The 115,343-nt window shown below is 49.5% G+C and carries 114 protein-coding genes and 1 riboswitch (1 of these 115 running past the window's edge); of the genes, 72 read left to right on the top strand and 42 right to left on the bottom strand.

Translation table 11 applies throughout. The annotated features are described in order from the left end of the window. Positions 1-122, top strand: the end of a protein-coding gene (locus SAR116_RS09965) for a lysophospholipid acyltransferase family protein (protein ID WP_013046806.1). It extends 349 nt beyond the left edge of the window; 122 of the gene's 471 nt are visible here — the last part of the coding sequence; its start codon lies beyond the left edge, outside the window; the stop codon is at positions 120-122. 170 nt (positions 123-292) lie between these two features. Here the strand turns inward: SAR116_RS09965 and comE are convergent, their stop codons facing one another. From comE to SAR116_RS10010, 9 genes are all read right to left on the bottom strand, one after another. Further along, entirely contained in the window at positions 293-856 is a 564-nt protein-coding gene (comE, locus tag SAR116_RS09970) for a sulfopyruvate decarboxylase subunit beta (protein WP_013046807.1), read from the bottom strand. 2 nt (positions 857-858) lie between these two features. Beyond that, positions 859-1,356 carry a sulfopyruvate decarboxylase subunit alpha gene (comD, locus tag SAR116_RS09975; protein WP_013046808.1) on the bottom strand — a complete coding sequence of 166 codons (498 nt, stop codon included), beginning with the start codon at positions 1,354-1,356 and terminating at the stop codon, positions 859-861. A 108-nt stretch (positions 1,357-1,464) separates the two neighbouring features. Then, entirely contained in the window at positions 1,465-1,818 is a 354-nt protein-coding gene (locus SAR116_RS09980) for a 4a-hydroxytetrahydrobiopterin dehydratase (RefSeq protein ID WP_013046810.1), read from the bottom strand. Between the two features lie 14 nt (positions 1,819-1,832). After that, entirely contained in the window at positions 1,833-2,852 is a 1,020-nt protein-coding gene (locus tag SAR116_RS09985) for an NAD-dependent epimerase (protein WP_041860906.1), read from the bottom strand. A 95-nt stretch (positions 2,853-2,947) separates the two neighbouring features. Then, a complete protein-coding gene (gene arsH / locus SAR116_RS09990; RefSeq protein ID WP_013046812.1) occupies positions 2,948-3,655 on the bottom strand; it encodes an arsenical resistance protein ArsH in 708 nt (235 codons plus the stop codon). Positions 3,656-3,695: 40 nt separating this feature from the next. Continuing rightward, entirely contained in the window at positions 3,696-4,592 is an 897-nt protein-coding gene (locus tag SAR116_RS09995) for an SEL1-like repeat protein (RefSeq protein WP_013046813.1), read from the bottom strand. Between the two features lie 51 nt (positions 4,593-4,643). Continuing rightward, positions 4,644-5,051, bottom strand: a complete 408-nt coding sequence (locus tag SAR116_RS10000; RefSeq protein WP_013046814.1) for a hypothetical protein — start codon at positions 5,049-5,051, stop codon at positions 4,644-4,646. Positions 5,052-5,104: 53 nt separating this feature from the next. Further along, the gene (locus SAR116_RS10005; RefSeq protein WP_041860907.1) at positions 5,105-5,473 is read right to left on the bottom strand and encodes a hypothetical protein; all 369 of its coding nucleotides are present in this window, start codon (positions 5,471-5,473) and stop codon (positions 5,105-5,107) included. Between the two features lie 3 nt (positions 5,474-5,476). After that, positions 5,477-6,313 (bottom strand): SDR family NAD(P)-dependent oxidoreductase, encoded by an 837-nt coding sequence (locus tag SAR116_RS10010; RefSeq protein WP_013046816.1) that lies wholly within the window; start codon positions 6,311-6,313, stop codon positions 5,477-5,479. Between the two features lie 177 nt (positions 6,314-6,490). On the opposite strand from SAR116_RS10010, the gene SAR116_RS10015 reads away from it, so the two are divergent. The 6 genes from SAR116_RS10015 to tviB all read left to right on the top strand — a co-directional run bounded on the left by SAR116_RS10015 (position 6,491) and on the right by tviB (position 11,843). Beyond that, positions 6,491-6,964 carry a cupin domain-containing protein gene (locus SAR116_RS10015; RefSeq protein ID WP_013046817.1) on the top strand — a complete coding sequence of 158 codons (474 nt, stop codon included), beginning with the start codon at positions 6,491-6,493 and terminating at the stop codon, positions 6,962-6,964. Positions 6,965-7,137: 173 nt separating this feature from the next. Continuing rightward, positions 7,138-8,187, top strand: coding sequence for an MraY family glycosyltransferase (locus tag SAR116_RS10020; RefSeq protein WP_013046818.1), 1,050 nt, complete (start codon positions 7,138-7,140; stop codon positions 8,185-8,187). A gap of 91 nt (positions 8,188-8,278) precedes the next feature. After that, positions 8,279-9,481 (top strand): O-antigen ligase family protein, encoded by a 1,203-nt coding sequence (locus SAR116_RS10025; protein WP_013046819.1) that lies wholly within the window; start codon positions 8,279-8,281, stop codon positions 9,479-9,481. A gap of 139 nt (positions 9,482-9,620) precedes the next feature. Beyond that, positions 9,621-9,965, top strand: coding sequence for a MarR family EPS-associated transcriptional regulator (locus SAR116_RS10030; protein WP_013046820.1), 345 nt, complete (start codon positions 9,621-9,623; stop codon positions 9,963-9,965). 14 nt (positions 9,966-9,979) lie between these two features. Then, on the top strand, positions 9,980-10,498 hold the full coding sequence (locus SAR116_RS10035) for a transcriptional activator RfaH (RefSeq protein ID WP_013046821.1): 519 nt from the start codon (positions 9,980-9,982) through the stop codon (positions 10,496-10,498). Positions 10,499-10,535: 37 nt separating this feature from the next. Beyond that, the gene (tviB, locus tag SAR116_RS10040) at positions 10,536-11,843 is read left to right on the top strand and encodes a Vi polysaccharide biosynthesis UDP-N-acetylglucosamine C-6 dehydrogenase TviB (protein WP_013046822.1); all 1,308 of its coding nucleotides are present in this window, start codon (positions 10,536-10,538) and stop codon (positions 11,841-11,843) included. Between the two features lies 1 nt (position 11,844). Here tviB and SAR116_RS10045 read toward each other — a convergent pair whose 3' ends face one another. Continuing rightward, positions 11,845-12,654 carry a hypothetical protein gene (locus tag SAR116_RS10045; protein WP_013046823.1) on the bottom strand — a complete coding sequence of 270 codons (810 nt, stop codon included), beginning with the start codon at positions 12,652-12,654 and terminating at the stop codon, positions 11,845-11,847. Between the two features lie 188 nt (positions 12,655-12,842). On the opposite strand from SAR116_RS10045, the gene SAR116_RS10050 reads away from it, so the two are divergent. The 13 genes from SAR116_RS10050 (at position 12,843) to SAR116_RS10110 (ending at position 28,659) form a co-directional block, all read left to right on the top strand. Continuing rightward, a complete protein-coding gene (locus SAR116_RS10050; RefSeq protein WP_190275441.1) occupies positions 12,843-14,513 on the top strand; it encodes an ABC transporter ATP-binding protein in 1,671 nt (556 codons plus the stop codon). Positions 14,514-14,541: 28 nt separating this feature from the next. Beyond that, positions 14,542-15,384 carry a hypothetical protein gene (locus SAR116_RS10055; protein WP_013046825.1) on the top strand — a complete coding sequence of 281 codons (843 nt, stop codon included), beginning with the start codon at positions 14,542-14,544 and terminating at the stop codon, positions 15,382-15,384. A gap of 44 nt (positions 15,385-15,428) precedes the next feature. Further along, positions 15,429-16,058, top strand: coding sequence for an O-methyltransferase (locus SAR116_RS10060; protein ID WP_013046826.1), 630 nt, complete (start codon positions 15,429-15,431; stop codon positions 16,056-16,058). A gap of 52 nt (positions 16,059-16,110) precedes the next feature. Beyond that, positions 16,111-17,025: a glycosyltransferase family 2 protein gene (locus SAR116_RS10065; protein ID WP_013046827.1), complete on the top strand. Its 915-nt coding sequence runs from the start codon at positions 16,111-16,113 to the stop codon at positions 17,023-17,025. Further along, positions 17,018-18,121 carry a glycosyltransferase gene (locus SAR116_RS13345; RefSeq protein ID WP_049757529.1) on the top strand — a complete coding sequence of 368 codons (1,104 nt, stop codon included), beginning with the start codon at positions 17,018-17,020 and terminating at the stop codon, positions 18,119-18,121. Before SAR116_RS10065 ends, SAR116_RS13345 begins: the two co-directional genes overlap by 8 nt. Continuing rightward, positions 18,112-19,254 carry a glycosyltransferase gene (locus SAR116_RS10075; protein ID WP_013046829.1) on the top strand — a complete coding sequence of 381 codons (1,143 nt, stop codon included), beginning with the start codon at positions 18,112-18,114 and terminating at the stop codon, positions 19,252-19,254. Before SAR116_RS13345 ends, SAR116_RS10075 begins: the two co-directional genes overlap by 10 nt. A 2-nt stretch (positions 19,255-19,256) precedes the next feature. Continuing rightward, complete coding sequence (locus tag SAR116_RS10080; protein WP_013046830.1) at positions 19,257-20,234, top strand: GDP-L-fucose synthase family protein; 978 nt, start codon at positions 19,257-19,259, stop codon at positions 20,232-20,234. Positions 20,235-20,265: 31 nt separating this feature from the next. Continuing rightward, the gene (gene gmd, locus SAR116_RS10085) at positions 20,266-21,384 is read left to right on the top strand and encodes a GDP-mannose 4,6-dehydratase (RefSeq protein ID WP_013046831.1); all 1,119 of its coding nucleotides are present in this window, start codon (positions 20,266-20,268) and stop codon (positions 21,382-21,384) included. A 68-nt stretch (positions 21,385-21,452) separates the two neighbouring features. Then, positions 21,453-23,414, top strand: coding sequence for an asparagine synthase (glutamine-hydrolyzing) (gene asnB, locus SAR116_RS10090; RefSeq protein ID WP_013046832.1), 1,962 nt, complete (start codon positions 21,453-21,455; stop codon positions 23,412-23,414). Then, the gene (locus SAR116_RS10095) at positions 23,414-24,538 is read left to right on the top strand and encodes a glycosyltransferase family 4 protein (protein ID WP_013046833.1); all 1,125 of its coding nucleotides are present in this window, start codon (positions 23,414-23,416) and stop codon (positions 24,536-24,538) included. The genes asnB and SAR116_RS10095 overlap by 1 nt, the downstream gene beginning before the upstream one ends. Next, positions 24,538-25,101: a sugar transferase gene (locus SAR116_RS10100; RefSeq protein ID WP_013046834.1), complete on the top strand. Its 564-nt coding sequence runs from the start codon at positions 24,538-24,540 to the stop codon at positions 25,099-25,101. Before SAR116_RS10095 ends, SAR116_RS10100 begins: the two co-directional genes overlap by 1 nt. 111 nt (positions 25,102-25,212) lie before the next feature. After that, on the top strand, positions 25,213-27,072 hold the full coding sequence (locus SAR116_RS10105; protein WP_190275442.1) for a polysaccharide biosynthesis protein: 1,860 nt from the start codon (positions 25,213-25,215) through the stop codon (positions 27,070-27,072). Positions 27,073-27,246: 174 nt separating this feature from the next. After that, the gene (locus SAR116_RS10110; RefSeq protein WP_320410277.1) at positions 27,247-28,659 is read left to right on the top strand and encodes a mannose-1-phosphate guanylyltransferase/mannose-6-phosphate isomerase; all 1,413 of its coding nucleotides are present in this window, start codon (positions 27,247-27,249) and stop codon (positions 28,657-28,659) included. Between the two features lie 5 nt (positions 28,660-28,664). On the opposite strand, the gene SAR116_RS10115 is transcribed toward SAR116_RS10110, so the two are convergent. The 11 genes from SAR116_RS10115 to thiD form a co-directional block, all read right to left on the bottom strand. Continuing rightward, on the bottom strand, positions 28,665-29,408 hold the full coding sequence (locus tag SAR116_RS10115; protein WP_013046837.1) for an ABC transporter permease: 744 nt from the start codon (positions 29,406-29,408) through the stop codon (positions 28,665-28,667). Beyond that, complete coding sequence (locus SAR116_RS10120; RefSeq protein WP_013046838.1) at positions 29,408-30,136, bottom strand: ABC transporter ATP-binding protein; 729 nt, start codon at positions 30,134-30,136, stop codon at positions 29,408-29,410. Before SAR116_RS10120 ends, SAR116_RS10115 begins: the two co-directional genes overlap by 1 nt. Then, a complete protein-coding gene (gene tenA, locus SAR116_RS10125; protein WP_013046839.1) occupies positions 30,133-30,840 on the bottom strand; it encodes a thiaminase II in 708 nt (235 codons plus the stop codon). Before tenA ends, SAR116_RS10120 begins: the two co-directional genes overlap by 4 nt. 62 nt (positions 30,841-30,902) lie before the next feature. Next, a complete protein-coding gene (locus SAR116_RS10130) occupies positions 30,903-31,613 on the bottom strand; it encodes a TenA family protein (RefSeq protein ID WP_013046840.1) in 711 nt (236 codons plus the stop codon). Beyond that, on the bottom strand, positions 31,613-32,560 hold the full coding sequence (locus SAR116_RS10135) for an ABC transporter substrate-binding protein (protein ID WP_013046841.1): 948 nt from the start codon (positions 32,558-32,560) through the stop codon (positions 31,613-31,615). Before SAR116_RS10135 ends, SAR116_RS10130 begins: the two co-directional genes overlap by 1 nt. A 15-nt stretch (positions 32,561-32,575) precedes the next feature. Continuing rightward, positions 32,576-33,553, bottom strand: coding sequence for a HesA/MoeB/ThiF family protein (locus tag SAR116_RS10140; protein WP_013046842.1), 978 nt, complete (start codon positions 33,551-33,553; stop codon positions 32,576-32,578). Further along, positions 33,550-34,146: a thiamine phosphate synthase gene (locus SAR116_RS10145; protein WP_013046843.1), complete on the bottom strand. Its 597-nt coding sequence runs from the start codon at positions 34,144-34,146 to the stop codon at positions 33,550-33,552. Before SAR116_RS10145 ends, SAR116_RS10140 begins: the two co-directional genes overlap by 4 nt. After that, on the bottom strand, positions 34,143-34,913 hold the full coding sequence (locus tag SAR116_RS10150; RefSeq protein WP_013046844.1) for a thiazole synthase: 771 nt from the start codon (positions 34,911-34,913) through the stop codon (positions 34,143-34,145). The genes SAR116_RS10145 and SAR116_RS10150 overlap by 4 nt, the downstream gene beginning before the upstream one ends. A 1-nt stretch (position 34,914) precedes the next feature. Next, positions 34,915-35,109: a sulfur carrier protein ThiS gene (gene thiS / locus SAR116_RS10155; RefSeq protein ID WP_041860911.1), complete on the bottom strand. Its 195-nt coding sequence runs from the start codon at positions 35,107-35,109 to the stop codon at positions 34,915-34,917. Next, positions 35,093-36,073: an FAD-dependent oxidoreductase gene (locus SAR116_RS10160; RefSeq protein ID WP_041860912.1), complete on the bottom strand. Its 981-nt coding sequence runs from the start codon at positions 36,071-36,073 to the stop codon at positions 35,093-35,095. Before SAR116_RS10160 ends, thiS begins: the two co-directional genes overlap by 17 nt. After that, positions 36,066-36,872: a bifunctional hydroxymethylpyrimidine kinase/phosphomethylpyrimidine kinase gene (thiD, locus tag SAR116_RS10165; RefSeq protein WP_013046847.1), complete on the bottom strand. Its 807-nt coding sequence runs from the start codon at positions 36,870-36,872 to the stop codon at positions 36,066-36,068. The genes SAR116_RS10160 and thiD overlap by 8 nt, the downstream gene beginning before the upstream one ends. A 46-nt stretch (positions 36,873-36,918) precedes the next feature. After that, a riboswitch (TPP riboswitch) is annotated at positions 36,919-37,019 on the bottom strand. Between the two features lie 146 nt (positions 37,020-37,165). Here thiD and SAR116_RS10170 point away from each other — a divergent pair. Next, positions 37,166-37,987, top strand: a complete 822-nt coding sequence (locus SAR116_RS10170) for a GAF domain-containing protein (protein ID WP_013046848.1) — start codon at positions 37,166-37,168, stop codon at positions 37,985-37,987. Here SAR116_RS10170 and SAR116_RS10175 read toward each other — a convergent pair. Then, the gene (locus tag SAR116_RS10175) at positions 37,984-38,727 is read right to left on the bottom strand and encodes a sulfite exporter TauE/SafE family protein (protein WP_013046849.1); all 744 of its coding nucleotides are present in this window, start codon (positions 38,725-38,727) and stop codon (positions 37,984-37,986) included. The two genes, SAR116_RS10170 and SAR116_RS10175, sit on opposite strands and share 4 nt — an antisense overlap. Then, positions 38,724-40,052, bottom strand: a complete 1,329-nt coding sequence (locus SAR116_RS10180; protein ID WP_083775281.1) for a DNA polymerase IV — start codon at positions 40,050-40,052, stop codon at positions 38,724-38,726. The genes SAR116_RS10175 and SAR116_RS10180 overlap by 4 nt, the downstream gene beginning before the upstream one ends. A 170-nt stretch (positions 40,053-40,222) precedes the next feature. Here SAR116_RS10180 and SAR116_RS10185 point away from each other — a divergent pair, with 170 nt between their 5' ends. After that, positions 40,223-41,401: an acyl-CoA dehydrogenase gene (locus SAR116_RS10185; protein WP_407921264.1), complete on the top strand. Its 1,179-nt coding sequence runs from the start codon at positions 40,223-40,225 to the stop codon at positions 41,399-41,401. A gap of 37 nt (positions 41,402-41,438) precedes the next feature. Here SAR116_RS10185 and SAR116_RS10190 read toward each other — a convergent pair whose 3' ends face one another. Both SAR116_RS10190 and SAR116_RS10195 read right to left on the bottom strand, forming a co-directional pair. After that, complete coding sequence (locus tag SAR116_RS10190) at positions 41,439-42,062, bottom strand: nucleotidyltransferase family protein (protein ID WP_049757532.1); 624 nt, start codon at positions 42,060-42,062, stop codon at positions 41,439-41,441. Further along, complete coding sequence (locus SAR116_RS10195; protein ID WP_013046853.1) at positions 42,059-43,018, bottom strand: XdhC family protein; 960 nt, start codon at positions 43,016-43,018, stop codon at positions 42,059-42,061. Before SAR116_RS10195 ends, SAR116_RS10190 begins: the two co-directional genes overlap by 4 nt. A 149-nt stretch (positions 43,019-43,167) precedes the next feature. On the opposite strand from SAR116_RS10195, the gene SAR116_RS10200 reads away from it, so the two are divergent. The 6 genes from SAR116_RS10200 (at position 43,168) to eda (ending at position 49,504) form a co-directional block, all read left to right on the top strand. Then, positions 43,168-43,641: an SRPBCC family protein gene (locus SAR116_RS10200; RefSeq protein ID WP_013046854.1), complete on the top strand. Its 474-nt coding sequence runs from the start codon at positions 43,168-43,170 to the stop codon at positions 43,639-43,641. A 276-nt stretch (positions 43,642-43,917) separates the two neighbouring features. Then, a complete protein-coding gene (gene glk / locus SAR116_RS10205) occupies positions 43,918-44,892 on the top strand; it encodes a glucokinase (protein WP_013046855.1) in 975 nt (324 codons plus the stop codon). A gap of 40 nt (positions 44,893-44,932) precedes the next feature. Continuing rightward, entirely contained in the window at positions 44,933-46,423 is a 1,491-nt protein-coding gene (gene zwf / locus SAR116_RS10210; protein WP_013046856.1) for a glucose-6-phosphate dehydrogenase, read from the top strand. Then, on the top strand, positions 46,423-47,046 hold the full coding sequence (gene pgl / locus SAR116_RS10215) for a 6-phosphogluconolactonase (RefSeq protein WP_013046857.1): 624 nt from the start codon (positions 46,423-46,425) through the stop codon (positions 47,044-47,046). Before zwf ends, pgl begins: the two co-directional genes overlap by 1 nt. Continuing rightward, the gene (edd, locus tag SAR116_RS10220) at positions 47,043-48,872 is read left to right on the top strand and encodes a phosphogluconate dehydratase (protein ID WP_013046858.1); all 1,830 of its coding nucleotides are present in this window, start codon (positions 47,043-47,045) and stop codon (positions 48,870-48,872) included. Before pgl ends, edd begins: the two co-directional genes overlap by 4 nt. Next, the gene (gene eda / locus SAR116_RS10225; protein WP_041860913.1) at positions 48,872-49,504 is read left to right on the top strand and encodes a bifunctional 4-hydroxy-2-oxoglutarate aldolase/2-dehydro-3-deoxy-phosphogluconate aldolase; all 633 of its coding nucleotides are present in this window, start codon (positions 48,872-48,874) and stop codon (positions 49,502-49,504) included. Before edd ends, eda begins: the two co-directional genes overlap by 1 nt. A 10-nt stretch (positions 49,505-49,514) precedes the next feature. Here the strand turns inward: eda and SAR116_RS10230 are convergent, their stop codons facing one another. From SAR116_RS10230 to SAR116_RS10240, 3 genes are all read right to left on the bottom strand, one after another. Then, entirely contained in the window at positions 49,515-50,681 is a 1,167-nt protein-coding gene (locus tag SAR116_RS10230; protein WP_041860914.1) for an MFS transporter, read from the bottom strand. Continuing rightward, on the bottom strand, positions 50,681-51,622 hold the full coding sequence (locus SAR116_RS10235; protein WP_238531148.1) for a Gfo/Idh/MocA family protein: 942 nt from the start codon (positions 51,620-51,622) through the stop codon (positions 50,681-50,683). The genes SAR116_RS10230 and SAR116_RS10235 overlap by 1 nt, the downstream gene beginning before the upstream one ends. A gap of 68 nt (positions 51,623-51,690) precedes the next feature. Next, the gene (locus SAR116_RS10240; protein WP_041861417.1) at positions 51,691-52,137 is read right to left on the bottom strand and encodes a DUF4396 domain-containing protein; all 447 of its coding nucleotides are present in this window, start codon (positions 52,135-52,137) and stop codon (positions 51,691-51,693) included. A gap of 203 nt (positions 52,138-52,340) precedes the next feature. Here SAR116_RS10240 and SAR116_RS10245 point away from each other — a divergent pair, with 203 nt between their 5' ends. From SAR116_RS10245 to SAR116_RS10255, 3 genes are read left to right on the top strand one after another with little or no spacing between them, the layout of a single operon-like run. Further along, positions 52,341-53,825 (top strand): Ppx/GppA phosphatase family protein, encoded by a 1,485-nt coding sequence (locus tag SAR116_RS10245; RefSeq protein WP_190275443.1) that lies wholly within the window; start codon positions 52,341-52,343, stop codon positions 53,823-53,825. A 53-nt stretch (positions 53,826-53,878) separates the two neighbouring features. Continuing rightward, the gene (locus SAR116_RS10250; RefSeq protein WP_013046865.1) at positions 53,879-54,337 is read left to right on the top strand and encodes a hypothetical protein; all 459 of its coding nucleotides are present in this window, start codon (positions 53,879-53,881) and stop codon (positions 54,335-54,337) included. Positions 54,338-54,380: 43 nt separating this feature from the next. Next, positions 54,381-54,845, top strand: coding sequence for a YaiI/YqxD family protein (locus SAR116_RS10255; RefSeq protein ID WP_013046866.1), 465 nt, complete (start codon positions 54,381-54,383; stop codon positions 54,843-54,845). A 17-nt stretch (positions 54,846-54,862) separates the two neighbouring features. Here the strand turns inward: SAR116_RS10255 and SAR116_RS13510 are convergent, their stop codons facing one another. Continuing rightward, complete coding sequence (locus tag SAR116_RS13510; RefSeq protein ID WP_083775283.1) at positions 54,863-55,027, bottom strand: DUF2256 domain-containing protein; 165 nt, start codon at positions 55,025-55,027, stop codon at positions 54,863-54,865. Between the two features lie 107 nt (positions 55,028-55,134). Here SAR116_RS13510 and SAR116_RS10260 point away from each other — a divergent pair, with 107 nt between their 5' ends. The 4 genes from SAR116_RS10260 (at position 55,135) to typA (ending at position 59,535) form a co-directional block, all read left to right on the top strand. Continuing rightward, positions 55,135-55,647: an arsenate reductase ArsC gene (locus SAR116_RS10260; protein WP_013046868.1), complete on the top strand. Its 513-nt coding sequence runs from the start codon at positions 55,135-55,137 to the stop codon at positions 55,645-55,647. Continuing rightward, positions 55,644-56,324 carry an MIP/aquaporin family protein gene (locus SAR116_RS10265; RefSeq protein WP_013046869.1) on the top strand — a complete coding sequence of 227 codons (681 nt, stop codon included), beginning with the start codon at positions 55,644-55,646 and terminating at the stop codon, positions 56,322-56,324. Before SAR116_RS10260 ends, SAR116_RS10265 begins: the two co-directional genes overlap by 4 nt. A gap of 10 nt (positions 56,325-56,334) precedes the next feature. Next, positions 56,335-57,567 carry a multidrug effflux MFS transporter gene (locus tag SAR116_RS10270; RefSeq protein WP_041860916.1) on the top strand — a complete coding sequence of 411 codons (1,233 nt, stop codon included), beginning with the start codon at positions 56,335-56,337 and terminating at the stop codon, positions 57,565-57,567. 153 nt (positions 57,568-57,720) lie between these two features. Next, positions 57,721-59,535 carry a translational GTPase TypA gene (typA, locus tag SAR116_RS10275; protein ID WP_148212410.1) on the top strand — a complete coding sequence of 605 codons (1,815 nt, stop codon included), beginning with the start codon at positions 57,721-57,723 and terminating at the stop codon, positions 59,533-59,535. 18 nt (positions 59,536-59,553) lie between these two features. Here typA and SAR116_RS10280 read toward each other — a convergent pair whose 3' ends face one another. Together SAR116_RS10280 and SAR116_RS10285 are read right to left on the bottom strand one after the other, a co-directional pair. Continuing rightward, complete coding sequence (locus SAR116_RS10280) at positions 59,554-59,874, bottom strand: NfeD family protein (RefSeq protein ID WP_013046873.1); 321 nt, start codon at positions 59,872-59,874, stop codon at positions 59,554-59,556. Next, complete coding sequence (locus tag SAR116_RS10285; RefSeq protein WP_013046874.1) at positions 59,875-60,801, bottom strand: SPFH domain-containing protein; 927 nt, start codon at positions 60,799-60,801, stop codon at positions 59,875-59,877. It abuts the gene before it with no gap. Between the two features lie 270 nt (positions 60,802-61,071). On the opposite strand from SAR116_RS10285, the gene SAR116_RS10290 reads away from it, so the two are divergent. From SAR116_RS10290 to SAR116_RS10315, 6 genes are all read left to right on the top strand, one after another. Next, complete coding sequence (locus tag SAR116_RS10290) at positions 61,072-61,752, top strand: orotate phosphoribosyltransferase (protein ID WP_013046875.1); 681 nt, start codon at positions 61,072-61,074, stop codon at positions 61,750-61,752. Positions 61,753-61,782: 30 nt separating this feature from the next. Beyond that, positions 61,783-62,220 (top strand): YeeE/YedE family protein, encoded by a 438-nt coding sequence (locus SAR116_RS10295; RefSeq protein ID WP_041860917.1) that lies wholly within the window; start codon positions 61,783-61,785, stop codon positions 62,218-62,220. Beyond that, positions 62,220-62,624 carry a DUF6691 family protein gene (locus SAR116_RS10300; protein WP_041860918.1) on the top strand — a complete coding sequence of 135 codons (405 nt, stop codon included), beginning with the start codon at positions 62,220-62,222 and terminating at the stop codon, positions 62,622-62,624. The genes SAR116_RS10295 and SAR116_RS10300 overlap by 1 nt, the downstream gene beginning before the upstream one ends. 94 nt (positions 62,625-62,718) lie before the next feature. Then, positions 62,719-64,335, top strand: a complete 1,617-nt coding sequence (locus tag SAR116_RS10305; RefSeq protein ID WP_013046877.1) for a GMC family oxidoreductase — start codon at positions 62,719-62,721, stop codon at positions 64,333-64,335. A gap of 158 nt (positions 64,336-64,493) precedes the next feature. Then, on the top strand, positions 64,494-65,789 hold the full coding sequence (locus tag SAR116_RS10310; protein ID WP_013046878.1) for an efflux RND transporter periplasmic adaptor subunit: 1,296 nt from the start codon (positions 64,494-64,496) through the stop codon (positions 65,787-65,789). Next, on the top strand, positions 65,786-68,914 hold the full coding sequence (locus tag SAR116_RS10315) for an efflux RND transporter permease subunit (protein ID WP_013046879.1): 3,129 nt from the start codon (positions 65,786-65,788) through the stop codon (positions 68,912-68,914). Before SAR116_RS10310 ends, SAR116_RS10315 begins: the two co-directional genes overlap by 4 nt. A 42-nt stretch (positions 68,915-68,956) precedes the next feature. Here the strand turns inward: SAR116_RS10315 and SAR116_RS10320 are convergent, their stop codons facing one another. Beyond that, positions 68,957-70,366 (bottom strand): amidase, encoded by a 1,410-nt coding sequence (locus tag SAR116_RS10320; RefSeq protein ID WP_083775284.1) that lies wholly within the window; start codon positions 70,364-70,366, stop codon positions 68,957-68,959. 75 nt (positions 70,367-70,441) lie between these two features. Between SAR116_RS10320 and betA the strand changes: the two genes are divergently transcribed. From betA to SAR116_RS10365, 9 genes are all read left to right on the top strand, one after another. Continuing rightward, positions 70,442-72,100 carry a choline dehydrogenase gene (betA, locus tag SAR116_RS10325; RefSeq protein WP_013046881.1) on the top strand — a complete coding sequence of 553 codons (1,659 nt, stop codon included), beginning with the start codon at positions 70,442-70,444 and terminating at the stop codon, positions 72,098-72,100. Between the two features lie 106 nt (positions 72,101-72,206). Further along, positions 72,207-73,316, top strand: coding sequence for an S-(hydroxymethyl)glutathione dehydrogenase/class III alcohol dehydrogenase (locus tag SAR116_RS10330; RefSeq protein WP_013046882.1), 1,110 nt, complete (start codon positions 72,207-72,209; stop codon positions 73,314-73,316). Then, positions 73,316-74,140 (top strand): S-formylglutathione hydrolase, encoded by an 825-nt coding sequence (gene fghA, locus SAR116_RS10335; RefSeq protein ID WP_013046883.1) that lies wholly within the window; start codon positions 73,316-73,318, stop codon positions 74,138-74,140. Before SAR116_RS10330 ends, fghA begins: the two co-directional genes overlap by 1 nt. Before the next feature lie 22 nt (positions 74,141-74,162). Next, positions 74,163-75,107, top strand: a complete 945-nt coding sequence (gene speB / locus SAR116_RS10340) for an agmatinase (RefSeq protein ID WP_013046884.1) — start codon at positions 74,163-74,165, stop codon at positions 75,105-75,107. Between the two features lie 24 nt (positions 75,108-75,131). Beyond that, positions 75,132-76,307: a M24 family metallopeptidase gene (locus tag SAR116_RS10345; protein WP_013046885.1), complete on the top strand. Its 1,176-nt coding sequence runs from the start codon at positions 75,132-75,134 to the stop codon at positions 76,305-76,307. After that, positions 76,307-77,518: an acetylornithine deacetylase gene (argE, locus tag SAR116_RS10350; RefSeq protein WP_013046886.1), complete on the top strand. Its 1,212-nt coding sequence runs from the start codon at positions 76,307-76,309 to the stop codon at positions 77,516-77,518. The genes SAR116_RS10345 and argE overlap by 1 nt, the downstream gene beginning before the upstream one ends. Then, positions 77,515-78,396, top strand: a complete 882-nt coding sequence (locus SAR116_RS10355; protein WP_013046887.1) for a DMT family transporter — start codon at positions 77,515-77,517, stop codon at positions 78,394-78,396. Before argE ends, SAR116_RS10355 begins: the two co-directional genes overlap by 4 nt. A gap of 146 nt (positions 78,397-78,542) precedes the next feature. Further along, positions 78,543-79,208, top strand: a complete 666-nt coding sequence (gene rpe / locus SAR116_RS10360) for a ribulose-phosphate 3-epimerase (RefSeq protein WP_013046888.1) — start codon at positions 78,543-78,545, stop codon at positions 79,206-79,208. Between the two features lie 32 nt (positions 79,209-79,240). Further along, complete coding sequence (locus tag SAR116_RS10365; protein WP_013046889.1) at positions 79,241-80,227, top strand: glutathione S-transferase family protein; 987 nt, start codon at positions 79,241-79,243, stop codon at positions 80,225-80,227. 5 nt (positions 80,228-80,232) lie between these two features. Here SAR116_RS10365 and trhO read toward each other — a convergent pair whose 3' ends face one another. Next, on the bottom strand, positions 80,233-81,222 hold the full coding sequence (gene trhO / locus SAR116_RS10370; protein ID WP_013046890.1) for an oxygen-dependent tRNA uridine(34) hydroxylase TrhO: 990 nt from the start codon (positions 81,220-81,222) through the stop codon (positions 80,233-80,235). Between the two features lie 184 nt (positions 81,223-81,406). On the opposite strand from trhO, the gene pncA reads away from it, so the two are divergent. After that, positions 81,407-82,012 (top strand): bifunctional nicotinamidase/pyrazinamidase, encoded by a 606-nt coding sequence (gene pncA, locus SAR116_RS10375; RefSeq protein WP_013046891.1) that lies wholly within the window; start codon positions 81,407-81,409, stop codon positions 82,010-82,012. 21 nt (positions 82,013-82,033) lie between these two features. Here the strand turns inward: pncA and SAR116_RS10380 are convergent, their stop codons facing one another. Next, positions 82,034-83,173 (bottom strand): FAD-dependent monooxygenase, encoded by a 1,140-nt coding sequence (locus SAR116_RS10380; protein ID WP_013046892.1) that lies wholly within the window; start codon positions 83,171-83,173, stop codon positions 82,034-82,036. Between the two features lie 97 nt (positions 83,174-83,270). After that, the gene (locus SAR116_RS10385) at positions 83,271-84,593 is read right to left on the bottom strand and encodes an omega-aminotransferase AptA (RefSeq protein ID WP_013046893.1); all 1,323 of its coding nucleotides are present in this window, start codon (positions 84,591-84,593) and stop codon (positions 83,271-83,273) included. A 268-nt stretch (positions 84,594-84,861) separates the two neighbouring features. Between SAR116_RS10385 and pdxR the strand changes: the two genes are divergently transcribed. Together pdxR and SAR116_RS10395 are read left to right on the top strand one after the other, a co-directional pair. Continuing rightward, a complete protein-coding gene (gene pdxR / locus SAR116_RS10390) occupies positions 84,862-86,400 on the top strand; it encodes a MocR-like pyridoxine biosynthesis transcription factor PdxR (RefSeq protein ID WP_013046894.1) in 1,539 nt (512 codons plus the stop codon). Between the two features lie 135 nt (positions 86,401-86,535). Then, positions 86,536-87,543, top strand: coding sequence for a phosphate acyltransferase (locus SAR116_RS10395; protein ID WP_238531149.1), 1,008 nt, complete (start codon positions 86,536-86,538; stop codon positions 87,541-87,543). Positions 87,544-87,634: 91 nt separating this feature from the next. On the opposite strand, the gene SAR116_RS10400 is transcribed toward SAR116_RS10395, so the two are convergent. Beyond that, complete coding sequence (locus SAR116_RS10400) at positions 87,635-89,644, bottom strand: sodium-translocating pyrophosphatase (protein WP_013046896.1); 2,010 nt, start codon at positions 89,642-89,644, stop codon at positions 87,635-87,637. Positions 89,645-89,944: 300 nt separating this feature from the next. On the opposite strand from SAR116_RS10400, the gene SAR116_RS10405 reads away from it, so the two are divergent. The 9 genes from SAR116_RS10405 to speB (SAR116_RS10445) all read left to right on the top strand — a co-directional run bounded on the left by SAR116_RS10405 (position 89,945) and on the right by speB (SAR116_RS10445) (position 99,474). Beyond that, on the top strand, positions 89,945-90,829 hold the full coding sequence (locus SAR116_RS10405; RefSeq protein WP_013046897.1) for a bifunctional 5,10-methylenetetrahydrofolate dehydrogenase/5,10-methenyltetrahydrofolate cyclohydrolase: 885 nt from the start codon (positions 89,945-89,947) through the stop codon (positions 90,827-90,829). Continuing rightward, on the top strand, positions 90,829-92,133 hold the full coding sequence (locus SAR116_RS10410; RefSeq protein WP_013046898.1) for an NAD(P)/FAD-dependent oxidoreductase: 1,305 nt from the start codon (positions 90,829-90,831) through the stop codon (positions 92,131-92,133). Before SAR116_RS10405 ends, SAR116_RS10410 begins: the two co-directional genes overlap by 1 nt. Continuing rightward, positions 92,117-92,881 carry a glycerophosphodiester phosphodiesterase family protein gene (locus tag SAR116_RS10415; protein WP_013046899.1) on the top strand — a complete coding sequence of 255 codons (765 nt, stop codon included), beginning with the start codon at positions 92,117-92,119 and terminating at the stop codon, positions 92,879-92,881. Before SAR116_RS10410 ends, SAR116_RS10415 begins: the two co-directional genes overlap by 17 nt. Positions 92,882-92,939: 58 nt before the next feature. Continuing rightward, positions 92,940-94,304, top strand: coding sequence for a glutamine synthetase family protein (locus SAR116_RS10420; RefSeq protein WP_013046900.1), 1,365 nt, complete (start codon positions 92,940-92,942; stop codon positions 94,302-94,304). Between the two features lie 129 nt (positions 94,305-94,433). Beyond that, positions 94,434-95,522 (top strand): polyamine ABC transporter substrate-binding protein, encoded by a 1,089-nt coding sequence (locus tag SAR116_RS10425; RefSeq protein ID WP_238531150.1) that lies wholly within the window; start codon positions 94,434-94,436, stop codon positions 95,520-95,522. 110 nt (positions 95,523-95,632) lie between these two features. Then, positions 95,633-96,721: an ABC transporter ATP-binding protein gene (locus SAR116_RS10430; protein WP_013046902.1), complete on the top strand. Its 1,089-nt coding sequence runs from the start codon at positions 95,633-95,635 to the stop codon at positions 96,719-96,721. 3 nt (positions 96,722-96,724) lie between these two features. Beyond that, positions 96,725-97,648 carry an ABC transporter permease gene (locus tag SAR116_RS10435; protein WP_013046903.1) on the top strand — a complete coding sequence of 308 codons (924 nt, stop codon included), beginning with the start codon at positions 96,725-96,727 and terminating at the stop codon, positions 97,646-97,648. Next, positions 97,645-98,457 carry an ABC transporter permease subunit gene (locus SAR116_RS10440; protein WP_013046904.1) on the top strand — a complete coding sequence of 271 codons (813 nt, stop codon included), beginning with the start codon at positions 97,645-97,647 and terminating at the stop codon, positions 98,455-98,457. The genes SAR116_RS10435 and SAR116_RS10440 overlap by 4 nt, the downstream gene beginning before the upstream one ends. Positions 98,458-98,502: 45 nt before the next feature. Beyond that, positions 98,503-99,474 carry an agmatinase gene (gene speB / locus SAR116_RS10445; protein WP_013046905.1) on the top strand — a complete coding sequence of 324 codons (972 nt, stop codon included), beginning with the start codon at positions 98,503-98,505 and terminating at the stop codon, positions 99,472-99,474. 17 nt (positions 99,475-99,491) lie between these two features. On the opposite strand, the gene SAR116_RS10450 is transcribed toward speB (SAR116_RS10445), so the two are convergent. Then, complete coding sequence (locus tag SAR116_RS10450) at positions 99,492-100,772, bottom strand: NAD(P)/FAD-dependent oxidoreductase (protein WP_013046906.1); 1,281 nt, start codon at positions 100,770-100,772, stop codon at positions 99,492-99,494. A gap of 190 nt (positions 100,773-100,962) precedes the next feature. Between SAR116_RS10450 and SAR116_RS10455 the strand changes: the two genes are divergently transcribed. The 3 genes from SAR116_RS10455 to pyrC all read left to right on the top strand — a co-directional run bounded on the left by SAR116_RS10455 (position 100,963) and on the right by pyrC (position 104,844). Continuing rightward, positions 100,963-102,333: an aspartate aminotransferase family protein gene (locus SAR116_RS10455; protein WP_013046907.1), complete on the top strand. Its 1,371-nt coding sequence runs from the start codon at positions 100,963-100,965 to the stop codon at positions 102,331-102,333. A gap of 55 nt (positions 102,334-102,388) precedes the next feature. Then, entirely contained in the window at positions 102,389-103,729 is a 1,341-nt protein-coding gene (locus SAR116_RS10460; RefSeq protein WP_013046908.1) for a glutamine synthetase family protein, read from the top strand. Positions 103,730-103,794: 65 nt separating this feature from the next. After that, a complete protein-coding gene (gene pyrC / locus SAR116_RS10465) occupies positions 103,795-104,844 on the top strand; it encodes a dihydroorotase (protein ID WP_013046909.1) in 1,050 nt (349 codons plus the stop codon). A gap of 12 nt (positions 104,845-104,856) precedes the next feature. Here the strand turns inward: pyrC and SAR116_RS10470 are convergent, their stop codons facing one another. Beyond that, a complete protein-coding gene (locus tag SAR116_RS10470; protein ID WP_013046910.1) occupies positions 104,857-105,768 on the bottom strand; it encodes a DMT family transporter in 912 nt (303 codons plus the stop codon). Positions 105,769-105,892: 124 nt separating this feature from the next. Here SAR116_RS10470 and SAR116_RS10475 point away from each other — a divergent pair, with 124 nt between their 5' ends. From SAR116_RS10475 to SAR116_RS10500, 6 genes are read left to right on the top strand one after another with little or no spacing between them, the layout of a single operon-like run. Beyond that, positions 105,893-106,696: a CmcJ/NvfI family oxidoreductase gene (locus tag SAR116_RS10475; RefSeq protein WP_238531151.1), complete on the top strand. Its 804-nt coding sequence runs from the start codon at positions 105,893-105,895 to the stop codon at positions 106,694-106,696. A 50-nt stretch (positions 106,697-106,746) separates the two neighbouring features. Beyond that, positions 106,747-108,180 (top strand): cryptochrome/photolyase family protein, encoded by a 1,434-nt coding sequence (locus SAR116_RS10480; RefSeq protein WP_013046912.1) that lies wholly within the window; start codon positions 106,747-106,749, stop codon positions 108,178-108,180. Positions 108,181-108,196: 16 nt separating this feature from the next. Further along, complete coding sequence (locus SAR116_RS10485) at positions 108,197-109,744, top strand: cryptochrome/photolyase family protein (protein WP_013046913.1); 1,548 nt, start codon at positions 108,197-108,199, stop codon at positions 109,742-109,744. A gap of 20 nt (positions 109,745-109,764) precedes the next feature. After that, positions 109,765-110,406, top strand: coding sequence for a DUF3833 domain-containing protein (locus SAR116_RS10490; RefSeq protein ID WP_013046914.1), 642 nt, complete (start codon positions 109,765-109,767; stop codon positions 110,404-110,406). A gap of 4 nt (positions 110,407-110,410) precedes the next feature. Then, the gene (locus SAR116_RS13350) at positions 110,411-110,989 is read left to right on the top strand and encodes a chalcone isomerase family protein (RefSeq protein WP_190275444.1); all 579 of its coding nucleotides are present in this window, start codon (positions 110,411-110,413) and stop codon (positions 110,987-110,989) included. After that, positions 110,986-111,543: an inner membrane-spanning protein YciB gene (locus tag SAR116_RS10500; RefSeq protein ID WP_013046916.1), complete on the top strand. Its 558-nt coding sequence runs from the start codon at positions 110,986-110,988 to the stop codon at positions 111,541-111,543. The genes SAR116_RS13350 and SAR116_RS10500 overlap by 4 nt, the downstream gene beginning before the upstream one ends. Here the strand turns inward: SAR116_RS10500 and SAR116_RS10505 are convergent. Beyond that, entirely contained in the window at positions 111,530-112,273 is a 744-nt protein-coding gene (locus SAR116_RS10505) for an SDR family NAD(P)-dependent oxidoreductase (protein WP_013046917.1), read from the bottom strand. The genes SAR116_RS10500 and SAR116_RS10505 overlap by 14 nt on opposite strands. A gap of 118 nt (positions 112,274-112,391) precedes the next feature. Between SAR116_RS10505 and SAR116_RS10510 the strand changes: the two genes are divergently transcribed. Continuing rightward, the gene (locus tag SAR116_RS10510) at positions 112,392-112,865 is read left to right on the top strand and encodes a DUF4864 domain-containing protein (RefSeq protein ID WP_013046918.1); all 474 of its coding nucleotides are present in this window, start codon (positions 112,392-112,394) and stop codon (positions 112,863-112,865) included. 16 nt (positions 112,866-112,881) lie between these two features. Here the strand turns inward: SAR116_RS10510 and rbsK are convergent, their stop codons facing one another. The 3 genes from rbsK to ung form a co-directional block, all read right to left on the bottom strand. Then, positions 112,882-113,802, bottom strand: coding sequence for a ribokinase (gene rbsK / locus SAR116_RS10515; RefSeq protein WP_013046919.1), 921 nt, complete (start codon positions 113,800-113,802; stop codon positions 112,882-112,884). 70 nt (positions 113,803-113,872) lie between these two features. Beyond that, entirely contained in the window at positions 113,873-114,520 is a 648-nt protein-coding gene (locus SAR116_RS10520; protein WP_013046920.1) for an SGNH/GDSL hydrolase family protein, read from the bottom strand. A gap of 75 nt (positions 114,521-114,595) precedes the next feature. Next, positions 114,596-115,273, bottom strand: a complete 678-nt coding sequence (gene ung, locus SAR116_RS10525) for a uracil-DNA glycosylase (protein WP_013046921.1) — start codon at positions 115,271-115,273, stop codon at positions 114,596-114,598. Positions 115,274-115,343: the final 70 nt, after the last annotated feature.

Here is a 115,343-nt window from a genome sequence, read left to right on the forward strand (position 1 = left end):
TGATAGATTACCGCGATCTCAGCAATATTGCCGATAAAAGCGAGTTGTTGACTTATATCAGAGATCAAGTTTACGCGTTAAAGGTAACAACTGAAAACTTTTTTCCGCTAGCAATCAAGTAACGTTTTAAATTAAAGACATAAAATGGGGTTAGTCGAAAGGCTGGTGGGTTTTCGTTTGACCTTGCTGAAATGCCTCACAGGTGAAGCTTTAAGCTTGGTATTTAGACAAGGCATAAAAAACCCCCAGCTGTCTCCAGCCAGGGGCAAATATTTGGAATGTATATGGCCGCTTAGGCGTTCCGTCTGCTCACCTCGGTCATGAAACGATGGCGGATCACCGGGGCATCCATTTCAATAACAGGCACCTTGATATTGCCTGACGCACATTTAGACACGATGATGGTCATCTTGTCGCCTGCCAGGGCTTCTTTCATAACAGCTGGCGTGTCTTCGGCTGAACATTCGATCACATTGTCACAACCGGCGGCTTCGGCCATTTTGGTCAGTGATGTTTTCTTGCCAGCATAAGTCGGCTGATCACCAGTTGATCCATAGCTGCCATTATCAATGATCAGCAGGATAAAATTATCTGCCGGATTATTGGCAATCGTTGGCAAGGTGCATAGGTTGGTCAGCACCGAACCATCACCGTCAATAGCGATAACTTTGGATTTCTGTGCCAGTGCCAGACCAAGGCCGATAGACGAGGACAGACCCATGGTACCAAGCATATAGAAGTTGCTTGGCTGGTCGTCCATCATATGCAATTCCTGCGACGGCAGACCAATATTACAGATCACCAGTTCGTCGGAGATAAGCGGAATAAGTTCTTTTAAAACATCACTGCGGATCATGATTAGTACCCCTGCCAGAAACTGGCATCAGTTAGGATCGCGACCGGCTTTTTGGCCATGAAGCAATATTTCAGAATATCATCGAGCTCATTTGCATCTTCCTGATCGTGGAAATGATATGTCGGAATGCTCATCTGTGCCAACAGCGCCTTTGTGTGCACCGCCATTTCAACCTGGCAGGCTACTGGCTCGCCAATTTCGCCACGATAGCTAATCAGCATCGGCAATGGAATATTGTAATATTGAATAAGTGTCGCCAGCGTGTTGATGGTAACACCGATCGCCGTATTCTGCATGATGATGGCAGGGCGTTTACCGCCCATATAGGCACCGGCGCAAAGCCCCATGCCTTCATCTTCTTTGCTCGATGGAATGTGGAAAATATCTTCAGAATTTTCGATTTCGTCAATCACACCTGCCAGCTGTTTGCAGGGTACGGTGGTCACAAACTCGACCTTGTTGCGAACAAGGTCTGCAACGATTTTCTTATTTATGGACATAATAGTAACTCTGTTTTGTACCGAACCATTATAAAGAGGACCGGCAGATTAATGAGGTTTCTTATAACGCAGAGTGAAGTTATTGTGCAACTGCATGAGCCAATTATTTTAAACTGTGCGAAAAGCGGTGTAAGCCGCGTCACATTTAGCACACATGATGAAGTCATTAACATGTAACCCCATAATCTTGTGTGACCACCATGTTATGGTGACATTGCCCCATTCGGTTAGAATGGCTGGGTGATGCCCTTCATCCTCGGCAATGGCACCAACGGCATTTGTAAATGCCAATGCCGCGGCAAAATCAGTAAAGTTGTAGATTTGATGCAGTTTCTGGGTGCCGTCATCGTCACGTAACGTCCAGCGCGGATAAGAGGCCAGAAAGTTTTTAATTTCAACGTCCGTGGCCTTTGGCGCATCAAGGCGACAGGCTTCACATGTTTTCTGACTTAACTCTGACATGATGCTTTCCCTCTCTAGCTCGCAGCATTCCGACCATAATAGCCAAGATACCACTCGACAAAATATTGCACGCCATCACGCACTGCCGTATCTGGCTGGAAGCCAACCCATTTGCCAAGTTCGGTTGTATCGGCTGATGTTGCTGGCACGTCGCCAGGTTGCATGGGCATGAAATTCTTTTTGGCCTCGATACCCAGAGCAGACTCAAGCGCGCCGATATAATCCATCAAAGGCGTCGGGTTCCCATTACCAATATTGAACACGCGATAGGGCGCGGCGGCGGTGGCCGGATCGGGATTGTGGGCATCATAATCGGGATTGGCGGTTGCGGTTTTATCCAATACGCGGATCACGCCTTCGACAATATCATCAATATAGGTGAAATCACGCACCATCTCGCCATTATTGAAAACGTCGATCTCGCGGCCTTCCATCATCGCTTTGGTAAATAGAAACAGCGCCATATCTGGTCGCCCCCATGGCCCGTAAACGGTAAAAAAGCGCAAACCCGTTGTTGGCAGATCGTAGAGATGGCTATAGGTATGCGCCATCAATTCATTGGCTTTTTTGGTCGCGGCATAGAGGCTGACCGGATGATCGATATTGTGATGCTCGCTAAACGGCATTGCGACATTACCGCCATAGACCGATGACGAACTCGCATAGGCAAGATGCACCACATCATTATGCCGGCAGCCTTCAAGAATGTTGATAAAGCCTTGCAGATTAGCGTCAATATAGGCATGGGGATTGGTCAGTGAATAGCGGACACCGGCTTGCGCGGCCAGATGAATAACGCGGTCAGGTTTTTGGGTGGCGAATAAGCTTTCCATTGCGTCTTTGTCTTCGACGCTAATCTGATGAAAGCTGAAATTCTTATGCGATGTTAGGCGGGCAAGACGCGCCTGTTTCAAAGACACATCATAATAATCATTCAAATTGTCAACGCCGATAACCTGGTCACCGCGCGCCAAGAGCCGCAAACTTGAATGCATTCCGATAAAGCCAGCAGCGCCAGTTACAAGTATTTTCACCACTTTGCCTATGGTTATGATTAAAACAAGCGTCAAATTAGCTGGTCTGAAACAGAATAGCCAGCAAACTTGTTGCAATCTTAGGTTTGTCAGCTTTATGTTTTTGTTTGGTTAACACGCTTTGATAATGCGGCTGGGCTCTCGACGCGCTCCGAATAACGATCTACCAGATAATCTGCTTGTCCGCGTGTCATCAGAGTAAATTTCATCAATTCTTCGACCACATCGACAACACGGTTATAAAAAGGCGAGGCCAGCATGCGCCCCTCATCATCAAATTCGTTATATACTTTTGGGACAGATGATTGATTGGGAATCGTCAGCATACGCATCCAGCGCCCCAAAATACGCATCTGATTAACCGTATTAAAACTTTGCGAACCACCATTGACCTGCATCAGTGCCAGCGTCTTGCCCTGGGTAGGTCGTACGCCGCCAAGTGCGAGGGGAATCCAGTCAATCTGTGTTTTTAGGATGGCTGTCATCGCGCCATGTCGTTCGGGCGATATCCACACCATACCATCAGCCCAGATCGCCAGATCGCGTAATTCCTGTACCTTTGGATGCTCGGCATCTGCATCATCAGGCAATGGCAAGCCGCTGGGATTATAGGTTCTGGCTTCGGCGCCAAAGGCAGTCAATAGCCGCATCACCTCTTCGGCCAGTAGCCGTGAATAGGAACGCGCGCGAAGCGATCCATAGAGTACCAGAATGCGGGGTGGATTATCAGCGCTCTGCGCTTTGAAATCGTCTGCCATGGCGGCAATATCTTCAGGCGCAATTTGTGGCAGATCAATCGTCACGGCAAATCCTTGTTATTATCAATAAATAATTCTGTTTAGCTTAAAGCGGGCGAACAGCATATAACAGGTTCAAGAAAATGATCATCACGACAATTGTGATGAAAACGGCAAAGATAAGATTTCTGACTTCGCCTCGCTGATATGATCGTTTCGGCAGGGGGACCTGATCTTCATCCGTCTTATCACCGCTTCCTGTATCAAGATAGAATATGCCCTGTTTCGGGTTCCAGCCGATAATGGCATGGGGCTGGTCGTGCAATGTTTTGACATAGGCCGGGTTGTCCAGCGCATCGTAAATCGCCTGCAGTTCCTTAATGTTTTCCGAATCATCGATGGTAGTTTTAAGAATGTCAAAATGATGCGCGGCGCTCATGGTATCACTTTTTTCAAGCTGGGATAATTTGGTCTTGATCATGCGCAACAACTGATCGGCTGTGAGCGTATCATCCGGCGTGCCACCTTCAGTTTGTCTTGTCTTTGTCTTGTCACCCTTTTTGGGTTTGGGGGTTGCTGGGCTATGATTTTTACCCTCTGGCATGTCCAACCGGTCTATGCCATTTGGATTGTCCATATTATCAGCGTCAGTATCATCCTCATCAGGGGTGCCATCGTCATGATCCGTCCCACCAAGCGCAACATCAAGCTCGTTGGCAACATCATCAACATCTGTATTGCCCAGCTCTTTTGCCCGCCTTAACAGGGTTATTCCTTTATCAACATCTTTGTCTATTTTCGTACCAGCGATCAGTAAACGCCCCATCGCCAGCAAGGCATCAGGATGTTCGTTTTCAGCGGCTAGCATTAGATAATGCAGGGCAACATCCCATGTTGTATCGGTGTTCGCCTTGGTGTCTTCATAAGCATCAAAGACGGCAAAGGCCGCGTTGCTATCATCGGCATCAGCTTTTACTTTGAGATTTGCAACGTCTGTTGGCATTGGTTCACTATCTTGATCTGGCACATGTTATTAAATTACCAAATTCTAATATTATTTGGATTCTTTGCCAAATTGTTCTTTCATGGCGCCAAAAATTGAGTCCAGTCGTGGTGGTTGACTACATTCGGCAATGAGGGTGACTTTCTCCTTTACCGGCTTGGCAAGGTCATCATAGGCAAAGTCGGGATAAAGCGGACTTATCGCCAGTTTGACCGTGACATTATCTGGCAGGGTCATATGTGCCATGTTGCCATGAAAGTGGGCGCTTCGCCCTAGCTCAGGCACAATAACAATGAAAACATCGTCTTCCATCTCACAACGATTATCAAGTGTCACGGAGACCATGATATCCTGTGGTGGGGCTAGGGCGGCTTTGATGGGCGGCCATAATAACCAATAGGCAGCGACTGCAAACCCAATAAACAAACAAGTTCCAGCAGAATAAGCCAATATGCGCATTACATACAGTCCTCAACAAGACACAACATATCTACGTCTTGCAAGATACAGGCCTAATCGAGCGCCATGCAATTATAAGTGAAGGTTTTGTCTTCATTTATTATTTTAATATAAACCAGCTTATCAAAATCAACCAAAGTGGTGACCATCGTTCCGTTTATATCTGCCCGACAGGAAAAGCTATCACTACCTATCTGCATGCTGTCGCAATAATCCCCCTCGGTCAGTTCGACCCAGAGATTTTTTTTGGGGCGCATTTCATAGGTTGAACGGCCAATGAGCGGGGTTTTCTGGCGAAATCCAATCCAAGCCTCAGAGTTATTGTCACAGAGTATAGTCGAAATACCAATCGCCATAGCGGATGATGGCGCCAGACAGACTGTCAGCATTACGATCATTGATTTCACAATAGCATGTCGCATGATCTATATCCGACGCGCTAGCGCATCGAGCGCCCGGCTGGATAAAAGGCGTTTGGCGACCATCATTAGACTGGTTGCCAGGGTTATGCGATAGCGCAATTTTGGCTGTTTTGACTCGGCGGCGTGTATCACCGCTTTTGTCACGGCATCGACTTGCAATTCGAATGTATCCTTGGGTGGATCAATAGCGCTAAGGCGTGGGATCAAGCCTTTACGATAAATGGGTTCCAGTGCGGCGCCCTCCCATTTTATCCAGCGTTGAAATTGAATATAGGCATTTTCGCGGATGCGTGTGCGAATAGGGCCTGGCTCGATAAGGATAATTTTTATACCACTGCCATACAATTCAAGCCGCATGGTGTCGGTCAGGCCTTCAAGAGCAAATTTGGTGGCGTTATAGGCACCGCGAAAGCGCATGGCGGCAAACCCCAGTACCGAAGAATTCTGAATGATACGGCCTGAATTTTGCGCGCGCATAAGCGGTATGACAGCGCGCGTCAAGCTATGCCAGCCAAAGAAATTGGCTTCAAAAATGCTACGTAAAGCATCAGTTGGCAGATCTTCGACAGCAGCCGGAATGGCATAAGCGCCATTATTGAATAGCACGTCAAGCCGCCCGCCTGTTATGTTCAGCGCATCGGCAAGGCCGGTTTCGATGGTTTCGGGTTTTTCATAATCAATTAAAACCGTATCAAGACCATATTTTGTGCGTAGCGCGTCACAATCTTGCTGTTTGCGGCATGACGCGATCACCAACCATCCCCGCTGTTGCATTGTTATCGCCGTGTCACGGCCGATACCACTCGAACATCCGGTAATGAGAATGCTTTGTTGTGTCATGATATACCCAAGCCTTCGTCCCTTTTACAGGGATGTTGTGCCATAAAAAACGGAGCAGCAAAAGCTGCTCCGAGTTTAGGGAGAAAAAACATGCGTAATATATATACGGCAGATTAACGAATTAAGTTAATCTCACGTTTATAATACCACGATAGACAATAACAGAAAGGACTTCCCATGCCTAAAATAGATTGTGAAACGCTTGAAATGGTCAAAGGCCGCTATTTGTCATCTCTGGCCGCTTATACAAAAGGCATAACCGATAATTATGTCAAAGGCGCGGTGGGTGACAAGGCTGGACTAACCCAGTTTGGGGTGAATAGGGCGGTTCTGGAACCGGGTGCAGGCACGTCAATGCGGCATTGGCATGTCAATCAGGATGAATTCGTGATTGTTGTCGAAGGTACCGTGACCCTGATCGATGATGACGGCGAACATCAGTTACACGCAGGTGATTGCGCAGGCTTCAAGGCGGGTGATGCGAATGGTCATCATATCATCAACAAATCCGACAAAGTGGCGACCCTGTTTGAGATTGGGACGCGCACAGAGACCGAGACCACTTACTATGCCGATCATGATCTGATGGTTACCAAACGGGATGGTGACTATCATTTCACGAGAAAGAATGGTGAGAGTTTACCAGATTAGTGTCTGTCGATACAGCAAGCCATATCAGACGCCAAATAACTTGTATTCAGTGTTGTAATATGGTTGCTTGGCACCAAATGAGGCAAGGTCTGTCGATCAGGCCAATGGACTAGACGCGAGATCAAATGACTGGATTACCTGACATTTTTATAACGATGGGTTTCTTGCCACTGATGGGACTCATTTTTTCAGCGATTATCACATTGATAATTGTGCAGACTGCGCCGCTTCATGCGCGCTTCACGGCTGACACGAATGCTGGTCCCCAAAAGATTCATCAACATAGTACACCCCGTATCGGTGGTGTGGCTATATTCATCAGCATGGTGATGATAGGTTTTCTGGGCGTGTTTGATGCTAATCCCATTTTGCCTGTTGTGATTGGTGCGGCTATTCCGGTGTTTCTTGGCGGGTTGTTGGAAGATGTAAAAGGCCGTGTGTCACCCAGACTGCGGCTTTTACTTGCCATTATATCGGGCGCATGTTTTGTCTATTTGTCGGGTTTCACAATCACGCGTGTTAGCTTTGCGCCTATGGATGCCATGCTGGCGGTGCCAGTTATCGCGGCTGGGTTTACCATTTTCACCATCACGCTATTTGCTAATGCGGTCAATATAATTGATGGATTGAATGGCCTGTCGATTGGCACGTCTGTATTGATCGCAGGTGCTGTAGCTACTGTTGCGGGCGGTGTTGGTGACATAGAGCTGATGACCATCAGCATGGTCTTTGCGGCGAGTGTTCTGGGTGTAGTCCTGTTTAATTTTCCAAAAGGCAAAATTTTTGTGGGTGACGGCGGTGCTTATTTTATGGGTGCTTTCGTAGCTTTTCTGCTGATTATGTTGCCTGAACGGAATGAAGCTGTGTCGCCATTCATGAGTTTGCTTCTGGTAATCTATCCGTCCTATGAATTGGTGCGCTCGACGATTAGACGGCTTATTGCCAGCGATAGTCAGGCGTTGCAACCGGATCAAAAGCATCTACATAGTCTGGTTTACCAATATTATGTGCAGCGTGATAAAGAAGGTTTTTTAAATTCAAATGCACGCGCTGGACTCACAATGTTGATTTTCCCATTATTTACCAGCCTCTGGGCTTTTGTCAGCATATCAAGTGCTGAATATGCGTTAGTTGGCATTTTAATCTTCGTGGCTGGGTATGAAATACTTTCGCGCCAGTTTTATGATGTATCGAAAAAGTCCAAAGATAATATTGTTGGCTGAGGATAAGAGTTTCATTATGTCGCCATCTGCAATTCCACCCACCCAAAGTGAACTAAAGCTAACAGATCATATATTTCATTTTTGGAGACATATGATTGAGAGGTTGAATAATTTACCCACATGGGAACGTGGCTTTCATATATTCTGGTTGCTTGGGCCTTTTGTCCTGTTGATTGAGCGCTCGCCAGCTGACGCATGGCTGACAATTCTGGCGATCACATTTGCCGTGCGGGCGGTCATTAAACGTGATGGTGCGTGGCTAAAAATATTTTGGGTAAAAGCCGCTTTTCTATTCTGGGGCGTATGCCTGTTTTCGGCCGCGATTTCGGCGACGCCATCCTACGCTTTAAGCGAGGCCTTTATTTGGTTCCGTTTTCCCCTATTTGCCATGGCAACTGCTTTCTGGCTTGGCACCGACAAACGGCTTCTTTATGCGATGCTGATTTCGACCGCCATTGCCATGTTCGTTATGACAGGCATTCTGACCGCCGAAATGTTGATTGAAGGGCAAAAAGGTGGGCGCTTGACCTGGCCATATGATGATCTGGTGCCGGGCAATTATCTATCCAAAGTCGGCTTGCCTGCTTTTACCGTTATGGTGGCATTGGCGATTGGCGCCAAGCCGAGACTAGCGTCTTTTATGGGCATATTATCGCTGATCACCATCATCATGTCGGTACTAACAGGTGAGCGGATCAATTTCCTTATCCGTGCATGCGGTGGCATGCTAGCCGGGCTGGTCTGGAAGCCTGTCTGGAGCCGTTATATGATACTCATAATTGTCGAAGTTCTAGCTATCGTGGTTGTATTTGTAACTATGCCTGGCATGGAAACACGCTTTGTCGATGCTGTCTTGAATGATATTCCTACCGGCCCTCATAGCGATTATTATCGTGTTATGGGTGGCGGGTTGATGGCGTTTCAGGAAGCTCCTATTTTTGGCATCGGTACAGCCAATTATCGTGATCTATGCGCGGGTATTATGGTCGGGCTGGATGATTTTCGCTGTGATAACCATCCGCATAATTTCTATATTCAGTTCCTTGCCGAAACGGGCCTTGTTGGATTTTTTGCGGGCATAGCCATGATTGGTGGCATTATATGGGCTACCTTTAAAGCGGGTCTAAAAAACCGGGATAATGTAGTTGCGGCTACTGCTTTTGTTATTCCGTTGGGGCTCTTTTTTCCGATCGCATCAACAGCAGATTTCTTTGGACAATGGAATAATATCTTCATGTGGAGTGCGTTGGCCCTGAGTCTTGCGGCCACTAACCTGCATCGCAATGACGCATAGATACCAAGTCATGAATGCGTATAAGCATCAATACTTTACTAAATTTATCAATCATGTTCATATTATGAACGCCTAAGGGCGAAGTACGGTTTGTGAGCTGATTCACCTGCCGTGCGGTAGCTATAAATAATCAAGAATCATGTCAAATTTAAAACGAAGTGACGAGACCATGCTGCAGATTCTGCAGGCACTGGATGGCAAGGCTGATGTCAGCCAACGCGATCTGGCGCGCGAATTGAAAATCAGCCTTGGCGCGGCGAATTATTGTATTAATGCACTTATTGAAAAAGGATTTATAAAGCTTGATCGCTTTTACAAATCATCTAACAAAACGGGTTACTTATATGTGTTAACCCCCGAAGGCATTCAGGCGCGCCTTAACCTGACACGTGAGTTTATCCATCATAAGCGCGCCGAATATGTACGGTTGGAACAAGAAATTGCCGACTTGCAAAGCAAGCTTGAGGCTGAGGTAAAGAAGTGAAATAATGATTGATTATGATTACGGGTAAAAAAGAGTCTCATGTGTGGGTGGCGGCGCAATTGAAACCAAATGCGCTTGCCAAGGCGCAACGCAATTTAGACCGGCAGGGGTTTGTGTATTTTTGCCCAATGCAACGTGAGACTGTTCGTAGTGCTGCGCAATTCAGACAGCAGACCAAGCAGCTTTTTCCAGGCTATTGTTTTGTTCACATGAATCCGGCAAGTGGTGATGTCCGCAAGCTGAATGCGACGCATGGCATTTCTCGATTGGTTTCCTTTGGCGCCGGTCAGATATCAAAGGTGCCAACACAACTTATCGCGGCATTACAAAATCGCTGTGATGAAACAAATTGTCTTATTGCGCCCGCATCACTTGCTGTTGGTGACGAGGTGCGTATATTATCCGGCGCTTTTGCTGAATTTGTGGGCACCGTTGAGACGATAAGCAAATCAGATCGTTTGCGGATATTATTCGATTTTATGGGGCAGAAGTCGCACGTTGACATGCCACAGCAAAATCTTGAAAAGTTATAGATCTGTCGATGACATGTAATATGGGTGTAAGTTATTAATGACAATCAGAAACGTCAACGACATTAAACTGGCTGTCATTGGTCTTGGCTATGTTGGCTTGCCACTTGCGGCTGAATTTGCCAAATACCGTGAAGTTGTTGGTTTTGATATTGATGAAAGCCGGATTGCCGAACTCAAAGATTGTAATGACCGTACCCGTGAACTAAGTGCCGCCGAACTAAAAGCTACGACAGGCTTACGCATTACGAATGATGCCGATGATCTCAAAGATTGTAATTGCTATATCATAACTGTGCCAACGCCGGTTGATGCGGCAAAAAAGCCAGATATGTCAACGCTTTTATCCGCGTCAAAGCTTGTGGGTTCCTTGTTGAAGGCTGGTGACATTGTTATTTATGAATCAACCGTCTATCCGGGCGCTACAGAAGATGACTGCGCGCCTATTCTGGCACAGCAATCAGGGCTATTTTACGCCGCCAATGCAGAAGATAATAATGATGATGTTTTTCATCTTGGCTATAGCCCCGAGCGCATTAATCCGGGCGATAAACAGCACCGCGTCACAGATATTGTCAAAGTCACATCTGGTTCCAGCCCTAGGATTGCCGATCTAATTGACGATCTTTATGCGGGCATTATTACAGCTGGCACATATAAAGCCGAAAGCATCAGGGTGGCCGAGGCCGCAAAAGTCATTGAAAATACCCAGCGTGATGTCAATATTGCGCTGATTAATGAGCTTGCTGTCATTTTTGACAAGCTGGATATTGATACCGAAGCTGTTTTGAAAGCGGCCGGCACAAAATGGAACTTTCTGCCGTTTCGGCCAGGCCTTGTTGGGGGACACTGTATAGGTGTTGATCCGTATTATCTGACGCATAAAGCCCTACAGGTGGGTTATAATCCGGAAATTATTCTGGCGGGACGGCGGCTGAATGACGGGATGAGCCAGCATGTTGCAGACCGACTTGTTCAGGCGATGCAGAATAAAAATATCAACATTTCTGATGCGCGCGTTCTGGTGCTAGGACTGACGTTCAAAGAAAATTGCCCCGATACACGCAACTCAAAGGTCTTTGACCTTGTTCAACATCTGGCCGACTACAAATGCGTTGTCGATGTGTATGATCCTTGGGTTATCTTAGGTGACGTGCCGACAGGTCTGGCGGGTACATGTATCGAAAAACCTTTGCATGGTGCATATGATGCGATTGTCATTGCCGTTGGCCATAGTCAATTTGCCAAGTTAGGCGCACACGCAATCCGATCTTTCGGCAAAGAAAAACATGTTTTATTCGATATGAAGTATCTACTTGATGTGAACGAGTCTGATGAGCGTTTATAACCTATGTCGAAGATGAAGGGCGCGATTTGCGCAAACGCCGATTCATGAAAAAATAGCCAAACACAAAGAACACCAGATTAGATCGCACCCATTTTATAACATATTCGTAATGGCTCTCGGTTGCACGTTCATCACCAAGCATATTGGCGCGAGCAAACAATTTTTTTGCAAAGGGTGCCATACGTCCTTTTTCGACAATATGTCTATAGTTACAGATCCTGTTTTTTGCATAATAAAGGATAGTGCCCTTGATGGGATTAATAGTTTCAAAATCCCAGATTGATAGATTCATATCCATCAAACTATTGAAGTAACTGACACGCCAATATGATAATGAAAGTGAGTGTTTGTAAGGGTTATCTGCAGGAATTTGAAAAAGTGATCTGACAATCGGATGGCTATCTTTGGGACCAATAAACAAACGTGACAATCTTGGTTTTTCATTAACCAAGCGAAAGTAATCAATGTCATTTTTAACTGCAGCAGCAGTCAGTGATATAAGCTGAGCATCATCAATATGGGAAAAATAAAAATCATCGAGGACGCAGATAAAACCGTCATAACCTCTCTCACCTAAGACCTTTGTCATAATTTTGGCGACTTCGATCCAGCTGGCATTTTCGCCAGCCTGAATAACTTCAAACGCCCCACTATTCTGGCTGTTCAAAGTTCCTATTTGATCTTTTGTGAAGTTGTCAGTGGCTACAAAACAGTCATAGTTATCTATCAATGACTGCATAGTTGGCATACAAGTGTTCAAGACGTCATAATTCTTATTACAGGTAAAAATTACACATGCGACTGATGTCATTTGACCCTCTGATGTTGTCAATCTGCAAGCAACTTAATGCATTGTGCCAATGTCATTCTGCCCACCCCCTTCATAGCAGTTAATACACTTACTACACTATGAAATTTTGACGGAAGATTTTACCTTTGTCTCACTCACGCCACTTTAAATTTGCTGTCATCTGGGGTTTGTTGCCACAGAAATATAGGTTGCAAAGTATTCTTATTGTCATTTTGACAATCATCGGTGCTGGCCTCGAAACACTTGGGCTTGGTTTGATACTGCCGGTGCTGTCAGTGATTATGAATCCTGAAACCTTTATCAGCACCAATGAGCTGTATTATTTCGGATCCATGCTTGATGAACTTAGCCAAATCGAATTAATGGTTGGTGGCATGCTCATACTGGGCACGGCCTATCTTATCAAAGGTATATATCTTGCTTTCATGATCTGGCGTCAGTCCGAATATATCTATGATATAAAATCAGTTTTATCCGATGAGTTACTAAAGTCCTATATGCATGTGGGCTATGAATTTCATATTCAAAACAACACTGGAAACCTGATACGCAACATCACCATCGAAACCCAGCAATTTGTTGGTAATGTTTTGATACCGTCGGTCAGACTATTTTCTGAATTATCTGTCGTCATCGCGATTATTGCTTTGTTGATCTACATTGAACCATTAGGCGCGATTTATCTCATGATTATCGTTGGGATATCAATGGCGGCTTTTCAATATATCACGCGCATGCGGCTAATGCGTTGGGGGCAGGCGCGTCAACAGTTTGAAGGCAAACGCATCCAAAAAGCACAGGAAGCGCTAGGCGGTATAAAGGATGCCAAATTACTTGGAAAAGAACAGGAATTTCTTGACCAGTATTCCCATTATAACTGGCAAAGTTCATTTATCGAGCGTAAACAGCTGACATTATCCCAATTACCTTATATCTGGCTTGAAATTGTTGCTGTTGCCGGATTGGCATTTCTGGTCATTTTCTCGGTTATGCGCGGTGCTGATGCGAGTCAGATTTTACCCATATTAGGTGTTTTTGGTGCCGGAGCCTTTCGCATCATCCCCTCGGCCAATCGTATTTTAATGGCCTTACAGGCGCTTCGTTACAGTGTCGCCGTGATTGATTTGATGGATGAGGAGCTTCATAGGCCAAAACCAGCAGATCATGTGAAGTCAAACCCGATTTCCTTTGAACATGCGATCCGGCTAGACCAGCTTTGTTACCAATATCCTACTGCAGGTTTGCCATCGATCATGGATATCAACTTACAGATCAACAAAGGTGAAAGTGTTGGTATCATAGGCACAAGTGGAGCCGGAAAAAGCACTTTGGTTGATGTGATTCTGGGGTTATTGACCCCAACATCCGGACAGATTCTTATTGATGAGGTGAATGCCCATGATGGATTGCGTTCATGGCAGGATCATATTGGCTATGTGCCCCAGCATATTTTTCTATCTGATGAAACCTTGCGGCGAAATATAGCTTTTGGTGTAGCAGAAGATGAAATCAACAACACCGAAATAGACCGCGCTATCAGACAGGCACAATTAAACGAATTTGTTGATTCCATGCCAGATGGTGTCAACACAATTGTAGGTGAGCGCGGTGTCAGATTATCTGGTGGTCAACGTCAACGCATAGGGATCGCAAGGGCTTTGTATCATAATCCGTCAGTGCTTGTTCTGGATGAGGCATCTAGTGCGTTGGATACCAAAACTGAAACCGCATTAATGGAAAAAATCTACGACATGCAGGGTGAGCGCACATTGATAATTATTGCACATCGCCTGTCAACAATTGAAAAATGCGATAGAATATTCCGACTGGAAAAAGGTGTCTTGGTTGATCAGGGTTAACAATTTTTGGATCAGATGCGTTTAAAAAATGATCGTTTATTCTTCTGAAACATCAACATCTAAACCACTGCGAAATCAGGCGAAGCTGTGGATAGTGAGCTTTGGTAGCGACAGTGATTATGTATCAATCGCTATAGACACAATATCGCGGTTACATAAATTATATCCATATTCAAATTGCCTGATCTATGAAGTAGACGATCTGCCTGACGATATAATTTCGTATGCAAAAACTTACAGCGTTGGCTATGGTTACTGGCAATGGAAACCCTGGCTGGTTAACGAAACACTTGAAAAAATGAATGAGGGAGATGTTTTACTCTATGTTGATGGGCGATGCGGTGTACCTCGAAGATCAATAGATTGGCTGGACTCTTTGTTACATCAAGATACCAACCAAGCCGAAACTGTTGATTTGGTTGCCTGGATGACGAATGAAGTCGAACATAAATGGACAACAGGTGATCTGTTTCACAAACTCAACCTAGATATTAATTCGTCTTATGGGGACAGTTTTCAGTATGCTGCCACGTTTTTTGCACTGCGCCTGAACAAAGCATCATCAAATTTTGTCAATAATTGGCATTCTTTTATGAAAGACAATCCAGAATTTTGCCGCGATGAAATTTCACAGATAGCTAATCATCCTAATTTTGTGAATAACCGGCATGACCAAAGTGTGTTTTCTTTAATGCTTAAGAGATATTCTTCACAAGGTCTTCAACTTAGAACGCTCATACAAAAAGATATTCAAAACGGGCGGTCAATTATTCCACATGACAAACCTCACCCCGGCGCGCCTGAAAAGAATGCTTCTATACGTTTTATTAAAAGGGCTATTAAAAAAACTTACCGTCTATTTAAAGAATAATAACATCGTATAATTTTAGCCATTAAAAATGGAACAAACAGAAAATGAAAATGTTTCTTCGAAGGTCATGGGTCTATTCCCGCGTTTATGCGCCGATCAGAGATTTTTATAGCTGGTTTAAAAATGGGTTTACAAATAACAGCCCCGATCTGGTAAAGCGCCGTCTGTTGATGCGCCATGCAATTCATAATGCCACATTTGTTGAAACTGGAACGTTCTTAGGCAACACAACTGTGTTTCTGGCGAGCTTTTCAGCAAAAACCTATACAATTGAGCCTGAAGAAAAACTATATGAGATGGCACGTCAAAGGTTTGCTAATTCGCCAAAAATAGATGCTTTAAAGGGTACAAGTGAAGAAAGATTTCCTGAATTATTACCTTTACTATCTGGAGATATAAATTTCTGGCTAGATGGACATTATTCGGGTGGCATCACGTTTAAAGGCGATAGTGAATGTCCTGTGGCGTCAGAACTCGAACAGATAGAAAAAAATCTCGTGCGTTTTGACAAGGTTTCAGTGCTGATCGATGATGTGCGTTGTTTTCCGCTTTCCCAATCATCTGCTTTGGATAAAAGTGACTACCCACCTCTAGATACATTGGTTGACTGGGCTAGACGGAATAAGTTTTCCTGGCAAATTGAGCATGATATTTTTATTGCTAAAAATCATTGATGTTATCTGTATTCTGAACAACCTATCAAACACATATTCTTTTTAAACGACCATGATTTTTACCGTTTTTACACCAACCTATAATCGTGCGCACAGCTTGCATCGTGTTTATAACAGCTTGTGCAACCAAACATTTACTGATTTTGAATGGGTGATTGTTGACGACGGGTCCAGCGATAATACCAAGCAGCTCATTGATGGTTGGATTACCGAAGGACAATGTTCAATTCGGTATGAATTTCAGCCTAATAAAGGCAAGCATGTTGCGATAAACCACGGTGTAGGGTTGGCCAAAGGCGATTTATTCCTGATCGCTGACTCGGATGATGGGTTTCCGGCAAATGCTTTGGAAATATTGTATGAACATTGGTGTGCCATCCCCGAAAAACAACGCGCAGAATTTACAGGTGTTACCGGTTTATGCGCGGATGAACAGGGACAAATCATCGGTGATAAATTTCCAGACAGTGTTTTTGATTCGAATTCAGCTGATATTTATTACCGCTATGGTATCCGTGGTGAAAAATGGGGATTTCACCGTACTGATGTGATGAAAGCTTTCCCGTTCCCAGAACCAGAAGATGTGCGCTTTGTTCCCGAAGGGTTGATTTGGAACGCAATTGGGCGGCAATATAAAACGCGTTTTGTGAACGATATTGTTCGTGACTATTATCAGGGGGCTGACGACCAGCTTACAAAAAGGTCAAGTGCAAATATCTCATCAGTACGCATTTTTAATGCACAAATGCTGGACGCTGATATTGACTATTTTCTCCACGCCCCTTGGACTATATGCAAGATTGGCATTCAAGGGGCACGTTTTTCGTTTCACCAGAATGATAGTTTTATAATGCAAATCACGCGTCTCTCCCATTGGGGGGCGCGTCTAATCTGGATCACTGTTATGCCCATTGGTTTTGGGCTTTATTTTTTCGACCCTAAACGTGTAGCCAACCCAAATGACTGATCAGCGCCAAAAGATTTTCTTCGTGATTCCGAATATGAACGCTGGTGGTGCCGAACGTGTTGCCTTGACGTTATTACAGCATCTGGATCGCCGTGATTTTAGCTATACGCTTGTCGTACTGGATGATGGTAACGGCGCATTTATTGATCGGGTTCCGGATGATGTTCGCTTAATAACGCTTGGCAAGAAGCGTGTTCGCGCGGCTTTATTTGCACTTATACGGCTGGTCTGGAAAGAACGGCCAGCATTGATTTTTTCCAACCTTAGCCATCTTAATCTAATGCTTGCCATGCTCCGGTTTATGTTTCCACGCGATTGCGCATTGGTAGTTCGTGAAAGTAGCACAATTTCTAAAAATATATTGTTGTTTCGGGCATCTAGAGTTTGGCTATATTTGTACAAACTATTTTACGGCAATGTAGATGTTATGATCTGTGAAAGTGTCGATATGAAAGATGACTTGACAAGAACCTGCTCTTTTCCTGTTAGCAAATGCACAATCATTCCAAATCCTGTCGATATTTTATGGATAAATGAACAGGCGTCTTTAAATATTTCAGAAAGACAACAAAAGCTAACATTGGTTGCTTGCGGTCAACTTTATTATACAAAAGGATTTGATCTTTTGCTTGATGCATTGGCACTGGCAAAACTTGTTGATTTTGAATTATGGATTATTGGCGAAGGAGCGTTGCGTACCGCTTTAGTCCAAAAGGCTATAGCACTTGGCCTGAAAGAAAACGTGAAGTTTCTTGGATTTCAAAAAAATCCTTATCCCTTCTTTAACCAAGCTGATGCCCTTGTTTTATCATCACGTCATGAAGGAATGCCAAATGTAGTTTTTGAAGCTGTATCCCTTGGTACACCTATCATTGCCACACCGGCATCTGGTGGTCTGGTTAGTTTTTTAAATACGATTGATGGCTGCATTGTATGTTCAGATATAACTGCTCAAAGTCTTGCAAATGCTCTGAGAGAATTCGCCGCAACTGACACAAAGATACGAATTTCAGATGGAGCCATCAACTATTTAGCTGCTCCAATAATTAGTCGGCAACACGAAGCTGAATTCCGCAAGGTCTTGGCATGCGACTGATGTTCGTTATTACCGGACTTGGTGTTGGCGGCGCCGAATCCATGCTGGTTAAATTACTTGGCCAGAAATCATTTGCCGATGATGAAATTATGGTGGTCAGTTTGCTTGGGTCTGGCGCCCGGTCAGCCGAAGTGATTGAACTTGGCCATCGGCTTGAGCATCTGGGGATTAGACGATCAGTTTCTTCATGGTGGCGTATTTTCGGTCTTTATCGTTTTATCCGATCCTTTAAACCCGATTTGATACATAGCTGGATGTATCATGCCGATCTAGTTGCAGGCATTATGGGCAAGTTGGCGGGTGTTCACCACATAATCTGGAGCATTCGCCAAAGCAATCTGGCGCGTGATTACAATAAGAGATCAACTTTGCTGATTGTTAAAGCCTGTGCGTTTTTATCCCCATTTATCCCCCGTAAAATTCTCTCTAATTCAGCTGTAGCGCGCCAGTCTCATATTGAGACGGGTTACAAAGCCGACAAAATTCATGTCATACCCAATGGCTTTGATCTTGAACGCTTTGCACCAGACAAAGCATTACGCTCAGCCTTTCGGACTAGGCATAACATTAATGAAACAACACCCCTAGTTGGACTGGTGGCACGATTTGATCCGGTTAAAAATCATGCTGGTTTTTTTGAAGCTGCTCGGACTATTCATACGGCTATGCCAGATGTGCGCTTTGTGTTGGCTGGCACTGATATTAACGCCGAAAATCAGACATTAATGGCAATGATTGAAAAAGCCGGATTACGGCAACAGACATATCTTCTTGGCGCGCAAAATGATATTGCATCGATTATGAACGGTATTGATGTGTTATTATCAAGTTCGGACGGTGAAGCATTTCCAAACGTGCTTGGCGAAGCGATGGCATGTGGCACCCCTTGCATTGCTACTGACGTAGGCGATTGTAAAACCATTATCGCTGACACAGGCAAGGTTGTCGCGGCAGGTGATATGGATGCGCTGGCCAAAGCCACCATCGAACTGTTATCGCTCACGGATAAAAACAGATCAATATTAGATAGAAATGCACGTATGCGGATTGAGTCACATTACGAAATTGGCAAAATAGCTTCTGATTTTCGGGCGTGTTATTTACAAATTCACGAAAGTGCGAAACTGGATTGATTATGACTGAAAATGCCAAAATATTTGTTGCTGGTCATAATGGTATGGTTGGTAGTTCGATAATCCGCCAGCTTACTGCTACTGGACATGGCAAGGACAGGATCATAACCCGTAATCGTGCAGACCTTGATTTAACCAATCAGGCTGATGTGCGTGCATTCTTTGAGGCTGAATTGCCGGATCAAGTCTATCTGGCGGCAGCAAAAGTGGGCGGTATATATGCCAATAATACATGGCCGGCAGATTTTATTTATCAAAACCTGATGATAGAAGCGAATGTGATAGACGCCGCATTTCGCGTGGGCGTTAAACGGTTATTGTTTTTAGGTTCAAGTTGTATTTATCCTAAACTGGCACCACAGCCGATGCAGGAAAATGTCCTGTTATCTGGTTCATTAGAGCCAACGAACGAGCCTTACGCCATTGCCAAAATTGCGGGCATCAAACTTTGCGAAAGTTATAATCGGCAATATGGAGCTTCACACGGCATTGACTATCGCAGTGTCATGCCGACTAATCTTTATGGGCCAGGTGATAATTATGACCCGATGGGTAGCCATGTTGTTCCCGCTTTGATTGGTAGGTTTCACGAGGCCAAAATCAATCGCGATAGTGAAATTTTTATTTGGGGTAGCGGTAAACAGAAGCGCGAATTTCTGTTCGTAGATGATATGGCATCAGCCTGCATTCATGTCATGAATGCAGATAAAAATGCCTATGATGACTGCACCGAGCCAATGCTGTCACACATCAATGTTGGTGTTGGTCATGACATTTCAATCGCCGAGCTTGCCCAAACAATTGCTAAGATTGTTGGTTACGAAGGTCGTATCAGTTACGATATAGACAAGCCCGATGGGCCACCACGTAAACTGATCGATAGTTCGCTAATCCAGAGGTTAGGTTGGACGCCCAAAATAAATTTGGTTGATGGCCTACAACGCGCGTATAAAGATTTCTTAACACGACAACCTGCCTAGTTCTGACAGCAAATGATGCCAAAGGTTTAAAATGACCAGAGTGATAAAAAAAACAGCATTGATTACGGGCGTTACTGGTCAGGATGGTGCTTATCTTGCTGAGTTTCTATTATCAAAAAACTATATCGTTCATGGTATGAAACGCAGATCAAGCTTGTTTAATACGGATAGGATTGATCACCTCTATAAAGATCAGCATGAAAATGATGTGAATTTTTTTCTGCATCATGGCGATATGACTGATAGCTCAAGCCTGACGAGTATTATCCAGAAAACACAACCTGACGAAATTTATAATCTGGCAGCGCAAAGTCACGTTGCGGTCAGTTTTGAAATGCCTGAATATACCGCTAATTCAGATGCGCTTGGCACATTACGTATACTCGAAGCTATACGAATGCTGGGCATGGAAAAGAAAACCAGGTTTTACCAAGCATCAACGTCTGAGCTGTATGGGTTAGTGCAGGAAACCCCGCAAAGTGAAACCACACCATTTTATCCAAGAAGCCCTTATGCAGTGGCAAAACTCTATGCCTATTGGATCACTGTTAATTATCGTGAGGCCTATGGAATGTATGCTTGTAACGGCATTTTGTTCAATCACGAAAGTCCTATTCGCGGTGAAACATTCGTAACACGTAAAATCACCCGTGCGCTAGCGCGTATAAAGCTTGGTTTGCAGGATTGTCTCTATCTCGGGAATCTGAATGCCATGCGCGATTGGGGACATGCGCGCGATTATGTTGAAATGCAGTGGTTAATGCTCCAACAAGATACAGCAGAAGATTTCGTGATTGCTACGGGGGTCCAACATAGTGTTCGCGATTTTGTAAATATAGCAGCTACAGAACTTGATATGGATATTGAATGGCAAGGCAATGGTGTTGATGAAGTTGCATATTTGAAAAATAGTGATCATGCCAGTTCAGAGAACAAACCTATCGTCGCTATTGACCCTCAATATTACCGTCCTACTGAAGTCGAAACCCTAAAGGGTGATGCAACCAAGGCACGTGAAAAATTAGGCTGGATTCCAAAAACAAGCTTTAATGAATTAGTGCAGGAAATGGCGACAGAAGATCTGGTTGCAGCAAAAGGAAATGCCTTGCTAGAAAACAGAGGCTTTAAAACCGTTAATAATGCCGAGTAGGCTAGCATTTTGGTTTTAAATCCCATCCTCAACTTAAACATGAATCTAACTAAAGTTATATCAGCCTGATGTGTGGTATTGCCGGATTTTTTGACCAGAAGGGTTTTGATGCCACTGCTGGGACGCAGCTTGCCAAAGATATGGCAAAAGCAATTATCCATCGTGGGCCCGATGATGCCGGCGTTTGGGTTGATGATGCCGCTGGAATAGCGCTCGCGCATAGACGCCTTTCGATTGTTGATCTGTCTGCCGCTGGGCATCAACCAATGTTGTCAGCATCCGGTCGCTACGTGCTTGCGTATAATGGGGAAATTTACAATCATACAGAATTACGAAACGCATTAGAGGCGTCAGGTAAAGGATACGACTGGCGTGGGCACTCAGACACCGAAACGGCGCTTGCCTGTATCGAGGCCTATGGGCTGGAAGCAGCCTTGCAGCAATTCGTTGGTATGTTTGCGCTTGCCCTCTGGGATAAGCAGGAAAAAGCATTATACCTAGCGCGTGATCGCATTGGCGAAAAGCCACTTTATTTTGGTCGTCATAACAACATCTGGCTATTTGGATCAGAGCTAAAGGCGCTTCGCGTCCATCACGAATTTACCTCTGCTATTAACCGTGATGCTTTATGCCTTTATCTACGGCATAATTATATTCCAGCTCCATATTCGATTTACGATGGCATAGGTAAATTGCCGCCTGGATCATATGTCCGGCTGGACGCGCATACAATTGATGCTGCTCCCGTTCCTTTTTGGACACTTGATGATAAGGTCTCTAATGGCAAGGCTAATGCTTTTGATGGTTCTGAAGCTGAGGCGCTTGATCATCTGGATAAAGTACTTTCCCGTGCGGTCAGGTTGCAAATGCAAGCAGATGTCCCTTTGGGGGCGTTTCTGTCAGGTGGTGTTGACTCATCACTAATCGTCGCGTTGATGGCCGAACAAAGCGAACGAAAAGTAAAATCTTTTTCAATAGGGTTTGAGGATGCGCAGTTTGATGAAGCGCCATTTGCTAGGGATGTGGCCAATCATATAGGCACAGACCATCATGAGCTTTACGTTACGGCACAGGAAACTTTGGACGTAATACCCAAGCTACCAATGCTTTATGATGAGCCATTCTCTGACTCATCACAGATACCAACTTTCCTAGTGTCACAAATTGCCCGCCAGCATGTTACCGTGTCACTTTCAGGCGATGCTGGCGACGAATTATTTGGGGGTTACAATCGCTATACATGGGGGCGTTCTATCTGGAATAAGATGAACAAAGTACCTCATCCTTTGCGTTCGGCAATGGGAACCGGTATCGGTATGCTGTCTCCCAAAGCATGGAATGCTATCATGGTGCCGCTAATGAATATGGTGCCACAAAAATATCAACAGAAAAATCCGGGGGATAAACTGCATAAGGCCGCAGGCATGTTTTCGGCCAAAGCACCCGAAGATATTTATAAATATCTGGTTTCGCACTGGCCTGATCCGGCTGCGATTGTGCTTGGCGGGACTGAACCTCAAACTACCCTGACCTCATCACATGATGTGATGGATGATATGCCGTTCGAGGCGCGGATGATGTATCTTGATATGCTGAGTTATTTGCCAGACGATATTCTTGTAAAAGTTGATCGAGCCGCTATGGGTGTGTCGCTGGAAACGCGCGTTCCATTTCTGGATCACAATGTGGTTGAGGCCGCATGGCAGTTACCTATGAATATGAAAATCCGTAATGGCACCGGTAAATGGTGCTTGCGAGAGCTTTTATATCGCCGGGTACCAAAACATCTTATTGAGCGGCCAAAGATGGGGTTTGGCGTGCCTCTCGATGCGTGGTTGCGAGGACCTTTGCGTGACTGGGCCGAACATCTGCTTGATGAAAAACGTTTGGCACAGGCCGGATTTTTTGACCCTGCCCCCATTCGCAAAAAATGGGACGAACATCTGTCAGGTGCCAGAAGCTGGCATTATTATATCTGGGATATTCTGATGTTCGAAGCATGGCGTGACGAACAAGGTGGATGTGGATAATGTCCAAAAAGCGTGTGTTGTTCGTTATATCCGAAGACTGGGCATTTATCTCACACCGCCTGCATCTGGCTGATGCGGCAATTAAAGCGGGCTATGAAGTGGGATTGTTAACCCGCGTTACCATTTATGGTGACATGCTTGAAGCCAGAGGCATCAAATTATTTCACTGGGATCTTAACCGCGGTTCACTGAATCCTTTTGTCGCATTAGGCACTGTCTGGCAGGCGGCTAAACTGTTTCGGAGCTGGCAACCTAATCTTATTCATGCGGTGGCACAGAAACCAATCCTATATGCCGGCATAGCGGGTAAGCTTGCCTATCACTGCCCACGGGTTAGTGCGATGGGGGGCATCGGTTTTATTTTCAGTTCACAATCCACAAAAGCAGGATTACTTCGCCCACTTATATCCCGTTTGCTTCGTTGGGCAATTAACGGCACCAGAACGCGGTTTATTCTGCAAAATGACGATGATATTGCTCTACTCAGGAAGCTAGGTGTTGCCAGGATTGAGACAGTAAGGCGTATTAAGGGATCAGGCGTTGAGATTGACGATTTCAAACCTAGTCCTCTGCCCAAAGGCACACCAATGGTAATCCTGCCGGCACGTCTATTATGGGATAAGGGCATCGCTGAATTTGTAAGAGTGGCAATGCGGATAAAGGCCAAAGGGATTGATGTCCGTTTTGTTCTAGTTGGCGACCCTGACCCTAACAACGCCGCTTCGATTCCAGAATATCAGGTGCAAGAATGGGTTGACAGTGAGGCTGTCGAACGCTGGGGACGACGTGATGATATGCCCGATATCTATCCGCAATCATCAATCGTGTGTTTGCCATCCTATCGCGAAGGTCTACCCAAGGTATTGCTGGAAGGTGCCAGTTGTGCCAGGCCAGTTGTGGCTTTTGATGTGCCAGGATGCCGCGAAATTGTCCGTGATGGCATAAATGGATTTTTGGTACCATTTGGCGATGAAACGGCATTAGAATTGGCGTTAATCAAGTTGATTCAAGACTCAAAATTATGTGCTGAGATGGGCAAAGCAGGACGTAAAATTGTCGAAGCTGAATTTTCACAAAACATCATCGCGGCTGAAACCTTTTCGGTATGGGACGAAGTTTTATAATGGTGAAGCGTAGCCTTGATATTCTTTTGTCATTAATCGCTGCGGCAATATTCATTATCCCCTGCCTGATCATTGCGATATTGATAAAAGCAACCTCACCGGGCCCAATATTTTACGTATCCAAGCGTGTTGGTCAGAATGGCAAGCTATTTACCATGCCAAAATTTCGTACCATGCGCACTGACACACCTGAACTCGCAACTGATAAATTAGGTGATCCAACGACCTATTTAACGCCGATTGGCGGTTTTCTGCGCAAAACAAGTCTTGATGAGCTGCCGCAGATTATCTCCGTCTTGCTTGGGCATATGAGCCTTGTTGGGCCGCGACCTGCATTATTTAATCAGACTGATCTAATTACTCAACGACAGAAGCGCGGCATTGATAATTTACGACCTGGCATTACGGGCTGGGCACAAGTGAATGGCCGCGATGACATCGCGTCAGATATCAAGATTCAGTTAGATGCCGAATATATGGCACGGCAATCACTTTGGTTTGATATAAAAATTATGCTAATCACCATCTACGCAGTGGTTAGCCGAAAAGATATTTCGCATTGATCTTTTGTCACGATAAATTTCACAAACAGTATTATAACTTTAATATCCATGGAAAATAACCTTCGACTTCATATTCTGGCTTTGCCACGCTTTACCAAGCGGCTTGTCGTCATGCTTGTTGATGCGCTTTTGGCTGTCATGTCAGTATGGATAGCTTTCTATTTGCGCGTGGGAGAATTTCTGTCGTTATTCACCCAAAGTGCCGAACATTTTCCTCCTAGCGCTGTTATCGGTGCCGTATGTTTGTCTATTCCAATTTTCATGGCTATGGGGCTATATCGAACAGTTTTCCGTTATTCAGGTGGATCTGCGTTGATTGCTGTTGGGCAAGCCTGCGCTTTTTATAGCTTGGTATATATAACAATCTTCACTGCAATAGGTATCAGCGGTGTCCCTAGAACTGTTGGGATAATTCAGCCATTAATATTGTTTATTCTGATAGCCGGTTCGCGCGTGAGCGCGCGTTTATGGCTTGGTGGATTGTATGATGAACAATTAAAGCAAAATAAAGTTAAGCGTTCTCTGATTTATGGTGCGGGGGTAGCCGGACGCGAGTTGGCAGCGGCTCTTGCGCATAATGTTGAGATTAAGATCGTAGGCTTTCTGGATGATGACAAAAGTTTACATGGACGTAAAATACGCGGCCTGAATGTATATGACCCCAACACTATCAGTAACATCAGCAAAAAAAAGAATATAAGCGAGGTTATGCTTGCAATGCCGAGTGTTGGCCGGCAAAGGCGTAATAAGATTTTATCTAAACTTCGTGGAGCTAATCTTGCGGTGCGGACGCTTCCAAGTTACTCGGATCTGGCTCAAGGGCGCGTAACAGTAAATGACATCCGGGAACTGTCTATTGATGACATTCTAGGCCGTGATATTGTCACGCCAGACCCCGAATTAATGAGTGCTGATATTACAGATAAAGTGGTCTTGATAACAGGCGCTGGTGGTTCGATTGGTGGAGAATTGTGTAAACAAATAATCAAGCAAAAACCATCAAAGCTTTTGCTTTTTGAACAAAGTGAATTTGCGCTTTATTCTATTTTGGGAAGTCTTGAAACAGCACTTCAAGAGAATATTTCCGATGCTAGCTGTGCGCTAGTGCCAATTCTTGGATCTGTCACTGACAAAGGACTATTGGAAACAACATTCAAAGAATATCAACCGCAGACAATATATCATGCCGCGGCTTATAAGCATGTGCCGCTTGTAGAGAGTAACCCACTTGTGGGCATTCAGAATAACGTATTTGGTACTTTACTTTGTGCCGAAGCTGCTATTGACGCTGGTGTCAAAAAATTTGTCCTGATTAGCACTGACAAGGCAGTCCGCCCAACTAATGTAATGGGCGCGAGCAAACGTATCGCCGAAATGATTTTACAGGCGCTTGCAGAAGAACAAGTCACGACAACATTTGCCATGGTTCGTTTTGGAAATGTTCTCGATTCTTCTGGGTCTGTTGTACCGCTATTCCGCGAACAGATAAAAGCAGGTGGTCCAGTAACAGTGACGCATAAGGATGTAACCCGCTACTTCATGACGATATCCGAAGCGGCACAACTGGTTATTCAGGCTGGTGCGATGACTCAAACCATATCATCAAAAAAAAGTGCACCTCTATATTTATTGGATATGGGCTCACCGATAAAAATTTATGATCTGGCGAAGCGAATGATAGAATTGTCAGGGTTGAGTCTGATTTCTGACTCAATCGCAGATGGTGATATAGAAATAAATTTTATAGGTTTGAGATCAGGTGAAAAACTTTATGAGGAATTACTTATTGGTGACTCAGTAATGAGTACATCACATCCAAAAGTTAAGGTTGCCAATGAAGTGTTTTTGAGTTGGGGTACATTACGGGGTCATCTTGAACAACTTGAAACGTCGGTTGTTAACAGTGATCTCGATTTGCTTCATGCTATATTGGTTGCATTAGTGTCAGGGTATCAACCCAAATCAAATTAACTATTTTCTGTAATAGTATAAAAGTTCTAATAATCAGCCTAGAATGTATCTGAATCAATAAGCGTAAAAGTAAAAATTCAGTTTTATTGATTGTCGAGTAGGATGCTGAGTTGTATTTAATGTTTAAATTTTACCTTTATATTTTAACTATTAATGAGAGAATTGAATAAAATTATGTCAATGATTTTCCCCGTAATCCTCTGTGGTGGTGTTGGCTCGCGGTTATGGCCGCTATCACGCAAGAGTCTGCCAAAGCAATTTGCCTCGATCATTGGGGATCAAAGCCTGTTCCATCAGGCGGTCAGTCGCACAGATCGTGATGTTTTTGCCAAGCCGATTATCATCACCTCAGAAGATCACAGATTTCTTGCGCAGAAACAGCTTCGTGAACTGGGCATTGACGGGTCAATTATACTTGAGCCAAACGGCAAGAATACGGCCCCCGCGGTTTTTGCCGCAGCGCTTCATGCTAGCAGGGATCAGGCTGATGCTTTGGTGCTGGTGATGCCATCAGATCATCATATTCCAGATAATGACGCGTTTTCACAGATGGTGGCAACGGGTACTATCGCTGCGCAAGACGGGGCGATTGTCACCTTTGGTGTGACCCCTGATCGGCCTGAAACCGGATATGGCTATATTGAAACCGATATGGTCGGGGAAAACCCCTGTCGTCCTGTTGCAGCCTTTCATGAAAAGCCTGATCTGGCTAAGGCCGAGGCGATGCTGGCGGCGGGTAATTACCTCTGGAACGCCGGTATTTTTCTGTTCCGTGCTGATGTGATGCTGGCACTTGCTGCAAAATTCCAGCCCAAAATGCTGGCATCCGTTCATACGTCGCTTGATGCCGCCATCGAGGATCATAATTTCTGGCATCTGGATGCCGAGGCGTGGGACGCCATCACCCCGGATTCGATTGATTATGCGATTATGGAAAAGGCCGAGCATATCGCCTGTGTTGCTTTTCAGGGGCGCTGGTCGGATCTGGGTGACTGGCGTGCAGTTGTGGGTGAGTTTGATGCCGATGCCGATGGTAATCTGGTGGTTGGTGAAAGCTCGGCTCTTGACTGCAATAACAGCGTTTTATGGTCAGATGCTGAGGGCGTGCATCTGGTCGGTTTGGGTCTGGATAATATCATCGCGGTGGCTACCGATGATGCGGTGATGATCGCGCATGCCGATAAAAGCCAGGATGTTCGCAAGATCGTGACGCATCTGGAAGATAAAGGCGTGTCGCAAGCGACTCAGCATATTAAGGATTATCGCCCGTGGGGCTGGTTTGAAAGTCTTGCCAACATGCCGGGCTATCAGGTCAAGCGCCTGCATGTCTATCCTGGTGCAACCTTGTCCCTGCAAAGCCATGAACATCGTTCAGAACATTGGGTGGTGGTTGATGGTACCGCGACCATACAGATCGAAGATGATATTAAAAGTGTCGCCAGCAATGAGTCGGTCTATATCCATGTTGGTCAGAAACATCGCCTAGCTAATGATACCGAAGCCCCGCTCACGGTGATCGAGGTGCAGACCGGCAGTTATCTTGGCGAAGATGATATCATCCGTTATGAGGATATGTATAACCGCTGATCGGTCTAGCTTGGGTGCTCGTAGTTAATCAGACGGTCAAGCACCACGCTGATGAGCGCATAGAGCGTCACCGACATAACCCCTAATGTCAGCATCGCGGCAAACATCAGATCGGTTTTCACCCGCCCATTGGCCAGTAGCATCAGATAGCCCAGCCCCTGTGACGACCCGACCCACTCGCCTATGGTTGCGCCAATCGGGGCATAGACCGCGGCCAGCTTCAATCCCGATGCCAATGATGGTAGCGCAGCCGGAATCCGGATTTTCAGCATGATATGCCGGGTATTGGCGCCCATTGTCTGTGCCAGATCCAGATAGCCGCGCGGCGTCTTCATCAGCCCGTCGAAAAAGGCCGAAGTGACAGGAAAAAAAATAATCAGCACGGCCATTGCGATCTTCGACCCCAGCCCATAGCCAAGCCATAGCGTCAGGATCGGCGCCAGCGCAAAGACTGGTAATGCCTGGCTGAAAACGAGTATTGGCCGCAGGAACAACCGCGCCGATGCCGACATGGCCAGTTGGATCGCCGTGATCACGCCAAGGCCAGCGCCAATGACCAGACCGACAAGCACCTCAATCAAAGTGACCACGGCATGTTCGGCAATCAGCGCACGGCTACCCCATAATGTATCCAGAACACGCATCGGGGCTGGCAGAATATAGCCGGGCAAACCGGTCAGGCTGACAATCATTTGCCAGACGATAATCACCGCCGCCAGCGCGGCCGCTGTATAGATCACACTGCGCATCAGCCGGCACTCCGTAATTGCGTCAACAAGGTGCTTTGCAAAGCCAGCACGTCTTTATCGGCAAAGGATCGCGGCAATGGCGGCGACAGGCTGTCAGCGGTTTCAAGCCCCTGTGACGACATGATATAGATGACATGCCCCAGCCGTGCGGCTTCGCCGGGATCATGTGTGACAAGTAAAATTGTCCTGCCATCAAGCATTTCGGCGGCCAGTTCCTGCATTTCTGATCGTGTACGCGAATCAAGCGCTGAAAACGGCTCATCCAGCAGGACGATAGGCCGGTCTTCCATCAATGTTCGCGCCAAAGCCGCGCGTTGCCGTTGCCCGCCAGACAATGTGGCGGGTTTTTTTTGTTTGTGCGCTGTCAATCCGACGCGGGCAATGATCGCTTCGGCTTTGTCCTTGTCGGCGGTCTGTCCGCGTAAATGCGCGCCAAGGCAGACATTGTCCAAAACGCTGGCCCATGGCAACAACAAATCAGTTTGCGCCATATAGGCGATCCGCCCACGTAGCGGCGTGTTATCGCTGGCGGTGATCTGCCCGTCAAAAATGGCCGCCGTATCAAGTCCGGCGATCAACCGCAGGATGGTGGTTTTGCCAACACCCGAAGAACCCAGCAGACAGGTCCAGCTTTGCGCGGCCATAGTCAGGTCAAGCTGGCCAAACAGGGGGCGTCCCTCCAGCATGGCAGCACCAGACAGATGTACTGATGGCGCGGCTAAGGTCATCCCTTCAGGCCCATCTGCCAGAAAGCAACTTCCAGTTCGGTAGCGGTACGAAACCGGTCACAAAGCGCGTGCCAGCGTGGCGTGGCCTCGGCAGTGGTGCCTAGCTGTGTGGTGATGGCATTATCGATCAACAAACCAACATCACGGCATAATGCTTGATATTCGTCACTGGCGTAGGTGTTGATCCAGTCACCATAGTCAGCTGCAGGCTTCGACGCGGCAAGCCGTGCGCCAATTTCACCATAGCCCATAACACAAGGTGCCAAAGCCGCCAGCAAATCCAGAAAATCACCGGAATAGCCTGCTTCCAGAACATAACGCGTATAGGCGATGTTCTGGGGGGCTTCGCGTGTGGTGGATAATTCCTGTTCGCTGATCCCTTCGGCGGCACAGATGCGCACATGAAGCTGCATTTCATCATGTATAAGGGCATGAACGGTGGCTGACGCCGCTTTCATCTCCTCCAGGTTGTCTGACTTGACAATGGCCAATGCCCAGGCGCGTGAGAAATGCGTCAGAAAGATATAATCCTGCCGCAGATAATGTAAAAATGCCGCACGAGGCAATCGGCCATCAGCAAGTCCAGTCACAAAATCATGCTGTGTATAGGCCTGCCATGGCACCGTACATGCGGCGCGCCACTGGTCGAAATAATGCCCGTAACACGGAGTGCTGATTACAGTGCCATGCGAAGTTTCGTTCATAATCATCCTGTCAAATAGTGATGTGATATTATGACAAGATAAAGCTAACTTGAAAGAGGCATTTACCCCGAAAGGCTCATATCTAGGAAATTAACTTCCAATTTTGTGGTGATACGGAAACGGTCACAAAGCGTTTGCCATCGTTCTGTTGTCATGGCGTCGGCACCTAACCTTTGAACAATCGCGTCATCAATCACCCTTCCGATATGATGACATGACACCTGATGATTTTTATCGGTGTAAGTCGTGATCCATCGTTGGTACTTAGGTGCCGTTTTTAATGATGCTAGAAAGCTACCAATCTCTGCATAGCCCAGAAAAGATGGTGATAATACAGCCATCAAATCTATGAAGTCACCTGACGCCCCGACATTCTCAAAATGCTTCAAATAGGCCGTGGTTGCTGGGTTTTCGGTTGTTTCAAATAATTTCTGGGTATCAATGCCCTCGTCATTACATAGTTCGATATGCATTTGCAGTTTTGAATTGATCAGCTGATGCATCATGGCAGTTGCCATGCGTATTTCTGAAATATCACTGCCCTTACTCGTTATCTGCCCCCATGCACGGGCGAACTGAAGCAGAAATATATAATCTTGTCGTAGAAAATACACAAAATTCTTAGGTGGCAGACTACCGTCGGCCAGAGATAAGAAGAATTTATGCTGTATAAAGGCGTGCCATTGTGTGGCACAGGTGATGCGCCATTGGTCGAAATGACGCCCATAATATGGGGCGTCATTTCCATTTTTTGATCCACGCCCTAGTATCATTAATTCCCTTCAGTAACATCAATCGCAATATCAGACACATTATTAGTTGATTTAATCAGCCCCGCGTCAAAAAGAAAAGACTCAAATTGAGAGTAACGTCCTGCATCAAGTGCGGCAGGGCGCAGGGCAAAGCGCGGCAATGTATCAAACCAGGCACGATTATTCAGCTCATCCTGTAATTCGGGTGATGTGGCTGAAAAAATTTCCCAGCTTTTCTGTGGGTTGTTGATAATGAATTGCGTTGCTAGTTCGGTGGCTTTCAAAAAGCGAACCATTTTGTCCTTGTCCATTTTTGCGGGATTGGCGACATAGATCAACTCGTCATAGGGAGGCACACCTTCTTCCTCAATATAGAAACAGCGTCCCTTTACATTCTCGATATCCATCTGGTTGAGTTCGAAATTACGAAACGCGCCGATAACCGCATCAACCTGACCTGACATCAAAGCAGGTGATAGTGAAAAATTCACATTGATAAGTTCAATATCATCAAGCGTCACATCATAACGTCCCAGCACCGCCGCCAGTAAAGCCTCTTCAACACCAGCGACCGAAAAGCCGATCTTGCGATCTTTCAAATCAGCAGGTGTCTTGATCGGGCCATCCTCTAGAACCAGAAGACAGTTCAGCGGTGTGGCAACCAATGTGCCTACGCGTTTTAATGGCAGGCCTTCATGCACTTGCAGATGCAGTTGCGGTTGATAACTAACAGCAAGATCAGCATGACCAGCGGCGACAAGTTTTGGCGGGGCAGACGGATCAGCCGGGGCAACGATTTCGACCTCAAGACCGGCATCGGCAAAATAGCCATTTTCCTGTGCGATGATAAGCGGGCCATGATCCGGATTGACAAACCAGTCCAGCAATACGGTCATCTTGTCGGCGGCACCAGCGGGGCTGGCTACCAGAAAGGCCAGAATGATAAAGGGTTTTAATAAAAGTCGCATGCTTAGGCTCCGTAGTTAAGTGGCAGCGACGAGAGCGATCTCGCCGTTCCATTTTGGGTGAATTATATGCGCCGCCCGCCATGCCCGCAGGCCTGACCGACAGCATAGAACAACACGGCTATATGCCGTATCAGTGGGAAATTGCGTTGCGATGGTGGCAACGTCAAAACGGCGTGCGTTTGGGGTAACGGGTATGGGTGCCTCATCCATGCCGCGTAGCTCGACAACAAAATCATCGTCTCTGATCGCGCTTGCATCAATAAAGCTATGTATCGTGGTGGGTTCTGGCGCTTCATCAAACCGGAAATGCGCTGTGCGCATAGTGCTGGCATCATACCGTATCAAATGGCCAAGCGGTGATGGTATAAGACCCAAAGCGATTGTTAGGGCCATCTGCGCCTGCAAACTGCCCAGCACGCCAACAACCGGGCCCAGCACACCGGCACTTGCACAGCTGGCCAGATCTGCTGGTAAATCTGGAAACACCGCGCGCAATGACGGCGCCATGCCACAAAACCCGCCAACATAACCACCCATGCCAAGTGCCGAAGCGCTGATAAAAGGGGTCGCGCTATCACGGCAGATATCCGACAGGATATAGCTTGCGGCAAAACTGTCAGCACAATCTAGAACGATATCCGCCATTGCCACCAGACCATCCGCATTCAGCGGGGTCAGCTTCTGGTTAATCGCGGTGACATCTATCTCATGATTCAGATGGCTACAAAATTTTGCTGCAAGCTCCGCTTTTGACTGGCCAATCTGGCTTTGCGTGAACAGGGTCTGGCGATGCAGATTGCTGGCCGATACAAGATCATGGTCAATGATCGTGATATGGCCGATACCGGCGCCTGCTAGATATGACAATACAGGGGCGCCAAGCCCGCCAGCACCAACCACCAGCATCTTGACGGTGGCCAGCTTTGCCTGCCCGTCGGCACCAATTTCGGGCAGGATCATCTGGCGGTCATAGCGGTCAGATAGCGGCATCATCGCGTCACCTCAAGCCAGCTTTTCACACGCGCTTCGGGGTCGTCATGCAATGTTATGTCGGTAACAACCGAAATAATATCGGCTCCCGATTCAAACACCCCGGCCGCGCGATCAACGCGCATCCCGCCAATCCCGACCAGTGGAATAGCGCCAATACGCGCTTTCCATTCGGTTACCCTTGGTAGCCCTTGCTGATGCCATTTCATTTTTTTCAGAATGGTTGGATAGACTGGCCCAAGTGCCAGATAATCAGGCGCAAAACCAAGTGCCCGTTCCAGCTCGTCATCATCATGCGTACTAAAACCAAGCCTGATGCCCGCGCGGCGAATGGCATTCAGGTCTGCATTATCCATATCTTCTTGGCCTAGATGTACCCAGTCGCATCCAGCATCGATGGCGATATGCCAGTAATCATTGACTACCAGCACGGCACCATGCGCATCACATAACGCCTTTGCTTCGACAATCTCACGGCGCACTATATCCAGTGGTGCATCCTTGATCCGTAACTGGACTAATTTAACACCAAGCGGCAACATCCGCCGGAGCCAGTCGCAACTGTCAAAAATTGGATAAAAGCGGTCAAGGGTCATGATAAAAAGGCCTGTCCGATAACGGGGGTTGATGGACTTGCCATATCGCGCGGTTCCATCGGTTCGGCACTGGCGGCACGCTGGCCAGCTTGAATGGCTTCGGCCATCGCTATGGCCATTTGTTCAGGGTCGCCAGCCTTGGCAACAGCGGTATTGAGCAGTACCGCATCAAACCCCAGTTCCATCGCGCGGGCGGCATGGCTTGGCAGGCCAATACCGGCATCAATTACCATCGGCACATCCGGAAAGCGTGCCCGTAACGCCCGCAATCCATATTCGTTGTTCAACCCCATGCCCGATCCGATGGGCGCCCCCCATGGCATCAGAACCTCACATCCCGCACCAAGCAGCTTTTCGGCTACAACCAGATCTTCAGTGCAATAGGGAAAGACCTTAAAACCGTCATCACATAGAATGCGGGCGGCTTCAACCAGACCAAACACATCAGGTTGCAAACTGTCAGTATCGCCAATCACTTCCAGCTTGATCCAGTCAGTCGCGAAAACCTCGCGTGCCATATGCGCGGTTGTTACCGCTTCCTTGACATTATGGCATCCGGCGGTATTGGGCAGTATCGGTATATCTAGCCCGCGGATTATGTCCCAGAATGGCTGTCCGGCACCACCACTACCCTCACGGCGCAGTGATACGGTGGCTACCGCCGCCTGTGATGATCGGAATGCCGCCTCAAGAATCGCAGGTGAAGGATATTGTGCCGTCCCAAGCATCAGGCCGTTAGCAAGCTCGGTATCATAGAAACGCCGCATCTTAACCTCCCTGCATGGGGGCTAGGATTTCGACACGGTCACCAGCCTGTAATATGGCTGTATCGCGGTGGCTGGCAGGCACAAATTCTTCATTCAGCGCTGTTGCCACCTTGCCATCATAGGCAAGCTCTGCGAGCAGGGCGGCGATAGTGGTGGCCGCGACCTCCACGCTCTCTCCGTTAACCGAAAGTTTCATCGACAAAGGCCCCCCGGATATTATCAAGATATAGATCGGCAACCTGCCGTGCCAAGCTTGGTGCCAGCAGATAGCCATGCCGAAACAGGCCATTGGCATATATCACCTGACCCGCCCGCCGAATTTTTGGCAGATTGTCATTAAAGGCAGGGCGTAAATCAACGCCGGTTTCCAGAATTTCGGCTTCGCCAAAGGCTGGATTGAGTGCATAGGCGGCGCTGAGCAATTCCAGCATTGAGCGCGCTGTAATACGCTGGCTGTCTTGGCTTTCAATCATGGTCGCGCCCAGCATATAAATGCCATCGCCGCGCGGAACGATATAAAGCGGCATACGCGGATGTAGCAAACGTACCGGCCGTGTCATTGCAATGTCATCACTACGGATAATCAACATCTCGCCTTTGACGCCGCGCAAATCCGCCATGCTGTCGCGCGCACTCAAACCACGGCAGTCAATATAGCGGTTAAGCGAAGCTGGCGTGGTGCTGGCAATCATTTCGGCACCTGCCTGTACCAGCGACTCATAAAGGTCGGATAAGGCCTGTCTGGGGTTGATATGTGCTTCATCGGCAAAAAACAGCCCACGGGGAAAACGCGTGCCAAGATCAGGTTCCAATCTTGCGATGGCATCCGCATCAAGCGTTTCATGCGCTTCGGTCAGCCGGGCAAAACGGTTAAGGTCAGCTGTATCGCGAGCTGATGCCAGCACCAGCGATCCACGTGTCACCACCTTGGTGCGCTGTTGCCACCATCCGGTGGCCTGGCTTCCGAAAATACGCACAGGTTCTTCGGCGCTTTCGGACTCGCAAAACGGGGCTAGCATGCCACCTGCCCACCATGAACAGCCATGCGGGCCGGGCTTGCCAGCCTTGTCATAGATGCGCACCTGCACACCGCGGGCAACAAGCTCGCTGGCGACACAAAGACCAGCAACACCGCCACCAATGATTGAGATATCATCCATTAGCCCACAACTCATGAAAGTGATGAACGGGACCATGCCCGCTACCTATGTTGAGATTGTCTGCCGCCTTGATCGCCCCTTGCAGATAGGTATGAGCCTGCGTCACGGCGTCAGCCATATCCAGACCACGTCCCAAGCCTGCCGCTACGGCAGATGACAGGGTACAGCCGGTGCCATGCGTGTTGACAGTATCGCGGCGCGGCGCGGTCAGGCGAAGTGGCGAATGTTTCACGTGAAACAAAATATCGGTGCATATATCCGCATTGCCATGCCCGCCTTTCATCAGCACGGCATTGGCGCCGCTGGCAAGTAGCGCATTGCCCTGTGTCTGCATCTGCCCTTCATCATCGGCTTGCGGCACCCGCAGAAGATGCGCCGCTTCAGGCAAATTCGGCGTCAGCAGGCTGGCGCGCGGCACCAGCCTTTCCAGAAGATGTGCCACGGCATCATCAGCCAGCAGGGCGTCACCTGATTTAGCGATCATCACCGGATCAAGCACGATATGTCCGTTAAAATCGGCAAGGCTGTCGGCGACCACATCGATCACGGCGCGGTTTGCCAGCATACCGATTTTGATGGCTTTGACATCAAGATCGGACAGCACAGCGTCGATCTGCCGGGCAATCACATCAACAGGAATGGCATGAACAGCCGTTACGCTTTTGGTGTTCTGGGCGGTGACTGCGGTGATGACACTGGCACCATAGACGCCCAAGGCGCTGAAAGTTTTCAGATCAGCCTGAATACCGGCACCGCCGCCACTATCAGAGCCTGCAATTGTCAGAACAATATCACTCATAAGGTTACACTTCGTCAGCTATTTCGACGCGCGATTACCGGATAAGAGCGGAGTTATATCCGTTTCCTACGCCGGCATTGCCCGGATCAGGTTCTATGGGTTAGCCAGACGGCCTCTCAGTTCACATGAACACCCCAACGGTTATTCGTTTATGACCTATCTGGCAGATTTTATCAAGTCCGGCAGTCCTGACATATTGAAAAGACCGCAAAGCTATGCAACATTTTATAAGGTAATTCTAATTTAAAAATAGTGATGGGTATCGCCGGAACCCTGACACATGGGAGCGTTTAATGACTGTTGAATTGGCACCAAGACCCGCGAATGAAGAACGCCGTGCGCAAGCTGTCGTGAAAACCGGCATGCTTGAACATGACCAAGGCGATCTGTTCCAGATATATTGTGATCTGGCTCAGGATATCACCGGCTTTGATACAGCGACCTTCAGTCTTTTTGACGCTGACCATCAATGCCATATCGCTGCCGCCGGACGCGAAACCGAAGGTAAAAGCCTGCGTAATGTCCATAATGTCTGTTCTTATGTATTGCTCAATACAGAACCATTGCTGGCGGCGGATCTGAGTGAAAGTGAACAATTCAAGGATTTCCCGAATATCAGGAATGGCGGTGCCAAAAAGGGCTATGCCGGATTTCCGGTGATTAACAAGGATAATTATGCGCTGGGCTCGTTATGTATGGTGCATGATACGCCAAAGGCCATGGGCGCCGACAAGGTTGAGCTTGTCAAAAAGATCACCGCCAATATGGCGCATCAGCTTGATATGCAAACCGAACAGCGCGAACTGACCTCGCAGAAAATGCTCAAAGCACTTGATATTTTTGCCGAAAACAACCCTGATTGCGCGTTTGCTGATTTTAAACATTTCATCCGTCTGTGCTGTGATTTTGACATAGATATGGAAGATAGCGTGCGGCTAAAGGCATCGGGCCTTGCTGAGGCCACGCCGTCCGGCAAAGCGGGTCTTTCGTCACAGGGACGCCAATTACAATTCGAGATGGGCTTGCAGACCAAGGTGATGAACAAGATCAAGATCACCGGCGATCAGGCCAATATCATGCTTGATGATATGCTGTCGCAGATTGGCGGACTTTAGGCAAGGTTGCGGATCACAAGAACGCAACCCGAAATCAGCATCATGACAATAAGCAGACGCCGAAAAGCGTCACTTTGCATGCGTCTGAATAAGGCAATGCCCAGCTGTGCGGATATTAGCGCCACTGGTATCGCCAGTGCCAGATAGGAAAGTGTCTGTATATCGTAAGCACCGTTCACGGCCAGCATCGCGGTGCCGCATGACAGAACCACAAAATTGAATGGTTGCAGAACCGCGCGAATTTCCGCCTTTTGCCAGTCGCGTACCGCGTTCCACATCATCATCAGCGCGCCCGACAAGGAAGCGGCACCACCAAAAATCCCCGATATGAACCCAACCAGCGCGTCGGCCACCGGCATTGAACGGGTCACCCGCGGCAGTGATCTCTGGGCGAGAAAAAATAAACCATAGACGATAGAGATCACGCCAATGACAAGCTTCAGGATGCTGGCATCAAGATAGGACAGGCTGGCAACACCAATAGGTACACCGCAGATACCTGGTAGAAGAAACCATAACAGGCGTCGGGGGTTGGCGCGGATCGCCTTGCGTACCACCCAGACACCCTGCGCGCCAGTGGTAATGGATACCGCCAGAGTAATTGCAACGGCTTGCACTGGCGGCATGATATGAAGCCAGAAACCAAGTGCAAACAGGGCGGTGCCAAATCCGGCCAGCCCATTTACAAAACCGCCACAAGCCGCCCCAAGTGCGAGAAACAGATAAAAGCTGGAGATCATGTTGGCTTGACCGGCTTTTTGCTACGCTGGAAACGTCGTCCGCTTATCACCGCATCCTGACCAAGTTTGCGCGTCACCTTATCAAGCGCATCTTCAAGCCGGTCAGCCCGTTTATCATCCATTTCAAACTTATCAAACAGATCAGCATCAGGCGCATTATCGCCAAATTGATCAACCCCAACGCCAAGCAGACGATAGGCACGGTTGGGTGCGACTTCGGCTTTGACAAGATCACGCGATATGGCGAACAGTATATGCGCCTTATTGGTGCTGGTTTGCATGGTTTTGCTTCGCGTCAATATCTGGTGATTGGCACGTTTTAATTTTATTGTCAGGCGTGAGCCACGAATATTATTGGCTTTCAGGCGGGTCGATACTTTCAGGCATAGGGCTTCTAGTTCGGCTTCCAGGTCGTCAAAGCTAGACAGGTTTTTATTGAAGGTGGTTTCGCTTGAAATACTTTTGGCGGCGGCATTGGGCGCAACCGGACGCGGGTCAATGCCGCGGGCAAGTTCCTGAATCTGGCCAGCTTGCTTGCCAAGAACGATACGAAGTGCCTGCATATCTGCAGTGGCGAGATCGCCGCATGTATAAAAGCCGGCGGCATTCAACCGTGCGATGGCGGCTTTCCCCAAGCCATAGAGAACGCCAAGATCCTGTCCAGCCAGCCAGTCATCAACATGATCCATGCCGATGATGAATAGTCCGTCAGGTTTGTCGCGATCGGAAGCCATTTTTGCCAGCGACTTTGTACCACTCAATCCAATCGATACGGTGATGCCGATTTGATCGCGGATTTCACTTTGCAGGCGTACCAGCGCTTCGACCGGACTGCACCGATGCACGGCACGGGTGCCGCTAAGGTCAAGAAAGGCTTCGTCAATCGAGACAGGTTGTACCAATGGTGTCAGGGTAAACATCTTGTCACGTATCTGGCGGCTGACGGCAACGTAATGATTCATCCGGGGACGGATAATCACCGCATCAGGACATTTTTTGATAGCGCGCCATGTTGGCATCGCAGAATGGACACCAGCCTTGCGGGCCATATAGCAGGCCGCCGCAACAACGCCGCGTTCGCGGCCACCGACAATGACGGGCCGGTCTCGGAGTTCAGGATTGTCGCGCTTTTCCACAGACGCATAAAAGGCGTCACAATCAATATGGGCGATGTTCAGGTCGAACATTTCGGGATGGCTTCTTATGTCGTGCCCATGGCATGACGGGCAGGTTTGCGGTGCAACATCGTCACCAATGAAGCCGGTCTGCCCGCATGTACGGCATAGCATAGCGAATGATGAAGATGTCGAAATTGAAGGCGCCATGATAGAAGTGTAGCTGTCACGCCATTTGCGCGCTATGGTAAAATGGCACTTGAAGCCGAGATACCAATCAATGGTTTTCTTATGAATGCTTGCTAGGGTGCTTGAAAGATGGTGCTTAAAATACCACTTACGATCAGGTGATTTTGGTTCTGGAGACCGTTATGTCGAAGATGCAGCCTTTTGTATGGGATGATCCGTTTTTGCTGGAAAGCCAGCTTGAAGAAGACGAGAGATTAATCCGCGATTCCGCCGCCGCTTTTGCGGCTGAGCATCTTTTGCCGCGTGTTGAAAACGCATATATGAACGAGACTGTCGCGCCCGAGTTATTTGGCCTGATGGGGCAAACGGGCCTTTTGGGTGTTACGGTACCTGAACAATATGGTGGCATTGGTGCTAGTTATGTTGCCTATGGGCTTGTCGCCCGTGAAGTGGAGCGCATCGATTCAGGCTATCGTTCGATGATGTCGGTACAATCATCGCTGGTGATGTTTCCGATCTATGAATATGGATCAGAAGAACAACGGCTGAAATATCTGCCAAAACTGGCCAGTGGTGACTTTATTGGGTGCTTTGGCTTGACCGAACCAGATGCCGGATCGGATCCGGCGGCGATGAAAACACGGGCTGAAAAAACCAGTGATGGTTATCGGATTACAGGTTCGAAAATGTGGATTTCGAACGCGCCTATCGCCGATGTGTTTGTTGTCTGGGCGAAGTCGGACGCGCATGATGGCAAGATTAAAGGGTTCATTCTGGAAAAAGGCATGGCTGGTCTGACAGCACCCAAAATTGGCGGCAAGCTGTCTTTGCGCGCATCGGTGACTGGTGAAATTGTTATGGATGCGGTTGAGGTAGGCGAAGATGCGATTTTGCCCAACGTCGAGGGGTTAAAGGGGCCATTTGGTTGTCTTAATCGCGCCAGGTATGGCATTAGCTGGGGCGTTATGGGTGCCGCCGAAGATTGCTGGCATCGCGCGCGCCAATATGGTCTTGATCGTAAACAGTTTGATCGTCCACTGGCACAGACTCAATTGTTCCAGAAAAAGCTGGCCGATATGCAAACCGAAATTGCCTTGGGATTACAAGGGTCACTGCGCCTTGGACGGTTGATGGATGAAGGCCGCTTTGCGCCAGAAATTATTTCGATCATGAAGCGTAACAATTGTGGCAAGGCTCTGGATATTGCACGCGCGTCACGTGATATGCATGGGGGTAACGGTATTCAGATCGGGTATCATATCATGCGCCATGCGCAGAATCTAGAAACGGTGAATACCTATGAAGGCACGCATGATGTGCATGCGCTTATCCTTGGGCGGGCGCAGACTGGACTGCAAGCGTTTTTCTAGGTTGGGTTTTGGGGCTGTGCGTTTGGGCCTGATAGAATTATTGTAAATGCCTATCAAAATGCGTCCTGATAGTGTCCAGCATCTGGGGTGTGTCGGCATCCATAAATGCCGCTATATCAGGCCAATCAATCCGGCTGATTGAGCTGGCATGATCCTTTATGATTGGGCGAGCTCCTTCGTCGCCTTGCAATGCGGCCAATAATTCGAAAAATGCGTTGCCAAAGATCACCGGGTTACGGCGCTGACCTTTGCAGAATGGTAAGGTGATGGTGTTATCGGCTGCGGGGTTGGTTTTATGTGCCGCGCATAATTCGTTGATCAATATCGGTGGTATCAATGGCATATCACCAAGTGCGATCAATACATCATCAGTGTCTTTGGCCATGGCCTTTAGCCCTGCCTTTATCGAACTAGCCTGACCATATGTATAATCGGGGTTTCGGACAATTGTTACTGGCAGGCCGTCTAGCGCATCAATCACCGAATTGGCCTTATGGCCTGTTACCACAATGACTTCATCAAATTGGGTCTGGCAAATATTTTTCACGCTATGCCGGATTAGTGGTGTGCCGCCAAGCGGTGCCAGCAATTTGGTCCCTGCCTGCATACGTCTGGACAAGCCAGCAGCCAGAATGATGGCGGTGATCTTGCGTCCGATCATCTGCCATTCCGTGTGGCGATCAATTCGGCCAGAATTGATATGGCAATATCTGCCGGATGTCTGGAGCCGATATCCAGCCCCGCGGGGGCGTGAATGCGGGTAATGCTGTTGGCATCGCATCCTGCCGCCAGTAATCGCGTGACGCGTTTTTCATGTGTGCGCCGACTGCCAAGGGCGGCGATATAAAACATATCACTGGCCAGCGCCGGGATCAGCGCATCATCGTCAATTTTCGGATCATGCGTCAGCGTTATCATCGCTGTCTGGGCATCCAGCGTCATCGTCTGCAATGCGGTTTCCGGCCATTCGGTGATGATGTTACAATCGATAAAACGGGCTTCATTGGCAAAGCGGCTGCGCGGATCTATCAGCGTTACATCAAGGCCGATACGGCGCGCCATAGGAACCAGATGCTGGGCAATATGAACGCCGCCAACAACGATCAGGCGCGGGGCGGGCGGCTGGATAAAAATGAAATGCGTGTCGTTATATATCTGCGATTGCGTTATATCGGCAGGTATCGACATAGCGGCTTCACTTTTGCCGGTGCTGGCGTTGAGGGCAAAGCGAACCGTCTTGCGGGCGCGGCTTTGCGCGGCGGCGCGGGAGAGGGTGTTGGCATCAATCCCCTGATCACCAACCGGGCATAGCAGAACAGCAATCGACCCACCACAAGATAGGCCAATATCCCAAGCGGTTTCATCAGTCACGCCAAAATCAAGACGTGTGCCAGTGCCGCCAAGCTGTGCGGCCGATGCGGCGTCGATAACGGCCGCTTCGACACAACCGCCCGATACCGAACCTTCGATATGTTTATCATCACGTATCAGCATGATAGACCCCGCCTGACGTGGTGATGACCCCCATGTCTGCATCACAAAAGCTATGGCAAGTTTATGCCCTGCCTGTCGCCAGTCATCGGCCAGTTCAAGCAAGTAATTGACGTCATGTGCCATTTGGATGTTCCATAGGGGTTTCTGTTCAGTGTAAATGTATTAAGGTGCTAGGATAACGCACTTTACCAAGTCAGTTCAGTATTATTTGGCAGATAATGACTATATCACTCAGTTCGATATGGCTGGGGTCTATTTAGCAGGAAGCAGGCATGGAACTTAAAGATACATATGACATTCCGGTACCGGTTGAGACTGTATGGGCAGCCTTGAATGATACCGAAATTCTGGCAGCGACAATTCCGGGATGCCAAGAGCTGACCCGTGATAGCGACACCGCCCTGTCAGCCAAGGTAAAATTGAAAATTGGTCCGGTTTCGGCACTTTTCAGCGGTAATGTGACCTTGTCTGATCTGCAACCGCCGCATGCCTATACGATTTCGGGAAAAGGTAGTGGCGGGGTTGCTGGCGGTGCCACCGGATCGGCCAAGGTGACGCTGAGCCCGATTGATGATGGTGCGGGGACGCGGCTGTCCTATGACGTGACGGCGGCTGTCACCGGCAAGATCGCCCAGCTTGGCGCACGGCTGATTGATTCAACATCGAAAAAGCTGGCTGGGCAGTTTTTTGCCGCCTTTGCCAAGCATTTTGAAGCCGAAAGCCAGGATGAATCCAGCATTACATAGTCTGCTAGAATTACATGTTCTTTAAGATATCCCAGCAGATCGGCGAATCTGTTTATGGCCGATTTCATGGGGTCGCCCGCGATTGGAATTGGTACGATAGTTATTATAAATGCCCAATTTGATATGTCTGACTATGGACGTAGATAGGGTGAACACAGTATCATGCGTTTGAAACATTATTGCGATCAAACATAGGCCGTTGCCTGTGGGTGTCTGGGCTCTAGCTATATGACTTGGCCTTGGAGCTGGGTTGTGCATAGGGTGAGATAAAGCAGAATGAGTTTACTGGTTGCAGATATCGGCGGCACGAATGTGCGCTTTGGCGTGGCTGCCGATGCCACCGCGCCGCTGGCGCATGTGCGGATCATGACATGTGCATCATACCCGACCTTTGCCGATGCGATTGCCGCGTTTCTGGGGCCGCTTGATATTACGATAAGCTATCTTTCGGTTGCTGTTGCCGGGCCGGTGAATGACGATCTTGTTGATGTGACGAATAATCACTGGGCGTTTGACAAGGGGGCATTGATGCAGGCGCTTGGCGTTGACGGCATTCTGGTGATCAATGACTTTACCGCACAGGCGCTTGCGCAAAGTGATCCAACGGCAAATGGCAATGTACAGATTTGTGCAGGTGCGTCTGACCATAAGGCGCCTTTATTGGTGATCGGGCCAGGTACCGGCCTTGGGGTTTCGGCCTTAATCCCCGCAGATGGTGATTTTGTGCCGATCGAAGGCGAAGGTGGGCATGTATCTTTTGCCCCGCGAACAGCAGATGAAATAGCCCTGTTGGCATTTTTGAACCAGACCATGCCGCATGTATCGGCTGAGCGGGTCGTTAGTGGATCGGGGCTGGAAAATGTTTATGCGTTCATGGCTGCGCGTGCACAAGATAGCGATATGCCCGTACGGCTTGGCGCGCCTGAGATTGGTGCGGCGGCATTGGCCGATAAGGGCATTGCCCGTGATGCGGTAAATCTGATGCTGGGCTGTCTGGCAACGGTGATCGCTAATGCCGTGTTGACGATGGGGACATGGCGAGGGGTGGTGATTGCCGGCGGGATTGTGCCGCATGTGCAAAGCCTGCTTGCCGATAGCCCCTTTACAGCGCGTTTCCGGCATCAAGGGCGCATGGGCGTGTTGCTGGAAACGGTGCCAGTCTGGTTGTCGGTTGATCCATTAGCTGGCATAAAGGGTGCGCAAGCGGCAATGGCTAACCGCTATACTACCGCCCGCATGCGCCGGAAATGATATAGTAGTGCTTATACAAACTTGAAAATGGCTAACGATAATGTCTGAACTTATTCCAAAATCCGCAGAAATACCCGATAGCGATTATGTTATTGTCGGTGGCACAGGCGATCTGGCGTTGCGAAAGATTTTTCCAGCCTTGTTCTGGCGCTATCTGGCAGGTCAGATCACCACCGAATTCCGGTTGATCGCCGCCGCCCGTACATCAATGACCGTCGAAGAGTTTGCCGCCACACTACGCCCGTTTTGCGCTGATGCGATTGTCGATGAAGATGATGGCGAGGCGCAATGGGCAGGATTCATCGCGTTGATCCGGATCGTTGCGCTTGATGTTGTCAGCGGTGAGGGGGGAGTCACGCTGGCCGAGCTGGTCAATCGCCGCCTGTCGCCTGAACGCCCGTTGATTTTCTATCTGGCGATCGCCCCGACTTTGTTTGGCGCGGCCTGTGATACGATTGCCACACATGGATTGGCAGTCCCGCAAAGTCGGCTTGTTGTCGAAAAGCCGCTTGGCCATGATGGGAGCTCTGCGCGCGCGATCAATAAATTATTGCTGAATGTTTTTGACGAAGCGCAAATTTACCGGATTGACCATTATCTGGGCAAGGAGACGGTGCAGAATCTGATGGCGTTGCGGTTTGCCAATACGATTTTTGAGTCGCAATGGGGCAATCATGCGATTGACCATGTGCAGATCACTGTGGCCGAAACGGTCGGGGTTGATGGCCGTGCGTCCTATTATGACAAATATGGTGCCCTGCGCGACATGATCCAAAATCACCTACTTCAGCTTGTCTGTCTGGTCGGGATGGAACCACCTGCTTATTTCAATGCCGATCAGGTGCGCGACGAAAAGCTGCGCGTATTACGGGCAATCCAGCCGATCGCGCCAGAGGACGTGGTGCGGGGTCAATATGAAGCTGGCGAGGTGAATGGTGCGCCAGTGACAGGATATCTCGATGAGCTTGGCAAAACTTCAAACACCGAGACTTACGTGGCGTTGAAACTGACGATCGAAAATTGGCGCTGGGCTGGTGCGCCTTTCTATGTACGTACAGGCAAACGCCTTGCCCAACGTGCCAGCGAAATCGTGATTACCTTTAAAAACCGCCCGCATGATATTTTCACCAAGCCGGGTGCGCCAGCCAAACCGGATGTGCCAAACCGGCTGACGATCCGGCTACAACCGCAAGAAGGCTTGCGTTTGCAATTAACCAGCAAGGAGCCTGGCCCTGGTGGTATGCGGCTGTTTCCGTCTGAATTGAATCTGTCTTTTGATGACACGTTCGATCAACGCCTGCCTGATGCCTATGAACGGCTGTTGATGGATGTGGCGCGTGGGAATCAGACATTGTTCATGCGCCTCGATGAAGTGCTGGCCGCATGGGATATTATCGACCCGCTGATCGCGGATATCAAACAGCATGATCTATATAAATACAAAGCTGGTTCGATGGGGCCAGCACAAGGTGATGATCTGGCTCTGAGTGATGCACATGCGTGGATTGATCCACATGTAGGAGATGCGTGATGACAGATGTGGGCGTTGCGATAGCCGAATATTTATCACAAGCGATTGCCGAAAAAGGATTGGCCAGTCTGGTGGTGTCTGGTGGGTCAAGTCCGGTGCCGACATTTAAGACATTAACCACAATGCCGATTGACTGGGCACAGGTCACTATCACTTTGGTTGATGATCGTGATGTACCTGCTGACCATGCGGACTCGAATGATTTGCTGGTGCATACGCATTTACTGCAAGGCCAAGCGGCACAGGCGCATTATGTGTCACTGGCGCGCGATCCAGATGCGGTGGCAAATATAGCGCGGCCGTTTGACGTGATGTTGCTGGGCATGGGAACAGATGGGCATTTTGCCTCGTTATTTCCCGATATGATATCTGATGTAACAGCCTTTGACACAGATGCCGCGCCAGCCATCTTGCGCACCGGTATCAAGGGATCGCCAGCGCATCCGCGTATCAGCATGAATCTGGCGATGATATTACAAGCACGGCATATCATGTTATTGATACAGGGTGATGCCAAACGCGCGGTGCTGGCCGAAGCCCAACATGATCGCAGTCTGCCAGTATCGGCATTGTTGCATCAGACCATTAGCAACATTGATATTATTACGGATCAAGTATCATGACATTACATAGCGTTATTGATGCGGTCACCGACCGCATACGTACCCGAAGCCACGACAGCCGTGCGGCCTATCTGGCATCGATTGCCGATATGCAGAATGATCCGGATAGTGACCGTCGTTCGGTATCCTGTTCGAATATGGCGCATGCGGCGGCGGCGGCTGGCGGCGATCAGGATGATGTGCTGGCAATGGCCGATAAAGTAAAGCCGAATATAGGCATCATAACCGCCTATAATGACATGCTATCAGCGCATCAGCCATTTGAAAAATTCCCGCAGATTATCAAGGCCGCGGCGCGCTCGGTTGGCGCTACAGCGCAGGTTGCCGGCGGCGTGCCCGCAATGTGCGATGGTGTCACGCAAGGGCGCCCCGGAATGGAATTATCATTGCTCAGCCGTGATGTGATTGCCATGTCAACCGGGATTGGCCTGTCGCATGGTGTCTATGACGCGGCGCTCTGCCTTGGTGTTTGTGACAAGATTGTCCCGGGGCTGGTGATGGGGGCTTTGTCCTTTGGTCATCTGCCAACCATTTTTGTGCCAGCGGGTCCGATGTCAACTGGCCTAGCCAATGATGAAAAAGCCGCTGTCCGCAAAGCCTATGCCCAAGGCAAGGCAAGCCGTGCCGATCTGCTGAAATCCGAAGTGTCTGCCTATCATGGGGCTGGCACATGCACTTTCTACGGCACAGCCAATAGCAACCAGATGCTGATGGAAATCATGGGTCTGCATTTGCCCGGTGCGGCCTTTATCCATCCGCATGATGATCTTCGCCATGCGCTGACAGTGGCAGCAACGCATCAGGCCGCCGCCATTTCGCGGCAGTCGGATGATTATCGTCCGATTGGCGAGGTTCTGGATGAGCGTGCATTTGTAAATGCCATAGTCGGCTTGCACGCTACAGGCGGATCAACCAATCATACTTTGCATCTGCCAGCTATGGCGGCGGCGGCGGGTATTGAACTGACATGGGAAGATTTTGCCGATCTGTCAGAAATTGTGCCACTATTGGCGCGTGTCTATCCCAATGGCAGTGCTGATGTTAATCATTTTCATGCGGCTGGTGGTATAGGTTATGTGATCCGCGAGCTTCTGGAAGCCGGACTACTTCATGCTGACGCGCGCACAGTCTGGGGTGACAGTCTGGCTGATTACGCATCCGAACCTGTTTTTGGTACGAATAATGACGTGGTATGGAAACCGGCGGCTGGTGAAAGCCAAGATCCGGACATTCTGCGTCCAGTATCAGATCCGCATAGTGTGACCGGTGGGTTGAAAATGTTGACCGGCTCGTTGGGTAAATCAGTTATCAAAGTATCGGCAGTAGATGCCAGCCGTCATATTGTGACCGCACCAGCGAAAGTGTTTACCAGTGAAGCCGAGGTCAAGGCGGCCTTTGCCGATGGTGCGCTCAATCAGGATGTGATTGTTGTTATCCATACGCAGGGTCCACAGGCGAATGGCATGCCTGAATTGCATAGTCTGACCCCGCTATTATCGATTTTACAAGAACAGGGGCATAAGGTAGCGCTGGTAACAGACGGCCGCATGTCTGGCGCGTCGGGCAAAGTGCCTGCGGCGATTCATGTCTGCCCCGAAGCGGTGGCAGGGGGCGCTATTGCCAAGATCAAAGATGGTGACATAATCACCCTTGATGCGGTTAGCGGCGAACTTAATGTTGCGGCTGATCTTGAAGCTCGGCCATTGCCAGCAATTGCAAATCAGGCGCCACAGGAAGGCTTTGGCCGGTCATTATTTGCAAGCTTGCGTGGTAAATCCGCACCAGCAGAACAGGGAGGCGGGGTGAACCCGCTGATAAATCTATAATGAGTGATGCTAAGATGACGATTGACGATGTATTGGGGCTTGGGCATGTGATGCCCGTGATTGTGATTGATGATGCCAGCAAAGCGGTGCCGTTGGCGAAAACCCTGCTGGCCAATGATATTCGCACAATCGAGATTACCCTTCGTACCTCAGCCGCACTTGATTCGATTGCCGCCATTGCCGATCAATGCCCCGATATGGTTGTCGGCGCGGGCACAATTCTGTCGCCCGAACTGGCACTGGCATCGGCATCGGCAGGCGCGCGCTTTGTGGTCAGTCCGGGGTCAACCGAAGCTGTTATTAAAGGATGTCAGGATGCGGATATTCCGCTTTTGCCAGGTGCATCAACGGTTTCGGAAATGATGGCCCTTGCCGAACGGGGGTTTGATGTTATCAAGTTCTTTCCGGCGATGGCGGCAGGTGGCCCAAAATTCATAAAATCACTTGCTAGCCCGTTACCGCATCTGACGTTTTGCCCGACCGGCGGCATCACCGAAGCGACGGCACCAGACTGGTTGTCATTACCGAATGTGCCATGTCTTGGCGGATCATGGATTGCCCCAGCCACGCTGATCAATGATGGTGATTGGGATAGGATCGGTGCACATGCAAAGGCGGCTAGCCTGCTTTAGACAATGGGCATTAATGTGGTTTCAAGATGCGTGGCAAGGACAGGCAGGCGATACCCGAAACCAAGGCTAGCCCTGCCAATGCCAGTATGGTCATGTTCAGATCTATCATATATGCGATAAGACCAAGCAAGGCTGGCCCGGTAAGCAGACCGAAATAGGCACAGGCGATAATCATAGAAATCTGTCGCAAGGGTTTGTTGCCGCTTAGGCGACCTGCAGTGGAAATGATTAAGGGAAAGGCATTGCCAAGCGCCAGCCCCAGTAATCCATAGGCAATGATAATGATCGTTGGCTGGCCGCTATAAAGCGCGAGCGTCATAACAACCGCCGCCGCCAGCATGGGAATAGCTAGCAACAGATGTGTCTGGAAATAGGATGCCAGTCGGTCGCCGACAAGCCGGATTGATGTCATCGCCACGCTGAACATGAGGACGGGCCGACCTGCCTCTTCAAGTGACAGATTATGATATTGATGCAGATGCAGTGCTGACCAGTCCACCACCCCACCTTCAATTAAGGTACTGATGAAAATCAGCAGGCCAAGAAATGCGATGATGGCTTTGTTCAAGGATATGGTGGCGTCGCTGGTGTTGGCAGATGGTGCGGGATCGCGCACCCATTGGCTACGAAGCATCATGCCAAGGCCATAGATAACGGCACCGGCGATGATGCCAATTGAAACCATTATATTCATCTTAAATAGGCTGGTGATGACAAGCGCGCCAATCAGCATACCTGCCGAAAACATGGCATGAAAGAATGACATGCCCCGGCGGTCTGATTGCTGTTCCCATTGCGATGCCTGGGTGTTTAATCCGGCTTCGAGAAGCCCGGCGGCAATGCCTGTAAAAATGCCGGCAATATAAAAAACGGGTAGAGACAATGTTAAGAAGCAGGCAGCAATGGAAAGCGCCATTAATGGCCCACCAAGGCGCAATGTGCTGGAGGTGGGCATATATTGTTCAAACCGTGTGACCAAGGCAATGCCAGCACATAGGCTGATGCCAATAACCAGCAGAAACAAGGCCAGCATCAGAGGGTCAAGCCCAAGGCTTGCGCTACGTTCAGGTACCAGAACGCCCCACATGCCAAAAAAGGCACCTTGTCCAAAGAATCCGAATGAAATCGAAAATCTTGTCTGGCTTATATCTTGTGGGGTGATCGATGATGACAACATTAGCGATGCCGCGCAGAGAGCAAGGCATCGATAGTTTTCGTGGTTGCGCGGCTATGGGTGAAATCAGGCTTTGCCCCCGCTTTGGCACAGGCAACAAAATCTGCAACCATCAGTGCATATTGATCGCAGGCCGGAAATGACATGCGCTCAGCATCATCACCAAGGACGTTCTGACCCCATTGCGCTGTTGTTGCCCCCTGCGGATTGAACGGAATATTCAGCCGTGCCCAGCCATCACTGCCGATCACATGCACCATCTGCGATAGTGCCGAACTGCTGGAAACGGTAAAGGTCAGATGCCGCCCTTCCGGCCAGATCAGCATGCCGCTTGCCAGCTTTTCGATGCCGCGGTCACCGTCCATTTCAACATGACAAGATATATGTTCGGGCGCGCCGCCGAATAACAGCACCCCCGCCATGATCGCATAACAGCCGATATCATAAATGGGCCCGCCGCCAAAGTCGGCGACATTTCGGACATCCTGTGCGGGGCGTGGCGGATAACAGAAATGCGTCTGGATGGCATGGGGAGTGCCAATATCAACGTCGGTGATCCATGCCCATTGTGGATGATGCCGGATCATGAAGCCTTCATAAACATAAACGTCTGAAGCGCGGGATGCAGCCTCAAGCTGGTCAAGCTCGGTTTCGTTTAGGGCAATCGGTTTTTCGCATAATACATGTTTGCCAGCCTCTATCGCACGAATTGTCCATGGCACATGCAGATGATTGGGCAGGGGAATATAGACCGCCTCAATATCCGGATTAGCCAGCACATCTTCATAGCTGGACTGGATCATGCCATTATAAAGCGGATTGTCGGATGGCATATCCGGGTTGCGGCGGCCAATCTGGACAATCTCATGACCGGCTGTCTGTATCGCGGGTATTAATTTTTCACGGCTGATCTTGGCATCACCCAGAATTCCAAATTTCATCATATCACCTTGGTTGCATCAATCGTCATATCAAAGCGGTGAAGCCGCACAACGTCAAGATGAAGATGAAATTAATGGCAGGCCTTGCCAAGCGCCTTTAGCCGCCAGTAATTATAGGGAAGCGGCGCCAGAAATCCAGCCGCCAGCATCACCGGTACGACGGTGAAGGTGAGCCGCGCGCCCCCTGTTATCGCAACATCAACCAGATTCATCGCTATTTCCATGGCAAGCATCGAGACCAATGACATGCCACATGCGGTTTTAATGGCGATATCAAGCGCCATCTGACGACTAAGAATAATCGTTTCCAGAATGATCGAGGTGATAAGCCCGTTGACAATCGCCAGCGACATGATCGCCAAAGTTGACCAGGGAATGCCCGTATATTGAAAAAACGCGATGGTGCCAAGATCGCCAATGGCACAACCGATCAGACACCACATCGTATTATAGGACGCCCGCCGCCAAGTGTGACGGCATGTCCATTCGATATCTAGCTGGCCTGTAAGTAATGACATTTTCTGCCTATTCATAAAGGGTTATTTCATATTATTGAAATGGGGTCGCGCCGGTCAGGATCAATAGCCAGATCACGATAACTATTACTTATAGTATGCTGATTTTCTATCGGGTGAAATATAATCAACATTTAAATCGATTTTTCATCGTTATTTGTGCAATCCCTGCTTGTCAGCGCGCGTCATTTATCCAAGAATGGCGCATGACTCTAGCTTCTGTTTATGCCATGGCGCCAGCCAAAGCTGAAACCCGCACTGAACGTGTGGCCGTTATCGATATCGGTTCAAATTCGTTACGGCTGGTTGTTTATGCCAATAACGGGCGGTATCCGTTTCCCCTATTCAATGAACGTTCAAATTGTCGGCTTGGTGCCAATCTGGATACAACCGGAATTTTGAAGCAAGACCGTATCGATGTCGCGGTGACAACGATTACGCGCTTTGCCCATGTGCTGTCAAATATGGGTGTCAGCCGGGTATATGCGGTGGCCACAGCAGCTGTGCGCCGCGCCACTAATGCTGCCGATTTCATCACCCCTGCCGAAGCCGCGCTAGGGCATCCCATCCGCGTGCTATCGCAAAGCGAAGAAGCACATTATGTCAGCAAAGGATTGGTTCTGAATGTCCCAAGTGCCAGTGGTATTGTGGCCGATCTTGGCGGTGGTAGTCTGGAAATTGTACGCCTTGAAAAAGGCAAGGTGAAATATTCGATCAGTCTGAATATCGGGCATCTATCAACGCTCAAAGACAAGGATATCGACAAGGCGCTGGCTGGCGTAAAATGGCTTGGTGCCAAAAAGAATCTGAAATTATATGGCGTCGGTGGAAGTTTCCGCGCCCTTGGGCTGGCATTTATCGAGGAGACCCGTTATCCACTTTCGGTATTGCACGGGCTGAAAATCGATGCCGATGACGCGATTGACATTCTGAATCATATTGTCAGTGACATATCCGATGTAGGCGGCATTCCCGAAGGTCGTAAAAAGACCATGCCAACCGCCGCGCGAATCATGCGGGCTTTGATGCGCACGGCCAAAGTGGCCAAGCTGGAAATTAGCGGTAGCTCTATCCGCGATGGGGTGATCGCCGCGTATGAACTGAATGATGCCGAGCGCGCCGACTTTCTGCTGGCGGTCTGTTCGGAAATCTATCAGAACAACAGCCGCTTTCCCGATGTGCCGGAAAAGCTGTTTGCCTTTCTAAAGCCGTTGCAGATGACCTCGGATAGCAAGCAATTCAACCGGCTACTCGAAGCGGCTTGTTATTTAGCAGATTTTTGCTGGAACGAGCATGAAGATATACGTGGTGATTTGGCCGCCCGCCGTGTGCTGGGGTTGCCTGCCAACTGTGTCACACATAAAGACCGGATCTGGCTGGCGCTGGCTGTCTATCATCGGCATGTTGGACTGAAGCAGAATAAGGCACGGCCAAGAGAATTACGACATATTCTGGGTGAAGCACATCGCAAACAGGCGGTTGCTATTGGTCTGGGGCTGCGCTTTGCCATGTTCTTTAGTGGGGGCACAGCAACCGATCTTGGCAAAATACGGCTCAGCGTTGCCAAAAAGGTGCTGACCCTGCATGTGGGGGCTGGTGCCGCGGCGCTGATTGATGAACATGCAGAGCGTCGCTTTACATTGCTAGCGCAAAGCATTAAGTGCTCAGCATCGATCATCATAGAAGATTAAGACGGTTTGATCGAGCTGACTTCACGCCCACCATTTAGTAACGGATTATTGATATGTCTCAGGAAACGACGTCGCACACTTATTTCGTGTCGCTTGCCAGCATCATGGAACATCATGATGGCAATCTGGCCGCGGCGATGAAAACCGACAACCTGCGCAACTGCATTGTGACCATGCCAGTTATTATGAATGTGGGCAAAGCTGGGGATGTGGGTAAAGCTGGGGATGTAGTCAAAGCGGGCGCGCAGAATTTTTTTGTTGGCGTTGCCGTGACCTGTGATTTTGACAGTCCTGAGGCTTTGTCGGATGAATTTGCCCGCCATGCACCAGAGGGGCATATTCCGATCTTTGCATGGATTCCCGCAAACAGATTTGGCAATGATGATTTTGGTATTTTCATCGATCCGAATGATTGTGGCGAAACGCTGGTCAATGGAATGGTCGGGGAAATTATCGATCAGGCACAGATTGAAATGACCGTTACGCAGCTGGCCGAAACAATGGCGCATTAGATACAATCCAGCCGGGTCAACCATGTAAACCTTATAGGGCACTATGATGGCGATTTATGTTGATGCAGATGCCTGTCCGGTAAAAGACGAAACGGTCACGGTAGCTAACCGGCATAAGCTAGATGTCTATATCGTATCGAACGGCGGCATTCGCCCGCATCCGCACCCGCAGGTGCATATGATTATCGTAGCTACAGGTGCTGATGAAGCTGATAAATGGATCGCTGATCAGGCCAAAACTGGCGATATCGTGATCACTGCCGATATTCCGCTGGCGGCCAAAGCTGTGGCAGCAGGGGCGGCAGTTTTGCGACATGATGGTGATGTGATTACCGAGGCCAATATAGGCAACCAGCTGGCGACCCGTGATCTGATGACTGATATTCGCGCGGCTGACCCGTTATTCACCGGACCGGGTCATAAAGGTCAGCGAAGCTTTAGCAAGCAGGATCGGTCACGGTTTTTGAACAATCTGGAAATGGCAATCCGCAAGGTTAAAGGCGGGTAAAGCGCGTACATGTTGCGTCACGCGCTGGTTTTTTTACTGTCTTTCTGGTTTCCAGCGCAACGTTTCGAACAATAGCGCACCTGTTCCCAATCCCGCGCCCATTTTTTACGCCAGGCAAAGGGTAACCCGCAGGCCGCACATATTTTTTTTGGAAAATTGGCTTTCTTTAACATTTTTGACATATATCTGTGACCATTTAGAGTGTTGTGCAGATTGTTAGAATTTTTACTGACCTGTTAATCATTACCTAGCCCGCTATCCATGGCTAGTCATTAAAGGGATTTTGATAATGTCAGATACTAGGCCAGATAGTGGGCAAGATACCAGAAATGTGCTGTTCCTATGTACGGGAAATTCGGCACGATCATTGATAGCCGAAGGTATTCTGCGGCATCGGGGTGGTGCGCGTTATCAGGCCTTTTCCGCCGGATCAAAACCAACAGGCATGCCCAATCCCCATGCTATTGCCGTTTTGCAAAGCTATGCTATCGATACCAATTTTGCAGCGTCGAAAAGCTGGGATATGTTTGCAGGCGATGCGTTTGGCAAAATGGATATTATCATAACAGTCTGTGCAAATGCTGCTGGTGAAACATGCCCGATATGGCCAGGTCATCCGATCACGGCACATTGGGGGGTCGAGGATCCGGCAGCTGTTACAGGTAGCATCGCTGATATCGATGCTGCCTTTGCCCTGACCTATGCGCAAATGGATGCCCGGATAAGCGCTTTACTGGCGTTAGGTGATCTGGATTTGCCAGCACAATTGGATGCTGTTCGTGCGATAGGTGCATTATCATGAACGCGCAGTCGATAGGGCGTCAGTTTGTTGCCGAATGGCTTGGCACGCTGATGTTGCTGGTTACAGTTATCGGGTCAGGGATTATGGCCGAGCGCTTGGCAGGCGGAAATATAGCGATTGCCCTGCTTGGTAATACGATTGCAACAGGCGCCATATTGGTGGTGCTTATTACCGTGTTTGGCCCGGTTTCAGGCGCGCATTTCAATCCGGCGGTAACGTTAGCTTTTGCCATCCGCAAAGAGATTAGCCCCTCGATGGCGCTTTTATATATCCTGTTCCAGATTATGGGTGCCGTCTGTGGTGCGATGCTGGCGCATTTCATGTTTGAAGTCTCATTACTACAGATTTCGCAGAATGTGCGCAGTGGCCCTGCGCAGATGGGCTCAGAAGCGGTTGCAACATTTGGTCTGGTCATGGTTATCTTTGGCGGTATCCGGTTTCGCCCTGATGCCGTGCCATGGCTTGTTGGCCTGTATATAACGGCAGCTTACTGGTTTACATCATCGACCAGTTTTGCCAATCCGGCGGTAACACTTGCCCGCTCTTTGACCGATAGTTTTTCGGGTATTCGCCCTGTTGATGCGCCTGGTTTTATTATTTCTCAGCTTGTCGCGGCGATGATTGCAACATATGTTCTTGGCTGGTTGTTCGGCAATAAGGCTGAACCACGCAGCTAGAGTATTCCGAATGCCAGATAAGAATGATGTGTCTGCCACATATAATGTGTCAGGCAACAGTCCAGCTGATTTCAAAAATCCGTCAATGTTGCTGTTGATTCTACTTTCAGGCATTGGCGGCTTTGCCATGGTTGTGGTGGTGCCACTTATTCCGATTCTGGCTGATAGTCTTGGTGTGTCTTATGCCACCGCACAGCTAAGTTTAAGTGTATTTTTTGCTGCCTTTGCCATTGCCCAACTGATACTGGGCCCGTTCTCGGATAGCTTTGGGCGGCGTACAACACTTGTCATCGGGATGAGTCTGTTTGCGCTGGGTAGTCTGGCTTGTGCAATTTCGGAAACAGCTCTTATCGTTATTTTGGGGCGCGGGCTTCAAGGTATTGGTGCGGCGTCTGGTATGGCCATTGCGCGCGTGATCATCAATGATGTCCATGGCCGTGAAAAATCGGCAAGCTTGATAGGCTATCTAACGATGGCAATGGTTGTGGGGCCGATGGTGGCGCCGACAATTTCTGGATTTGTTGCCGAGTCCATAGGTTGGCGCTGGCTGTTCTGGATGTTGTTTGCGGTTAGTTCGTGTTTGTTGGTGGCGATTATCATGAAGCTGCCGGAAACAGTACAGTTTTCGCGCGATGCCGATGGCCGCCGGCAAGGGATTTTCGATGGCCTGCCTTTATTAAAAAATATCGAGTTCATCGGGCTGGCTGGCAATTGGGCCTTTAGTGCCTGTGTGTATTATGCCTTTCTGGCGGGGGCGGCCTATGTCGTTATCGAACAGATGGGGCGCCCAGAAACCGAATATGGCGCTTATTTCATCATGGTATCGCTGGGATATATATCAGGGAACTGGGTCGCGGCGCGCTATGGACATGTTTATGGGTCAGCACGTTTCATTATGGCAGGTACGCTGCTGGCCTTGACGGTGACAATGACGCAATGGCCTTTCTATGGGATGATGCATCCGGTCTATGTGTTTGTTCCAATGTCGATCATCGCCTTTGCCAATGGTCTTGTCAGTCCGCACTCTGCATCATCGGTGATGAATGTGGTACCGCGTCTGTCTGGTGCTGCCTCGGGTCTTTCGGGATTTCTGCAGATTGGTGGCGGGGCATTAATTAGCTTGCTGGTTGGTTATTTCCAGTTCCAGTTTGGTTATACGATGATTATTGTCATGTTTCTGTCGGCATGCTGTGCGTTCATATCGCTGATGCTGTGCTGGCATATCATCCGCCCATCGCGCTAGGGAAATGCGATATTGGCGATAAAACAGCAGAAATATATGGGTTTAAGGCGCTTCATCATGTCGCTGATGAAATTAGGGCTTTCCATATGGTGCATTAAGCAGTAGGAATGCGACCAGACCTGAGGAAACAGGCAAAACCCAAGAGACATGATGATGACACAAGAACTGCGCAATATCGCGATTATTGCCCATGTTGACCATGGCAAAACAACCCTTATCGACTCGATTATGAAGCAAAGCGGCATGTTCCGCGATAATCAGGCGGTTGATGAACGCGTCATGGATTCAGGCGATCTTGAAAAAGAGCGCGGTATTACCATTCTGGCCAAGCCAACTTCGGTGGTCTGGAAAGATACGCGGATCAATATCATTGATACGCCAGGTCACGCTGATTTCGGTGGTGAGGTTGAACGTGTTCTGGGCATGGCCGATGGGGTCATTCTGCTGACTGACGCTGCCGAAGGGCCGATGCCGCAAACCAAATTTGTTCTGGGCAAGGCATTGGCGCAAGGATTGCGCCCGATTGTGATTATCAACAAAATCGACCGCAGTGATGGCCGGCCTGAAGAAGTTGTTGACGAAGTTTTTGATTTGTTCGTAGCGCTTGATGCCAATGAAGAGCAGCTTGATTTCCCCATTCTTTACGCATCAGGCCGTGATGGCTGGTGCGTTGAAGAACTTGATGATACGCGTGAAAATCTGCATCCGCTTCTGGATCGTATTTTGGCGCATGTCGCGCCGCCGCAAGTTGATGCCAAAGCGCCGTTTGCCATGCTGGCAACCTTGCTTGATTCTGACCCTTATCTTGGTCGTTGTCTGGTTGGTCGCGTTATGCAGGGAACAGCATCGGTTAATGAATCGGTACGTGCGCTTAATCTCGATGGCAGTGTTGTTGAATCTGGCCGCTTGACCAAGCTTTTGCGTTTTGAAGGCACCAACCGTGTGCCAGTTGATCAGGTCGCGGCAGGTGACATTGTCTGTATCGCGGGTCTTTCGATTGCGTCTGTGTCGGATACAATCTGTGCACCAGCTGTTACAATACCGTTGAAATCAACGCCAATCGATCCGCCAACAATGTCGGTTACAATCACCGTTAATGATTCACCTCTGGCTGGTCGTGAAGGCAAAAAGGTGACGTCAACAGTTATCCGTGAACGCCTGCTTGCCGAGGCCGAGACTAATGTAGCGATCACATTTTCCGAAAGTGGTGGCAAGGACGCGTTTGAAATTGGTGGACGTGGCGAGCTTCAGCTTGGTGTGCTGATTGAAACCATGCGACGCGAAGGCTTTGAAATGACAGTTTCACGTCCACGTGTGCTGTTCCAGGCTGATGAGGCTAGCAATCGGCTTGAGCCAATGGAAGAAGTCACCATCGATGTCGATGAAGAATATTCAAGCGGTGTGGTTGATGGTTTGAATCGCCGTAAAGGTGAAATGCTGGATATGCGCGCGGCAGGTGCTGGTAAAACGCGGCTTGTTTTTCTGGCACCATCACGCGGCCTGATCGGGTATCAAAGCCGGTTTCTGACCGAAACACGCGGCACAGGTGTGCTGAACCGTATTTTCCATTCCTATGCCCCGTATAAAGGTGAAATTATTGGCCGCCGTAATGGTGCGCTTATTTCCACCGATAATGGCATAGCGGTGGCTTATGCGCTGTTCAATCTGCAGGATCGCGGGTTGATGTTTGTGAGCCCGCAGACACCTGTCTATCAAGGCATGATTGTTGGCGAGCATAACCGGAATAATGATCTTGAGATCAATGTGCTGAAAGGCAAGCAGCTGACCAATGTGCGCGCGTCGGGCACGGATGAAGCGGTCAAATTGGTGCCTGCCAAGCGTATGTCGCTGGAAGAAATGATGGCCTATATCAATGAAGATGAGTTGCTTGAAGTGACACCGGAAAACCTGCGGTTGCGCAAAATGTATCTTGATCCACATGCACGCAAGCGCGCCGCCCGCGCCTAGGCTTCATATTTTTGGTAATCAATAATCATTTACATCTGGCGTGCTGTCAGCTTTTTTATGGCGCACTACAAAACGTAATGTGACTGATGCCAGCACCGTAAAAATAGCAAAACTTATCAATGTTTGTTCCCACGTTTCGGGCAGAAATGCGAAAGAGTCCATAGGGGTGCTGTGCTGTATCTTTAAGATAGCCCCATTCATGAAACTACCAATGCCAAGCGGTAGAAAAATGACCATGCTTCCATCTAGTGTGACTTCAAGTATGACAAAAAACAAACCCAAGATGAGCCATACTTCGATAAGCAACAGCCAGTAAGATAATGTAGCTAATAGGCTCATTTATGTTTTTCCTTTTTTAGGAATGCTGGACATCAAGGTTTCAAGTCCACCAAGAATACCAGTCACTTCAGTGGGCATGATGATAGTTTTGGTTGATTCGCCAGCGGCTAGCATTCCGATTGCTTCGACTTGGCGTTTCATAATTTCAAAATTCACGGCCGCCTGACCATTTTTTTCGATTGCTTCGCCAATGACACGGGTTTGCTCGGCGTCGGCTTCGGCATTTATCTTGATCGCATATGCACTAGCATCAGCTTCAATGCGAACCGCGTCAGCTATTTTTTCGGCTTCGTAAAGTTTGGCATCGGCCGCTAGTTCAATTGACCTTTTTTCTCCTTCGGCGCGGGCAATCGCCGCCCTACGTTCACGTTCAGCATTTAATTGCTGGCGCTGCGCTTCTTTGGTTTGATCGTCAATGATAACATCGGTGATTTCGGTGCGCGTAATTTCAATGCCCCAGATTTCGGCGGCTTCTTGCAGGAATGTGGCAATCTCCGCATTCATAGATTCTCGACTGGACTGTAAATCATCGAGTTCCAACTTGCCAGCGGCCGAACGTACGATTGACGAGGCCGCCGTGTGGATGGCACCGCCAACATCTTGGATGCGATACACTGACCGACTAGCATCAACGACACGATAAAATACTGTTGTTTCTAGCCTCACCTCAACATTATCTCTTGTGATAACTGATATTGTAAATTCTGGAAGCTGACGTTCTAGGATAGAGACTTTGTATCCGACCCGATCAAGATAAGGGACGATGATAGATAAGCCAGCCGTTAAGGTTTTTGTATATTTGCCAAAGCGTTCAATAACAAATACCTGTGATTGCGGCACTATTTTTATACCAAGATATAGTGTCAAGACCACAACAGCGGTAAAAAGGATCGCAACACTGCTAGATAAAACGTCAACAATTTCCATTATATTTCTCTCTGGTAATTTATTGTTTAGACCCTGAAGTTTAGATTTTAAATTATTTCTCTTAACACGATATTACAAGTTCAATCATATCGATTATACAGTGACCACACGCTTTGCGAGCTAGGACAGAAGAAATGACATATTTTATTTCCTGTTTTGGTTTCAACCTAGTATATAATAGGCCTATCAAGATGTGTTTTTTTAAGGGCAGGTTTGTTTTGTAAAACTGCCGTAATGGCCCTGTTTGGTTGCTAGTTCTGGAGTTGCTTCATGTCATCGCCCTATGTTTATGATAAGGCAAATATGGCGCGGGCTGTTGCCCGCATGTTGCTTGAAATTGATGCGGTTCTGTTTCGTGCCGACGAACCTTTCAAGCTGACATCGGGGATGATGAGTCCGGTCTATATTGATTGCCGCAAAATCATTTCATTTCCACGTATGCGCGCGGCGATGATGGATTTTGGCGCGACCGTCATTATGAATGATATCGGTCATGAAAGCCTTGATGCGCTTGCTGGTGGTGAAACTGCTGGTATCCCGTTTGCCGCCTGGCTTGCAGAACGGACACATCTGCCGATGCAATATGTCCGCAAAAAACCCAAGGGGTTTGGCCGCGATGCGCGGATCGAAGGCGATATTCATGACGGGCAGCGTATTCTGCTGGTCGAGGATCTGACCACGGATGGCGGCAGCAAGCTGAATTTCGTCGAAGCCCTGCGCACAGCTGGCGCCGAGGTGGCGCATACATTCGTGATTTTCTATTATGATATTTTCAAGGATACGCCGGAAAAGCTGGCGGCTGAGGGTATCTCGCTTCATTATCTTGCTACATGGTGGGATGTGTTGGCGGCGTGCAAGGAAACAGACCGGTTTGATGCCAAGACATTGGCGGCGGTTGAAGCCTTTCTGAATGATCCACGCGCCTGGTCAAAGGCACATGGTGGCGTTTGATAATCCACCCTCGCGAAAGGACGTTTTTTGATGACAATTGATATGATGAATTTTACCCCGTTGAGCGCACTTATTGGCGGTGGGATGATTGGTCTTGCCGCCCTCGCTTTGATGGCGGTCAAGGGGCGGGTGATGGGCATCAGCGGCATACTTGCCAGTCTGGTCCGGCCTGATGCAGATGATAGTAATAGTTGGCGCCTCGCATTTGTGGCAGGTGCCATAATTGGCCCGCTTGTGCTGGGTCTGTTTCATTTTGATATCGAGATTACACCTGTGGCTTCGGGCTGGGTTCTGCCGCTGGCAGGCTTGCTGGTTGGCTTTGGTGCGGCGCTGGGATCTGGATGCACATCCGGGCATGGCATTTGCGGGCTGGCACGGTTATCACCTCGGTCATTGGTGGCGGTCATGACCTTTATGCTGACGGCGGTGATTACGGTGTATCTTGTGCGCCATGCGGGGGTGATGTGATGCCGTTGCTGTTGAGCTTTGTCATTGGGGGATTGTTTGGCATCGGGCTGGCGATTGCGGGCATGTTGAACCCATCCAAGATCGCTGGATTTTTGGATATTTTCGGTTTGTGGGATCCGTCGCTGGCTTTTGTCATGGGCGGCGGGGTGATCGTCAATCTAATCGGACATCAGTTGTTGATGAAGCGGGCAACACCATTATTTGGCGGTAGCTTCAGATTGCCGACAGCGCAGGATATTGATCGCCGGTTGCTGGCGGGTAGTGCATTATTCGGCATTGGCTGGGGATTGGGCGGATTATGTCCCGGACCGGTTATTTCATCATTGCTATTGCGCCCAGCAGATGTCGTGCTTTTTGCGGTTATGATGATGGCTGGTTTGTGGCTTGGCAAAGTGATCAGATAACCCATCAAAATCCAAAAATATAATTGCCTATTTTGGATTTTGCATGAAAAGTAGCTAGCCTAAGATTGAGTATGAGCAGTGGTTCGCCTAGCATATGAAAACATCATTTGATTACATTATTATTGGCGCTGGCTCGGCAGGATGTGTGCTGGCTGACAAGCTCAGCGCCGATGGCCGTCATTCTGTATTATTGCTGGAGTCGGGTCCGTCCGATGATCGCTTTTGGATACGTGCGCCAATCGGCTATGGCATGTCTTTTTATGATCGTAATGTGAATTGGCGATTTTCAACAATGCCCGAACCCGGCCTTGATGGTCGCAAGATATATTGGCCGCGTGGCCGTGTGCTTGGCGGGTCAAGTTCGATCAACGCGCTGGTCTATCATCGCGGCGTTGCGGCAGATTATGATGACTGGGCGGCGGCAGGCAATCCGGGGTGGGACTATCAATCAGTCAAACCGGTTTTTGACGCTTTTGAACAAATGGTCGATGCCAAAGACAAAGTCAAAAATGCCGACGGCAAACTAACAGTCTCTGACCCATCTTCGAGTTTGCATCCGATGAAAGACGATTTCTTTGCCATGTGCGAGCAAAGTCAGACCCCGTTTGATCGCACCCCGTCACAGTCAGGCGAGGGCATATCGTCTTATTTGATCACAACCCGTAATGGCAAAAGATGCTCAAGCGCGGTGGCTTTTCTGCATCCCGCGCTAAAGCGCAAAAACCTGACGGTGATGACGAATATTGATGCTGAACGCATTCTGTTTCAGGGCAAGCGTGCCAGCGCGGTGCTGTGCAGATATAAGGGCGCGCAGATAACCTTTAGTGCTAATCGCGAGATCATTCTGTCGGCAGGTGCGGTTAAATCCCCACAATTGCTTCAGGTGTCGGGGATTGGTCCAGGCAAGGTTCTGCGTGCGGCTGGCGTTACGGTCAAAATAGATCATCCGCATGTTGGCATGAATATGCAGGATCATCTTGGCATCAATTATTATTTCAAGGCGAACAAGCCGACCTTAAATAATGTGCTGGGACGTTGGTCAGGGCGTATTATGGCGGGTATCAAATATGTTCTGCGTAGATCTGGCCCGCTTTCATTGAGCGTAAATCAGATTGGTGGGCTGGTCAAAACAGATCCCAGTTTGGCGGTGGCAGATGCGCAGATATATGCCAATCCGGTGAGCTATCAGATTAAATTTCATAATGAGCGTCCACTGTTAAAGCCGGATGCGTTTCCTGGTTTCATCCTTGGTTTCAATAGCTGTCGGCCAGCCAGCACAGGCACGATTACAATCACGTCTGAAAAGGCCTCTACGCCACCGCATATTCTGGGCAATTATATGACCCACCAAAAGGATATTGATGATGTTGTGAAGATGGCACGCTTTATCGCCAAGCTACAGAACACCCCCGCTATTCAACAGATACTGTCAGCTGCGCCAAATACGCCACTTGACGCGATGAGCGACGACGATATTATTACTGACTTTAAGGAAAGATGTGGAACAATTTTTCATCCGTCCTGTACATGCCGTATGGGAACATCAATCGAAAATTCGGTTGTAAATTCGGATCTGAAAGTCCATGATGTCGATGGATTGCGAGTCGTTGATGCTTCTGTATTTCCAAATATTACCTCGGCAAATATTAATGCCCCCACAATAATGGTGGCGCATAAAGCTGCAGAGTCTATTCTGGCCGAGACCTCGTGAAATTGAGGCCATTTAAAATCGAACCCAAGTGAATGGTTCGATAATTGTATTTTACTATGGTGTATGATCAGCGTCGAATGTATGTGGTATGAATCATGTGCAGATAACATTTTTATATCTGACCGATCAGTTTATTCAATTAAGCAGGGCGAACTGTAATGAAAATAAAATCATCATATTTATGGGCAGGTCTGATTGCCTTGCTTGTTGGTCTGTGGATGGCCTCTGGTTCATTCATGAACGATACGCCTATGAATGAAACGTTGGCGGCGATAAATGACAACGAGCAAGCCGCCACCGATAACGAGGCAGACAGCGCAACGCAATCTGATGGTGCGGGTAACTTTAAAGTCTCAGCCATAAGCGTTCAGAATGAGATGATTACACGTACGGTTCGCGCCAATGGAGTCAGCGAAGCGGCCTTTGACGTCACCGTGTCATCGAAGGTCGATGGCAATATCATTGATATTCCGGCAACCGAAGGAAGTGAAATCAAATTAGGTGATGTACTTATTGTTCTGGATAAAGGCACCTTGCCTGAGCAGATTGCAGCGGCAAAAGCTGAGTTAAATGCGGCAGAAAAATCTTATGATGCCGCACAAAAGCAATCAAAAGGCACCTTAGAAGAAGAACTTGCCGCCGCGCGGGCTAATCTGGTTGTGACCGAAAAGCGCCTGGCGATTGCCAATGAGCTGGCCAAAGATAATTTTACAGCTCCGCTGGAATTGGCGCAGTTAAAAGCCGATTATCAAAATGCCCGCGTTCAACTTGCCAAGATCGAAACCGCCCAGAATTATCGGTCAGAGCTGGAAGTTGCGCAGAATATGGCGCGTGTTGAAGCGGCACGGGCATCGCTTGCGGCACTAGAAACCCAGCTTGAGGATTCGACGGTCATATCACCTGTCAGCGGCTTGCTCGAGACATTGCATGTTGAAAAAGGTGAGCGTATGCGTCGCGATGCGGCGGCGGCCACGATCCTTGGTATGGACACATTGAGTGTCATTGTGGCGGTGCCGCAAAATGACATTGCGCAGATTTCAGTCGGCGACATGGTTGATGTCAATATAGCAGGGGCTGGTACAAATAAGGGCAAAGTCACAAAAATTGCGTCGCGTTCAAATCCGGCAACGCGGACATTCGATGTCGAGGTGTCGTTGCAGAATAAGGATCGCAAATTGCGTGGCGGGGTCACTGTCGAGGCATCAATTGATGTTGGCACAATCGCGGCATTCGGCATATCGCCTGCGCATTTATCAGTGTCAGCAGACGGGTCTTTGTTTGCCAAGGTCAGCATTGATGGTGTTGTGCAGACGATTGATGTCGATATGGTTAGCTCAGGTGGTGAGAAGGTATTTGTCTCAGGTCTGCCTGATGGGGCAACCGTACTGACTGTTGGTCAGGCCTTTGTTGAAGCGGGTGATAAAGTTGATGTCGTTCTAGAGACCGTATCATGAACAGCATAATCGAAGCTGCTTTTTCCCGTTCTGGTGCGGTTCTGCTGGCATTATTTGTCCTATGCGGAATCGGTCTGTCGGCATTCAACGACATTCCAAAGGAAGCCACCCCGGATATTGATATTCCGGTTGCCTATGTATCAGTCGGTTATAAAGGCATTTCGCCAAGCGATGCCGAACGGTTGCTGATCAAGCCGCTGGAAAAGCATCTGCGGACTGTCGAAGGTCTTGATGTGATGAAATCGGTAGCTGCCGAAGGCTATGGGTCGGTTTCACTTGAGTTTGCGGCCAATGAAAATATTGACCGTGCGCTGGCTGATGTACGCCAGGCGGTTGATGACGCCAAACCTGATTTGCCAGCCGATGCCGATGAGCCAAAGGTTATCGAGATTAATCTGTCACAATTCCCAATTCTGACGGCGGCTTTGTATGGGCCGGTTTCGGAACGGGCAATGGTGCTGGCGGCGCGTGAAATTAAAGATCAAATTGAAGCCTTGCCAGGCGTTCTTGAGGTTGAAATTGGTGGTGACCGCGAAGAGGTGCTGGAAATTCTGGTCGATGCGTCAAGCATGGAAGCCTATGGCTTAGACCCGTCAGTGGTGACGCGTCTTGTTCAAGGCAATAACCAGTTGGTGACAGCAGGGGCGATTGATGATGGTGGTGGCCGATTGCTGGTTAAGGTGCCGGGGGTGTTGGAAAGTGTTGATGAGCTGATCAACATGCCGATCAAGGCACGTGATGGTACGTCAATCAAGTTTGGTGATGTAGCTGTTGTGCGTCGTACCTTTGAGCAGGCCGAAGGCTGGTCGCGGGTTAATGGTGAAGCGGCGATTGTGCTTGATGTCCGCAAGCGTGTTGGTGCCAATGTTATCAATGTGGTTGAAGCGGCGCGGGCGGTTATTGATACAGCCGCACCGATGATTGGTAAGGATGTAAAGGTCAGCTATCTGTTTGACGATTCAAAAGATGTGCGCAACCTGTTAAGCGATCTAGGTAATAATGTCGGGGCGGCGGTTATCATTGTCATGGTGGTTGTGCTGGCAACTTTAGGGGTGCGGAATGCCACTTTGGTTGGCCTGGCCATTCCGGGTTCATTTCTGATTGGTATCACGGTGCTGAACAGTCTTGGTATCACGATGAATATTGTGGTGCTGTTTTCGCTTATTCTTGTTGCGGGCATGTTGGTTGACGGGGTGATTGTGACGACCGAATTTGCTGATCGGCGCATTGCCATGGGGGCGACGCGACGTGAAGCCTATATGGTTGGTGCCCAGCGTATGGCCTGGCCGATCATTTCATCAACAGTAACAACCTTGATGGTATTCATGCCGCTACTTGTGTGGCCAGGCATTGTTGGCAAATTCATGAAGTTTTTGCCGATCACTGTGATTTGTGTGCTTACGGCATCATTGGTTATGGCACTCATTTTCATTCCCGTTCTGGGTAGCATGATTGGTAAAAAATCGGTGCCTAAGGGTATTATTTCATCAACTGCCCCGCGGTTTTACCGACGCGTGTTGAAAGTGGCCATTAGCCGTCCTTTGGCGGTGATGGGGTCGGTAATCGGCTTTATGGTCTTTGCCTTTATTGGATATGGAAGTGCTGGACTAGGCGTTGAATTTTTCCCCGATATCGAACCCGATCAGGCTCAGGTTCAGGTGCTTGCCCGTGGTGATCTATCGGCAAAGGAACGTGATGCGTTGGTGGTGCAAGCCGAGCAAAGTATAATTTCGGCTGGTGGTGTTCGCGATTTCTATGCACGTTCTTTCAGAGGTGGCGGTGCGGGCAACCAAGCGCCACGCGATTCAATCGGCACAATCCGTACGGTATTTGTCGATTGGCGTGAGCGCGAAAAAGCCAACACAATCATCGAAGATATGCGGCTGATGGTCAAAGGCATCGCTGGTGTCGAAATCAATATCCAAAAACCGCAAAAGGGCCCTGGCGGCGCACAACCAATCCAGCTGGACATTGTTGGTGCTAATCTGGACGATGTCGGTGCGGCAGCAGGAGCCGTGATCAAGCGGATGGAGGAGATTGGTGGCTTTGTTGATATCACCGATAGCCGTCCACTTCCGGGGCTGGAATGGACATTGGTTACTGACCGCGATGCTGCCAGTCGACATGGTGTATCGATTGCTGGCCTTGGCACAATGATCAAGATGCTGACACGCGGTGCGCGCATTTCCGATTACCGCCCCGATGACAGCGAAGACGAACTGGATGTTGTGATGCGGTTCATGGGCGATCAGCGCAATCTTGACCGGCTGAAAGAGTTACGCGTGCCAGCGGCGGATGGATCCTATGTGCCGCTATCGGTGTTTGCGTCACTGCAACCACGGGTCAAGCAGGGCAATATCGAACGGCTTGATGGACGCCGATATATGTATATCAATTCGGATGTCAGCGAAGGTTTGCTGCCTGCCGAACAATTTGCCAAATTGCAAACATCTCTGAGCGAAACGCCGTTAACGCAGAATGTCGATATTGTGTATGGCGGCGAGAATGAAGATATTGCCGAAACACAGGCGTTTCTGGGGAAATCATTTTTGCTGTCAATGACGTTGATGGTTGTTGTGTTGATGCTTCAGTTCAATTCGGGCTGGCAGGCCTTTATCATCATGTCGGCGATCATTCTGTCAACAGGCGGGGTGGTTCTAGGCCTTTGGGTCACGGGGCAACCATTTGGCGTGGTCATGTCAGGGCTTGGCGTGATCTCGCTTGCCGGTATTGTGGTGAATAACAACATCGTTTTGATCGATACGTTCAATGAATATCGCAAGCGTGGTTATAAAGCACGTCATGCCGCATTCCGCGCTGGCCTGGTGCGTTTCCGTCCGGTTGTGCTGACCGCGATCACAACGATTCTGGGGCTGTTGCCGATGGTGTTTGAACTGACCATCAAGCTTGCTGATCGTGAGATTTTTGTTGGTGCGCCTTCGTCACAATGGTGGACACAGCTATCGAGTACGATCGCTGGCGGTTTGACCTTTGCCACTGTATTAACGCTGGTCGCGACGCCAGCCATGCTGGTGCTTCGCGACTCTGCGCCGGTAATGTGGGTGGGAAAAAAGTTTAGCCAGATATCGATTAGGCGCAGATCAAGCCAGGCCGTTTCAGCCTGATTTCTGTTACAGTCTGGTTTTATAAAGCCGAGTTGGTTTGTGCTAGCCGCGAATGATCGCTTCCAGCCCCTCGGCAATTGCCAGCAAGCGGCGGTCATGATGCCGTGACCCCATTAATGACAAGCCAACTGGCGCGGTGCCGGATTTGTGACAAGGGATCGAGATGGTTGGCCGGTCAAGATAGTTTGAAATCGCCGTATTGCGCAAACTGCGCGCATTCATTTCAAGTTGCTTGTCGCGGGTCGGCATGGCGTTAATGGCAGGCGCGATCCCCGGTGTGGTGGGCAGAACCAGCGCATCAAAGCCGCGCGTTTGCATTTTGATGTTATGGCAGACGGTATCGCGCTTTTCGAACATGGCAATATAGTCAGCTGCCAGAATATCGGCGCCGCCACGCAAACGATGCCCGATGAAGGGATCATATTTATCAGATTGGTCACTTTCCAGCCATTGGCGATGCACGGCATAAGCTTCGGCGGATACGATACTTTTTGTATTATTGCTGGGGCGCATGGCTTCGAGCGCGTCAAGGCGGATTTTTTGTACATGCACACCTGCGTCCCGCAGACGGTCTATGGCAGCGTCAAAGGCGGTCGCAACTTCGGCATCCAGATTTTCCATCAGATAACCATCAGGTATCGCAAGGCGCAATCCGTCTGGGTTAAAGGGCGTTTCAGACACGCCCACGCCACCTGCCATGATGCTGTCGATGATGCTGACACAGGCAACGCTATTACCCATCGGGCCAGCCGCGTCGAATGATGGTGACAGTGGAAACACACCATCAGATGGCATGCGCGCGGTGCTGGGCTTTAGCCCGACAATACCGCAATAGGAAGCCGGTGCGCGTGTTGACCCGCCTGTATCTGAGCCAATGCTGATCGCTGCCATATTGTCGCTGACTGATACGGCGCTACCTGATGACGAACCGCCAGCAACGCGCCCTGTTTTGCGATCATAGGGGCTGAGTGGATTGCCATAATGTACGTTCATGCCAAGCCCCGAAAAGGCGAATTCGGTCATATTTGTGCGGCCAATCAGAATAAATCCAGCCTGACGCAGACGTGCAACAATGGTGGCATCTTTTTTAGCAGGCGGGCTATCGGCCAGCAGGATAGAGCCAGCTTTGGTCACATCGCCAGCTACATCGAACAGATCCTTTATTGACAGGCTGACCCCGGCAAAAGGTGGCAACGCCCAGCCATTCTTGCGGGCTGTATCGACTGCGTCGGCTTCGGCGCGGGCGCGGTCATGATAGGTTTCAATAAATGTGTTCTGACCCTGACCGTTTTTATCATCAATCGCGGCGAGGCAGTTTTCAATATGGTCGCGGGCGTTAAGTGTGCCATCGGCAATCTGGTGGGCAATATCTTTAATCAAATAGGTCATGGCGCATAGTATGACCGCAATGGCCAGAAAATGCATCTCAATTTTACCCGCATGGGTAGTCATTTTTCGACGCCCAGCCGAAGATTAAGCGGCCAACCATCTTGACAGTTTGCGACGTCTGGCTGGATAGTGACGCCTATGGATGCAGAGTTTGATTACATTATCGTCGGGTCAGGGTCAGCTGGCAGTACCATGGCCTATCGTCTTGGTGAGGATGGCACGCGCACTATTCTGATTCTGGAATTTGGTGGCTCGGATGCGGGGCCGTTCATCCAGATGCCGGCCGCTTTATCATATCCGATGAATATGCCGCGATATGACTGGAGCTATATTGCCGAACCCGAAGACAGCCTTGGTGGCCGCCAGCTTGTCTGTCCTCGTGGCAAGGTGCTTGGTGGATCATCGTCGATCAATGGCATGATTTATGTGCGTGGCAATGCAGGTGACTATGCGCATTGGGAAGCAGCAGGCGCGACGGGCTGGGGCTATGCCGATGTGTTGCCTTATTTCCGGCGTATGGAGCAATCACATGGTGGTGAAGCCCCATGGCGTGGGACATCGGGCCCTTTACATGTGACGCGCGGCCCGCGTGATAATCCGCTTCATGATGCTTTTGTCACGGCTAGCCAGCAAGCGGGTTATGCGGCAACGCCCGATTATAATGGCTATCGCCAAGAAGGCTTTGGCGCGGCAGACATGACGGTTTATAAAGGGCGACGCTGGTCAACGGCGAATGCCTATCTGCGGCCAGCCTTGAAACGCGGCAATGTGCAGCTTGAAAAAGGCGCGCTGGTTGACCGGATCATCTTTGATGGTAAACGCGCTGTTGGCATAGACTATTTTCAGGATGGCATACGTCATCATGCCCGCGCCCGCGCCGAAGTGATACTGGCAGCAGGGGCGATTAACTCGCCGCAGATTCTGCAACGTTCGGGCATTGGGCCTGGCAAGCTGTTGCAACAGGCAGGTGTTGATGTGCTGTGTGAGCGGGTGGGCGTTGGCGAAAATCTGCAAGATCATCTGGAAGTGTATTTCCAGATTGCCTGTCTGCAACCCATCACGCTGTATAAGCATCTGAACCTGTTTTCAAAAGCGATCATCGGTGCGCGCTGGCTGTTCTTTAAATCGGGTCTTGGTGCGTCCAATCAGTTTGAAACGCTGGGGTTCATCCGCTCGCAAGCTGGCGTATCCTATCCTGATATCCAATATCATTTCCTGCCGGTGGCTATCCGCTATGACGGCACTGCGCCCGCCGAAGGGCATGGTTTCCAGCTTCATGTTGGGCCGATGCGGTCAAAGTCACGCGGGCATGTGCGCATTCGGAATGGCACCGCCACGATGGCGCCCGAAATACGCTTCAACTATCTGAGCCATGAAGATGACTGGGCGGATTTCAGGCGATGTATCCGGTTGAGTCGTGACATCATCGGCCAGCCAGCAATGGATCCCTATCGCGGGCATGAAATTCAACCAGGCGACGATCAGACATCGGATCAGCAGATTGACGCCTTTATCCGGGATCATGCTGAAAGTGCATATCATCCGTGTGGAACAGTACGGATGGGGGCGGTAGATGATCCGGGTGCTGTTGTCGATTCAGAATGCCGTGTCATTGGCATTGATGGCTTGCGGGTGGCTGATTCATCGATCTTTCCACGGATCACAAATGGTAACCTTAACGCGCCGTCGATCATGACAGGCGAAAAGGCGTCGGATCATATTCTGGGACGTGCGCCGCTGGCACGCGCCAATGACATTCCCTTTGAGCATCCAACATGGGAAAAAACACAAAGATAAGTTGTCATACGCATAGCAAAACTATCGTCAGCGCCCGGTTTTTGTGAAATAGTTTATGAAGTTAATTCAAAGTGCCTGAATGGCGTTTATATCAAGGGAGAGAACAATGAAAACCAGAGCCGCAGTCGCGATTCAGGCAGGAAAGCCGCTAGAAATTATGGATGTGGATCTTGAAGGGCCACGTGATGGTGAGGTGTTGGTCGAAATTATGGCAACGGGTATTTGCCATACGGATGAATTCACTCTGTCAGGCGCTGATCCTGAAGGTATGTTTCCGGCCATTCTTGGCCATGAAGGCGCTGGTATCGTGCGCGAAGTTGGCAAAGGCGTTACCTCGCTACAGGCCGGCGATCATGTGATCCCGCTTTATACGCCGGAATGCCGTGAATGTGACTATTGCCTGCACCCGAAAACAAATCTATGTCAGGCGATCCGCACAACGCAAGGTCAGGGGGTTATGCCCGATGGCACCAGCCGGTTTTCGATCAAAGGTAAGCCGGTTCTGCATTATATGGGCACATCGACATTTTCAAACTTTACCGTGGTGCCCGAAATTGCGCTGGCCAAGGTTAATAAGGCCGCCCCGTTTGACAAGATTTGCTATATCGGCTGCGGTGTGACCACAGGTATCGGGGCGGTTATCAATACAGCAAAGGCCGAGCCCGGATGTAATGCGGTGGTGTTTGGTCTTGGCGGGATCGGCCTGAATGTGATTCAGGGGTTGCGGATGATCGGTGCCAATATGATTGTTGGCGTCGATATGAATAACAGCAAAAAGGAATGGGGCGAAAAGTTCGGCATGACGCATTTTGTCAACCCAAGTGAGGTTGATGGTGATCTGGTTGGTCATCTGGTCGAATTGACCAATGGCGGTGCCGATTATTCCTTTGAATGCATCGGTAATACGACGGTGATGCGTCAGGCGCTGGAATGCGCGCATAAGGGCTGGGGCGAAAGCATTATCATTGGTGTGGCTGGTGCTGGACAGGAAATTTCAACACGACCATTCCAGCTGGTGACAGGCAGAAGCTGGCGCGGCACTGCCTTTGGTGGGGCGCGTGGGCGTACCGATGTGCCAAAGATTGTTGATTGGTATATGCAGGGCAAGATCGATATCGACCCGCTGATTACACATACATTGCCGCTTGAGGATATCAATAAGGGCTTTGATCTGATGCATGCTGGCGAGTCAATCCGTTCAGTGGTGATCTATTAATGGAAACAATCAGTACAGCCTTATCCTATGGCGGCACCCAGGGTGTATATAGGCATATGTCGGTGGTGACCGGATGCGATATGACTTTTGCCGTATTTATGCCGCCCCATGATAGACCTGTGCCGGTGCTGTGGTATCTGTCCGGACTGACATGCACCCATGCCAATGTCATGGATAAGGGAGAGTATCGCCGCGTTGCTGCCGAACTGGGTGTGGCGATTGTCTGCCCTGATACCAGCCCGCGGGGTGCTGATATACCGGATGAAGCTGATAACTGGCAGTTTGGTAGTGGTGCTGGTTTTTATGTTGATGCCACGCAGACGCCCTATGCCGAAAACTATAATATGTACAGCTATGTCAGCGAAGAATTGCCAGCGCTGATTGCGGCAGAATTTGACGTTGATATGAGCCGGCAAGGTATTTTTGGCCATTCAATGGGCGGGCATGGCGCATTGACCATCGCGCTGAAACATCCGGATCGCTATAAAAGCGCATCCGCCTTTGCCCCGATTACCCAGCCATCAACGGCTGACTGGTCATCGGGATCACTGGCCAAATATCTTGGTGATGACGCATCAGGCTGGCGCCAATATGATGCTGTTGCCTTGCTTGAAGACGGGTATAGGTTTGATGATTTTCTGGTAGATCAGGGTACAGCGGACAGTTTTCTTGAAAGTGGCCTGCGACCATGGTTGCTGGAAGAGGCGTGCAAGAATGCCGGACAGAAGCTGACCTTGCGCATGCAAGAGGGCTATGACCATTCCTATCTGTTCGTGTCCAGCTTTATGGAAGATCACCTACGCTGGCACATGAAACGTCTTTAGCGGTATCGCCATAGGAGGCTAAATGAAAAATCAGCCATTGGGCGGCAATGATATGCCGCGTTTTGCAGGGCCTGGTACGATGATGCGCCTGCCTTCGGCTGATAATGCTGCGGGGTTAAATGCCTGTTTTGTCGGCGTGCCAATGGATATCGGCGCATCAAATCGCCCAGGAACGCGGTTTGGTCCCAAACAGATTCGGGCCGAGTCGGTGATGCTTCGCCCCTATAATATGTGGACAAAGGCAGCGCCGTTTGATTCGATTCAGGTTGCTGATATTGGTGATGTGCCGATCAATACATTTGATCTGAAAGACTCGGTTAAACGCATTACCGGGTTTTATGATGATGTGCTGACGCATGATGTGATTCCGCTATCACTTGGTGGTGATCATACAATGACCTTGCCCATTTTACGTTCGATGGCCAAAAAGCATGGGCCTGTTGGTTTGATTCATGTTGATGCCCATGCCGATATAAATGAGCATATGTTTGGTGAAGAGATTGCGCATGGCACGCCGTTCCGCCGCGCATGGGAAGAAAAACTGATCAATCCAGAACGCACCTATCAGATTGGCTTGCGCGGCACTGGCTATACAGCCGAAGATTTTGACTGGGCGCGTGATAAGGGTTTTTCCGTAACCCAAGCGGAAGAATTATGGCATCGTTCCGCCGCGCCGTTGATGGCAAAAATCAAGGCTGCGCTGGGTGATGATCCGGTTTATTTAAGTTTTGACATTGATGCGCTTGATCCGGCTTTTGCGCCAGGCACCGGCACGCAGGAGATTGGTGGTCTGACGACGATACAGGCGCTTGAAATCATTCGTGGTTGTCGCGGTTTGAATATTGTGGGCTGTGACCTTGTTGAAGTCTCGCCGCCATATGATCCGCAAGGCAGTACGGCTTTGGTCGCGGCGAATTTGTTATTTGAAATGTTATGCGTTCTGCCGGGCGTCGCATATCGGAGCTAGCACGTTCTGAATGGGGGATTAATTATGGCACCAGCATTTAGCAAAGCTGAATATAACAACCGTATTGACCGTGTGCGCGAGGCTATGCAAGCACGTGATATCGAGGTCCTGGTGATTGGCGATCCGTCAAATATGAACTGGCTAACCGGGTTTGACTCATGGTCATTTTATACACCGCAGATGGTGGTGCTGGATTTGGTCAATGGGCCATTTCTGATGACCCGTCTGATGGATGCGAAGGCGGCCAGCTTTACCACCTATTTGCCTGAATCGCAGATCATTGGCTATCCCGAGCATATGGTACAGCAACCAGATATGCATCCGTCGGATCATGTCGCGGGATGGCTGCGCGACGCGGGCCATGGCACGGCCAGAATCGGATATGAAAGCGATAGTTATTACTTTTCGCCGCGGTCTTTGCATGCTTTGCAGACCGGACTGCCCGATGCAAAATGGGTTGATGCTGACTTGCTGGTCAATTGGGTGCGCGCCATAAAAAGCGATGCCGAACTGGCGTTTATGTATCAGGCGGCACAGATTGCCGATATCGCCATGCAGGTGGCGTGGGATGGTGCCAAGGTGGGCGTTAGACAATGTGATCTGATGGCTGACATTACCGCTGCCCAAATTAAAGGTACGGCTGAATTTGGCGGTGATATGCCTGCCTTGCATCCATTGATTCTGGCAGGTGAGGCGGCAACAGCAGCGCATCCGATGTGGACTGATGCCAAACTTGAGGCAGGGCAGACAATTGCCTTTGAGCTTGGCGCATGTCGTAAGCGCTATAATGTCGGGCTGGCGCGGACGGTGCATCTTGGGGCAGATAAGCCAGCCGCCTTGATCGATACGGCAAAAGCGGTTGAAGAAGGTATGGATGCGGTTATGTCATCCTTGCAGGCTGATGCGGTGGCAGGGGATGTGCATGCCGCGTGGCAAAATGTGCTTGATCGCTATGGGCTGGAAAAGAAAAGCCGCATTGGCTATTCGATTGGTGTTGCCTATGCCCCAGATTGGGGCGAGCATACGATCAGCTTCCGGCCAGCAGAACCAACAATCGTGCCGGAAAATGCCGTTGTGCATATTATCCTCGGCATGTGGATGGATGGATGGGGTATGGAGCTAAGCGAAACATTGCATGTGCGGGAAAAGGACTGTGTAAGGCTGAGCGCATTTCCACAACATGTGCATGTGGTTAGCTGATGACAACGCCGCTTGAACAGGCCGAACGGTTGCTGGCTGATCTGGTCAGCTTCCCCACTGTTACGGGTTTACCAAATGGTGACATGATCGCCTATATCAAAAGTTATCTGGAAAATCTGGGCATACCGGTGATGCTGGATCCACATGAAGATGGCACGCGGTTCAATTTGTTTGCGACGATTGGATCCGGCGACTGTGACGGAATCATTCTATCGGGACATACCGATGTGGTGCCAGCAACCGGAGATGGCTGGAGCCGTGATCCCTTTGTTCTGCATAAGCAGGATGGGCGTCTATATGGCCGCGGTGCGGTCGATATGAAAGGGTTTCTGGCGACGGCACTGGCGATGGCACCAGCATTCAAGGCGGCTGAAGACAAGCTGAGCATGCCGTTACATTATGCGTTCACCTTTGATGAGGAAGTGGGCAGTTTTGGCGCGGCGCAAATGCCAGATTTTCTGCGCCGAATGGGGATCAAGCCTGCGCTGGCGATCATTGGCGAACCAACAGGCATGCGGCCATTCATCGGGCATAAGGGCGGCTTGGAACTGGTCGCTGAAATACGTGGGTCGGCAGGCCATGCCTCGGATCCACGTGGTAAGGTGAATGCGCTTTATTATGCGGCGCGGCTGATTACCTATATCGAACAGGTGGCAGCCAGGCTAGCCGATGCGCCGGTTCCAGATTCGCCGTTTGACCCGCCCTATACAACCTTGTCGGTTGGTCATATCGAAGGCGGTGAAGCCCGCAATATTGTACCCGATTATTGTCGTTTTCTATGGGAAATCAGACCGCTACCCGGAGATGATGCCTATGCCATTCTGGCTGATATAAAAGCCTATATCGCCGATGAGCTTGTGCCAGAGATGCAGGCGATCCTTGCCGATGCGGGCATTAGCATAACCGAAATATCATGGTGCCCGGGGATGGAGGCGCGCGCTACATCATCGGCGGCATCGCTGATTGCGCGCCTATGGACAAATGAGGCGCCGTCGGTTGTGTCCTTTGGCACTGATGGCGGGCATTATCAGCAGGCAGGCATGGAAACAATTGTATTTGGCCCGGGCGGTATGGATGAAATGCATCAGCCTGATGAATTTATCGAGGTGGATGCGATCAAACAGGGTCTGGCCTTTCTGGAAAATCTGCTTCGCTATGCACAGGAACCACCACAACAAGGTCACATATCCCCATCTGGCGACAACTCTTGACTATTCGTGACTTTCTGATCGCGCTTTTGGTGCCGCTGACATGGGGGTTTGGTTTTGCCCTAGCCAAAAGCGGGTTAGAGCATTTCCCGCCGCTATTGCTGATGGGAATGCGCTTTGGTATTGCCGCCCTGATACTGGTCTGGTTTGTGCCGATACCGCGTCGTCATCTGGTCACCTTGTTTTTCATCGCCTTTGTTTCGGCAACAATGCAATATGGTCTGACTTTTTCAGGTCTGGCGCGGATGGATGCCACGCCTGCGATTTTGCTGGTGCAAAGCGAGGTGATTTTTGGCGTTGTTATTGGTGCGTTATTGTTGGGTGAAAAGCCCAATTTACGACAGTTTCTTGGTATCATAATCGCGCTTATTGGCATCATAATCCTGATTGGCGGACCGGCTCTGAGTAACAAAGTGTTTGGCATAATTCTGGTTTTGTCTGGCTGTCTGATATGGGCGTTTGGACAGGTGCTGATCCGTAAATACACCAGTGGTCTGACAGGTTTCCAGCTAACAGCATGGGTCGGGGTGATGGCTAGCCCGCAAATGTTTCTGGCGTCGTTTTTTGTCGAAGGCAATCCATTACCTTTTCTTTTGGCAGCACCCCTATCAGCATGGGGAACGGTGATCTATCTTGGCATCGTCATGACAGTGGTTGGTTATTCGGCATGGTATTATGTGCTGGGGCGCTATCCGGTGCCCGTGGTGATGCCGTTACAGATGCTGTTGCCAGTATCGACAATTCTGGGGGCTGTTACGTTTCTCGGCGAACGCCCTGACCCCATCGTCTTTGCGGGTGGCATCGTGGTTATTATTGGCGTTGGTGTGGTCATTATAGAGCCATCAATTCTACGTAAATGGCGGCAAAATAGCTTAAAATAGACAGATTGGAATAGGGTTGGCTAAATTAAGCGGCGCTGTGTGCTTGTAATTTTTCCTTTCCGCTTTTAAGTTTCCCGCATCAGGTTCATTTTTTGCTGTTAGCCAGAAGTTTATTTTGGCCGTTAGCCAGTTTGGGACGTTTACATATGTCACATGAGATCATCATAGCTCCATCAATTCTGGCGTCTGACTTCAGCCGGCTTGGCGACGAGATCAAAGCGGTCGATCAGGCTGGTGCTGACTGGATTCATCTTGATGTCATGGATGGGCATTTTGTACCGAACCTGACCTTTGGCCCACCGATTATCAAGGCGCTACGCAATACAACTGACAAGATTTTTGATGCGCATCTTATGGTCTCTAATCCAGATGTTCTGCTGGCTGATTATGCTGCTGCTGGTGCAAATTATGTTACAGTTCATGCCGAAGCCTGTGATCATCTTGACCGGACATTGTCGCATATTCGCGAACTTGGCTGTAAAGCCGGTGTCGCGCTAAATCCGCATACGCCCGCCGCCGTTATTCAGCATGTCATGGATCGACTTGATCTGGTTCTGGTTATGACTGTTAATCCGGGCTTTGGCGGGCAGGTCTTTATTCCGGCCATGGTGGAAAAGATAGCCACAATAAATGACATGATTGACGGGCGTGATATTATTATAGAGGTTGATGGTGGTATTACTGCCGAAACAGCCGGTGCGGTAGTACGGGCTGGCGCGCAAGTGCTTGTCGCGGGATCGGCAATTTTCAAGGGGGATAACCAAGCATCTTACAGCGGCAATATTGCGCGCATAAGAGATGCTGTGCGGTAGATAAGCCGTGCTTTACAAGGGGTATCCAACATATGGGACTGTTAGTTGACGGGCAGTGGTCATCTGCATGGTATGACACATCAAAGTCTGATGGGAAGTTTGTGCGGGATTCGGCGCGTTTCAGAAACTGGATAACGGCAGATGGTGCGCCAGGCCCGACAGGGGCTGGTGGTTTCACGCCTGATTCAGGGCGTTATCATCTTTACGTGTCCTATGCCTGTCCATGGGCGCACCGGACGTTGATTTTCAGGCATCTAAAAGATCTTGATGAGCATATTACGGTATCGGTTGTGCATCCGCTGATGCTTGACCAGGGCTGGACATTTGAAACTGATGAATTTGGCGCAACCGGCGATCATGTGCTTGGCAAGTCATTCATGCATCAGGTCTATACGGAAAGCGCACCTACCGTGACAGGACGCGTTACGGTGCCTGTTTTATGGGATAAGCATCAAGGCTGTATTGTGTCGAATGAGTCCTCGGAAATCATCCGCATGTTGAATTCGGCTTTTGATGGATTGACCGGAAATGAGCATGATTATTACCCTGAAGATATGCGCACAGAGATTGATGCAATCAATGCTGATGTCTATGAACATATCAATAACGGCGTCTATATGTCAGGTTTTGCAACCACGACAAAGGCGTATGAGGAAGCGGTCACCAATTTATTTGATGCCCTTGACCGGATGGAAGCGCGCCTGCAAAAAACCCGCTACCTGCTTGGCCGAAGATTAACCGAAGCGGATTGGCGGCTATTTGTAACGCTGATCCGGTTTGATCCTGTTTATGTTGGGCATTTCAAATGCAACCTTCGGCGTATTGTCGATTATCCGGCGTTGCATGGTTTTACCTGTGATCTGTATCAGATGCCGGGCATTGCCGAAACAGTGGTTATGCCACATATCAAACAGCATTATTACGCCAGCCACCCAACGGTTAATCCAACCGGAATTGTGCCGCTTGGGCCGGTGCTTGACTTTGATGCGCCGCATGGACGCGAAGCGCTGACTGGCTAGGGCGTTTATTTCGAATTTCGTGGCGAGGCGCCTAAATGTGCTTCGCCACGATGTTTGGCCAGCTGGATCTGTTTCTGTCGTTCGGCAAAGCGTGCAGTGCGTTCGGGATCCTGGGTATCCTGACAATGATGACAGCTAATGCCTTCGACATATTCGGGACGTTGCATGTCATCCTGTGATAGGGGCATGCGGCAACCATGGCACATACCGTAACTGCCCGGATTAAGATTGTGATCTACAGCTACGCGGCCATCAAATACAAAGCATTCACCTTGCCATTTGCTGTCATTTTTGGGGACATCTTCAAGATATTTCAAGATGCCACCCTGTAGATGATAGACCTCGTCAAAGCCATAGTCCTGCATCAGGGCGCTGGCTTTTTCACAACGGATACCGCCTGTGCAATACATGGCAATTTTTTTCGGTTTTGCCGGGGCCTGTTGTTCTGCCAGACGTGCGGCCCAGTCAGGAAAATCACGAAAATTTGTGGTCATCGGATCAACCGCATTATCGAACATCCCGATCGCCGTTTCATAGACATTGCGTGTATCGACAACAAGCACGTCGGGATCGCTGATCAAGGCGTTCCAGTCTTTTGGCTCTACATAGGTGCCTGTGCGCTCTGCCGGACTTATCTCGGGACACCCCATTGTCACAATTTCGCGTTTCAGGCGGACTTTCATCCGCAAAAAGGGCTGTGTTGGGCTATGTGAAAATTTCAATGACATGCCGCCAAAACGACTGTCTGCTTCGAGCCATTCCAGAATGCCTGTCATGCCGTCGATGGGGGCGGCAATTGTGCCATTGATGCCTTCATTGGCAAGCAGGATTGTGCCGAGCGCCTGATGTGATGTGCATAGATTTATGATTGTCTGCTGAAGCGTTTCAATATCTGTCAGGGTCACAAATTTATACATGGCCGCAACAACATAACCGCGCCCATCAGCCTCGGCGCGCAACAGCATTTCATTCATATTCTGTGTCATTACTGACATGCTAGTCCTAACGTCATCTATATCATGTCCTGTTCTGGGCAACCTAGCATCTGCCATGCTGAAATCCAAGATATTGCGCTGTGGCCAAACAGAAGATATTTTAAAGTTGAGATGCTTATGATATGCCCTCTAGCGTATGGTCAATCAAGACGCTCACATCCATATATAGAATCAGGAATGAACCATGTCAGCCTTGCACGCTCTTATTGTTATTGATCCACAGGTTGATTTTTGTCCGGGTGGCGCGTTAGCGGTTGCCGACGGTCACAGTATTATGCCGCACATAAATGCAATGATGCCCGCCTTTGATAAGGTTTTCATCACGCAGGATTGGCATCCCGAAGGCCATTCAAGTTTTGCGTCGCAACATGCAGGCGCGACGCCCTATAGCATGATCGATATGTCCTATGGGCCACAAACCCTATGGCCGGATCATTGTATTGCGGGAAGCGCTGGGGCTGCCTTTCACCCTGATCTTAATACTGATCTGGCGGTAGCGATTATTCGTAAGGGCATGAATCCGGAAGTTGATTCCTATTCAGCTTTTTTCGAGAATGACCGAACCACGACAACTGGACTTGGTGATCTGTTGCGTGCGCATGATGTGGCGTCGGTGACCTTGGTTGGTCTGGCAACTGATTTCTGTGTTGCGTGGTCAGCACTGGATGCGGCAAAGCTTGGCTTTAACGTCGCGGTTGAGCTCAAGGCCTGCCGTGCGATTGATCTTGATGGCTCGCTTGATCAGGCTTTTGATGCCATGCGTTCAGCTGGCGTGACGTTGAAGCATTAGGCCAAGGGTGGTGTCAGCTGATTAATGTGATGGGGACGTGGCTGTTTTTAAGGTAGGGTCTGCTGCCCACACATCTGCCAGCCAGCTTTGCATCAAACTACTGCCACCAACATCAAGAACCATGTTCCGCAAGCGTGCTACTGGCCCGGATAGGCGCATGATCGCGCCACTAAGTTCAGCTTTGCGGGCAATAGGCGCAACTGATATGGAACGTTGACGCGCATAGCTGGCAAAAGCTGATTTTATGTCAGCCGTTTTACTCAGGCATTCATACAAACAGGCCGCATCCTGTAATGTCTGTCCCGCACCCTGCGCCAGATGTGGTGGCATGATATGGGCAGCATCACCCGCCAGTACAACATTGCCGCGCCGCCAGCATAAAGGGCTGACAGCTCTAGGCAGAGGCGTTGCGACCCATGTGATGTCATGATGGGCTAGATATGACAGCACAGGATGCGGTGCCAGAATTTTATTCTGCCAGCCAGATATATTCTGGTCATTCTTGCCTGATATGGTCACAACAACATTGACTTTGGCGCCACCGTTGATCGGGTAATGAACAATATGTGTGCCTTGCCCAAGCCATAGATTGCTTTGTGGCCGGGCAAACATATCTGGAAGAATAGGCGCGTCGATTTCGGCGCGCATGGCCAGTTTTGATGTTGGTTTTGCGGTTGCTGATCCCGTGACATAGGCACGGCCAAAGCCATTTGCCCCGTCAGCCGCAACAAGCCCATTACATGTCAGCAGATCACCCGACGCCAACACTAATGTGGTAATGCCATCAGCATCGGTCAGGCTGACCAGTTTATCATCAATGAAGGTGATGTTAGGAAGGCTGAGTGCAACATCATGCAAGCTTGTCAGCAGAGCGTTTCGTCCTAATGATGCGTAATACTGGTCAAGGGTAAGATGGGTGATTGTGGCGGCAGTTTCCAACGCACGAACGCTGATTGTATCAAGCCGTGTTGGCAATGCCGCAAGCGCGTCTTCAAGCCCCAGCCGACATATAGCCTGCCAGCCATTTGGCGCAACCTGGATACCGCCTTGCAAAGGCTGTTGGCGTTTGCCGCCTGTCAGTAATGTGACCGCATGGCCTGATCTGGCAATCGCTATTGCAATGCTATATCCGGCAATACCACCACCGCTAACCGCTATCATCTCTTTCCTCATCAAAAAGCCGACCACACTATAAAGCGTGGTCGGCTTGGATGTCTAAGACTAAAGAGCAATCTAAAGCAGATTACACTTTGGCCTGCTATTTTTCTTCAAGTGCCTGATCAAGTGTCTTGCGGAACTTGTCGACAATCTCGTCAATGTGATGACGCTCGGCCACAAAGGCTGGCGCGACAATCGCATTGTCACCAGTCCATTTGATGTGCAGACCATTCCAGAACATCGCTTTTTGCATATTGCCGCCACGGCGGCCCGGGGCACCATCTGAATGTACTTCAATACCAGCCATCATGCCGATGCCACGAATGTCGGCAACAAGCGGATGATCCTGTAATGTCCACATGGCATCAAGGAAGTAGTCTTCCAGTGCCGCAGCATTTTCAAACAGGCCTTCATCCTGATAGATTTTCTGGGTGGCAATACCGGCGGCACAAGCTGCCGGGTGCGCTGAATAGGTGTAGCCATGGAAAAACTCGATAGCATTATCCGGTGCAGAATTGGTGATCGTATCATAGATTTCGTCTGTAACAGCAACACCGCCCATTGGAATGGCACCATTCGTCAATGCCTTGGCCATGGTGATGATGTCAGGCTTGACGTTGAATTTCTGTGTCGCAAATGGGGTGCCCATACGGCCAAAGCCGGTGATAACCTCGTCAAATACCAGAATCAAACCATGCTTATCGCAGATTTCACGTACCTTTTCGAGATAGCCAACCGGCGGTACCAATGTGCCTGTCGATCCGGCTACCGGCTCGATAAAGACTGCGGCGAGGGTGCTACCGCCAAGGTTCTCGGCAATGCGCTCAAGATCCATAGCCAGTTCAGCACCTGTTTTTGGCTGACCCTTGCTGAAGCGCTGATCTTCCTGCCATGTGTGACGGATCAGCGAAATATTCGGCAGCGTCAAGCCAAATGTTTCACGATTGCGTACCATGCCAGCAAGCGAAACACCGCCCATATTGACGCCATGATAGGCACGTTCACGGCTGATCAGACGGTTACGCTGTGCTTCACCACGTGCGCGCTGATAGGCCAGAATAACCTTGATCGCGGTCTCAATTGATTCAGAGCCCGAATTGGTGAAGAAAACATGATTGAAATCATCTGGCAGAAGACGGCAAACGCGTTCAGCCAGATCGAATGATCCGGGGTGGCCCAGCTGGAAATGAGGTGTGTAATCATTTTCGAGCATCTGCTTGTACACGGCTTCGGCGATCTCGCGGCGTCCATGTCCAGCAGGTGTGCAGAACAAAGCAGATGATCCATCAATAATCTGGCCACCTTTATAATCCCACATATACATCCCATCAGATTTGACGACCATCCGGGGGTTTTTCTTGAAATCACGGTTGGCCGAAAACGGCATCCAGTGGCTTTCAAGAGAATTAGCGTCATATGCCATAACAGTTCTCCAATATCTTATGGGCAGGCCTTGCCAAGACGAATGCCTTTATATGCCTGTCGCGTTGCATTTTTAACATTTTACAAAATTAGTGGGCGTAACGCTATTCCTATTGTGCCAAGCCCTGTTTTATATATTTCACGTTACGGGGCAAACATCCCGTTTCAATAGAACCAGATATGCCATTGACTGGTACCAGATTCAATGGTTCAAAAGATATAGTATTTGCACGGCCTTAGATGATTAACTGGACAGTAAAGCAGGCACAATGAACGAGCATATCATCATCACGCTGGATTCTGAGTCAGGTGTCAGTCTGCAAGCGCAAATAAGGCAAAGCGTTGTCGAAGCGATTCTGGGACGATCAATCCTGCCTGGTGATAAGCTGCCATCAAGTCGCGCCTTATCCGCGCAGTTGAATGTGTCGCGCAATACGGTGATTCTGGCCTATCAAGCCTTGATCGATACAGGCTATATCGAAACGCGGGAAAGATCAGGCTATGTGGTCAGTGATGATGCGCCGATATCGCCACTGGTTGATACGCCCGGTAATGATAGTGAAGCATTATATCCCGTTGATGACATGGATGATGTGATTCGACCTAAGCTAGCTGATAGTCGGGCGCAGGTTGATTGGGATGCCAAGCTGGTCCAGTCATGCAGTTATGTCCGGCCAGTGCAAAAGCCGGTCAATTGGCGTGAATATAAATATCCCTTTGTCTATGGTCAGGTTGATAATGAATTATTCTCGCTGTCGGAATGGCGTGATTGTGCTCGACAAGCATTTGGCATGCGCAATTTTGGCACGATGGTTGGTGACTTTGGTCAGCATGATGATCCAATGCTGGTCAATTATATATGTTCGCGCAGTCTGCCCCGTCGTGGAATCAGAGCGCGTCCTGAACAAATTCTGGTCACGCTTGGGGCGCAGAACGCATTATATCTGGTGGCGCAGTTGATCGTCGATGCGAGTAAGCATGTCGTTATCGAAAATCCAGCCTATCCCGATTTGCGTGATATTCTGCTACAACGCACGCAGAACATCCATCCACTTCCCGTTGATGAGGGGGGGCTGGTGCTAGATGAAGGGGTGTTGCGTCAAAGTGATTCAGTATTTATCACGCCCAGTCACCAATGCCCAACAACCTTTACCATGCCTGCGGATCGGCGGCGGCAACTGCTTGATATGGCGCGGCGGCATGATCTGTTGATCGTCGAAGATGATTATGAATTTGAGATGAATTTTCTGGGTGCGCCAACCCCAGCGTTGAAATCACAGGATGAAGATGGTCGGGTGATCTATGTTGGCAGCCTATCAAAATCGGTGTTTCCGGGCTTGCGGTTGGGCTATTTGGTGGCACCAGAAGGGCTGATTAGCCAAGCGCGGGCTCTGCGGCATCTGATCCTGCGACATCCTCCAGGCCATGCGCAACGCACACTGGCTTATTTTATGGCGCTTGGTCATTATGATGCCCAGATTCGCCGCCTGCGTCGGCATCTGGCCGGGCGGCATACAGCGTTGCAAAATGCGCTTGATCAGGAAGGGCTGTTTGCCCGCACAGGATCGCATTTCGGGGGTACCAGCTTCTGGGTCAAAGGGCCTGACTGGCTTGATGCCCGTGAATTGGCACAGCGCGCCGCAGAAGAAGGTGTGCTGATCGAAGCTGGAGATGTGTTCTTTGGCAGGACGCGGCCACCACTTAATTATTTCCGGCTTGCCTATTCGGCGATTGCGGCTGAACGCATCCCTGATGGCATTCAAAGGCTGGCTACTGTTATGCGCCGGATGCAAAGCCAAAAACCATGATGAAATCCACGATGTGTGAGGCTGGGATGCTGGACTGCTGAGTGTTATGGCGTGAAAATTCGTTTAAGATGGTGTCTTTTCCTGATATGAGTCAGATATATATGGCTCTAAGAGACACCCGCATATGATGCGGAGATGAGTGAGACTGATATGAGTATATTGCAAAGCAACCGGTCACAAAACAGCGCCCCAAAGAACAGCGAACCAAGCGGGTTTCTGTCAGATGCTAAAGGTGATTGTCCACCCGATCTTCTGGTACGTGCTACAACCGGCACCCCGCCAGCCTTTGCGTTTGTGCGGGCGATTGGTGACGCGGTGCTGCAAACCGCGCGTCAGGCACATGAAGCTAATCTAATTCGTCCCATTCTTGTTGGTGAGCCAGATATTATCGCCGAAGATGCGCATGCCTTGGGCTGGGATCTCGATGGTATCGAGATTGTCGAAAGCAAAGGCGAGAAGGGGGCTATCGAAGCGGCTATCAAACTGATTCAAAATGGTAACGCCAGCGGTCTGATCAAAGGGCAGTTGCATACCGATGTCTTTATGGGCGGTATCGTCCGGCGTGACGCCGGCATCCGTATCGGCAAACGGCTTGTGCATGTGTTTGCGATGTTGCCGCCAGCTGGGGGGCGGGCGTTGCTGATCAGCGATGCGGCGGTCAATGTGGCGCCGGATATCGAAACCCGAACCGAAGCGGCCTTGTTGATGGGTGACCTTGTTCGTAAATTGGGGCAGGAACGCCCCAAGGTGGCGGTTCTGTCAGCGACCGAGTCGGTGCTGGATGCGGTGCCGTCAAGTGGTGATGCGGTGGCTATTGCCAAGGCGGCACAGGCGCAAGACGACCAGGCAGATTATGCCGGGCCATTATCCCTTGATCTGGCCATTTCGCCCGGTGCGGTGGCTATGAAAAAACTGGATCCCAGCGCACCTATTGCGGCTGTAGCGGGCATGGCAGATGCGCTGGTTGTCCCCGATATCGTATCTGGCAATGTGCTGTTCAAATCACTGGTCTGGTGTGCAGGTGGGCTAGCGGCAGGGCTGGTGCTTGGGGGCGGTGTGCCGATTGTGCTGACCAGCCGTTCGGATCCACCGGCAGCACGGCTGGCATCTATTGCGCTGGCGGTTATCGCGGGTAAGGATTAGACAAGATTATATGTAAGCTGACCAATCAGGCATAAAAAACCGGCCCATATCAAATGATATGAGCCGGTTTTATTTTAGGTGTAAATAGTGATCAGACCAGAAGCGGTGCAATCACCAAGCTGACAATCGCCATCACATTGATCAAAATATTCATAGCTGGGCCAGATGTGTCTTTCAGCGGATCACCAACGGTGTCGCCAACAACAGTGGCCTTATGCACGTCAGACCCTTTGCCACCAAGATTGCCTTTTTCGACATATTTTTTGGCATTGTCCCATGCACCACCGGCATTGGCCATCATCAGAGCCATCATCACACAGCAGATCAAAGCGCCACCAAGCATGCCGCCAAGCGCCTTTGGTCCGAGGCCGAAGCCGATAACCACAGGTGCCAGCACAGCCAATGCGCCAGGAAGGATCATTTTCCGCAAAGCAGCGCGGGTAGCAATGTCAACACAACGTGCTGTATCAGGCTTGGCTTTGCCTTCAAGCAGACCCGGAATTTCGCGGAACTGACGACGAACTTCCTGAATCATATCAAAGGCAGCGTCACCAACGGCTGTCATGGTCAAAGCGCTAACCAGGAATGGGAAGATACCACCAATGAACATACCGCATAGGACAAGCGGATCGTTAATTGCTAGGACAAACCCGTCCATGCTTGCCGAGATTTTCTCGATATAGGCACTGATCAGCGCAAGGGCGGCAAGCGCCGCGGCACTGATGGCAAAACCCTTTCCGATCGCGGCAGTTGTGTTACCAACTTCATCCAGCGAGTCAGTGATTTCACGTGTCTCAGGGCCCATTTCAGCCATTTCTGCAATACCGCCAGCATTGTCGGCAACCGGGCCATAGGCATCAATTGCCATGGTGATGCCAACTGTTGACAACATGCCAACGGCCGCTAGACCAACACCGTAGAGACCTGCAGACATGTTCGCAAAATAGATGATTGCGGCAATTGTCAAAACCGGAATGGCAACTGACTGCATGCCAAGAGCAAGGCCAGAGATCATGATTGTTGCCGGGCCAGTCTCGCCGTCTTTGGCGATCTTACGAACAGGCGCTCCGCCTGTGTAATATTCGGTCACCAAACCAACGATGATACCACCAATCGCACCAACCAGAACAGCTGACCAAACGCCAACGCTTGCCCCCATGCCTGTTACCACGTAATAGGCCACGGCGATAAAGACAACCGACGAACCAATGGTGCCAAAGCGCAAGGCAACGTCAGGGCTTTTGTTCGAGAACATTTTCACGGCCAGAATACCGGCAAGCGAACAAAGCAGACCAGCTGAGGCCAGTGCCAGTGGCATGAATTGAAGAACTGCACGATCACCACCCAGGCTGTCAACGGTGGCCAATGACATTGAAGCGGCCAGCGCAATCGAAGCAATCATCGAACCACAATATGATTCAAAAATATCTGAACCCATACCGGCAACGTCACCAACATTGTCACCCACGTTATCGGCAATAACGGCAGGGTTGCGAGGATCATCCTCGGGGATACCTGCTTCAACCTTGCCAACAAGGTCAGCGCCGACATCAGCACTTTTGGTAAAGATACCACCACCAACGCGGCTAAACAGGGCGACGGATGAGCCTCCCATAGCAAAGCCTTCGATGGCATGGATCGTTTTAATGTCACCGGCGAAGTAATAATACAAGATACCGACACCAAACAGACCCATAGAGGCAACGGTCAGACCCATGATAGAGCCACCAAAGAAAGCAACGTTCAGTGCTTCTGCGGCGCCTTTTGTATTGGCAGCAACAGCCGTGCGTACGTTAGCTTTGGTTGCTGAATACATGCCTATGTATCCTGCGACACCTGAACAAAGAGCACCAAGAGTGAATGAGGCGGCTGTTTGCCAGCCCAATCCGAAATAAAGTGCCACGATACAGATCACACAGAAAATGGCGAGCCGCTTATATTCGCTGGCCATAAAGACCATAGCACCTAGATGGATTTCATCGGCGATTTCTTTAACTCTGCCTTCTCCAGCTGGAGTCTGCAGGATTCTGAGATAGATCAGTAGCGCCGCTATCAAACCTAGAATACCTAGGCTGATTGGCAAAATTGCAGTGGTAAGCATGAATAGGTCCTCTTGCTTAGAAAGATAAATAGATAGTTTGCCTATGGCCTCCCCCGGATGACATGCAAACCGCCGCGTTTATAACGAGAATGGCCTATAGTGTAAAGCGGTGATAGGCGCATGCTATGAGCGCCATATTTTTAAAAATCATGCACTTTGAAGCAAGGTGGCATATGGCTGAAATTTTTCTTGGCTCATTCATGCAATTTATTTGAATTTTGATGCGTTAAATGACAGGTTTACCTCAACCGTCTTATCGTTTTAATGACCCGTCATATAAAGTTAAAGGTTCCAAGATCCATGTCAGATGATGCCCGACTATTGTACGGAAAGCATGTTCGCCAGACTATTCTAGATGATGCCGCCACCGATATCGAAAAACTTTCAAAGAAGCGCCCAACGGGAAAGCTAGTTTCAGTTGGCATCGGTGATGTAGAAGAAATTGCTGTTTATATCCGTGGCCAATCGCGGGCTGCCGCGTCAGTCGGATTGCCATTTTCCGAACAGCATTGGCCAGCTGACCTAACGCAGGAAGAATGTAAAAAGCGTCTGGTTGACATGAATGATGATCCAGATGTGCTGGGTGTTATTCTGCAGCGACCAGTTCCAAAGCATATAAATGTGCGGTCTCTGCAATCGGCCATTCACCCCCTCAAAGATGTCGAGGGCATGAATCCAGCGTCGATTGGTAACATCGTCTATAATGAAACCGCGTTGGCACCATGTACAGCCGCCGCGTCGGTTGAGATGATACGGGCAACCGGCCTTGACCTTAAAGGGTTGGAAGTGGTGATGGTCGGTCATTCGGAAATTGTTGGCAAACCTGCCGCCTTCATGTTGATGGCGGAAGGCGCGACAGTAACGGTATGCCACCATATGACACGCTCAGTTGCGGCGCATACGCGCCGTGCGGATGCTGTGCTGGTGGCTGTTGGCATTCCGAATTTTTTGAAAGCTGACATGGTCAAGCCAGGTGCCGCGGTTATTGATATTGGCATTAATCAGATTGTTGATGAAGATGGCCATTCAAAGATCGTAGGTGACGCCGATACGGCGGCTGTTGCCGATGTTGCCAGCTGGGTTACACCTGTGCCAGGTGGTGTAGGCCCGGTTACAGTGGCCATGCTGATGCGCAATGCGGCACGGGCATTCCAAAAACAGGTTGAACTGGGTTGGACAGGCTGATGGATATATTAGGTGATAATTTCAAACCCCAGCCCTATTGGTGGGATGATATTGATTTTAGTGCTCAGCAAAGTACGGATGCGCCCGACATTCCTGCAAAGACCGATGTGCTGATTGTTGGTGCCGGCTATGCTGGTTTGCATGCGGCTATAGTGCTGGCGCGTGCTGGCTCGAATGTGCTGGTTGTTGATGCCGAACATATCGGTTATGGCGCCTCAACCCGAAATGGCGGGATGATTTCATCAGGCGTGAATGTGGGTAAGCATGTGAAGCTTGAAAAGAACATCGAAGGTGCGATGCTTGATGAAGCGTCGCAATCCTATAGCTGGCTTGCCGAATTTGTAAAAGCCGAAAAGATCGATGCGGTGTATCAGCAATGCGGGCGTTTTGTTGGTGCACATTCAAAATCAGCCCTGAAAAAACTCGCCGGGCGTCTGAATAAGCTGAATGATCTGACAGCAGCTGACGCCTATATGGTGGCACCTGAAGACACACGTCAGGAAATAGCTTCGGATTATTATCATGGCGGGATGGTTCTGCAACGCTCGGGCGCGGTGCATCCCGGAAAACTCTATGATGGTGTGTTAAAGGTTGCGCGCAAGGCCGGTGTTAAAGTTGTCGGACAGGTGCGCGCGGGCAAGATTAACCGACGTGATGGCCAGCTATATATCGAAACAAGTGCTGGTGAGGTGCAGGCCGAAAATGTACTTATCACCACGAATGGTTATACCGGCGGTTTTGAGCCATGGCTGAAAAGACGTGTAGTGCCAGTGCCATCTTATCAAATCGCGACCGAACCGCTAGGCAAGGACGAGATAAAGGCGCGCTTTCCCAATTTACGCATGATCGCCGATACTAAACGGCTATTATATTATTTCCGGCCATCGCCTGACCGGACGCGGATTCTGTTTGGTGGCCGTGCGCATTATCTGGCGCATGATCCTTATGCTGGTGCGCGCATGTTGCATAAGGGTTTGACAAGCGTATTTCCCGATCTGGCCGATATTCGCCTTAGTCATGGCTGGTGGGGATATGTTGCCTATACCATGGATGGAGTGCCGCATATTGGCGAAAGCCAGAAAGGCGTCTATCACGCGGTTGGCTGTCATGGTAGCGGCGTTGTCATGATGAGCTGGCTTGGGCATCGACTTGGTATGCGGCTTGCCGGTACGGCCAACAGCAAAAGCATTTTTGAGGATCGTAAATTATCGTTCTTCCCGTTTTATAACGGGCAGCCATGGTTCCTGCCTATCATGGGCAAGCTCTATCAATTACAGGACTGGCTGGATGTCAGATTACGATAACCCCATGCCATATTTACGGTCTGAACAGGTATGCGCACATCGGGGCGCTTCTGGAACGGCGCCTGAAAATACGATGATTGCGCTGGAAAAAGCCTGTGGCATGGCAGTTGGAAGTATCGAATTTGACATTTCCATGCTTGGTGACGGCAGTCCCGTGATTCATCATGATGCGCAATTTGGCCGTACGGTGCGCGGTTCTGACCGTTTGCAGGATCTGGTGCTGGGGGATATTACCGGATGCGACGCGGGCGCCTGGTTCGGTGATGAATTTGCCGGACAGACGATCCCGCTGTTGCAAGATGTACTTGTCCTGTTAGGGCGCCATGCAAAAATGCCGATATTGGATGTCAAAATTCATCATGGTGAACATCTTGCCTTTGCCAAGTCGCTTGCCGAGACACTGAACAAGGTGATTGTCCAGATAGGTCTTGATGATTATCTTATCAGTAGTTTTTCGCGGCCGTTCCTGGAATCGATGCGCGCGGTTATGGCTGACGCCCCTCTGGTGTTACTTGACGAGGCTTTGCCATCTGACTGGGCCGACTATAGTGATAAGCTTGGACTGCAAGCGATACATCTGGATTATCGCCGAATTACCCCAGATGATGTGCGGGCGGTCAAGGCGGCGAGGCTTGATTGCCGGGTTTATACCGCCAATGATCCAGTTGTTGTCCAGCCCTTGATTGAGGCAGGGCTGACATCGGTGATTAGCGATTTTCCTGAACGCTTTCTTGCACCAAAGGGCTAACATGCCGTAAACAAAGCATAATCATGATACGTTTGGCTTTACGTGAAATGGATTGATAATGGATGAATTTGATTATGCGGCCTGGCAAAAGGCGAATCAGGACATAGACAGTCTGCGCGCGGTTACGTTTGATCTGAATGGGGTCATGCGGGGTAAACGTCTGCCTGTTACACAACTGAAAAAAGTCACATCCGATGAAATGCGAATGCCGCTTTCAACTGCAAATGTCGATATCTGGGGTCGTGATATCGAAAATAGTAAATGGGTGTTTGCCACCGGCGATGCGGATGGCACCTGTGTCTGGACAAAGCGTGGCCCCTTACCCATGACTGATATCAAAACCGGCAAACGGTCAGCGATGTTGCCGCTGGGCCTTCATAATGAAGATGGTACGCCCTTTATGGGGGATGCGCGCAATGTGCTGGTGTCAATCCTCGAGCGTTATTATGCACAGGGCATGACGCCGGTTGCGGGTGTCGAGCTGGAATTTTATCTTGCTTCGGCACGCAAGGCCCCGGCAGATATACCCGTGACGCCATCATCGCCAATGAATGGTGCCTCATCTATGCGCGAGGCGGTGTTGGCGGTCGATGAACTTAATGACTATGATGCTTTTCTGACAGATTTATATGCGGCATGCGCGGCACAGAATGTTGCGGTCGATGCCGCCACTAGCGAAAGTGGCCAGGGGCAGTTTGAAGTGACGCTGGCGCATCAAAGCGATCTGTTGAAAGTGGCTGATGATGCGATGTTATTCAAACATATTGCCAAATATGTGGCACGCCAGCACGGTATGGCGGCCAGCTTTATGGCCAAGCCTTATGCCGAACGCCCGGGAAGCGGCTTGCATGTCCATATCAGCTTACTGGATGATGAAGGGCGTAATCTGTTTGACGATGGGGGCGCGTCGGGAAGTGATATGATGCGCGATGCCATTGGAGGCCTGTTGGCACATATGGCTGACGCTATGCTTATTTTTGCACCGCATATGAATTCCTATCGTCGGCTGGCGCTGGAAATGCATGCGCCAGTGGTGATATCCTGGGGCTATGAAAACCGGACTGTCGCGGTGCGTGTGCCGCATGGGTCAGGCGCGGCGCGGCGGATTGAACATCGTGTTGCCGGTGCTGATAGTAATCCCTATCTGATGCTGGCGATCATTCTGGCAACAGCCATGCAAGGCATGCAGGATAAAACAGACCCGGGCTCGCCGATTGCCGATAACGCCTATGCGCATGATTTGCCGCGTTTACCTGATAATTGGCAGGCAGCAATCGAAAGGTTTGAAACTAGCCCTATCATACACAGCCTTTTGCCAGCTACCTGCCAGCAGATGTTTGTTGATTGCAAGAAACAGGAATATAGAGAATTCCAGCAACAAATCTCGCCGTTTGAATATTTTAGCTATCTTGATCAAGTCTAGGATTATGCACCAATATCCGATCAATTTGTTGAATTATGCCGCATAAAGTGGTTAGGATTAGGCAAAGACTGCCACTGGTTTTGTATCTATTTCGTGCACTAACGGTCTTTAATCAAAACAAGGGAGCTAATGATGAAGAAACTGTCTTTTATCTGTGTGATAGCCATGGCTGTGTCAACGCCGGTTTTTGCAGACGGGTCGCTGAATATCTATAACTGGTCGGATTATATTGGCGAAGATACGATTGCTAATTTCGAAGCAGAAACTGGCATTGATGTCACCTATGATATGTATGACTCGAATGAGGTTCTGGATGCCAAAATGATGGCAGGTTCATCTGGTTATGATCTGGTTGTCCCAACTGCCGATTTCCTCGTACGTGGCCGCGAAGCTGGCGTGTATCAGGATATGGATCTGTCACGCCTTAAAAATGCTAGTAATCAGGATCCGCAAATTCAAGGCCTAGCAGATCAAGCGATGGGTTCGAACGCGGCAGGTCTGGTCTATATGTGGGGTACAACAGGTGTAGCCTATAATGAAAAGATGATCGCTGACCGGCTTGGCGACGATGCACCTACTGATAGCTGGAGCCTGATCCTCGATCCGAAATATGCGTCCAAGCTTGAAGATTGTGGCATCGCCATTCTGGATGCACCTACCGATGTTTTACCAAACGTCATCGCCTATCTTGGCAAGGATGGCACCAGTAAAAACAAAGCTGATTTTGAAGCAGCAGGTGAAGTCTTGAATGCGGTGCAACCATATTTACGCTACATCCATTCCAGCCAGTCAATCAACGATATGGCCAATGGTGATCTATGTGCGGCGATTATGTGGTCGGGTGACGCCTTTCAGGCGGCAGCACGCGCCGAAGAAGCCGAAAACGGGCATATTATCAATTATGTCATTCCATCCGAGGGGACAAATATGTGGTTTGACGTTATGGCAATTCCGGCTGATGCCAAGAATCTGGATAACGCCTATAAATTCATTGATTACATGATGCGGGCTGATGTGGCTGCGGAAAATGTGAATTATGTCTGGTATGCCAGCGGTAATGCGGCGGCAAATCCGCAAATTGATCCCGAAATTCTGGAACATCCGGGCATCTATCCATCGGCTGAGGCACAAAAAAACCTGTTTGTTGTTCCCGTCTATGACGCCAAACTGGACCGTGTGGTGAACCGTGTCTGGTCACGCTTTGCATCAGGCGGCTGATAACTAACTGCTGATGTTATAATCTGATCTGATTCCCATCTTTGGCGTCGTGTATGCCGAAGGTGGGTGATCGGGTTGGTTCACACCTAAGAACAGGATGAGATTGGTCGATGGCTCCCTTTATCCGCCTGCAGAATGTCACTAAAAGTTTTGCTGATATCAATGCCGTGAATAACCTATCGCTGGATATCGAGCAGGGGGAATTATTTTGCCTGCTGGGTGCGTCTGGATGTGGAAAATCGACTTTGTTGCGGATGCTTGCCGGGTTTGAAACACCAACCTCCGGACGCATTGAAATTGATGGTCAGGATATGGTCGATGTATCGCCTGCTGACCGTCCTGTAAATATGATGTTTCAGAGCTATGCGTTGTTTCCGCATATGACGGTTGCCAATAATATTGCCTATGGTTTGCGCCGTGCCGGTATGCAGGGCGCCGAACTAGATGCGCGTGTTAATAGCCTCATAAAGCTTGTCCGGCTTGATGGGCTGGGATTGCGCAAACCGCATAAATTGTCAGGAGGTCAGCGCCAACGCGTTGCCCTTGCGCGTGCTTTGGCGCGTCAGCCAAAGTTACTACTACTTGACGAGCCTTTGGCGGCGCTGGATAAGAAATTACGCGAAGATACCCAGTTCGAGCTTGTTGATATTCAGGAAAAACTGGGTACAACATTTATTGTTGTGACACACGATCAAGAAGAAGCCATGACGCTGGCCACGCGGATTGGTATTATGGATCAGGGTTGCCTTGAACAGGTTGACGCGCCTCGCGTTCTGTATGAACGGCCAAAGAATAGTTTTGTGGCTAATTTTCTGGGCACGGCCACCTTTATCACAGGTACTGTTGCAAAAATCGATGGCCCATTCATTCATGTCGATGGGGCATGCCCGACAGTGGTATGTCTTGATCCACAGTCAGACCAGGTTATGCCTGAAACGGGTGCCGCAGTGACGCTTGCGATCCGGCCAGAAAAAATTCATCTGACCCGAGATGCTACTGGCCGAGATAATGAAAGCTCAGTCATTATTGAAGATATTGCCTATCTGGGCGTTGCTTCGAATTATCGGGTTAAACGCGATGATGGCTTGCTATTCAAACTGCAACAGACGCATAGCCAACGTAACGAGACACCGCTGGAATGGGAAGAAAAAGGCTTTGTGCATTTCGACCCTGCCGATGTGATCTTGCTTGAGGATTAGGCGATGGGCGCGTTCATAGCACGTTTTGGAAAGCGCCTTGTTGTTATTTTGCCGCTGACATGGCTGGCTATGTTTTTCCTGATGCCTTTGATTGAAACTGTGCAGGTTTCATTTACCACTGCCCGTCGTAGTGTACCGCCCTATGCCCCTTTATGGGGGTTTGAGGATGGTGTTTTTTTCACCAATTTCAATCTCGAAAATTACGCCTTGCTGTTTGAATATTGGCAGGATTATCTGGGGCCAGCGGGTAATTCGGTGCGGCTAGCCTTTTTTGCGACGCTTGTTTGTCTGCTTTTTGCCTATCCGATGGCTTGGTGGATAGCACGATCTGCCGCGCGTATGCGAACCATATTACTGGTTCTGGTCATGTTGCCTTTCTGGACGTCGAGCTTGTTGCGGCTGTATGCGCTGATTGGCCTTTTGAATCCCAACGGATTCATCAATAGCACGCTTATTTATATCGGCCTGATTGATCAGCCGATTGGCATGATGCAGACCGATTTTTCAATCTATATGGGTATGGTTCTGACCTATTTACCGCTGATGATTTTGCCACTTTACGCAACGATGGTGCGGCTTGACGGAGATTTGATCGAGGCAGCAGCCGATCTTGGCGGATCGCGCTTTCATATCTTTGCCACCGTCATTCTGCCTTTGACGATACCGGGTATCATCGCGGGAAGTCTGCTGGTGTTTATTCCTGCGGTTGGTGAATTTGTCGTGCCAGCTTTGCTTGGTGGCCCCGATCAGATGATGATCGGCAAAGTGCTATGGACCGAGTTTTTCCGCAATCGTGACTGGCCAGTGGCGGCATCGCTTGCCATGTTGCTGATTGCCATTCTGACTGTGCCGATTATCTATGCGCGTTATCAGGATGGTCGTCAGGATGATGCCGAAACGCATAAGCTGGGGAACTCCGCGTCATGAAACAGGGCATTGGCTGGTTATCATTGACGCTGGGCGTGCTTGGCTTTGGGCTATTATATTTGCCCATAACAGTCATGATCGCCTATAGCTTTAACGCTGGAAAGCTGGTGTCTGTCTGGTCAGGGTTTTCAACCAAATGGTATGCCAGTCTGCTGCATAATGACCAGTTGCTCTCGGCCTTTGGAAAGTCACTCTGGGTCGCTTTCTGGGCCGCGAACATATCAACTATTTTCGGTATTTTAATTGCCATTGCATTTGTCCGTCTGGGCAATTTTCGCTTTCGTCTGGGGTTGAGCGCGCTGGCAAGTGCACCTCTGGTCATGCCGGAAGTGGTGACTGGCCTGTCGATGCTGTTGCTATTCATTGCGATGGAATCGATGTTTGGCTGGCCAGCAGGGCGCGGGATCGACACGATCATCATAGCCCATGCCACGTTCGGTATGTGTTTTGCTGCTGTTGTCATTCAGGCGCGGTTGCGCGATTTTGACCAGGCTCTGGAAGATGCCGCCTGTGATCTGGGCGCCCGCCAGCCTTATATCTTTTTGACAATCACCTTGCCGATCATTGCACCAGCGGTGGTCGCGGCATGGCTTCTGGCGTTCACGCTCAGCTTTGATGATCTGGTGATTGCCAGCTTTGTCAGTGGCCCCGGAAGTTCGACTTTGCCGATTGTTGTTTTTGCAAAAGTGCGCCTTGGTGTAACCCCTGAAATTAATGCCCTGGCCACAATGATGATTGCTGTTGTTGCCATCAGCGTGATTAGTGCCAGTATCATTATGCATCGACGGCTTGCCAATAAAACGGAATAAGGATGCGTATGGCCAGGCCGATGAATGGATTTACAGGAGCAGACTATGAATGATGAAAAAGGTGATCAGGCGTTTCGCGTTACCACCGAAACCGAAATGTGGCCGGAAATGACCTATGCTGGCGCGCTCAGTTTTTTGCGGCGAAAATATAGCCGGTCATTGGACGGTGTGGATGTTGTTGTCAGCGGCATCCCCTATGATAATGCTGTTACCTATCGCTCGGGATGCCGGCTTGGCCCGCGCGCGATCCGGGCAGGCGGCGTACAGCTATCCGAGTTGAAACATTTTCCCTATGGCTTTGATCCGTTCGAGACATTGTCGGTGATCGATTATGGTGATTGTTACCTTGATCCGCATATGCCGCTGACGATTTTTGATGCGATCGAAGCCCACGCTGATCATATTCTGGCATCAGGTGCCAAAATGCTCAGCTTTGGTGGCGATCATTCGGTGGCCTACCCTTTGTTAAAGGCGCATGCCAAAATACACGGCCCGATCACGCTGGTGCAATTTGATGCGCATTGCGATACATGGCCGGATGATGGTGTGCGCTTTGATCATGGCACCATGTTTGACCGGGCGGTGAATGAAGGCGTTGTTGACGCCAGCACATCAACACAGGTTGGTTTGCGTACCTATAATGACAGTGATTGCGGTTTTGAGATTCTGACCAGCCCATGGATTCATCGAAATGGCATTGATGCTGCGATTGAGATTGTCAACGAACGTGCTGGGGATAATCCGGTCTATCTGTCATTTGACATTGATGGGCTTGATCCGGCCTTTGCACCAGGAACAGGAACGCCGGTTTCGGGCGGGCTGGCCAGCTGGCAGGGGATGGAATTTATCCGGGGTCTGGAACCGCTGAATCTGGTGGGCATGGATCTGGTCGAGGTTGCCCCCGCCTATGATCATGCCGAAATCACCGCGATTGCGGCGGCAACGATGGCTTTTAACTGGCTTGCCGTTCTGGCCAAAAAACAAGGTGCGGCAACGCATCCGGTTGGGCGCCTGTGATTATATCCTGTCGTTGCCTAGAGTTTTAATCGGTCGCGCAGTTTGTACCATGCCATACCTAGTGCCAGCGCTGGTGTCCGGAAAATGCCGCCCGGGAAGGGCAGATGTTTGAGTTGCGTCATCACGTCAAAAACGGCGCCATTGCCGCTGATGGCATCGGCAATGATATGGCCTGCCTGTCCAGTCAGGGCGACGCCGTGCCCCGAAAAGCCCTGTACGAAATAGACATCATCGTTGGTGCGGCCAAAATGCGGAATGCGGTTCACCGTAATGCCGATCTTGCCTGACCATATCTGTTCAATATCAGCGCCAGCCAGCATCGGGAAAACAGCTTCCATGCGATGGCGCAAATCACGTTCCAGATTGCCGATCTGAACATTTGTATAGCTGGCGCGCCCTCCAAAGATCATCCGGCCATTGGCGTCAATCCGGTAATAATTGAGGGCGGCATTGCAATCGGATACCGCCACGCCGGTGGGTAAAATTGCCTTTATCATATTATCCGATAGGGGCTTTGTGGCCAGAATTGACGAGGTTACCTGTGCTAGTCTGCGGCGCATATGGGGTAATGCGAGGTCCCCAAGATAAGCATTACCGCATAGGACAATGATCCTGGGCTGGATCGTTTTGCCATCAGCCGTGGTGAGGAATTTTTCCGGTTTCGTGACAAGCCTTGTGATTGGTGTGTTTTCATAAATCCGTGCCCCTGCCGCCTGTGCCGCAGTGGCTAGCCCCAGCAGATATTTCAGGGGCTGGATATGCCCGCAACCGCTGTCATGTAAAGCGCCTACATAGGCGTCTGAACCAATATGTTTGGCTAGCGCATTCGGATTGTCGAGACGTGTGAAATGATCATATCCGCGTGCTTCCCATTCAGTCTGCATTATGTCCAGATCGCGCATTTGCCCTTTATGCAAGGCAGCGTGCAGATAGCCAAACCGCAAGTCACAATCGATATCATAGTCAGCTACATTCTTTGTGAGCAGATCGACTGCGCCCATGCCCGCCTGCCACGCAAGATCGGCATCGCTTGGTGAGACTTGTCGGCTAATATGGTGAAAATCATTTGGCCAGCCCTGACACACATGGCCACCATTTCGCCCTGAACCGCCTGTGCCAAGGCTATACGCTTCACATAGGGCAACGTCATATCCACGCTTGGCTAGGGTCAATGCTGTTGAAACGCCGGTAAGGCCACCGCCAATAATGGCGACATCACAAACCAGATCTGTATCCAGCCGTGGATTGATTTTACGTGCGCCCGTTTCATGTGCATAGATTGAGTCGAGTATCGTCATCTATGATATGACCCCATGATATTTGTTAAGGTGACATTTGTTAAGCTGTTATGATTGCTTATGAATTTTATCCAGCGTAATGTTATCTTAACGTAATCTGGACGCCATGGTGAACGCAAGTGTCTAAACAGCATCATGTATATACCGTTGATGGATTATGTGACATCTACAACATGCATTCAGGTGACTGATGAAAATAGATAATTCGACTTCCAGCACGTGGCAACAGATGGATGCGGCGCATCATCTTGCCCCATTTACCGATTATGCCGAGATCCGTGAACATGGCGCGCGCGTGATCACCCATGCTGATGGCCATTATATTTATGACGGTGATGGCAATATGATACTTGATGCCATGGCAGGGTTGTGGTGTGTGAATGTTGGCTATGGACAGCAAAGCCTGGTTGATGCTGCCACAGAGCAAATGCGCATACTTCCCTATTATAATAATTTTTTCAAAACGACAAACCAGCCTGTTGCGGCCTTGTCACAGCGACTTGCCGAGATCACGCCAGATGGGTTGAATAATGTTTTTTATGCCAATTCGGGTTCCGAGGCGAATGATACGATCATCCGTATGGTGCGGCATTTCTGGGCGCTGGAGGGCAAGCCTGCCAAGCGCAAGATCATTGGTCGCACCTATGGTTATCATGGCAGTACGGTTATGGCGGCAAGTATGGGCGGTATGGTGGATATGCACCGCCAGGCCGCCGATCAGCCTGATTTTGAACATATCCGTCCACCTTATGCCTTTTTGTATCAGGGGAATAGTGATGAGGCTGAATTTGCGGCACATTCGGCATCGCTGCTGGAAGACAAGATTGTCGAAGTTGGTGCAGATAATGTTGCGGCCTTTATCGCCGAGCCGATCCAAGGTGCGGGCGGTGTGATTATTCCACCGGCAGGTTATTTTGATCATATACAGGCTATTTGTAAGCGGCATGATATTCTGTTTATCGCCGATGAGGTGATCACTGGTTTTGGACGCACGGGTCACTGGTTTGCCAGTCAGGCCATGGGGCTTGCCCCTGATATGATGACATTGGCCAAGGGTCTGACATCGGGTTATGTGCCAATGTCGGCGGTCATGGTTGGTGATCGTGTTGCGCAGCGTCTGATCGCGGATGGCGGTGAATTCTATCATGGCTTTACATATTCGGGGCATCCGGTGGCATCGGCGGTGGCGCTGGCTAATCTTGATTTGATTGAAGAGCTTGGTCTGGTGACGCGAGTTCGCGATGAAACCGGGCCCTATCTGGCATCTGCTTTGGCACGCCTTGCCGATCATCCGATTGTCGGTGAGGTGCGCTCTTATGGCATGCTTGGCGCGATCGAACTTGTCAAAAGTAAGGATGGCCCTACGCTGTTTGAAGATGTTGGCAAGGCTGGTGCGCTGTGCCGCGATCATGCGATTGCGCATGGCATGATGATGCGGGCTGTACGTGATGGCATGATCATGTCACCGCCGCTAACCTTTACAACACAAGATATTGACAAGATGGTCGATATTGTCACCCTTGCACTGGATAAAACCGCCGCGGATCTGGGAATTACCTGATCCAGCATGGTTTGATATGATTTGCGGCAGACAAAATTAGATCGCAGGAGATCTTATGAGTTTTGACATGAAAAACTGGCTGAAAGAACAGTCAATCACCGAAGTTGAATGTCTGGTAAGTGATATTTCAGGTATCCCGCGTGGTAAAATCCTGCCGGTTCAGAAATTTGTTTCGGCGCTGGAAACAGGCGGATTACGGTTGCCAGAATATGTATTCGGGCAGTCAGTGACAGGTGAATATCATGATAGCGAAGTGCTGAATGAAATTGGCAGTGATGTCATTCTGATTCCTGACCAATCAACATGCCGGCTTGTGCCATGGTATAGCGAGCCAACAGCACAGGTGATCCATGATGCGACAAATACCGACGGAGATGAGGTTGCTTTTGCGCCGCGGGCGGTATTAAAGAATGTGCTTGGACTGTTTGAGAAAGCAGGTCTTGAGCCGGTTGTTGCGCCTGAGCTGGAATTTTTTCTTGTCGAACAAAGCGCCGATGCGAATAACCCGCTGGTCACCCCAACGGGGCGTTCAGGGCGTGCTGAAAAAGCCAAACAGGCCTATGGCATTGATGCGGTAAATGAATTTGATCCGCTTTTTGAAGAAATCTATGATCATTGTGAAGCGCAAGGCCTCGATGTTGACACATTGAGCCATGAATCCGGTGCCGCACAGATGGAAATAAATTTCAATCATGGCGATGCGCTGGAATTGGCAGACCAAGCGTTTCTGTTCAAGCGCACAGTGCGCCAGACCGCGCTTAACCACAATGTTCACGCGACGTTCATGGCCAAACCTATGCAGGATCAGCCTGGCAGTTCGATGCATATTCACAGCTCGATCAAGAATAAGAAAACAGGCAAAAATATTTTTGTGAATGATGATGGGTCAGATAGTGATGCCTTTTATCACGCTTTGGCTGGCATGCAGCGTTATCTTGTCGGGGCGATGGCGCTAATGGCGCCTTATGTGAATTCCTATAGGCGGCGAACGGGTGCCGAGGACTCGCCAGCCAATCTGGCATGGGGCGTCGATAACCGTACTGTTGGTTTGCGCGTGCCTTTCGGTGGGCAGTCAAGCCGACGGATCGAAAACCGTATTCCGGGTGCCGATGCGAATCCGTATCTGGCGATTGCGGCGACGCTGGCGGCTATCTGGCTTGGTTTGCAGGAAGAAAGGCGGCCGACAAAGCCGCGTAATGTCAGCGCCGAAGGGCTTGAAACGCTACCTAAGAATCTGGATGTTGCACTTGATGTACTGGAAAAGGCCAAGGCACTGCATCCGGTGCTTGGTGAAGAATTTGTCAAATTATTTGTTGAGGTCAAACGTGCCGAAGCTGACGAATTTCTGGAAGTTATCAGCCCGTGGGAACGCGAATATCTATTGCTGAATGTCTAGGGTTGTGGGCATCCTGCCCCTGCCAGATATTTACCGTTACATGTTGAGTTAAGTGAGCCATGACCATGCAGACCAGATTGACAATTCGCCGCCCTGATGACTGGCATCTGCACCTGCGTGATGGTGATATGCTACAGGCGGTGATCGCGGATACAACACGGCATTTTGGCCGCGCGATCATTATGCCCAATCTGGTGCCGCCTGTGGTGACAGCAAAAGATGCGGCGGCCTATCGCGACCGTATTATGGCAGCTTGTCCTCTTCACGCCGATTTTGCGCCCTTGATGACGCTGTATCTGACGGAAACAACTGATGCCGATGATGTGGCGCTGGCGGCCGAAGCAGGTCTTGTACATGCGGTCAAATTATATCCGGCAGGTGCCACCACCAATTCGGCATCGGGCGTTCGTGATTTTGACAAGGTGATACCGGTGCTGGAACGCATGGCTGAAATTGGTCTGCCGCTATGTGTGCATGGCGAGGTGACCGATAAGGATGTTGATATATTTGATCGTGAGGCAGTCTTTATCGAGCGTGTGCTGATACCGCTGCGTGTGCGGGTGCCGGCATTGCGTGTCGTGTTTGAACATGTAACCACAAGTGATGGCGTCGATTATGTGACTGGCGGCGGTGACAATATCGCCGCCACAATCACAACGCATCATCTGTTCATCAACCGGAATGATATTCTGGTCGGCGGGATACGCCCACATAATTATTGTCTGCCGGTGGCCAAGCGTGAATCACATCGGCGCGCCCTTGTCAGTGCCGCCACGTCAGGCGCAGCTTCATTCTTTTTAGGGACGGATAGCGCGCCGCATCTGGATGCGGCCAAATTATCGGCTTGTGGCTGTGCTGGGATCTATACCGCGCCTAATACGATGTCATGCCTTGCCCATATTTTTGATCAGGCAGATGCGCTGGCGAATCTTGAGGCTTTCACTTCGCTGAATGGCCCGGCCTTTTACCGGCTTCCCCCTAATGACACAAAAATTAATCTGATACGCCGTGATCATCCGGTGACCTACCCGCAAGCGCGCAAGACACCCGACGGCGATGTTACTATTTTTGATTGCGGGGTGCCGCTATATTGGGATGTTGAAACAACGGAATAGATGCTGGGTAATTTACAGTTTGCTTTCCCTGATGCCGTGATTCGGCCGCATCGATTTATCGGCGCGTGCTTCACGATGGGTGATATAGGCGGTTGATAGAAAGATCACCGCACCACCTATCCATGTCCATATATCCGGCACTTCGCTGAAAATGAACCATGCAACCACGGCAGCAAAAGGCAGCTTCACGAATTCGAGATGTTGCAAGCTGGTTATTTCGACAAGTCCACAAGCGCGGGTAAAGCAGATATGCGCAATTGTTGCCGCCAAGGTCAGGCAAATCAAAAGCACCCATCCCTCCATATCAGGCCATTGCCAGACAAAGTAGGCGGGCACAAAGGATATTGGTGCCTGAATAACAACCATCCACAGAACTATGGCATTTACCGACTCGGTTTCGGTCATCTTTTTCACTAACAGGCTAGCACCGGCAATACATAATGACCCAACAAGTGCCAGCATGGCACCAAGTGATACTTCGCTTATGCCAGGTTGTAGAATAAGCAAAGCGCCAAAAAATCCAATAATGATCGCAATGATCCGCCGAATACGGATGATTTCGCCCAGAAACATAGCGGCCCCAAGCGTGATAAAGAGTGGACAGGTAAAATTAAGCGCCGTTACTTCGGCAAGTGGAATTAATGTCACCGCGGTAAAGCCGGCAGCCATGCCAATAAAATTGACGATGCCCCGATATATAAAAAGGCGTGGGCGTACCATTTTGATGGTCTTGATGCCGGATCGCAAAATGAGAGGCAAAAGACATAATGCCCCAAGGAAATTACGAAAAAACACCACCTCCATGACCGGAATTGTTTGCGACGACAAACGGATAAATACCCCCATGACGGTGAACAGCAACATGGCCGCAAGCATCAGTAATGTTGCCTGCCATTCGGTCGATAGTCGGTTAAAGGCGTGCATCGAAGCCCGCTTTCTGAAGGATGAATGAGTCGTGTCTCACCATTCTATCGCTAATTGGTACTTTGACAAAGCGCTAAGCTATGGTGAAGATGAATAGGTTTTAATCTTATGTTTGGAATCTGGTTTGGAACGGACATCGGTAATAGCGCCATTGCAATATATTGCCGCACGCGGGGCGGTGGCAGAATTTGTCGCGTCACAGGCAGGTGGGGCGGCCGCAACGCATCCGGGCGAATATAATATCGTCGATGTCGAGATTGCAAATGGGCGCGGCCAGAATTTCAGCATTGACCGTGAAGGGTTTCAACTGGTTGCCCAGCCAAGTGCGGTCAGCGATTTTTATGACGATCTGTTGATCAGTGATATTTATGAGGCCGAAGTCAAGGCATTGATAAAGTCGGTGACAGGCGCAGATCAAGTGCATATTTTTGATCACACACGGCGCGCAGCAACCGACAGTTTGCGCAAGGCGGTTAAATCGCGCGAACCAGCATCGGTTATCCATAATGACTATACAGATTTTTCCGCGATCCAGCGCCTGCGTGACCTTTTGCCCGATCAGGCTGAAGACCGGCTACAGAAACGGTTTGCAATCGTCAATGTCTGGCGGTCAATCCATGGCACAGTTGAAACCTTTCCCATGGCTTTTTGCGACTCAACAAGCGTTGTGATTGATGATCTGGTAGCTGTCAAACGGTTATCGAATGACCGCATTGGTGAAATTCAATATGCCTTGCACAACCCCAATCATCGCTGGTTTTACTTTCCAGCGATGAAGATGGATGAGGCAGCGTTAATCAAAACCTATGACTCGGCAACTGATGGCAGGGCGCGCTTTACCATCCATAGTGCCTTTGATGATCCATCGGCGGCGGCTGATGCTGCCCCACGCCAAAGTATCGAGACACGTTGTTTCGTATTCTTTTGACATTACATATGAATAAGCACTGATGCAGTTTTGTTTTGGAAAGAGTTACTATGGCGTCATCTATCATTATCCATTGGTTCCGCCAAGATTTGCGTCTGGCCGATAATCCGTCTTTGGTTGCGGCGGCGCAGGCTGGTGATGTGTTGCCGCTTTTTATCCTTGATGATGACAATGCAGGTGATCACAAAACAGGTGCCGCCGGACGGAGTTGGCTTCATCATGCGCTGAACGCGTTAAATATGTCACTGGATGGTAAATTATGTGTGATGCGTGGCGATCCTGTCGATATCATCCCCAAACTTGTTGCCAAGGTCGGGGCATCGGGCGTGTTCTGGAACCGCTGTTATGAACCATGGCGCATCGCCCGCGACAAAATGTTAAAGACCAATTTGACCAATAATAATATTCAGGTTGAGAGCTTTAACGGGTCGTTATTATGGGAGCCATGGACAGTTTTGAAAGGTGATGGCACACCGTATCGCGTCTTTACGCCTTTTTACCGGCGGGGGTGCCTTAATGCAGCCCCACCGCGTTTACCGCTAGCCAGACCCGACGCCATGCAGTTGGTTGCTGATCCCGAGTCGTCTATGTCGATTGATGCGCTTAATTTGCTTCCGGATCATGATTGGGGCGCGAAAATGGCTTCCCATTGGCAGATTGGTGAGGCAGCCGCAATGACCCGTCTGCATGATTTTGTCGAAGGGGGACTCAATGGCTATAAGGATGGTCGCAATTTTCCAGCACGTCCACATACGTCGAGGCTGTCAGCGCATCTGCATTGGGGGGAAATTTCGCCGAATATGGCGTGGTATGCGGCCATTGAAAAGCGCGATCAAGCTGGCTTTGATAATGATATAGATGTGTTCCTGTCCGAACTTGGCTGGCGCGAATTTTCGCATTCTCTATTATATCATTTTCCACATTTACCAAGACAGAATTTGCAACCCAAATTTGACAGTTTTCCATGGCAAAGCGATGACAATGCTTTGCGCGCGTGGCAACAGGGCAAAACCGGATATCCCATCATTGATGCTGGCATGCGCGAATTATGGGAAACAGGTTATATGCATAATCGGGTGCGGATGATTGTCGGGTCATTTCTGGTCAAAAATCTGCTATTGCATTGGCATCATGGTGAAGCATGGTTCTGGGATTGTCTGGTTGATGCCGATCTTGCCAATAACAGTGCTGGCTGGCAATGGATTGCCGGATGTGGCGCTGATGCGGCACCTTATTTCCGGGTTTTCAATCCGATCACGCAAGGCACTAAATTTGACGCTGATGGCAGTTATACCCGCCGGTTTGTGCCAGAGTTGGCCACCTTGCCAAACAAATATCTTTTCAGTCCGTGGGAAGCCCCCGCGCTTGAATTACAGGCTGCCGGTATAACGCTTGGAAAGGACTATCCAAACCCCATTGTCGATGTGAAGCGGTCGCGTGAAGCGGCGCTGGCGGCCTTTGCCACGACACGAGTCGAGCCATGAGTAGAGAGGTTTCGTGATGGCAGATACGAGTGGCGCACTTCGACTGGTTCTGGCAGACCAGTTGACGCATGATCTTGCCAGCTTGTGCGATATCAATATGGCTGATGATGTGGTGATGTTGTGCGAAGTGCAGGATGAAGTCACCTATGTCCGGCACCACAAGCGCAAGGTCGCTTTTCTGTTTTCAGCGATGCGCCATTTTGCCGAAGAATTGCGCCGAAAGGGCATCACAGTTCATTATGTAACCCTTGATGATTCCAAAAATACAGGCAGTTTTACCAGTGAGGTTGGCCGGGCAATCACCTTGTTCGCTCCGGATCGACTCATTCTAACCGAACCTGGAGAATATCGCGTGCGTGCGGCTATGGATGAATGGCGGCAGGTGCTGGATGTCGATGTCGAGATCCGAGATGATGACCGGTTCTTGTGCACGCATGACGAATTTAGCATCTGGGCTGAAGGGCGCAAACAATTACGGATGGATTTTTTCTATCGGGACATGCGGCGGCGTTTTGACATTCTGATGCAGGGTGATACCCCGATTGGCGATAAGTGGAATTATGATGCCGATAACCGTGAGTCACCCGACCTTACGCAGGTAGTGCCAGCCCCCTATCGATGTCCGCCAGATGACATTACCAAAGAGGTGTTGACGCTTGTGGCGGCGCGATGTGCGGATCATTTTGGCAGTCTTGAAGATTTCGACTTTGCCGTAACGCGAAAAGGCGCGCTTGAAGTGCTGGCAAAATTCATTGATGAACGCTTGCCTTTATTTGGCAAATTTCAGGATGCGATGATTGAGGATGAGCCATGGATGTATCACAGCCATATCGGTTTTTACCTGAATGCGGGATTGCTGACGCCGCTGGAAGTCATCAAAGCTGTCGAGCAGGAATATCATAACGGTAATGCGCCACTAAATGCGGTCGAAGGATTTATCCGCCAGATTTTGGGATGGCGGGAATTTATACGCGGTATTTACTGGCTGAAAATGCCAGGTTATGCGGCGCTGAATTACCTTGAAGCATCCCGGCCTTTGCCAGCGTTATTCTGGACCGGGGACACGCGGATGAACTGCATGCGGCAATCGATTTCCCAGACCGCGCGTTATGCCTATGCGCATCATATCCAGAGGTTGATGGTGCTTGGAAATTTTGCCCTGCTGACGGGACTTGATCCGGTCATGGTCAATGAATGGTATCTGGTTGTATATGCTGATGCTTATGAATGGGTGGAATTACCAAATGTATCGGGCATGGTATTATTTGCCGATGGCGGCTATCTGGCCAGCAAGCCCTATGCGGCAGGGGGTGCTTATATTAACCGGATGTCAAACTACTGCAAAAATTGCGTGTATAAAGTGACCGCAAAGTCAGGCAAGGAGGCCTGTCCGTTTAATTATCTATATTGGGATTTTCTGGCGCGAAATCGTGAAAAACTGGGGAATAATGCTCGTCTTGGTATGATGTATCGCAGTCTTGATAAGATGGCTGATGAAAAGATCACACAAGTCAAAGCTGATGCGTTAGATTTTTTTGCCGATCTGGATAAGGGCGTCGTTTAAATTAGGAGAGGATAGAAAGCATGCGTCGAAATAAAGCTACATTTACAAAGTTTATAGGCACAATGTCCCGGTTGCTCTGCACGCTTGCTGTGGCGGGTGCCGCCATGGTCGGGCTTTCATCATGTGCACAAAAGGATGTTGCCGAGTTTGCCGATCGCCAGCCAGCATTGATGCTAGAACAATTTTTTGACGGGCAAAGCATTGCTTATGGAATTTTTGAAGACCGTTTTGGTAATGTACGTCGTCAATTTCGGGTCAATCTGAATGGTCGGATCGATGGTAATGTTCTGACTCTGGATGAAGATTTTCTGTATGATGATGGCGAACGCGCAAACCGCATATGGACCATAGTCAATGATGGAAAAAATGCGGCTGGACATTATCAATATCAGGGCACAGCTGATGATATCACGGGTACCGCAACGGGTGTTGTGGCTGGCAATACGCTGAACTGGTCGTATGATGTGGTTCTGAATATGTCAGGTAACGATGTCGAGGTGCATTTTGACGATTGGATCTATAAACAGGACGAAGATGTTGCGATCAACCGCGCTTATATCAGTAAATATGGCATTGAAATCGGGTCAGTCACGATCGTATTTTTACGTGGACAGGCGGCAACCGCGGTTGGCCCGCTTGATCTTTCAAAATGGCCTGAATAGCCTTATGGGTATGATCTGTTCACTGGTTAGATTCGTCATTGCCAGTTTCTGTCGGGGCATGCGTGTTGGTATGGTGATACTGCTGACGGGGACGGCTACAATGGCTACAATGGCGGTAGCCGAACCATTAGGTACGCATGTGCCTGATGCCGAGATTGTCGGCGAAGCCCGGTTCAAGGTGTTTCTGTTTAAAATATATGATGCCACACTATATGCCCCGCAAGGCCGCTATGATCCAGATGGCGTATATGCGTTACGGTTGCGTTATCTCGTCGATGCTTCAAAAGCGCAAATTGTTAAACGCTCACTTGTTGAAATGGAACGTCAGACACAAGTTGATAAAGCACAGTTGCAAATTTGGAAAAAATTTCTGGACGCCAGTTTTCGCGATCTGAAAGATGGTGAAAGCGCAACGGCCATCCATAATCAGGATGGCAGCATCACCTTTTATCTGAATGATGTTGAGGGTGAAACGATCAAGGATGCCGATTTTGCCGATGCCTTTATGAATATCTGGCTTTCTGACAAAGCCCGTGATCTGGATTTTAGCCGAGCCTTGCGCGGTCTGGATAATCGATCATGAAGCTTGGCGCGTTTCTATTTGAAGTGCTACCTTTGCTTGGCTTTTTCATTGGATACAGTGTTTATGGTTTATTTGCTGCGGCGATGATTTCAGTGGGGTTGGGGGCGCTGGTATTGCTTGTGGCCTGGTTTCAAGAACGGCGTGTTGCCCGCTTTCCTCTTTTTTCATTACTGCTATCGGCGGGCTTTACATGGGCGGCGATAGCGCTTGATGCTGATATTTTTATCAAGATGCAGCCGACCTTGTTCAATGGTCTGTTTGCGGCAGTTTTACTGGGTGGGTTGATCATGCGGCGTGCCATGATGCGTGAGTTTTTTCAGCATCAATTTGCACTTGATGATGCCACATGGTTCACCCTTAGCCTTCGATGGGGGTTGTTTTTCCTTGGCCTTGCACTGGCCAATGAATATGTCTGGCGTGGTTTTGATGAGGCCGAGTGGGTGTTCTATAAAACCTTCATTGCCGCGCCAGCCAGCGCATTGTTTATGCTGGCACAATTACCCATAACCTTACGGGGTCTTGCAAGGGTACGCGAAGATTCTAGTAATCAATAGGCGACCCATCATAAGCAAAAAAGCCACCAGTATCGCTAGCATCCAAACCATCCATGACTCGCCACAGACAATCAGCGCTGTAAGCGGCGGTGAATAATTTATCGGCAGGGACATGTGCCTGAAACGGCTTTGACAAGGCCGTATCGACGGTGCCCGGATGCAAAGTCACAACACAGGCATGCGGGTTATAACGCGCCAATTCAATCGACATTGTGCGTAGCAGCTGATTTTGGGCAGCCTTGCTGGCCCGATAGGCGTACCACCCGCCCAGCCGATTATCCGAAATTGACCCGACGCGGGCAGATAGACTAGCGAAGATAGCCGGATGTTCGCCTTTGATTAGTGGCCATAATGCCTTGGCCAGCAATACCGGCCCCATCGCATTAATCTGGTAAGCATACAGCATGGCAGCACTATCAAGGTCGGCGATCCGCTTTTCAGGGCTAACGGTGGGATCGCGTAACACACCTGCCACCGAAATCACACGATCAAGCTGGTCGCTATGAGCGGCGACGGTCATGCCAGCTTTGGTAATGCTATCAGGATCAAGATAATCCATCGCCATCCAGGTGATATTGGCCGAGGGCGGCAGTTCTTTGAAACCGTCACTGTCTTCGGGGTTGCGGGCAGTGAGGAACATGTGCCAGTCATCGCCCTGCTGTAATGCGAAAGCATGTCTGGCAAAAGCCAGCCCGATACCGCGTCCGGCTCCTTGAATAAAAATCTTCATGAAACTCTTTTCTAGCAATCAATGATAACCGATAGCATAAGCCAAACATTGCATTTTGGTAAAATACTTCCCATCTCATAGCTATGGGGGACATAGTTGAAATGGGAGTAATGTGCTTATGATCAAGTTTTTCAGACTATTTCTTTTCATTATGCTTGGCTGTTTCGGTGCGCTGGCTTCAGCTAGCGGCACCGAAGTGGTTGCGCCAAATCCCGATATTGCTCCGCAGGAAGTTGTCGATATACAGCTAACCGGATTGCAGAATAATGATAATCCGGAACGGGATTTTGGTATTCGCCAGACATGGGCCTTTGCGCATCCGGGAAACCGGCGCATGACAGGGCCATATCCACGCTTTGCCCAGATGATCCGGAGCCCGTCCTATATCGAGATGATTGACCATGCTAGTCATTCTATTTCGCTGGCCAAGCAAGGTGAGGGATGGCAGCAATTTGACGTGCTGATGGAAACCAAGGGCGGCAATGTGCTGTTCTTTTCGTGGGTAGTTGAAAAGGTGACCGAAGGTGAATGTAAGGGGTGCTGGATGACCACCGCCGTATCAGCACCAAGCCCCGCAGGTCAGGGAAGCTAACCACATCATTATGCTGTTAACCTTGAGCTAGTCGGGCATCAATTTCAGCCCGGCTGGGCATGGAATTTGCGGCACCGGCGCGGGTGACTGAAATGCCCGCCGCTGCGCATCCGAATTTGACAGCATCAACAGGCGTCATGCCTTCGGCAAGGGCGGCGGCGAAGCTGCCATTAAAGGAATCACCAGCACCAGTGGTTTCAATCACCTTGCCTGACGACATGGCAGGCATATGTATTGTGGTGTCAGCGTCATGATAAAGCGCGCCATTTTCGCCAAGTGTGATAATGGCGGCGCCTGCACCAGACGCACGTAAAGCCTGAGCCGCATCTGTTGCGCTTGCAACTGAAGTGACTTTAATTCCGGTCAGGCCTTCGGCTTCGGTTTCATTGGGCGTTACGAAGTCACATAAAGCCAACATACCATCAGGAAGGTCAGCGGCAGGTGCCGGATTGAGCAATGTACGCACGCCTTTTTTCCGCGCCAGTTCCAGACCATACATTGCTACCTCAAGCGGCTGTTCAAGCTGGGTGATGAATATGTCAGCATTAGCAATCAGGTCTGCATTGCGGTCAATGTCGCTATTGTCAATCTCGCCAGCAACGCCCGGGGTGACAATGATCGCATTATTTCCGGTTTCGGCCTCGATGAAAATGCAGGCAGCGCCTGTGTAGCTGTTATCATGTTGGGTGATTGCGGGTGTCACACCAGCCTTTTGCCAGACATCGATTGCCATATCGGCAAATGTATCCGTGCCTAGCCGCGTGATCATATGTGCGTTGGCGCCAGCCTTTGCCGCGGCAACAGCCTGATTTGACCCTTTGCCACCAGGACTAAGATTGAAGCTTTTACCCAAAATTGTTTCACCAAGCCGAGGAATACGCTCGGCGCGATAGGCCGTATCGGCCACAAAAATACCAAGAATAACAATGGATGACATATTGGTTCCCCAGTAAATGGATGCCGTATGATAATCTTTTGAAGCTAGCCTGTCTGAGGGGGTGACACAATCAATTAGCAAAAAATTTATGCACCGCGTCAGCCATCGCATGACCTAGTGTGATATGGCTTTCAGCATCAAAATGAACGCCATCAATTGGCGACACGGCAATATGCGCGCCAGCATCAAAATAGGGAACATCATGCTGTCTAGCCATGTTGGCAATAGTGCCCGATAGAGCATGCGCATTATCAATACTGTTTTCAAATATCTCGGCAAGACAGCCTGACTGCATAACGGGTGGTGGGCTCATCAGCAAGATATCCGGCGCCTGCTGGTTGATGCCGGAATCAGATGCCTTGATGGTCTCGACAATTTTGCCAATCGCCAAAGCAATTTCAGCTGCATTCACGCCAAAACGGTGTTGCAGATCATTGGTGCCCAGCATTATCACAATGACATCAAGCGGACGATGGGTTTCCAGTAAAGCCGGCAACATGCGGATTCCATTTTTATGTACGCCGTTAATCGGGTCATCATGCACCGTTGTACGCCCGGGATGACCTTCCTCGATCACTGTCCAATCAGGGGCTAGTATTGTTTGCATGACGGCAGGCCAGCGCACATCGATGCCAAACCGGCCTTGTGATGACAGGCTATCCATTGGCGGGGTGCCATGTGTATTGCTATCTCCAAAACAAAGCAATGATCGGGTCATGATGGGACACCTTTATGATTATGTGATGTTGTTACGTATAATGGCTAATCTGAGCCATGCGCCGTCTCGCGTCAATTATCTAGCTTGGCTAGTGTCCCAATTGATAGCCGTTTGTCCTTGCGCTTCGAGATAGCTATTGGTGCGCGAAAAGGGACGGCTGCCAAAAAAACCATTATAGGCCGAAAGCGGTGATGGATGCGCTGCGGTTAATATAAGATGACGATTGGCGTCAATCGTACGACCTTTTTCAGCGGCTTTGCGTCCCCAAAGGATAAAGACAAGATGTTCGCGGATGTCAGCCAGCTGGCTAATAGCCGCATCGGTAAAGGCCTCCCAGCCCTTGCCGTGATGCGATCCGGCTTTACCATCTTCGACCGTGAGACAGTTATTCAGCAAAAGCACACCTTGCTGCGCCCAGCTTTCAAGATTGCCATGTAAAGGAGTTGGACAGCCAATATCGGAAACAAGCTCTTTGAAAATATTGCGTAATGATGGAGGTGTTTTAACGCCCTGCGGCACTGAAAAACTCAGCCCATGCGCTTGTCTTGGGCCGTGATAGGGGTCCTGCCCGATAATAACGACTTTAACCGCATCAAAGGGTGTAAGGTCAAAAGCCATGAAGACCGACTCAGGGGGCGGATATATGCTGATGCCGTTAGCTCGCTCGGTATCTAGAAATCGGAAAAGTTGCGTCATCTCTTTGCTGTTCATGACCGCGCCAAGATGATGATGCCAGCTTTGCTCAATATGCATAAATACCCCTTGAAACACGTCAATGTGATGGTACCAAAATAGCATATTTACTAGCTTATTGCAGGACAAT

Origin of the sequence: Candidatus Puniceispirillum marinum IMCC1322 (assembly GCF_000024465.1) — a bacterium.
GTDB lineage: Bacteria > Pseudomonadota > Alphaproteobacteria > Puniceispirillales > Puniceispirillaceae > Puniceispirillum > Puniceispirillum marinum.

Bases quoted from the DNA above. Each gene is read 5' to 3' on its own strand.
- comE (WP_013046807.1), bottom strand. From the start codon at position 856: ATGATCCGCAGTGATGTTTTAAAAGAACTTATTCCGCTTATCTCCGAC.
- comD (WP_013046808.1), bottom strand. From the start codon at position 1,356: ATGTCCATAAATAAGAAAATCGTTGCAGACCTTGTTCGCAACAAGGTC.
- SAR116_RS09980 (WP_013046810.1), bottom strand. From the start codon at position 1,818: ATGTCAGAGTTAAGTCAGAAAACATGTGAAGCCTGTCGCCTTGATGCG.
- SAR116_RS09995 (WP_013046813.1), bottom strand. From the start codon at position 4,592: ATGCCAACAGACGTTGCAAATCTCAAAGTAAAAGCTGATGCCGATGAT.
- SAR116_RS10000 (WP_013046814.1), bottom strand. From the start codon at position 5,051: ATGCGCATATTGGCTTATTCTGCTGGAACTTGTTTGTTTATTGGGTTT.
- SAR116_RS10005 (WP_041860907.1), bottom strand. From the start codon at position 5,473: ATGCGACATGCTATTGTGAAATCAATGATCGTAATGCTGACAGTCTGT.
- SAR116_RS10010 (WP_013046816.1), bottom strand. From the start codon at position 6,313: ATGACACAACAAAGCATTCTCATTACCGGATGTTCGAGTGGTATCGGC.
- SAR116_RS10015 (WP_013046817.1), top strand. From the start codon at position 6,491: ATGCCTAAAATAGATTGTGAAACGCTTGAAATGGTCAAAGGCCGCTAT.
- SAR116_RS10020 (WP_013046818.1), top strand. From the start codon at position 7,138: ATGGGACTCATTTTTTCAGCGATTATCACATTGATAATTGTGCAGACT.
- SAR116_RS10025 (WP_013046819.1), top strand. From the start codon at position 8,279: ATGATTGAGAGGTTGAATAATTTACCCACATGGGAACGTGGCTTTCAT.
- SAR116_RS10030 (WP_013046820.1), top strand. From the start codon at position 9,621: ATGTCAAATTTAAAACGAAGTGACGAGACCATGCTGCAGATTCTGCAG.
- SAR116_RS10035 (WP_013046821.1), top strand. From the start codon at position 9,980: ATGATTACGGGTAAAAAAGAGTCTCATGTGTGGGTGGCGGCGCAATTG.
- tviB (WP_013046822.1), top strand. From the start codon at position 10,536: ATGACAATCAGAAACGTCAACGACATTAAACTGGCTGTCATTGGTCTT.
- SAR116_RS10045 (WP_013046823.1), bottom strand. From the start codon at position 12,654: ATGACATCAGTCGCATGTGTAATTTTTACCTGTAATAAGAATTATGAC.
- SAR116_RS10055 (WP_013046825.1), top strand. From the start codon at position 14,542: ATGATCGTTTATTCTTCTGAAACATCAACATCTAAACCACTGCGAAAT.
- SAR116_RS10060 (WP_013046826.1), top strand. From the start codon at position 15,429: ATGAAAATGTTTCTTCGAAGGTCATGGGTCTATTCCCGCGTTTATGCG.
- SAR116_RS10065 (WP_013046827.1), top strand. From the start codon at position 16,111: ATGATTTTTACCGTTTTTACACCAACCTATAATCGTGCGCACAGCTTG.
- SAR116_RS13345 (WP_049757529.1), top strand. From the start codon at position 17,018: ATGACTGATCAGCGCCAAAAGATTTTCTTCGTGATTCCGAATATGAAC.
- SAR116_RS10075 (WP_013046829.1), top strand. From the start codon at position 18,112: ATGCGACTGATGTTCGTTATTACCGGACTTGGTGTTGGCGGCGCCGAA.
- SAR116_RS10080 (WP_013046830.1), top strand. From the start codon at position 19,257: ATGACTGAAAATGCCAAAATATTTGTTGCTGGTCATAATGGTATGGTT.
- gmd (WP_013046831.1), top strand. From the start codon at position 20,266: ATGACCAGAGTGATAAAAAAAACAGCATTGATTACGGGCGTTACTGGT.
- asnB (WP_013046832.1), top strand. From the start codon at position 21,453: ATGTGTGGTATTGCCGGATTTTTTGACCAGAAGGGTTTTGATGCCACT.
- SAR116_RS10095 (WP_013046833.1), top strand. From the start codon at position 23,414: ATGTCCAAAAAGCGTGTGTTGTTCGTTATATCCGAAGACTGGGCATTT.
- SAR116_RS10100 (WP_013046834.1), top strand. From the start codon at position 24,538: ATGGTGAAGCGTAGCCTTGATATTCTTTTGTCATTAATCGCTGCGGCA.
- SAR116_RS10105 (WP_190275442.1), top strand. From the start codon at position 25,213: ATGCTTGTTGATGCGCTTTTGGCTGTCATGTCAGTATGGATAGCTTTC.
- SAR116_RS10110 (WP_320410277.1), top strand. From the start codon at position 27,247: ATGTCAATGATTTTCCCCGTAATCCTCTGTGGTGGTGTTGGCTCGCGG.
- SAR116_RS10115 (WP_013046837.1), bottom strand. From the start codon at position 29,408: ATGCGCAGTGTGATCTATACAGCGGCCGCGCTGGCGGCGGTGATTATC.
- SAR116_RS10120 (WP_013046838.1), bottom strand. From the start codon at position 30,136: ATGACCTTAGCCGCGCCATCAGTACATCTGTCTGGTGCTGCCATGCTG.
- tenA (WP_013046839.1), bottom strand. From the start codon at position 30,840: ATGAACGAAACTTCGCATGGCACTGTAATCAGCACTCCGTGTTACGGG.
- SAR116_RS10130 (WP_013046840.1), bottom strand. From the start codon at position 31,613: ATGATACTAGGGCGTGGATCAAAAAATGGAAATGACGCCCCATATTAT.
- SAR116_RS10135 (WP_013046841.1), bottom strand. From the start codon at position 32,560: ATGCGACTTTTATTAAAACCCTTTATCATTCTGGCCTTTCTGGTAGCC.
- SAR116_RS10140 (WP_013046842.1), bottom strand. From the start codon at position 33,553: ATGATGCCGCTATCTGACCGCTATGACCGCCAGATGATCCTGCCCGAA.
- SAR116_RS10145 (WP_013046843.1), bottom strand. From the start codon at position 34,146: ATGACCCTTGACCGCTTTTATCCAATTTTTGACAGTTGCGACTGGCTC.
- SAR116_RS10150 (WP_013046844.1), bottom strand. From the start codon at position 34,913: ATGCGGCGTTTCTATGATACCGAGCTTGCTAACGGCCTGATGCTTGGG.
- thiS (WP_041860911.1), bottom strand. From the start codon at position 35,109: ATGAAACTTTCGGTTAACGGAGAGAGCGTGGAGGTCGCGGCCACCACT.
- SAR116_RS10160 (WP_041860912.1), bottom strand. From the start codon at position 36,073: ATGGATGATATCTCAATCATTGGTGGCGGTGTTGCTGGTCTTTGTGTC.
- thiD (WP_013046847.1), bottom strand. From the start codon at position 36,872: ATGAGTGATATTGTTCTGACAATTGCAGGCTCTGATAGTGGCGGCGGT.
- SAR116_RS10170 (WP_013046848.1), top strand. From the start codon at position 37,166: ATGACTGTTGAATTGGCACCAAGACCCGCGAATGAAGAACGCCGTGCG.
- SAR116_RS10175 (WP_013046849.1), bottom strand. From the start codon at position 38,727: ATGATCTCCAGCTTTTATCTGTTTCTCGCACTTGGGGCGGCTTGTGGC.
- SAR116_RS10180 (WP_083775281.1), bottom strand. From the start codon at position 40,052: ATGGCGCCTTCAATTTCGACATCTTCATCATTCGCTATGCTATGCCGT.
- SAR116_RS10185 (WP_407921264.1), top strand. From the start codon at position 40,223: ATGCAGCCTTTTGTATGGGATGATCCGTTTTTGCTGGAAAGCCAGCTT.
- SAR116_RS10190 (WP_049757532.1), bottom strand. From the start codon at position 42,062: ATGATCGGACGCAAGATCACCGCCATCATTCTGGCTGCTGGCTTGTCC.
- SAR116_RS10195 (WP_013046853.1), bottom strand. From the start codon at position 43,018: ATGGCACATGACGTCAATTACTTGCTTGAACTGGCCGATGACTGGCGA.
- SAR116_RS10200 (WP_013046854.1), top strand. From the start codon at position 43,168: ATGGAACTTAAAGATACATATGACATTCCGGTACCGGTTGAGACTGTA.
- glk (WP_013046855.1), top strand. From the start codon at position 43,918: ATGAGTTTACTGGTTGCAGATATCGGCGGCACGAATGTGCGCTTTGGC.
- zwf (WP_013046856.1), top strand. From the start codon at position 44,933: ATGTCTGAACTTATTCCAAAATCCGCAGAAATACCCGATAGCGATTAT.
- pgl (WP_013046857.1), top strand. From the start codon at position 46,423: ATGACAGATGTGGGCGTTGCGATAGCCGAATATTTATCACAAGCGATT.
- edd (WP_013046858.1), top strand. From the start codon at position 47,043: ATGACATTACATAGCGTTATTGATGCGGTCACCGACCGCATACGTACC.
- eda (WP_041860913.1), top strand. From the start codon at position 48,872: ATGAGTGATGCTAAGATGACGATTGACGATGTATTGGGGCTTGGGCAT.
- SAR116_RS10230 (WP_041860914.1), bottom strand. From the start codon at position 50,681: ATGTTGTCATCATCGATCACCCCACAAGATATAAGCCAGACAAGATTT.
- SAR116_RS10235 (WP_238531148.1), bottom strand. From the start codon at position 51,622: ATGATGAAATTTGGAATTCTGGGTGATGCCAAGATCAGCCGTGAAAAA.
- SAR116_RS10240 (WP_041861417.1), bottom strand. From the start codon at position 52,137: ATGTCATTACTTACAGGCCAGCTAGATATCGAATGGACATGCCGTCAC.
- SAR116_RS10245 (WP_190275443.1), top strand. From the start codon at position 52,341: ATGACTCTAGCTTCTGTTTATGCCATGGCGCCAGCCAAAGCTGAAACC.
- SAR116_RS10250 (WP_013046865.1), top strand. From the start codon at position 53,879: ATGTCTCAGGAAACGACGTCGCACACTTATTTCGTGTCGCTTGCCAGC.
- SAR116_RS10255 (WP_013046866.1), top strand. From the start codon at position 54,381: ATGATGGCGATTTATGTTGATGCAGATGCCTGTCCGGTAAAAGACGAA.
- SAR116_RS13510 (WP_083775283.1), bottom strand. From the start codon at position 55,027: ATGTCAAAAATGTTAAAGAAAGCCAATTTTCCAAAAAAAATATGTGCG.
- SAR116_RS10260 (WP_013046868.1), top strand. From the start codon at position 55,135: ATGTCAGATACTAGGCCAGATAGTGGGCAAGATACCAGAAATGTGCTG.
- SAR116_RS10265 (WP_013046869.1), top strand. From the start codon at position 55,644: ATGAACGCGCAGTCGATAGGGCGTCAGTTTGTTGCCGAATGGCTTGGC.
- SAR116_RS10270 (WP_041860916.1), top strand. From the start codon at position 56,335: ATGCCAGATAAGAATGATGTGTCTGCCACATATAATGTGTCAGGCAAC.
- typA (WP_148212410.1), top strand. From the start codon at position 57,721: ATGACACAAGAACTGCGCAATATCGCGATTATTGCCCATGTTGACCAT.
- SAR116_RS10280 (WP_013046873.1), bottom strand. From the start codon at position 59,874: ATGAGCCTATTAGCTACATTATCTTACTGGCTGTTGCTTATCGAAGTA.
- SAR116_RS10285 (WP_013046874.1), bottom strand. From the start codon at position 60,801: ATGGAAATTGTTGACGTTTTATCTAGCAGTGTTGCGATCCTTTTTACC.
- SAR116_RS10290 (WP_013046875.1), top strand. From the start codon at position 61,072: ATGTCATCGCCCTATGTTTATGATAAGGCAAATATGGCGCGGGCTGTT.
- SAR116_RS10295 (WP_041860917.1), top strand. From the start codon at position 61,783: ATGACAATTGATATGATGAATTTTACCCCGTTGAGCGCACTTATTGGC.
- SAR116_RS10300 (WP_041860918.1), top strand. From the start codon at position 62,220: ATGCCGTTGCTGTTGAGCTTTGTCATTGGGGGATTGTTTGGCATCGGG.
- SAR116_RS10305 (WP_013046877.1), top strand. From the start codon at position 62,719: ATGAAAACATCATTTGATTACATTATTATTGGCGCTGGCTCGGCAGGA.
- SAR116_RS10310 (WP_013046878.1), top strand. From the start codon at position 64,494: ATGAAAATAAAATCATCATATTTATGGGCAGGTCTGATTGCCTTGCTT.
- SAR116_RS10315 (WP_013046879.1), top strand. From the start codon at position 65,786: ATGAACAGCATAATCGAAGCTGCTTTTTCCCGTTCTGGTGCGGTTCTG.
- SAR116_RS10320 (WP_083775284.1), bottom strand. From the start codon at position 70,366: ATGACTACCCATGCGGGTAAAATTGAGATGCATTTTCTGGCCATTGCG.
- betA (WP_013046881.1), top strand. From the start codon at position 70,442: ATGGATGCAGAGTTTGATTACATTATCGTCGGGTCAGGGTCAGCTGGC.
- SAR116_RS10330 (WP_013046882.1), top strand. From the start codon at position 72,207: ATGAAAACCAGAGCCGCAGTCGCGATTCAGGCAGGAAAGCCGCTAGAA.
- fghA (WP_013046883.1), top strand. From the start codon at position 73,316: ATGGAAACAATCAGTACAGCCTTATCCTATGGCGGCACCCAGGGTGTA.
- speB (WP_013046884.1), top strand. From the start codon at position 74,163: ATGAAAAATCAGCCATTGGGCGGCAATGATATGCCGCGTTTTGCAGGG.
- SAR116_RS10345 (WP_013046885.1), top strand. From the start codon at position 75,132: ATGGCACCAGCATTTAGCAAAGCTGAATATAACAACCGTATTGACCGT.
- argE (WP_013046886.1), top strand. From the start codon at position 76,307: ATGACAACGCCGCTTGAACAGGCCGAACGGTTGCTGGCTGATCTGGTC.
- rpe (WP_013046888.1), top strand. From the start codon at position 78,543: ATGTCACATGAGATCATCATAGCTCCATCAATTCTGGCGTCTGACTTC.
- SAR116_RS10365 (WP_013046889.1), top strand. From the start codon at position 79,241: ATGGGACTGTTAGTTGACGGGCAGTGGTCATCTGCATGGTATGACACA.
- trhO (WP_013046890.1), bottom strand. From the start codon at position 81,222: ATGTCAGTAATGACACAGAATATGAATGAAATGCTGTTGCGCGCCGAG.
- pncA (WP_013046891.1), top strand. From the start codon at position 81,407: ATGTCAGCCTTGCACGCTCTTATTGTTATTGATCCACAGGTTGATTTT.
- SAR116_RS10380 (WP_013046892.1), bottom strand. From the start codon at position 83,173: ATGATAGCGGTTAGCGGTGGTGGTATTGCCGGATATAGCATTGCAATA.
- SAR116_RS10385 (WP_013046893.1), bottom strand. From the start codon at position 84,593: ATGGCATATGACGCTAATTCTCTTGAAAGCCACTGGATGCCGTTTTCG.
- pdxR (WP_013046894.1), top strand. From the start codon at position 84,862: ATGAACGAGCATATCATCATCACGCTGGATTCTGAGTCAGGTGTCAGT.
- SAR116_RS10395 (WP_238531149.1), top strand. From the start codon at position 86,536: ATGAGTGAGACTGATATGAGTATATTGCAAAGCAACCGGTCACAAAAC.
- SAR116_RS10400 (WP_013046896.1), bottom strand. From the start codon at position 89,644: ATGCTTACCACTGCAATTTTGCCAATCAGCCTAGGTATTCTAGGTTTG.
- SAR116_RS10405 (WP_013046897.1), top strand. From the start codon at position 89,945: ATGTCAGATGATGCCCGACTATTGTACGGAAAGCATGTTCGCCAGACT.
- SAR116_RS10410 (WP_013046898.1), top strand. From the start codon at position 90,829: ATGGATATATTAGGTGATAATTTCAAACCCCAGCCCTATTGGTGGGAT.
- SAR116_RS10415 (WP_013046899.1), top strand. From the start codon at position 92,117: ATGTCAGATTACGATAACCCCATGCCATATTTACGGTCTGAACAGGTA.
- SAR116_RS10420 (WP_013046900.1), top strand. From the start codon at position 92,940: ATGGATGAATTTGATTATGCGGCCTGGCAAAAGGCGAATCAGGACATA.
- SAR116_RS10425 (WP_238531150.1), top strand. From the start codon at position 94,434: ATGATGAAGAAACTGTCTTTTATCTGTGTGATAGCCATGGCTGTGTCA.
- SAR116_RS10430 (WP_013046902.1), top strand. From the start codon at position 95,633: ATGGCTCCCTTTATCCGCCTGCAGAATGTCACTAAAAGTTTTGCTGAT.
- SAR116_RS10435 (WP_013046903.1), top strand. From the start codon at position 96,725: ATGGGCGCGTTCATAGCACGTTTTGGAAAGCGCCTTGTTGTTATTTTG.
- SAR116_RS10440 (WP_013046904.1), top strand. From the start codon at position 97,645: ATGAAACAGGGCATTGGCTGGTTATCATTGACGCTGGGCGTGCTTGGC.
- speB (WP_013046905.1), top strand. From the start codon at position 98,503: ATGAATGATGAAAAAGGTGATCAGGCGTTTCGCGTTACCACCGAAACC.
- SAR116_RS10450 (WP_013046906.1), bottom strand. From the start codon at position 100,772: ATGACGATACTCGACTCAATCTATGCACATGAAACGGGCGCACGTAAA.
- SAR116_RS10455 (WP_013046907.1), top strand. From the start codon at position 100,963: ATGAAAATAGATAATTCGACTTCCAGCACGTGGCAACAGATGGATGCG.
- SAR116_RS10460 (WP_013046908.1), top strand. From the start codon at position 102,389: ATGAGTTTTGACATGAAAAACTGGCTGAAAGAACAGTCAATCACCGAA.
- pyrC (WP_013046909.1), top strand. From the start codon at position 103,795: ATGCAGACCAGATTGACAATTCGCCGCCCTGATGACTGGCATCTGCAC.
- SAR116_RS10470 (WP_013046910.1), bottom strand. From the start codon at position 105,768: ATGCACGCCTTTAACCGACTATCGACCGAATGGCAGGCAACATTACTG.
- SAR116_RS10480 (WP_013046912.1), top strand. From the start codon at position 106,747: ATGGCGTCATCTATCATTATCCATTGGTTCCGCCAAGATTTGCGTCTG.
- SAR116_RS10485 (WP_013046913.1), top strand. From the start codon at position 108,197: ATGGCAGATACGAGTGGCGCACTTCGACTGGTTCTGGCAGACCAGTTG.
- SAR116_RS10490 (WP_013046914.1), top strand. From the start codon at position 109,765: ATGCGTCGAAATAAAGCTACATTTACAAAGTTTATAGGCACAATGTCC.
- SAR116_RS13350 (WP_190275444.1), top strand. From the start codon at position 110,411: ATGGGTATGATCTGTTCACTGGTTAGATTCGTCATTGCCAGTTTCTGT.
- SAR116_RS10500 (WP_013046916.1), top strand. From the start codon at position 110,986: ATGAAGCTTGGCGCGTTTCTATTTGAAGTGCTACCTTTGCTTGGCTTT.
- SAR116_RS10505 (WP_013046917.1), bottom strand. From the start codon at position 112,273: ATGAAGATTTTTATTCAAGGAGCCGGACGCGGTATCGGGCTGGCTTTT.
- SAR116_RS10510 (WP_013046918.1), top strand. From the start codon at position 112,392: ATGATCAAGTTTTTCAGACTATTTCTTTTCATTATGCTTGGCTGTTTC.
- rbsK (WP_013046919.1), bottom strand. From the start codon at position 113,802: ATGTCATCCATTGTTATTCTTGGTATTTTTGTGGCCGATACGGCCTAT.
- SAR116_RS10520 (WP_013046920.1), bottom strand. From the start codon at position 114,520: ATGACCCGATCATTGCTTTGTTTTGGAGATAGCAATACACATGGCACC.
- ung (WP_013046921.1), bottom strand. From the start codon at position 115,273: ATGCATATTGAGCAAAGCTGGCATCATCATCTTGGCGCGGTCATGAAC.